Source organism: SAR86 cluster bacterium, from assembly GCA_029268615.1.
GTDB lineage: Bacteria > Pseudomonadota > Gammaproteobacteria > Magnimaribacterales > Magnimaribacteraceae > JAQWNM01.
This window is the reverse complement of the sequence record JAQWNM010000010.1, coordinates 228,441-343,783: the sequence shown is the minus strand read 5'-3', so window position 1 is coordinate 343,783 and position 115,343 is coordinate 228,441. Positions and strand designations below refer to the sequence as shown.

Annotated in this window: 121 protein-coding genes, 2 tRNA genes and 1 pseudogene (2 of these 124 cut by a window edge); 77 read left to right on the top strand and 47 right to left on the bottom strand. The window is 33.8% G+C overall.

Annotation, left to right across the window (positions count from 1 at the left end):
• The 5 genes in view from P8J93_06200 to P8J93_06180 are tightly spaced (at most 60 nt apart) and all read left to right on the top strand, a layout consistent with a single transcriptional unit that may run on beyond the window.
• On the top strand, nt 1–762 hold the 3' portion of the coding sequence (locus tag P8J93_06200; protein ID MDG2061387.1) for a DegT/DnrJ/EryC1/StrS family aminotransferase. The gene continues 441 nt to the left of window position 1, outside the view; 762 of the gene's 1,203 nt are visible here — the last part of the coding sequence; its start codon lies off the left edge, out of view; the stop codon is at nt 760–762.
• A gap of 60 nt (nt 763–822) precedes the next feature.
• Nucleotides 823–1,584, top strand: coding sequence for a transketolase (locus P8J93_06195; GenBank protein MDG2061386.1), 762 nt, complete (start codon nt 823–825; stop codon nt 1,582–1,584).
• Nucleotides 1,581–2,495, top strand: a complete 915-nt coding sequence (locus P8J93_06190) for a transketolase C-terminal domain-containing protein (protein MDG2061385.1) — start codon at nt 1,581–1,583, stop codon at nt 2,493–2,495. Before P8J93_06195 ends, P8J93_06190 begins: the two co-directional genes overlap by 4 nt.
• Before the next feature lie 25 nt (nt 2,496–2,520).
• Nucleotides 2,521–3,498, top strand: a complete 978-nt coding sequence (locus P8J93_06185; GenBank protein MDG2061384.1) for an NAD-dependent epimerase/dehydratase family protein — start codon at nt 2,521–2,523, stop codon at nt 3,496–3,498.
• A 4-nt stretch (nt 3,499–3,502) separates the two neighbouring features.
• Nucleotides 3,503–4,507 (top strand): glycosyltransferase, encoded by a 1,005-nt coding sequence (locus P8J93_06180; GenBank protein MDG2061383.1) that lies wholly within the window; start codon nt 3,503–3,505, stop codon nt 4,505–4,507.
• A gap of 27 nt (nt 4,508–4,534) precedes the next feature.
• Here the strand turns inward: P8J93_06180 and mutM are convergent, their stop codons facing one another.
• Both mutM and P8J93_06170 read right to left on the bottom strand, forming a co-directional pair.
• Entirely contained in the window at nt 4,535–5,350 is an 816-nt protein-coding gene (gene mutM / locus P8J93_06175) for a bifunctional DNA-formamidopyrimidine glycosylase/DNA-(apurinic or apyrimidinic site) lyase (GenBank protein ID MDG2061382.1), read from the bottom strand.
• A 2-nt stretch (nt 5,351–5,352) separates the two neighbouring features.
• Nucleotides 5,353–6,693: a TolC family outer membrane protein gene (locus tag P8J93_06170; protein ID MDG2061381.1), complete on the bottom strand. Its 1,341-nt coding sequence runs from the start codon at nt 6,691–6,693 to the stop codon at nt 5,353–5,355.
• Nucleotides 6,694–6,899: 206 nt separating this feature from the next.
• Here P8J93_06170 and thiC point away from each other — a divergent pair, with 206 nt between their 5' ends.
• From thiC to P8J93_06135, 7 genes are all read left to right on the top strand, one after another.
• The gene (gene thiC, locus P8J93_06165) at nt 6,900–8,723 is read left to right on the top strand and encodes a phosphomethylpyrimidine synthase ThiC (GenBank protein MDG2061380.1); all 1,824 of its coding nucleotides are present in this window, start codon (nt 6,900–6,902) and stop codon (nt 8,721–8,723) included.
• A gap of 22 nt (nt 8,724–8,745) precedes the next feature.
• Complete coding sequence (locus tag P8J93_06160) at nt 8,746–9,228, top strand: peroxiredoxin (GenBank protein MDG2061379.1); 483 nt, start codon at nt 8,746–8,748, stop codon at nt 9,226–9,228.
• A gap of 3 nt (nt 9,229–9,231) precedes the next feature.
• Nucleotides 9,232–10,470 (top strand): cytochrome P450, encoded by a 1,239-nt coding sequence (locus P8J93_06155; protein MDG2061378.1) that lies wholly within the window; start codon nt 9,232–9,234, stop codon nt 10,468–10,470.
• A 9-nt stretch (nt 10,471–10,479) separates the two neighbouring features.
• Nucleotides 10,480–11,580 carry a hypothetical protein gene (locus P8J93_06150; GenBank protein MDG2061377.1) on the top strand — a complete coding sequence of 367 codons (1,101 nt, stop codon included), beginning with the start codon at nt 10,480–10,482 and terminating at the stop codon, nt 11,578–11,580.
• A 5-nt stretch (nt 11,581–11,585) separates the two neighbouring features.
• Entirely contained in the window at nt 11,586–12,611 is a 1,026-nt protein-coding gene (locus P8J93_06145; GenBank protein ID MDG2061376.1) for a phosphotransferase family protein, read from the top strand.
• The gene (locus P8J93_06140; GenBank protein MDG2061375.1) at nt 12,608–13,066 is read left to right on the top strand and encodes a hypothetical protein; all 459 of its coding nucleotides are present in this window, start codon (nt 12,608–12,610) and stop codon (nt 13,064–13,066) included. Before P8J93_06145 ends, P8J93_06140 begins: the two co-directional genes overlap by 4 nt.
• A gap of 251 nt (nt 13,067–13,317) precedes the next feature.
• Nucleotides 13,318–13,755 (top strand): hypothetical protein, encoded by a 438-nt coding sequence (locus P8J93_06135; GenBank protein MDG2061374.1) that lies wholly within the window; start codon nt 13,318–13,320, stop codon nt 13,753–13,755.
• A gap of 115 nt (nt 13,756–13,870) precedes the next feature.
• Here the strand turns inward: P8J93_06135 and P8J93_06130 are convergent, their stop codons facing one another.
• Nucleotides 13,871–14,080: a hypothetical protein gene (locus P8J93_06130; GenBank protein ID MDG2061373.1), complete on the bottom strand. Its 210-nt coding sequence runs from the start codon at nt 14,078–14,080 to the stop codon at nt 13,871–13,873.
• A 104-nt stretch (nt 14,081–14,184) separates the two neighbouring features.
• Here P8J93_06130 and parE point away from each other — a divergent pair, with 104 nt between their 5' ends.
• From parE to P8J93_06110, 4 genes are read left to right on the top strand one after another with little or no spacing between them, the layout of a single operon-like run.
• Complete coding sequence (gene parE, locus P8J93_06125) at nt 14,185–16,071, top strand: DNA topoisomerase IV subunit B (protein MDG2061372.1); 1,887 nt, start codon at nt 14,185–14,187, stop codon at nt 16,069–16,071.
• Complete coding sequence (gene parC / locus P8J93_06120; protein MDG2061371.1) at nt 16,064–18,328, top strand: DNA topoisomerase IV subunit A; 2,265 nt, start codon at nt 16,064–16,066, stop codon at nt 18,326–18,328. The genes parE and parC overlap by 8 nt, the downstream gene beginning before the upstream one ends.
• The gene (locus P8J93_06115) at nt 18,318–19,184 is read left to right on the top strand and encodes an SMP-30/gluconolactonase/LRE family protein (GenBank protein MDG2061370.1); all 867 of its coding nucleotides are present in this window, start codon (nt 18,318–18,320) and stop codon (nt 19,182–19,184) included. The genes parC and P8J93_06115 overlap by 11 nt, the downstream gene beginning before the upstream one ends.
• A 14-nt stretch (nt 19,185–19,198) precedes the next feature.
• Nucleotides 19,199–19,594: a GtrA family protein gene (locus P8J93_06110; GenBank protein ID MDG2061369.1), complete on the top strand. Its 396-nt coding sequence runs from the start codon at nt 19,199–19,201 to the stop codon at nt 19,592–19,594.
• Here P8J93_06110 and P8J93_06105 read toward each other — a convergent pair.
• The 9 genes from P8J93_06105 to P8J93_06065 are packed head-to-tail and all read right to left on the bottom strand — an operon-like array spanning nt 19,584 to nt 27,879.
• The gene (locus P8J93_06105) at nt 19,584–19,829 is read right to left on the bottom strand and encodes a hypothetical protein (GenBank protein ID MDG2061368.1); all 246 of its coding nucleotides are present in this window, start codon (nt 19,827–19,829) and stop codon (nt 19,584–19,586) included. The genes P8J93_06110 and P8J93_06105 overlap by 11 nt on opposite strands.
• Before the next feature lie 9 nt (nt 19,830–19,838).
• A complete protein-coding gene (locus P8J93_06100; protein MDG2061367.1) occupies nt 19,839–20,738 on the bottom strand; it encodes a phytanoyl-CoA dioxygenase family protein in 900 nt (299 codons plus the stop codon).
• Between the two features lie 18 nt (nt 20,739–20,756).
• Entirely contained in the window at nt 20,757–21,317 is a 561-nt protein-coding gene (locus P8J93_06095) for a hypothetical protein (protein MDG2061366.1), read from the bottom strand.
• Between the two features lie 5 nt (nt 21,318–21,322).
• Complete coding sequence (locus P8J93_06090; protein ID MDG2061365.1) at nt 21,323–22,009, bottom strand: SDR family oxidoreductase; 687 nt, start codon at nt 22,007–22,009, stop codon at nt 21,323–21,325.
• Complete coding sequence (locus P8J93_06085) at nt 22,006–22,941, bottom strand: ketoacyl-ACP synthase III (protein ID MDG2061364.1); 936 nt, start codon at nt 22,939–22,941, stop codon at nt 22,006–22,008. The genes P8J93_06090 and P8J93_06085 overlap by 4 nt, the downstream gene beginning before the upstream one ends.
• Nucleotides 22,938–23,594: a methyltransferase gene (locus P8J93_06080; protein ID MDG2061363.1), complete on the bottom strand. Its 657-nt coding sequence runs from the start codon at nt 23,592–23,594 to the stop codon at nt 22,938–22,940. Before P8J93_06080 ends, P8J93_06085 begins: the two co-directional genes overlap by 4 nt.
• Before the next feature lie 37 nt (nt 23,595–23,631).
• The gene (locus tag P8J93_06075; GenBank protein MDG2061362.1) at nt 23,632–24,561 is read right to left on the bottom strand and encodes a glycosyltransferase family 2 protein; all 930 of its coding nucleotides are present in this window, start codon (nt 24,559–24,561) and stop codon (nt 23,632–23,634) included.
• Between the two features lie 21 nt (nt 24,562–24,582).
• The gene (locus P8J93_06070) at nt 24,583–25,992 is read right to left on the bottom strand and encodes a hypothetical protein (GenBank protein ID MDG2061361.1); all 1,410 of its coding nucleotides are present in this window, start codon (nt 25,990–25,992) and stop codon (nt 24,583–24,585) included.
• Nucleotides 25,993–25,995: 3 nt separating this feature from the next.
• A complete protein-coding gene (locus P8J93_06065) occupies nt 25,996–27,879 on the bottom strand; it encodes an acyltransferase family protein (GenBank protein ID MDG2061360.1) in 1,884 nt (627 codons plus the stop codon).
• A gap of 157 nt (nt 27,880–28,036) precedes the next feature.
• On the opposite strand from P8J93_06065, the gene P8J93_06060 reads away from it, so the two are divergent.
• Both P8J93_06060 and P8J93_06055 read left to right on the top strand, forming a co-directional pair.
• On the top strand, nt 28,037–29,683 hold the full coding sequence (locus tag P8J93_06060) for an FAD-dependent oxidoreductase (GenBank protein MDG2061359.1): 1,647 nt from the start codon (nt 28,037–28,039) through the stop codon (nt 29,681–29,683).
• An 18-nt stretch (nt 29,684–29,701) separates the two neighbouring features.
• Nucleotides 29,702–30,481, top strand: a complete 780-nt coding sequence (locus P8J93_06055; protein ID MDG2061358.1) for an SDR family oxidoreductase — start codon at nt 29,702–29,704, stop codon at nt 30,479–30,481.
• A 24-nt stretch (nt 30,482–30,505) separates the two neighbouring features.
• Here P8J93_06055 and P8J93_06050 read toward each other — a convergent pair whose 3' ends face one another.
• From P8J93_06050 to P8J93_06010, 9 genes are all read right to left on the bottom strand, one after another.
• On the bottom strand, nt 30,506–31,531 hold the full coding sequence (locus P8J93_06050; protein MDG2061357.1) for an aldo/keto reductase: 1,026 nt from the start codon (nt 31,529–31,531) through the stop codon (nt 30,506–30,508).
• Between the two features lie 74 nt (nt 31,532–31,605).
• Complete coding sequence (locus tag P8J93_06045; protein ID MDG2061356.1) at nt 31,606–33,960, bottom strand: TonB-dependent receptor; 2,355 nt, start codon at nt 33,958–33,960, stop codon at nt 31,606–31,608.
• Nucleotides 33,961–34,101: 141 nt separating this feature from the next.
• Nucleotides 34,102–35,028, bottom strand: a complete 927-nt coding sequence (locus P8J93_06040; GenBank protein MDG2061355.1) for a nitronate monooxygenase — start codon at nt 35,026–35,028, stop codon at nt 34,102–34,104.
• Between the two features lie 15 nt (nt 35,029–35,043).
• Nucleotides 35,044–36,690, bottom strand: coding sequence for a sulfatase-like hydrolase/transferase (locus P8J93_06035; protein ID MDG2061354.1), 1,647 nt, complete (start codon nt 36,688–36,690; stop codon nt 35,044–35,046).
• The gene (locus tag P8J93_06030) at nt 36,683–37,789 is read right to left on the bottom strand and encodes a DUF2855 family protein (protein MDG2061353.1); all 1,107 of its coding nucleotides are present in this window, start codon (nt 37,787–37,789) and stop codon (nt 36,683–36,685) included. The genes P8J93_06035 and P8J93_06030 overlap by 8 nt, the downstream gene beginning before the upstream one ends.
• 8 nt (nt 37,790–37,797) lie before the next feature.
• Nucleotides 37,798–38,268 (bottom strand): hypothetical protein, encoded by a 471-nt coding sequence (locus P8J93_06025; protein MDG2061352.1) that lies wholly within the window; start codon nt 38,266–38,268, stop codon nt 37,798–37,800.
• The gene (locus tag P8J93_06020) at nt 38,261–38,680 is read right to left on the bottom strand and encodes a DUF1330 domain-containing protein (GenBank protein MDG2061351.1); all 420 of its coding nucleotides are present in this window, start codon (nt 38,678–38,680) and stop codon (nt 38,261–38,263) included. Before P8J93_06020 ends, P8J93_06025 begins: the two co-directional genes overlap by 8 nt.
• A gap of 11 nt (nt 38,681–38,691) precedes the next feature.
• On the bottom strand, nt 38,692–39,759 hold the full coding sequence (locus P8J93_06015; protein ID MDG2061350.1) for a haloalkane dehalogenase: 1,068 nt from the start codon (nt 39,757–39,759) through the stop codon (nt 38,692–38,694).
• Between the two features lie 16 nt (nt 39,760–39,775).
• Nucleotides 39,776–40,813 (bottom strand): glutathione S-transferase N-terminal domain-containing protein, encoded by a 1,038-nt coding sequence (locus P8J93_06010; GenBank protein MDG2061349.1) that lies wholly within the window; start codon nt 40,811–40,813, stop codon nt 39,776–39,778.
• A 54-nt stretch (nt 40,814–40,867) separates the two neighbouring features.
• Between P8J93_06010 and P8J93_06005 the strand changes: the two genes are divergently transcribed.
• Together P8J93_06005 and P8J93_06000 are read left to right on the top strand one after the other, a co-directional pair.
• Nucleotides 40,868–41,467 carry a TetR family transcriptional regulator gene (locus P8J93_06005; GenBank protein MDG2061348.1) on the top strand — a complete coding sequence of 200 codons (600 nt, stop codon included), beginning with the start codon at nt 40,868–40,870 and terminating at the stop codon, nt 41,465–41,467.
• Nucleotides 41,468–41,491: 24 nt separating this feature from the next.
• On the top strand, nt 41,492–42,541 hold the full coding sequence (locus tag P8J93_06000; protein ID MDG2061347.1) for an MBL fold metallo-hydrolase: 1,050 nt from the start codon (nt 41,492–41,494) through the stop codon (nt 42,539–42,541).
• Here the strand turns inward: P8J93_06000 and P8J93_05995 are convergent.
• Nucleotides 42,528–43,712 carry an acetylornithine/succinyldiaminopimelate transaminase gene (locus tag P8J93_05995; protein MDG2061346.1) on the bottom strand — a complete coding sequence of 395 codons (1,185 nt, stop codon included), beginning with the start codon at nt 43,710–43,712 and terminating at the stop codon, nt 42,528–42,530. The two genes, P8J93_06000 and P8J93_05995, sit on opposite strands and share 14 nt — an antisense overlap.
• 80 nt (nt 43,713–43,792) lie before the next feature.
• Between P8J93_05995 and P8J93_05990 the strand changes: the two genes are divergently transcribed.
• Genes P8J93_05990 through P8J93_05980 form a run of 3 tightly spaced genes read left to right on the top strand, consistent with a single transcriptional unit; the run spans nt 43,793 to nt 45,920 of the window.
• Nucleotides 43,793–44,296 (top strand): DUF2244 domain-containing protein, encoded by a 504-nt coding sequence (locus P8J93_05990; protein ID MDG2061345.1) that lies wholly within the window; start codon nt 43,793–43,795, stop codon nt 44,294–44,296.
• Between the two features lie 14 nt (nt 44,297–44,310).
• Entirely contained in the window at nt 44,311–44,724 is a 414-nt protein-coding gene (locus P8J93_05985) for a PaaI family thioesterase (protein MDG2061344.1), read from the top strand.
• Entirely contained in the window at nt 44,721–45,920 is a 1,200-nt protein-coding gene (locus tag P8J93_05980; GenBank protein MDG2061343.1) for a saccharopine dehydrogenase NADP-binding domain-containing protein, read from the top strand. The genes P8J93_05985 and P8J93_05980 overlap by 4 nt, the downstream gene beginning before the upstream one ends.
• Nucleotides 45,921–45,923: 3 nt before the next feature.
• Here the strand turns inward: P8J93_05980 and P8J93_05975 are convergent, their stop codons facing one another.
• Nucleotides 45,924–47,180, bottom strand: a complete 1,257-nt coding sequence (locus P8J93_05975) for a 6-phosphofructokinase (GenBank protein ID MDG2061342.1) — start codon at nt 47,178–47,180, stop codon at nt 45,924–45,926.
• 64 nt (nt 47,181–47,244) lie between these two features.
• Here P8J93_05975 and mpl point away from each other — a divergent pair, with 64 nt between their 5' ends.
• The 5 genes from mpl to P8J93_05950 are packed head-to-tail and all read left to right on the top strand — an operon-like array spanning nt 47,245 to nt 51,313.
• The gene (gene mpl / locus P8J93_05970) at nt 47,245–48,597 is read left to right on the top strand and encodes a UDP-N-acetylmuramate:L-alanyl-gamma-D-glutamyl-meso-diaminopimelate ligase (protein MDG2061341.1); all 1,353 of its coding nucleotides are present in this window, start codon (nt 47,245–47,247) and stop codon (nt 48,595–48,597) included.
• Nucleotides 48,598–48,606: 9 nt separating this feature from the next.
• On the top strand, nt 48,607–49,191 hold the full coding sequence (locus P8J93_05965) for an SOS response-associated peptidase (protein MDG2061340.1): 585 nt from the start codon (nt 48,607–48,609) through the stop codon (nt 49,189–49,191).
• Nucleotides 49,192–49,215: 24 nt separating this feature from the next.
• Nucleotides 49,216–49,491: a chorismate mutase gene (locus P8J93_05960; GenBank protein MDG2061339.1), complete on the top strand. Its 276-nt coding sequence runs from the start codon at nt 49,216–49,218 to the stop codon at nt 49,489–49,491.
• Nucleotides 49,492–50,700, top strand: a complete 1,209-nt coding sequence (locus tag P8J93_05955) for a dipeptidase (protein ID MDG2061338.1) — start codon at nt 49,492–49,494, stop codon at nt 50,698–50,700.
• Nucleotides 50,681–51,313, top strand: coding sequence for an LON peptidase substrate-binding domain-containing protein (locus tag P8J93_05950; GenBank protein ID MDG2061337.1), 633 nt, complete (start codon nt 50,681–50,683; stop codon nt 51,311–51,313). The genes P8J93_05955 and P8J93_05950 overlap by 20 nt, the downstream gene beginning before the upstream one ends.
• On the opposite strand, the gene P8J93_05945 is transcribed toward P8J93_05950, so the two are convergent.
• From P8J93_05945 to P8J93_05935, 3 genes are all read right to left on the bottom strand, one after another.
• The gene (locus P8J93_05945; protein MDG2061336.1) at nt 51,291–52,322 is read right to left on the bottom strand and encodes an NADP-dependent oxidoreductase; all 1,032 of its coding nucleotides are present in this window, start codon (nt 52,320–52,322) and stop codon (nt 51,291–51,293) included. The genes P8J93_05950 and P8J93_05945 overlap by 23 nt on opposite strands.
• Nucleotides 52,323–52,338: 16 nt before the next feature.
• The gene (locus tag P8J93_05940) at nt 52,339–53,748 is read right to left on the bottom strand and encodes a carotenoid oxygenase family protein (protein ID MDG2061335.1); all 1,410 of its coding nucleotides are present in this window, start codon (nt 53,746–53,748) and stop codon (nt 52,339–52,341) included.
• 68 nt (nt 53,749–53,816) lie between these two features.
• Nucleotides 53,817–54,422 carry a DedA family protein gene (locus P8J93_05935; protein MDG2061334.1) on the bottom strand — a complete coding sequence of 202 codons (606 nt, stop codon included), beginning with the start codon at nt 54,420–54,422 and terminating at the stop codon, nt 53,817–53,819.
• Nucleotides 54,423–54,472: 50 nt separating this feature from the next.
• On the opposite strand from P8J93_05935, the gene P8J93_05930 reads away from it, so the two are divergent.
• From P8J93_05930 to P8J93_05890, 9 genes are read left to right on the top strand one after another with little or no spacing between them, the layout of a single operon-like run.
• Nucleotides 54,473–55,735 (top strand): glutamate-5-semialdehyde dehydrogenase, encoded by a 1,263-nt coding sequence (locus P8J93_05930; GenBank protein ID MDG2061333.1) that lies wholly within the window; start codon nt 54,473–54,475, stop codon nt 55,733–55,735.
• Entirely contained in the window at nt 55,719–56,378 is a 660-nt protein-coding gene (gene nadD, locus P8J93_05925) for a nicotinate-nucleotide adenylyltransferase (protein ID MDG2061332.1), read from the top strand. Before P8J93_05930 ends, nadD begins: the two co-directional genes overlap by 17 nt.
• Nucleotides 56,379–56,382: 4 nt before the next feature.
• Nucleotides 56,383–56,706, top strand: a complete 324-nt coding sequence (rsfS, locus tag P8J93_05920) for a ribosome silencing factor (GenBank protein ID MDG2061331.1) — start codon at nt 56,383–56,385, stop codon at nt 56,704–56,706.
• Nucleotides 56,707–57,177, top strand: coding sequence for a 23S rRNA (pseudouridine(1915)-N(3))-methyltransferase RlmH (gene rlmH / locus P8J93_05915; protein MDG2061330.1), 471 nt, complete (start codon nt 56,707–56,709; stop codon nt 57,175–57,177).
• A gap of 4 nt (nt 57,178–57,181) precedes the next feature.
• Nucleotides 57,182–59,008: a penicillin-binding protein 2 gene (gene mrdA, locus P8J93_05910; GenBank protein MDG2061329.1), complete on the top strand. Its 1,827-nt coding sequence runs from the start codon at nt 57,182–57,184 to the stop codon at nt 59,006–59,008.
• Nucleotides 59,008–60,147 carry a rod shape-determining protein RodA gene (gene rodA / locus P8J93_05905; GenBank protein MDG2061328.1) on the top strand — a complete coding sequence of 380 codons (1,140 nt, stop codon included), beginning with the start codon at nt 59,008–59,010 and terminating at the stop codon, nt 60,145–60,147. The genes mrdA and rodA overlap by 1 nt, the downstream gene beginning before the upstream one ends.
• Nucleotides 60,140–61,126 (top strand): lytic murein transglycosylase B, encoded by a 987-nt coding sequence (mltB, locus tag P8J93_05900; protein MDG2061327.1) that lies wholly within the window; start codon nt 60,140–60,142, stop codon nt 61,124–61,126. The genes rodA and mltB overlap by 8 nt, the downstream gene beginning before the upstream one ends.
• A gap of 6 nt (nt 61,127–61,132) precedes the next feature.
• The gene (locus P8J93_05895) at nt 61,133–62,305 is read left to right on the top strand and encodes a D-alanyl-D-alanine carboxypeptidase (GenBank protein ID MDG2061326.1); all 1,173 of its coding nucleotides are present in this window, start codon (nt 61,133–61,135) and stop codon (nt 62,303–62,305) included.
• A gap of 11 nt (nt 62,306–62,316) precedes the next feature.
• The gene (locus tag P8J93_05890; GenBank protein MDG2061325.1) at nt 62,317–63,165 is read left to right on the top strand and encodes an aminotransferase class IV; all 849 of its coding nucleotides are present in this window, start codon (nt 62,317–62,319) and stop codon (nt 63,163–63,165) included.
• On the opposite strand, the gene holA is transcribed toward P8J93_05890, so the two are convergent.
• From holA to P8J93_05855, 7 genes are read right to left on the bottom strand one after another with little or no spacing between them, the layout of a single operon-like run.
• Nucleotides 63,155–64,135 carry a DNA polymerase III subunit delta gene (gene holA, locus P8J93_05885; GenBank protein ID MDG2061324.1) on the bottom strand — a complete coding sequence of 327 codons (981 nt, stop codon included), beginning with the start codon at nt 64,133–64,135 and terminating at the stop codon, nt 63,155–63,157. The genes P8J93_05890 and holA overlap by 11 nt on opposite strands.
• Before the next feature lie 12 nt (nt 64,136–64,147).
• On the bottom strand, nt 64,148–64,636 hold the full coding sequence (locus tag P8J93_05880) for a hypothetical protein (GenBank protein MDG2061323.1): 489 nt from the start codon (nt 64,634–64,636) through the stop codon (nt 64,148–64,150).
• Nucleotides 64,623–67,091 (bottom strand): leucine--tRNA ligase, encoded by a 2,469-nt coding sequence (gene leuS / locus P8J93_05875; GenBank protein ID MDG2061322.1) that lies wholly within the window; start codon nt 67,089–67,091, stop codon nt 64,623–64,625. The genes P8J93_05880 and leuS overlap by 14 nt, the downstream gene beginning before the upstream one ends.
• Nucleotides 67,088–68,422 (bottom strand): acetyl-CoA carboxylase biotin carboxylase subunit, encoded by a 1,335-nt coding sequence (gene accC, locus P8J93_05870; protein ID MDG2061321.1) that lies wholly within the window; start codon nt 68,420–68,422, stop codon nt 67,088–67,090. The genes leuS and accC overlap by 4 nt, the downstream gene beginning before the upstream one ends.
• Before the next feature lie 12 nt (nt 68,423–68,434).
• Nucleotides 68,435–68,875, bottom strand: coding sequence for an acetyl-CoA carboxylase biotin carboxyl carrier protein (accB, locus tag P8J93_05865; protein ID MDG2061320.1), 441 nt, complete (start codon nt 68,873–68,875; stop codon nt 68,435–68,437).
• A gap of 2 nt (nt 68,876–68,877) precedes the next feature.
• Nucleotides 68,878–69,321, bottom strand: coding sequence for a type II 3-dehydroquinate dehydratase (aroQ, locus tag P8J93_05860; protein ID MDG2061319.1), 444 nt, complete (start codon nt 69,319–69,321; stop codon nt 68,878–68,880).
• Between the two features lie 47 nt (nt 69,322–69,368).
• Complete coding sequence (locus P8J93_05855; GenBank protein ID MDG2061318.1) at nt 69,369–69,794, bottom strand: protein-disulfide reductase DsbD N-terminal domain-containing protein; 426 nt, start codon at nt 69,792–69,794, stop codon at nt 69,369–69,371.
• Nucleotides 69,795–69,845: 51 nt separating this feature from the next.
• Between P8J93_05855 and P8J93_05850 the strand changes: the two genes are divergently transcribed.
• The 4 genes and pseudogenes from P8J93_05850 to ilvD all read left to right on the top strand — a co-directional run bounded on the left by P8J93_05850 (nt 69,846) and on the right by ilvD (nt 74,642).
• The gene (locus P8J93_05850; GenBank protein ID MDG2061317.1) at nt 69,846–70,289 is read left to right on the top strand and encodes a copper chaperone PCu(A)C; all 444 of its coding nucleotides are present in this window, start codon (nt 69,846–69,848) and stop codon (nt 70,287–70,289) included.
• 4 nt (nt 70,290–70,293) lie between these two features.
• A complete protein-coding gene (locus tag P8J93_05845; protein MDG2061316.1) occupies nt 70,294–71,331 on the top strand; it encodes an alpha/beta hydrolase in 1,038 nt (345 codons plus the stop codon).
• Nucleotides 71,324–72,920 (top strand): annotated as a pseudogene (locus P8J93_05840) (dipeptide ABC transporter ATP-binding protein). Before P8J93_05845 ends, P8J93_05840 begins: the two are co-directional and overlap by 8 nt.
• Nucleotides 72,921–72,968: 48 nt before the next feature.
• Entirely contained in the window at nt 72,969–74,642 is a 1,674-nt protein-coding gene (ilvD, locus tag P8J93_05835) for a dihydroxy-acid dehydratase (GenBank protein MDG2061315.1), read from the top strand.
• Here ilvD and P8J93_05830 read toward each other — a convergent pair.
• A complete protein-coding gene (locus P8J93_05830; GenBank protein MDG2061314.1) occupies nt 74,632–77,301 on the bottom strand; it encodes a TonB-dependent receptor in 2,670 nt (889 codons plus the stop codon). The genes ilvD and P8J93_05830 overlap by 11 nt on opposite strands.
• An 83-nt stretch (nt 77,302–77,384) precedes the next feature.
• Between P8J93_05830 and trxA the strand changes: the two genes are divergently transcribed.
• Both trxA and rho read left to right on the top strand, forming a co-directional pair.
• A complete protein-coding gene (gene trxA, locus P8J93_05825; GenBank protein MDG2061313.1) occupies nt 77,385–77,705 on the top strand; it encodes a thioredoxin in 321 nt (106 codons plus the stop codon).
• Between the two features lie 102 nt (nt 77,706–77,807).
• Nucleotides 77,808–79,067 carry a transcription termination factor Rho gene (rho, locus tag P8J93_05820; GenBank protein ID MDG2061312.1) on the top strand — a complete coding sequence of 420 codons (1,260 nt, stop codon included), beginning with the start codon at nt 77,808–77,810 and terminating at the stop codon, nt 79,065–79,067.
• A 2-nt stretch (nt 79,068–79,069) separates the two neighbouring features.
• On the opposite strand, the gene P8J93_05815 is transcribed toward rho, so the two are convergent.
• Nucleotides 79,070–79,297, bottom strand: a complete 228-nt coding sequence (locus tag P8J93_05815) for a hypothetical protein (protein ID MDG2061311.1) — start codon at nt 79,295–79,297, stop codon at nt 79,070–79,072.
• Complete coding sequence (rsmD, locus tag P8J93_05810; protein MDG2061310.1) at nt 79,294–79,866, bottom strand: 16S rRNA (guanine(966)-N(2))-methyltransferase RsmD; 573 nt, start codon at nt 79,864–79,866, stop codon at nt 79,294–79,296. The genes P8J93_05815 and rsmD overlap by 4 nt, the downstream gene beginning before the upstream one ends.
• A 91-nt stretch (nt 79,867–79,957) precedes the next feature.
• Here rsmD and P8J93_05805 point away from each other — a divergent pair, with 91 nt between their 5' ends.
• The 3 genes from P8J93_05805 to P8J93_05795 are packed head-to-tail and all read left to right on the top strand — an operon-like array spanning nt 79,958 to nt 83,161.
• On the top strand, nt 79,958–80,425 hold the full coding sequence (locus P8J93_05805) for a flavin reductase family protein (protein ID MDG2061309.1): 468 nt from the start codon (nt 79,958–79,960) through the stop codon (nt 80,423–80,425).
• Entirely contained in the window at nt 80,406–80,846 is a 441-nt protein-coding gene (locus tag P8J93_05800; GenBank protein ID MDG2061308.1) for a DUF4399 domain-containing protein, read from the top strand. The genes P8J93_05805 and P8J93_05800 overlap by 20 nt, the downstream gene beginning before the upstream one ends.
• Nucleotides 80,843–83,161 (top strand): DUF5916 domain-containing protein, encoded by a 2,319-nt coding sequence (locus tag P8J93_05795; protein ID MDG2061307.1) that lies wholly within the window; start codon nt 80,843–80,845, stop codon nt 83,159–83,161. The genes P8J93_05800 and P8J93_05795 overlap by 4 nt, the downstream gene beginning before the upstream one ends.
• A gap of 208 nt (nt 83,162–83,369) precedes the next feature.
• Here P8J93_05795 and P8J93_05790 read toward each other — a convergent pair whose 3' ends face one another.
• Complete coding sequence (locus tag P8J93_05790; GenBank protein MDG2061306.1) at nt 83,370–84,212, bottom strand: outer membrane protein assembly factor BamD; 843 nt, start codon at nt 84,210–84,212, stop codon at nt 83,370–83,372.
• Between the two features lie 131 nt (nt 84,213–84,343).
• On the opposite strand from P8J93_05790, the gene P8J93_05785 reads away from it, so the two are divergent.
• From P8J93_05785 to P8J93_05705, 17 genes are all read left to right on the top strand, one after another.
• Nucleotides 84,344–85,288 carry an RluA family pseudouridine synthase gene (locus tag P8J93_05785; GenBank protein MDG2061305.1) on the top strand — a complete coding sequence of 315 codons (945 nt, stop codon included), beginning with the start codon at nt 84,344–84,346 and terminating at the stop codon, nt 85,286–85,288.
• Nucleotides 85,289–85,350: 62 nt separating this feature from the next.
• Nucleotides 85,351–85,992 carry a peptidoglycan editing factor PgeF gene (gene pgeF, locus P8J93_05780; protein MDG2061304.1) on the top strand — a complete coding sequence of 214 codons (642 nt, stop codon included), beginning with the start codon at nt 85,351–85,353 and terminating at the stop codon, nt 85,990–85,992.
• A gap of 7 nt (nt 85,993–85,999) precedes the next feature.
• A complete protein-coding gene (locus tag P8J93_05775) occupies nt 86,000–86,866 on the top strand; it encodes an NAD(P)-dependent oxidoreductase (GenBank protein ID MDG2061303.1) in 867 nt (288 codons plus the stop codon).
• Nucleotides 86,866–87,810, top strand: coding sequence for a hypothetical protein (locus P8J93_05770; protein MDG2061302.1), 945 nt, complete (start codon nt 86,866–86,868; stop codon nt 87,808–87,810). The genes P8J93_05775 and P8J93_05770 overlap by 1 nt, the downstream gene beginning before the upstream one ends.
• Before the next feature lie 106 nt (nt 87,811–87,916).
• Nucleotides 87,917–89,668 carry an acetolactate synthase 3 large subunit gene (locus P8J93_05765; protein ID MDG2061301.1) on the top strand — a complete coding sequence of 584 codons (1,752 nt, stop codon included), beginning with the start codon at nt 87,917–87,919 and terminating at the stop codon, nt 89,666–89,668.
• Complete coding sequence (gene ilvN / locus P8J93_05760) at nt 89,656–90,141, top strand: acetolactate synthase small subunit (GenBank protein ID MDG2061300.1); 486 nt, start codon at nt 89,656–89,658, stop codon at nt 90,139–90,141. The genes P8J93_05765 and ilvN overlap by 13 nt, the downstream gene beginning before the upstream one ends.
• A 16-nt stretch (nt 90,142–90,157) precedes the next feature.
• Nucleotides 90,158–91,189 (top strand): ketol-acid reductoisomerase, encoded by a 1,032-nt coding sequence (gene ilvC, locus P8J93_05755; GenBank protein ID MDG2061299.1) that lies wholly within the window; start codon nt 90,158–90,160, stop codon nt 91,187–91,189.
• 8 nt (nt 91,190–91,197) lie between these two features.
• Complete coding sequence (gene pssA / locus P8J93_05750) at nt 91,198–91,989, top strand: CDP-diacylglycerol--serine O-phosphatidyltransferase (GenBank protein ID MDG2061298.1); 792 nt, start codon at nt 91,198–91,200, stop codon at nt 91,987–91,989.
• A 101-nt stretch (nt 91,990–92,090) separates the two neighbouring features.
• Nucleotides 92,091–92,167: transfer RNA gene (locus P8J93_05745), tRNA-Ile, on the top strand.
• 213 nt (nt 92,168–92,380) lie between these two features.
• Nucleotides 92,381–92,770 (top strand): Rieske 2Fe-2S domain-containing protein, encoded by a 390-nt coding sequence (locus tag P8J93_05740; protein ID MDG2061297.1) that lies wholly within the window; start codon nt 92,381–92,383, stop codon nt 92,768–92,770.
• A gap of 104 nt (nt 92,771–92,874) precedes the next feature.
• Nucleotides 92,875–93,054, top strand: a complete 180-nt coding sequence (locus tag P8J93_05735; protein MDG2061296.1) for a hypothetical protein — start codon at nt 92,875–92,877, stop codon at nt 93,052–93,054.
• 9 nt (nt 93,055–93,063) lie between these two features.
• Nucleotides 93,064–93,783: a Crp/Fnr family transcriptional regulator gene (locus tag P8J93_05730; GenBank protein MDG2061295.1), complete on the top strand. Its 720-nt coding sequence runs from the start codon at nt 93,064–93,066 to the stop codon at nt 93,781–93,783.
• A 114-nt stretch (nt 93,784–93,897) separates the two neighbouring features.
• Nucleotides 93,898–94,269 (top strand): limonene-1,2-epoxide hydrolase family protein, encoded by a 372-nt coding sequence (locus P8J93_05725; GenBank protein ID MDG2061294.1) that lies wholly within the window; start codon nt 93,898–93,900, stop codon nt 94,267–94,269.
• A gap of 36 nt (nt 94,270–94,305) precedes the next feature.
• On the top strand, nt 94,306–94,731 hold the full coding sequence (locus P8J93_05720) for a hypothetical protein (protein MDG2061293.1): 426 nt from the start codon (nt 94,306–94,308) through the stop codon (nt 94,729–94,731).
• Nucleotides 94,728–95,141, top strand: coding sequence for a hypothetical protein (locus tag P8J93_05715; protein ID MDG2061292.1), 414 nt, complete (start codon nt 94,728–94,730; stop codon nt 95,139–95,141). Before P8J93_05720 ends, P8J93_05715 begins: the two co-directional genes overlap by 4 nt.
• Nucleotides 95,142–95,244: 103 nt before the next feature.
• Nucleotides 95,245–95,649: a nitroreductase/quinone reductase family protein gene (locus tag P8J93_05710; protein MDG2061291.1), complete on the top strand. Its 405-nt coding sequence runs from the start codon at nt 95,245–95,247 to the stop codon at nt 95,647–95,649.
• Between the two features lie 54 nt (nt 95,650–95,703).
• Nucleotides 95,704–96,252, top strand: a complete 549-nt coding sequence (locus P8J93_05705; protein ID MDG2061290.1) for a hypothetical protein — start codon at nt 95,704–95,706, stop codon at nt 96,250–96,252.
• A 3-nt stretch (nt 96,253–96,255) separates the two neighbouring features.
• Here the strand turns inward: P8J93_05705 and P8J93_05700 are convergent, their stop codons facing one another.
• Genes P8J93_05700 through P8J93_05690 form a run of 3 tightly spaced genes read right to left on the bottom strand, consistent with a single transcriptional unit; the run spans nt 96,256 to nt 98,696 of the window.
• Entirely contained in the window at nt 96,256–97,188 is a 933-nt protein-coding gene (locus P8J93_05700) for an NAD(P)H-binding protein (GenBank protein ID MDG2061289.1), read from the bottom strand.
• Nucleotides 97,185–97,718: a CDP-alcohol phosphatidyltransferase family protein gene (locus P8J93_05695; protein MDG2061288.1), complete on the bottom strand. Its 534-nt coding sequence runs from the start codon at nt 97,716–97,718 to the stop codon at nt 97,185–97,187. The genes P8J93_05700 and P8J93_05695 overlap by 4 nt, the downstream gene beginning before the upstream one ends.
• Before the next feature lie 6 nt (nt 97,719–97,724).
• On the bottom strand, nt 97,725–98,696 hold the full coding sequence (locus tag P8J93_05690) for a hypothetical protein (GenBank protein MDG2061287.1): 972 nt from the start codon (nt 98,694–98,696) through the stop codon (nt 97,725–97,727).
• 284 nt (nt 98,697–98,980) lie between these two features.
• On the opposite strand from P8J93_05690, the gene P8J93_05685 reads away from it, so the two are divergent.
• The gene (locus tag P8J93_05685; GenBank protein ID MDG2061286.1) at nt 98,981–100,306 is read left to right on the top strand and encodes a DsbA family protein; all 1,326 of its coding nucleotides are present in this window, start codon (nt 98,981–98,983) and stop codon (nt 100,304–100,306) included.
• 2 nt (nt 100,307–100,308) lie between these two features.
• Nucleotides 100,309–102,291, top strand: coding sequence for a DUF3604 domain-containing protein (locus tag P8J93_05680; GenBank protein MDG2061285.1), 1,983 nt, complete (start codon nt 100,309–100,311; stop codon nt 102,289–102,291).
• Here P8J93_05680 and P8J93_05675 read toward each other — a convergent pair.
• A complete protein-coding gene (locus tag P8J93_05675) occupies nt 102,288–102,887 on the bottom strand; it encodes a hypothetical protein (GenBank protein ID MDG2061284.1) in 600 nt (199 codons plus the stop codon). The two genes, P8J93_05680 and P8J93_05675, sit on opposite strands and share 4 nt — an antisense overlap.
• Nucleotides 102,888–103,035: 148 nt before the next feature.
• Here P8J93_05675 and P8J93_05670 point away from each other — a divergent pair, with 148 nt between their 5' ends.
• The 7 genes from P8J93_05670 to P8J93_05640 are packed head-to-tail and all read left to right on the top strand — an operon-like array spanning nt 103,036 to nt 107,429.
• A complete protein-coding gene (locus P8J93_05670) occupies nt 103,036–103,413 on the top strand; it encodes a cupin domain-containing protein (protein ID MDG2061283.1) in 378 nt (125 codons plus the stop codon).
• Nucleotides 103,410–104,483 carry an LLM class flavin-dependent oxidoreductase gene (locus P8J93_05665; protein MDG2061282.1) on the top strand — a complete coding sequence of 358 codons (1,074 nt, stop codon included), beginning with the start codon at nt 103,410–103,412 and terminating at the stop codon, nt 104,481–104,483. The genes P8J93_05670 and P8J93_05665 overlap by 4 nt, the downstream gene beginning before the upstream one ends.
• A gap of 40 nt (nt 104,484–104,523) precedes the next feature.
• Nucleotides 104,524–105,159: a glutathione S-transferase family protein gene (locus P8J93_05660; protein MDG2061281.1), complete on the top strand. Its 636-nt coding sequence runs from the start codon at nt 104,524–104,526 to the stop codon at nt 105,157–105,159.
• Nucleotides 105,160–105,171: 12 nt separating this feature from the next.
• A complete protein-coding gene (locus tag P8J93_05655) occupies nt 105,172–105,621 on the top strand; it encodes a hypothetical protein (protein ID MDG2061280.1) in 450 nt (149 codons plus the stop codon).
• Between the two features lies 1 nt (nt 105,622).
• Nucleotides 105,623–106,738, top strand: a complete 1,116-nt coding sequence (locus P8J93_05650; protein MDG2061279.1) for a PQQ-dependent sugar dehydrogenase — start codon at nt 105,623–105,625, stop codon at nt 106,736–106,738.
• Between the two features lie 20 nt (nt 106,739–106,758).
• Nucleotides 106,759–107,142, top strand: a complete 384-nt coding sequence (locus tag P8J93_05645) for a hypothetical protein (protein MDG2061278.1) — start codon at nt 106,759–106,761, stop codon at nt 107,140–107,142.
• A gap of 5 nt (nt 107,143–107,147) precedes the next feature.
• Nucleotides 107,148–107,429, top strand: a complete 282-nt coding sequence (locus P8J93_05640) for an MGMT family protein (protein MDG2061277.1) — start codon at nt 107,148–107,150, stop codon at nt 107,427–107,429.
• Here the strand turns inward: P8J93_05640 and P8J93_05635 are convergent.
• Genes P8J93_05635 through P8J93_05625 form a run of 3 tightly spaced genes read right to left on the bottom strand, consistent with a single transcriptional unit; the run spans nt 107,422 to nt 110,632 of the window.
• On the bottom strand, nt 107,422–108,555 hold the full coding sequence (locus P8J93_05635) for an epoxide hydrolase (GenBank protein MDG2061276.1): 1,134 nt from the start codon (nt 108,553–108,555) through the stop codon (nt 107,422–107,424). The genes P8J93_05640 and P8J93_05635 overlap by 8 nt on opposite strands.
• 6 nt (nt 108,556–108,561) lie before the next feature.
• On the bottom strand, nt 108,562–109,806 hold the full coding sequence (locus P8J93_05630) for a sterol desaturase family protein (GenBank protein ID MDG2061275.1): 1,245 nt from the start codon (nt 109,804–109,806) through the stop codon (nt 108,562–108,564).
• A 52-nt stretch (nt 109,807–109,858) separates the two neighbouring features.
• Nucleotides 109,859–110,632: an SDR family NAD(P)-dependent oxidoreductase gene (locus P8J93_05625; protein ID MDG2061274.1), complete on the bottom strand. Its 774-nt coding sequence runs from the start codon at nt 110,630–110,632 to the stop codon at nt 109,859–109,861.
• An 85-nt stretch (nt 110,633–110,717) separates the two neighbouring features.
• Here P8J93_05625 and P8J93_05620 point away from each other — a divergent pair, with 85 nt between their 5' ends.
• Together P8J93_05620 and P8J93_05615 are read left to right on the top strand one after the other, a co-directional pair.
• A complete protein-coding gene (locus P8J93_05620) occupies nt 110,718–111,395 on the top strand; it encodes a crotonase/enoyl-CoA hydratase family protein (protein ID MDG2061273.1) in 678 nt (225 codons plus the stop codon).
• A 62-nt stretch (nt 111,396–111,457) separates the two neighbouring features.
• Nucleotides 111,458–111,533 (top strand) — tRNA-Ala (locus P8J93_05615).
• A 4-nt stretch (nt 111,534–111,537) separates the two neighbouring features.
• Here P8J93_05615 and P8J93_05610 read toward each other — a convergent pair.
• Nucleotides 111,538–112,557 carry an LLM class F420-dependent oxidoreductase gene (locus P8J93_05610; GenBank protein MDG2061272.1) on the bottom strand — a complete coding sequence of 340 codons (1,020 nt, stop codon included), beginning with the start codon at nt 112,555–112,557 and terminating at the stop codon, nt 111,538–111,540.
• Between the two features lie 108 nt (nt 112,558–112,665).
• Between P8J93_05610 and P8J93_05605 the strand changes: the two genes are divergently transcribed.
• Genes P8J93_05605 through yacG form a run of 3 tightly spaced genes read left to right on the top strand, consistent with a single transcriptional unit; the run spans nt 112,666 to nt 114,313 of the window.
• Nucleotides 112,666–113,502, top strand: a complete 837-nt coding sequence (locus P8J93_05605) for an alpha/beta hydrolase (GenBank protein ID MDG2061271.1) — start codon at nt 112,666–112,668, stop codon at nt 113,500–113,502.
• A gap of 29 nt (nt 113,503–113,531) precedes the next feature.
• A complete protein-coding gene (gene coaE / locus P8J93_05600; protein MDG2061270.1) occupies nt 113,532–114,122 on the top strand; it encodes a dephospho-CoA kinase in 591 nt (196 codons plus the stop codon).
• Complete coding sequence (gene yacG / locus P8J93_05595; GenBank protein ID MDG2061269.1) at nt 114,113–114,313, top strand: DNA gyrase inhibitor YacG; 201 nt, start codon at nt 114,113–114,115, stop codon at nt 114,311–114,313. The genes coaE and yacG overlap by 10 nt, the downstream gene beginning before the upstream one ends.
• Nucleotides 114,314–114,316: 3 nt before the next feature.
• Here the strand turns inward: yacG and P8J93_05590 are convergent, their stop codons facing one another.
• Together P8J93_05590 and argJ are read right to left on the bottom strand one after the other, a co-directional pair.
• Nucleotides 114,317–114,865 carry a thiamine phosphate synthase gene (locus P8J93_05590; protein ID MDG2061268.1) on the bottom strand — a complete coding sequence of 183 codons (549 nt, stop codon included), beginning with the start codon at nt 114,863–114,865 and terminating at the stop codon, nt 114,317–114,319.
• A 12-nt stretch (nt 114,866–114,877) separates the two neighbouring features.
• Nucleotides 114,878–115,343, bottom strand: the final stretch of a protein-coding gene (argJ, locus tag P8J93_05585; GenBank protein MDG2061267.1) for a bifunctional glutamate N-acetyltransferase/amino-acid acetyltransferase ArgJ. Its footprint extends 707 nt past the window's final position; 466 of the gene's 1,173 nt are visible here — the last part of the coding sequence; its start codon lies beyond the right edge, outside the window; it ends in the stop codon at nt 114,878–114,880.

Here is a 115,343-nt window from a genome sequence, read left to right as displayed (position 1 = left end):
AAGTATGGTTTATTAGTCTTACATGATTCTGCAGATACTTTGGGAGCTACTCTTAATGATGAGTATCCAGGAAAATATACAGATCTCTCTATAACTAGCTTTTATGGTTCTCATATAATAAATGGAGCAGGAAATGGAGGTATGTTATGTACTTCGGATGATGAAATTCTGAGAAAAACAAAACTCTTAAGATCATGGGGAAGAGCTTCTTCAATATTTCAAGATTCTGAATCAATTGAAAATAGATTTAAAGTACAGTTAGAAGGGATTCAGTATGATGCTAAGTTTGTTTTTGAAGAATTAGGATATCAATTAGAACCTTCTGAAATTAGTGCTGCATTTGGTTTAATACAATTAAATAAACTTAGTAAGAATTTAGAATTAAGACGTAAATATTTCAGTTTGCATAATGAATTTTTTAAAAACCATGAAGATCTTTTCATTTTACCCAGGGAAACTCCAGGAGCCTTTACAGGATGGTTGGCTTATCCATTGATAGTTAAAGAAAATGCTCATTTTAGTAGAACAGACCTTCAAATATTTTTGGAAGAAAGAAATATTCAGACCAGAGTAATTTTTACAGGAAATATTCTTAGGCAGCCAGGCTTTAAGGATTTAGACTGTATAGGAAAAGCTGATGATTTTGTAAATAGTGATGTTGTTATGAGAGGAGGGATTTTATTAGCATGTCATCATGGTTTAGACGATGACCTTTTAGGTCATGTGCATGATAGCATTAAAATATTTTTAGATAAAAACTAGGTTATCTTTCTTGTGAACAACTCAATTAATTGTCTAGATTTAAGAAAAACAGTCTTAGATATGGCTTTTAATGGTTCTACCGTTCATATTGCTTGCGCTTTTTCAATTATTGAAATTTTAGCCGTAATATATAGATCTCATCTTAGATATTCTTTTGAAGATAGAGAGGACCCCAATAGGGATTATTTAATTTTGAGTAAAGGGCATGGAGTTATGGCGCAATATGCCTGTATGAAAGAATTAGGTTGGCTTTCTTCAGAGGATATAAAAAATTATTTCTCAGATGGAACTTTATTAAAAGGCCTTTCTGATTCTAGAGTGCCAGGCTTAGAAGTTTCTTCGGGTTCCTTAGGTCATGGTCTCTCTGTTGCTGTTGGCTTAGCATTTGCTGCTAAGTTGAATGGCACTGATCAAAAAACTTATGTAGTTGTCGGTGATGGAGAATTAAATGAGGGTCCAATTTGGGAAGCTATTCAGTTTGCTGGCCATCATAAATTATCCAATTTAATGATCATAGTGGACAAAAATAATTTTCAAGCCATGGGCAAGACAAGTGAAATTATTAGACAAGATAATATTCAAAATCAAATTAAGTCATTTGAATTTTTAGTAAAAACTATAAATGGTCATGATGAAGATCTTATCAATCAAACCATAGTAAATTTATGGGACTCTAAAAGTGAAATGCCAAAAGGTATCGTAGCTGAAACGCTCAAAGGCAAAGGAATTTCTTTCATGGAAGATTCTAATGAATGGCATTATTCCCGATTAAATGAGAAATTATACAAAAAAGCTCTTGCGGAGTTGGAGGCCTTAAAATGAGAGAAGCACTTATGCAAGAGTTAGAAAGAATCGCCAAAAATGATTCAAAAGTTCTTCTATTGACCGGTGATCATGGAGCCACTCTTTTTGATAAATTTAGAAAATCTTTCCCAAGACAATATATAAATATGGGAATTGCAGAGCAAAATATGGTTGGAGTTGCCGCTGGTCTTAGTAGGGCAGGTTTTAAACCTTTTGTTTATGGTCTTAGCGCTTTTATCCCTATAAGAGTACTAGAGCAAATCAAGATTGATGTATGTCATGATAATCTACCAGTAATTTTTTTAGGAGATGGAGCAGGTTTTGTTTATAGCCATTTAGGAACAAGCCATCAATCTACCGAAGATATAGCAGTTACTAGGGTCATACCTAATTTATCAGTTTTATCTCCAGCTGATAAATTGGAAATGTCACAAAGTATAAAATTATCATATTCAAGTAATGCTCCGGTATATCTAAGGATTGGTAAATCTGATGCTGGAAATATTCATACAAAGGATGTTGCTTTTTCAATGGGAGACTTGATACCTATTAAAAAATCTAATGGAGATTTACATTTTATAGCTACTGGCTCTATGGTTAGTTTAGCTCAGAAACTTTGTAAAAAATTTGCAGGTTCTGGTTTATCTAGCGCTCCAAGCTTAAAGCCTATAAATTCCAACCAAGTGATAGATATTTGTAAAAATAATAAGAGGGTCGTTACTATAGAAGAGCATTCAGTGTATGGAGGGCTAGGGTCAATTATTGCTGAAATAATATCGCTTGAACCCCTAACAAAATTACACAGAATCGGAGTAAATGATAGGTTCTCAGAATTCTGTGGGTCTTATAATTATCTATTGAGAGAGCATGGATTAGATCTAATTTCTTTAGAATCAAATGTATTAGATTTTTTAGATTCTGATTCGTGATCTTTTATTTTATTGAACATTTCATATGAAGAATTTTTGGGATGTACACACATTAACCGGAAAAGCTAAAACAGCTTTTTTAGATCAAGGAAGTAAAATAATCCTTGTAGGGGGTAGCGGCTGGATTGGGCTTTCTACTCTAGATCTCTTACATAGATTTTTGCCCGATTTTTCCTCAAGAGTGTTTTGTTTTGGATCTTCAAAGAAAACTTTATGTCTGGCTAATGGAGTCCAGATCAAGCAAGATCCTATAGAGGATATAGAATTCTTACCTAAAGATAATTCTTACATTTTACTTAACTTTTCTTTCCTTACAAATGAAAGGTTATCTACAGAAATTAAAACAGAATATATCTCTACAAATCGCTTGATATCTGAAACTTTGTTTCTGCAAGCTCTTAAGAAGAAGATCAAGAAGGTTGTTACTATCTCTTCAGGAGCAGTGTATGACAATCAAGGAGATATATTTGATAACCTTGATGAAAATACTTATGGAGCTCTTAAGTATGAAGAGGAACTTAAATTCTCTAAATTAGCTGATGAGGGGGCTCTCGTTGTTATACCCAGAGTTTTTAATATATCAGGACCATATGTGAGTAAGATTCATTTATACATGTTTTCTTCATTAATAGATCAAGCTCTCCGAGGAGACACTTTAAAAATAAATTCTTCTAATAAAGTGATTAGATCTTTTATTTCTATTTCTGAACTTATGTCTGTTATTTTCTCTTTATTTTCTTCTCCACCTGTGTCTGAAATTAAAATTTTTGATACTGCAGGAAAGGAGAACTTTGAAATCTCAGATTTGGCAAAAAAAATCATAGATAGTATTAACCCTAAGGCAAAAATCGATAGGCCTTTAGTGGACCTTAATTTTCCTGAAGATGTATATGTGGGTAAGAGAAATGATTATTTGTCTTTAGTAGAACTTACAGATGTTGATGAAGTCTCTATTGATGATCAAATACTATGCGTTTCATCTTATTTGAAATCTATAAAGTAAAATAATGAAAAAGCATCCCAAAGTATCCATAATTTTATTAACTTACAATCAAGCTAATTATTTAAAAGATTGCATAGAAAGTGTTTTTTCGCAGTCCTATGAAGATTGGGAATTAATTATCAGTGATAACGGTTCTTCAGATGGGACTAAAGATATTTTAAAAGAATATATTTCTGATCCAAGAGTCAAAGTTTTGGCTTATGAATCTAATGAATTTGTTACTCTAAGGTCGAATCAAGCATTCAAAGAGTCCAGAGGTGAATTTATATCAATTCTTTATGGAGATGATTATTACTTACCCAATAAGCTAGAAGATCAACTAAATATCTTTAGGAATCTTTCTGAAGAATGGGGGGTGGTCCATGGACCTGGTTTCAGTCTTAATCAGGATACTAAGGTCCAGACTTTAGAAACTTCTCTAGAGGTTCATGGAGAAGCTTTAATTGAAATCCTGAAAAATTATTATTCAAAAGGGTTTATAAATCCGATCTCTCCTTTAGCAAGAAGAGAGTGCTTTGAGAGATATCCTTTTTATAATGATTTATTTACAGAAGGAGAGAGTATTTATATTAAATTTTCTTTAGCTTATAAATTTTTTTATTCATCCACCCCTTTAGTTGTTATGAGAGTGCATGAAAAGAATGCTCGATGGTTTTCTAAAAAGAATTTAGAAATTCAAGACCAGTGTTTAGAGAGATTAAGTCATATCCAAGATTTTCCTGACAATGGAACTAAAGCACTATTTAGGTTGAGGGCGCTTAACTACAGCATAGGCTCTTGGGAAAATATCAGACTTAGTGATTCTATGGATAAAGAGTATGTAAGGAAAAGGGTTTATAAAGCTATTAAACTTGATATTAAACAAATATTTAATTTAAGAAATTATCTTTCTTTGATAATTTCAACCTTTCCTGAATTGGGTAGAAAGTTTTTTAATCTAATTTTAGATAAACTGTCTGGTAAGGGTAGGTCTTTATATTTTGATGAAAGCTTTATAAATAAGGACTAATTATTGTTAATAGGTAAGCAAGAAGTATTATTTTTGGCATTTAGCACAATAAACTGAGCTTCTATTGGAAAGGCGGATTTCTTTGAGAATACTCTTGCATGCCAGACACTTTTCGCCGCCTCTACCATAAACTTGGAGATGTTGCTTGAAGTAGCCTGGCTTATTATCTGCTCCTCTAAAATCTTTGAGAGTTGTTCCTCCGTCATCAATGGCCTGACGTAATATAGTTTTGATTGAATTGGCCAAATCTTGGTACATTGATAAATTTATGGTTCCAGCCTTCTTCATTGGTTTTATTTTAGAAATAAATAAAGCTTCATTTGCATAAATATTTCCCACCCCGACAACAATTTTTGAATTCATGATAAAGTTTTTAATATTCACTTGTCTTTTTCGAGAAGCTTGATGAAGATATTCTCCTGAGAAATTATTTCCTAAAGGTTCAGGTCCTAAATTTATTAATAATGGATGAGATTCTGGAGATTTAGTCCATAGTATTGACCCAAAACGCCTTTGATCATTGAATCTTAGTAATGAATTATCTTCAAATTTTATATCAAAGTGGTCATGTTTCTGTATATGAGTTTCATAATCTAAAGCCTTTAAATAACCTGACATGCCCAAGTGAATAAGTAAATATCCATTCTTACTTTTTAGAATTAGGTATTTACCTCTTCTATGAATAGAAGTGAAAGATTCTTTCAAAAGGTTTTTTTCTAAAATTTTGGAAGGTATGGGCCATCTTAATTTAGATTTCCTAACTTCTATGCAGCTAATTTTCTTATTAAGAATAAAAGGTTCTATGCCTCTAAGAGTTGTCTCAACTTCAGGAAGCTCAGGCACAATTATTTCATTTGGGTGCTTATTTTTTGTAAATCATTAGGACTTAATGATCCAACAGAAGCTTTTAATCTTAGCATTGAAATAATATATTCATATCTAGAACTAGCATAATCAGTCTCAGAATCATATAGTCTCTTTTGGGCTTCTAATAAATCAACAATATTTCTTGTACCTACTTCATATCCAGTTTGCGTTGCTTCTAAGGCTGATTTTGACGAAGTTAAAGCTTGTTTCCTTGCCTTGACATTTGCCACTTGCGTTTGAACGTTAAAATGATTTGATCGAATCTCTTTAATAGTAGATCTTTCGGTATATAAGGCATCTTCTTTACTCTTATCATATAGAGCATAGGCCTGTCTTCTTGCAGAACTTATTCCTCCTCCGCTAAAAATAGGCAGCGTTACTTGGATTGCATAGTTTCTGTTATCAGATTCTAGGCCAGATTGGGGATTTGGAATAAATCCACCAAATTTACCTTGGTCACTAGTATTTTTTGATACTCTTCCAACTATATCAATATTTGGAAGATGGGCTGATCCTTTTGATCTAGCTGTATTTTTTGCAGCATCTCTATTTAATTTTGCTGCCTTTAATTGGTAATTATTTTGTAAGCCTATTTTTACCCACTCTTCTCTAACTAAGGGATTGGGTAAGTCAATTTTAAATTCAGGAGATAAAGGAGCTAATAGGGGTAAAGGTCCTCCTATTATCGCTGAAAGAGATTCCTTGGCATAATCTAGTTGAGCTTCTCTAGCAATTTTTGATACAACTGAAAGATCATATGCAGCTTGTGTTTCATGAAGTTCAGTTATTGCCGCTAAACCAACATCGAATCTTTTTTTAGCAAGATCTCTTTGTCTACCAATAGCTTTTTCTTGAGCTTTAGATGCATTGAGACTATCAATTGCGTTTAAAACATTAAAATAATTAGTTGCAATTCTGATCATACTTTCTTGTTGCTGGAAAGCAAATGTTGCTTCTGCTTGTTTAGATAGGGCCTTGCCTTTTTTGAATTGGAACCACTTATCTAATCTAAAAAGAGGTTGATTTATGGAGCCAACATATCCATTTGAGTTATATTCATCTAATTTTACATCTTCTAATCTATACTCATTCCAAGTTGTGGATCCAGTAACTTGAAGTGTTGGAAGAAGGCCTGCCAAGCCCTGAGACCCTGATTCTTTACCCGCTCTATAAGAAGCTTCTGTGGCTTTTAAGATGGGATCATTTTGTAAGGCCATTTCATAAATATCAGAAAGATCTTCAGCTTGAATATTTCTTGATATCAGAGAGATAACAAAAACTATAAGAAATTTATTTCTAAGAAAAATATATTTTACCATTTCTTTCCTCTAAGTAAGGTGTATTAGTAAAGTATAACACCTAGTCGCTATTTCATCCTAATTTATAATAAAATCTAACTCTATAATATGCTATTGTTAGCTCCTATTAACTATAAATTAAATTTAATAATTAAGTGGCTAACTCTATTAAAAAGAAAAATTCAAACCAAGTTCCGTCAGGCGTAGACAAAGATACATCCGATCCAATAGCAGGTTCAAAGAAAGTATATCTAGAAGGTAGTAGACCTGATATTCGAGTTGCGATGCGAGAGATAGATCAAACAGATACTTTAACTAATGACGTTCCAGAAAAGAACCCCTCTATTTTGGTTTATGATACTTCTGGTCCTTACACTGATTCAAATAAAGACGTAGATCTTACCAAAGGTCTTGAGCCCATTAGACAGCCATGGATAGAAAGGAGGGGTGATACAGAAATACTAAAGGACAGAACCTCCACTTTTGCAAAAAATCAAGCTAGTGATTTCGATCTTTATAAATTAACTTTTCCAGACATTCCAGCTCCTAGGATTGCTAAGAAAGGACACAATGTTACCCAAATGCATTATGCTCGAAAAGGAATCATAACTTCTGAGATGGAGTATATAGCGATAAGAGAAAATCAAGGATTAGCCGAGGCAAAGGAAAAAGGTTTACTAGTTGAAAGGCACAAAGGAGAATCTTTTGGATTGACTATTCCAGATGAAATTACTCCAGAATTCGTTAGAGATGAAGTTGCTAAAGGGAGGGCAATTATTCCTTCAAATATTAATCATCCTGAATCAGAACCTATGATTATTGGTAGAAATTTTAAAATAAAGGTAAATGCTAACATTGGAAATTCTGCTGTAACTTCTTCTATAGAAGAAGAAGTTCATAAGATGACTTGGTCAACTAGGTGGGGAGGAGATACAGTAATGGACCTTTCAACAGGCAAGAATATTCATCAAACAAGAGAATGGATCATTAGGAATTCTTGCGTTCCTATTGGTACGGTTCCCATTTATCAAGCCTTAGAAAAGGTTGGAGGTGTAGCTGAAGACCTGAACTGGTCAATTTATAGGGATACTTTAATAGAACAGGCGGAGCAAGGAGTAGACTATTTTACTATCCATGCAGGAGTTTTATTAAGATATGTTCCTTTATCTGCTAAAAGGTTAACTGGGATCGTTTCAAGAGGAGGCTCTATATTAGCTAAGTGGTGTCTTTCGCACCATAAAGAAAATTTTCTTTATACAAATTTTGAAGAAATTTGTGAGATTATGAAGGCATACGATGTTTCTTTTTCATTAGGAGATGGATTAAGACCTGGTTCAATCGCTGATGCTAATGATGAGGCCCAATTTTCTGAATTAGAAACTCTAGGGGAGCTTACAAAAATAGCTTGGAAGCATGACGTACAAACTATGATAGAAGGCCCAGGGCATGTATCAATGCAAATGATCAAAGAGAATATGGAAAAACAATTAGACATTTGTGATGAAGCCCCTTTTTATACATTAGGACCGCTAACTACAGATATTGCTCCTGGCTACGATCATATAACTTCAGCAATAGGAGCTGCTATGATCGGCTGGTATGGGTGTGCAATGCTCTGTTATGTTACTCCCAAAGAACATCTTGGCTTACCTAATAAAGAAGATGTTAAACAAGGATTAATCGCTTACAGAATAGCAGCTCATGCTGGAGATTTAGCCAAAGGGCATCCAGCGTCTCAACTGAGGGATAATACTTTATCAAAAGCAAGATTTGAATTTAGATGGGAAGATCAGTTTAATTTGGGGCTAGATCCTGATACAGCGAGATCATACCATGATGAAACCTTGCCAAAAGATTCAGCAAAGGTAGCTCATTTTTGTTCTATGTGTGGACCAAAATTTTGTTCTATGAAAATTACCCAAGAAGTTAGAGATTATGCAGCTAAGAATGAAAATATTATTAATTCAGTAGATTCTGATATAGAAAGAGGTTTGATAGATAAATCATCGGAATTTAAGAAGAAAGGTTCTAAAATATACCAAGAAGTATAATTAAAAAAAAGGAGATAAAGTTATGAGTATAAAAGTAGGAGATAGTTTGCCTTCAGTTAATTTAACAGTAATGGGAGATGAAGGTCCAAAAGGTGTGACAATAGATGAACTTTGTTCTGGTAAAAAAGTGGTGCTATTTGCAGTTCCTGGGGCTTTTACCCCAACTTGCAGCATGCAACATGTTCCTGGTTTTGTAGAACATGCATCAGCCTTTAAATCTAAAGGTGTTGATACGGTAGCTTGTATTTCTGTCAATGACCCTTTTGTTATGAGTGCATGGGGTCAAGATAGATCGGTGGGTGATGATGTGATGATGTTAGCAGATGGTAATGGTGAGTTTACTGCAGCAATAGGCCTAGAAATGGACGGTTCTGGTTTTGGCTTAGGAACAAGATCTCAAAGATATGCAATGGTTATAGATAATGGAGTAGTTTCTTTATTGAATGTTGAATCAGGTCCTGGGTTAGATGTAAGTTCCGCTGAGAGCGTTTTAAAAACTTTATGATCTATGAATACTCCTGTCTATGATATAGGTCAAATTTGTTCTCTCGATAGATGGGAGTCTTTTCAAGAAGGGCAGCCGCATGATATTTTTAAAAGGTTAAGAAATGATGCACCAATTTATTGGCATGAAGAAAACTTAGATTTTGAACCTGGATTTTGGGCTATTACAAAACATAAGGATATTATTAAGGTTTCTAAAGATCCCTCTACTTTCTCCTCAGCAGTAGGAGGGCATTTAATGACTATGGGCGATCCTAAGTTAGTTGATCCAACTGCTGTTGCAGCTGTTATAGGGAATATGATTGGTATGGATCCTCCTGAACACCAAGTCTATAGAAAAATGGTGTCTCCTGGCTTTAGTCCTAAAGTTATTAGGGCAATGGAAGATGGTATAAGAAATAAATGCAAAGATTTAATATCAAATGTAAAGAATAAAAAGGAATTTAATTTTGTCACTGAAATTGCTGAACAACTTCCGTTATGGGTTCTATCAGAAATGATGGGGATTAAAGAATCAGATAGGTTGAAAGTTAGAGATTTAGTAAATGAACTAACCGATGCATCCATACAACAAGACCCTGAAAAACAAGCGCAAGTTTGGTTAAACTATATGGAACTCTTTAAAATGGGAAGAGATATGATAGAGGAAAGAAGAAAAAATCCTAAAGAAGATTTGATGAGTATAGTAGCAAATTCGGAAGTGAAAGGAGAGGGGCTCCCTCCAGAACTTCTAGATGGCTTTTTTCTTCTAATGGTTATCGCAGGGAATGAAACAACAAGAAATACTATAACAGGTGGACTTATTGCTTTATCTGAAAATCCAAGTCAAAAACAAAAGTTATTAAATGACTTTTCATTATTCTCCAATGCGGCAGATGAGATGCTTAGATGGGTTAGCCCGGTTATTTATTTTAGGAGGACTGCAACCAAAGACACTAAAATTGGTGAACAGTCTATTTCTAAAGGAGATAAAGTAGTGATGTGGTATGGAGCAGCTAACAGAGATGAAGATATTTTTAAAGATGCTCACCTTTTCAGGGTAGATAGAGAGAATGCAAAACTACATTTAGCTTTCGGAGCTGGCGAACATTTATGTTTAGGGAATCGTTTAGGGCATATGCAGATAAAAATTCTTTTTGAAGAGTTACTTAGATCATTTCCGGATATTAAAGTTATATCTGAGCCTATAAGAATCCCTTCAAATTTTTTAGATAGTATCTCGCACTTGCAGGTACAAATATAGGAGTTTAATGTGTTAACAAAAGCAGACGATTACCCAATTCATCAATTGTCACTACCCGTCTCAGAAGTAGGAACGGAGAGGAACTTTTATGATAGGTATTTCTTTAATGGATATTCAAAAGATGGAAAAGTCTTCTTTGCAGTCGCCTTATGTGTTTATCCAAATTTAAATATTATGGATGGAGCTTTCACTGTAACTTATAAAGGGAAGCAACATAATTGTCGTTCTTCAAGATTATTAAATTTAGAAAGATTAGATACGAAGGTAGGTTCTTTAGAGGTTCAAGTCTTAGAGCCTTTAAAAAAATTAAGAGTAATTTTAGATGATAAGGATGCTGGCATTTCTGCAGATTTAGTTTTTGATTCTAAGTTTGAAGCTATGCAAGAACCTAAAATGTCTCTAAGCAATGGCCCAAGGCTTGTTATGGATACTACAAGATTAACTCAACAGGGTTCTTGGGAAGGTAAGATAAATTTACAAAGTGAGACAATAGATTTTAATTCAACAACTAGTTTAGGAACCAGGGATAGATCTTGGGGTGTAAGACCGGTAGGAGCATACGATAGTCAACCTGTTATGCCATTTGAGATGCCCCAATTCTATTGGTTATGGGCTCCAATACATTTTCCAGAATTTTCTACGCATACTTATTTTGTGGATGACGAGAAAGGAAAACTAGTAACAGGTCACTCTGTTATTCAAGGTAAAGAATATAAAGATATAGAGGTACTCAGTAGTCCCAAAAAAACAGTAATTTATAATCCTGGTACTAGAAGAGTTAAATCTGCAGAATTTATATCTTCCAAAGACGATGGAACCGAAATTAAAATAGGAATCGAGACTCAAAACATAGCTTTTATGTGTGGAATTGGTTATATGCACCCAGACTGGGGAGCTGGCCATTATAAAGGAGAAAATGAAACAACTTATGACACTTATGACTTGAGTGAAGATCTACAAGACCCTCCCTTCTTGCACATTCAAGCATTTTGTAAAACAACTTTTGAGAGCAATAATAAAATAGTCGAAGGTGTGGGCATACTTGAACAACTTCTCTTAGGAGCTCATAAACCAAGTGGTTTTAAAGAACTATTTGATAATCCTGATTAATTTAAATGCAGAGAGATCAGAAAATTTTAGCTGATAGATTTGCAGGTTATTTCTCTAAATTCAAAGCACAAGAGTTTACTTGTAAACATATAGAAAGAGTCTTTGGAGGAGCTTCTAGGGAAACTTATAGAGTTACTTTAATGGAGGAAGGTGGTGAAGAAATAAAATTAATTCTTAGAATGATTCAGGACAGTGGACTAATAGATACCAAGCAAGAAACTGAATATGAAGCTTATTCTTTGTTCCAAGACTCAGATGTTCCAGTGCCTAAAGTGATAAAAATGGAGCAGTCTAAAGAACACATTGGTAAGCCTTTCATTGTCATATCGGAACTAAATGGTCAGGCTGCAAGCCCTTTTGATAAGGAGGCTTATAAACCATTTCAACAAGAAATAGGTGTCCAATTTTGGACTATACTAGCCAACATAACTAATTTTAATATAAGTAATATTTCTTCTGATTCTGCTATTGCAGGAGTCAAGGGTAATAAATCATGGAAGAAAGAATTAGATTATTGGGTTAGTGTAATAAGAGAAGATTCTATTGGAGTTGAACCAATTTTGGAAATGGCTATAAGATATTTACATAAAAATAATCCAAAAGATTCTAGTAAAATATCGTTAGTTCATGGAGATTTTAGAAGTGGAAATTTTCTTTTCAGAGAAGAAAAGATTACTGGAATATTAGATTGGGAAATGGCTCATTTAGGAGATCCATTGGAAGACTTGTCTTGGGCTTTGTCTTCAATTTGGTGTTGGGAAGAAAAGAATAGACCTGCGTACTTAATAGAAAGGGAAGTAGGAATAGACATCTGGAAGAAAAATACAGGATTATCAATTGATGAAGAATCCCTTTTTTGGTGGGAGCTATTTTCTTGTGTAAAGGGTTTAGCCATATGGATTTCTGCTGGTCAAGAGTTTCAAAGTGGAAGAAATACTGACCCAATAAATCTATTTTCAGCATGGATACCAGGAGATATCCATTCTCAGGCCATACTTGATTTGCTAGAAACTCGGGTTGCTTATCTATGAAACCTTCTATAGATCAAAGCTTGATTATTCTTGCACAAGAGCTTTCTGAAAGAGTTACACCATTACTTGAAAGTGATTATGAAGTTTCAAGATTAAATGCTTGGAGCGCTTTGCTAATTATTATTGCCAGTGTTAATGATGACCAATCTAATTATTTACTTAAAGAAAATAAAGAAATTGAATTCCTGTTAGAAAAATATAAAGGCTTTCTAGAGAAAAGGAGTTTCTTTCATTCTCATAACCCAAGTCTCTATACTGAAGATAAAAACATTAAAATAAATACTCTAAAGAAAATCAATGAGAACTTAAGAAGTTGTTTCATTTCAGCACATGTTATCTTTGAAGATCATAAAGAGAGAGAAGCCCTTAAGGATTCTTGGAAAGTACTTTCATCTATGCAGATGAATCAAGGAGTTAATAAACTAATTCCATTTCTTCAATCTAATAATGATTAGTTAGAAAGTTTCCTAGCTTGTCCAAAGGACTAAGGATACAAAGCCCCATAATCCCATCGCAAGAGGAGTAAAATATAAAACTGGTAAAGCTGCATTTGAAGCACTTTTAATCTTAGTTTTAATTTTCTGCATTTTTTAATATTTAAAGGTTGAATAAATTTATAAAAATCATTATATCACTTTAATTTATGTATTACTATAATTTATATGAATATATTGAATAAAAAGTTTAAAAAAGACAATATGGTTAAATGAAGACATTTTTAATTAGTAAAAAATCAATTATTTTAGGCATATTTTTAATAATAATGCCTCCATTAATGAGTGCTAATACAGATGAAGATCTTAGAAACGCTCAAATGTTTATGCAGCTAATTGGCATTCAGCCTTCTCAGCAGGAAAGTGTACAAAAAATACTTTTAAAATCTATGAAGAAAAGGGTAAAAGCTTTTAAAAAATTAAGAAGAGTAAATGGTAGACCTGGTGAAGCTTTTGAAGATTTAAAGAAGATACAAAAAAGAGAGAGAAGAGGATTAAAGTCTATATTAAGCTCGGCCCAATTATCCTTGTATGATGATCAAATTAAAAAGAATAGAGCAACGTTCTTTGGAAAGAGCTCTAAATCAGTTCCGGGGGTGCAAGGTGGTCAAGGAGGAGGTTACAGAAATGAAGATAAAACCTCTGATTAATTCTATTCAATTATCAGGTCTGCTATAGCTATTCCATTTTCTCCTCTTACTGCTTATAACAGATAAAACTTTCGAAAATAAGGCCAGCCTACAATCTTTTTCTTGGCTACAAAATTTAATCCATCTTTAGAAATAGCAACTCTAGTTTTTGTGAACCAAAATTATTGAGGCCATGATAATACATCAGTATAGTCTTTGAACTATTATCAACATGAACATCAGGTGAAGCAATATGAGGAACTGTAAGGTCTTCAATCTTCTTAACAATATATGGAGCTATGTCTGGGTGCGTTTTTCTTTCTTCGTCATAACAAGTTGTTAGCATCAAAATTATTAAACAGAATAAAACTAATTTTAAAAAATTTAATATAATTCATTTGATTTTGGACAGAACTTATTCTTCTAGTTGTATAATAAGCGAAAACCAAAATGGTTAAAGAATATAACGCAGATTCCATACAAGTTTTATCTGGACTAGATCCAGTAAAAAAGCGACCTGGGATGTACACAGATACCTCGCGTCCTAATCATTTGGTATTGGAAGTTGTCGATAATTCTGTAGATGAAGCTCTTGCAGGCCATGCTTCTGAGATCGAAGTTTCAATATACAAAGATGGATCCATTTCAGTGTCAGATAATGGCAGAGGCATGCCTGTTGATGATCATCCTGAAGAAGGTGTGCCAGGAATAGAATTAATTTTTTGTAGATTGCATGCAGGAGCCAAATTTTCAGACAAAGATTATTTATTTTCAGGTGGTCTTCATGGTGTAGGAGTCTCTGTAGTTAACGCCTTGTCTTCTTGGCTTAAGGCAGAAGTAAGAAGAGATGGGAATAAATATGCAATAAGCTTTACGGATAGCGAGAAATCAACTGACTTAAAGGTGGTTGACAAAGTAGGGCAAAGAAATACAGGAACTAAGGTCTCGTTTTTACCTAATTATAAGTATTTTGATACAAAAAAGGTTTCTATTTCTCAATTAGTGGCTGCCTTGAAAGCTAAGGCAGTACTGTCGCCAGGCTTAACTATTAAATTTAGAGATGAAGAGAGTGGGATCAAAGAAACTTGGTGTTATTTAGATGGCTTAAGTGCTTATTTAAGGTCTCTTAATATAGACCATGTATCTACACCTTCGGAACCATTTGAAGGTGAATTTTTGAATGATGAAGGAGGCCTTAGTTGGGCAATTCAGTGGTTAGAAGGAAATGAAGATCCAGTAACAGAAAGTTATGTTAATTTAATTCCCACTCTTCATGGCGGAACTCATGTTAATGGATTGAAGAATGGTCTGAATGAAGCATTAAAAGAATTCTGTGAATTTAGGAACTTAATTCCAAGAGGAGTAAAACTTACTTCAGAAGATGTTTGGAAGAATTGCAGTTATATTATTTCAGGTAAATTAAAAGACGCTCAATTTACTGGTCAAACTAAAGAAAAGCTTTCTTCTAAAGGTTTTGCAAGTTTTGCTCAGGGGATTATTAAGGATGCTTTTAGTCTTTGGTTAAATCAACATACTGATGAAGCTGAGAAAATTGCCCTTTTGAGTATATCTAATGCGCAAGCTCGTCAAAAATCTTCTAAAAAAGCAGATAGAAAGAAAATAACTTCCGGACCTTCTCTCCCAGGGAAACTTTCAGATTGTACAAATCCTGATGTAGAAAAAGGAGAATTATTTTTAGTTGAGGGAGATTCTGCTGGAGGTTCAGCGAAGCAAGCAAGGGATAGAGCTTTCCAAGCCGTGATGCCATTAGGAGGAAAAATTCTTAATACTTGGGAGGTAGATACATCTGATATTTTTAGTTCTCAAGAGGTAAATGATATAGCTATAGCTTTGGGAGTTGATCCTAATAGTTCGAACTTAGAATCTTTAAGATATGGAAAGATTTGCATTCTTGCAGATGCTGATTCAGATGGTTTACACATAGCCACTCTATTATGTGCTCTTTTTCTAAAACATTTTCAACCCCTAGTTGAAAATGGTCATATTTATGTAGCAATGCCTCCTTTATATCGTATAGATCAAGGTAAAGAAGTTAGGTATGCTCTAGATGATAAAGAGAAAGAAGCTTTGGTTAATGAATTAAAAGATTCCAATAAGAAATCTAAGATAGAGATACAGAGATTTAAAGGCTTAGGTGAAATGAATCCTTCACAACTCAGGGAAACAACTATGAAACCAGGTTCAAGACGTTTAGTTCAATTAACCATGGAACCTGGGGATAAAACAAATAAGGTTATGGACATGTTATTATCTAAAAAGAGAGCTCCTGATCGTAAAAAGTGGATTGAAGACAAAGGAAACTTAGCAAATGTCTGATCTAGAAAAAATATCCCTAAGTGAATTTACAGAAAAAGCATATCTCGATTATTCTATGTATGTCATTTTGGATAGAGCTTTACCAAACATTGGTGATGGACTTAAACCTGTTCAGAGAAGAATTATTTATGCAATGTCAGAGTTGGGATTAAATGCAGGAGCTAAGTATAAAAAGAGTGCCAGAACCATAGGCGAAGTAATAGGTAAATTCCATCCACATGGAGATGCTGCAGTTTATGAAGCCATGGTATTACTATCCCAATCTTTCAGCACTCGTTATCCTTTGATAGAAGGTCAAGGTAACTGGGGATCTTTAGATGATCCTAAATCTTTTGCAGCAATGAGATATACGGAATGTAAGTTATCCCCTTTTGCACAAAGTTTATTGAAAGAATTAGGTCAAGGTACTTCAGATTGGTCAGGAAATTTTGACGGTACCTTATTAGAGCCTAAAATCTTACCTGCTAGGTTACCGAATATTCTATTAAATGGAACAACAGGAATAGCTGTTGGTATGGCTACTGATATACCTCCTCATAATATTTTAGAGGTTGTAAAAGGAGCTATAGCTTTATTAGAAAAGCCATCTTTGACTGTTCAGGAACTATCTGAGTTAATCCCTGCTCCAGATTTTCCTACTAGTGCAGAGATAATTTCTTCAAAAGAGGAGTTATTAGAAATATATTCAACCGGACGTGGAAGTATCAGAATGAGATCAACTTTTGAATTTGAAGACGGAGAGATTGTGCTAAATGCTCTACCTCATCAGACTTCTAGTTCAAAGATTTTGGAACAGATAGCATCCCAGATAGAGTCTAAAAAAATACCTATGATTGTAGATTTAAGAGATGAAAGTGATGAAGCAAATCCGGTACGCATTGTTCTAGTGCCAAAATCTAATAGAGTAGATAAAGATGCTGTAATGAATCATTTATTTGCAACAACAGACCTACAAAAAAACTTTAGAGTAAATATGAATATTATAGGCTTGAATGGTAAGCCTAAAGTAATGGATTTAAAGTCATTACTCAAGGAATGGCTAACTTATAGACAAAATACAGTAACAAGAAGACTCCAATATAGGTTAGATTGGGTTTTAGATAGGCTGCATATTCTTGAAGGGCTCATGATAGCTTTTCTAAACTTAGATGAGGTTATACACATAATTAGGACAGAAGATAAACCTAAGGCAGCTTTAAAGAAAAAATTTAAATTAAGTGATATTCAGGTAGATTCAATTTTAGAGATAAGACTCCGTCAGTTAGCTAAACTAGAAGAAGAAAAAATAACGGCAGAAGAAGACTTTCTTGAGACCGAAAGAAAAGAACTACAAAAAATATTAGATTCAAAAAGTAGACTCAAGACCCTCGTAAAAAAAGAGTTAAAGGAAGATTCAGAATTATATGGCGATGAGAGAAAGAGTCCTCTAATTGAGCGTGAAGAGGCAACTGCTTTTAACGAAACCGAACTTTTAACATCTGACCCTGTAAGTATAATTCTATCTAAAAGAGGTTGGGTAAGGGTGGCTAAGGGTCATGATATTGATTTAGAGACTATTAAATTTAGAGAGGGAGATTCTTTCCTTTCATGGGTTAAAGGAAGATTAAATCAGAACGCTATTTTCTTAGATTCGGAAGGAAAATCATATACTTTACCTATTCATACTTTACCTTCAGCAAGGGGACAAGGAGAACCTTTATCCGGGACTTTAAATATGTCATCAGGAGCTACTTTTGCTGGTGTTCTTTCAGGTAAAGAAGATAGAAAAGCGATATTAGCAAGTGATTCAGGTTATGGGTTTATTGCCAATCTTGGTGATCTCCAAACCAAAAATAAATCTGGAAAGTCTGCTTTAAAAGTAAAAGAAGGAATGCAAGTACTGAGTCCTCAAATGATAGATCAAGATAATGATCTATTAGCAGCTATAAGCAATGAAGGAAGGATGCTTATTTTTCCTATAACAGAGTTACCGGAACTTTCTCGAGGAAAAGGCAACAAGATTTTAAATATTTCTAAGGCAAAATATCTATCCGGAGAAGAGAGTTTGTCATTTATAGCAGTACTTGGAGAGGGAAGGGAATTAAAATTAAATAGTGGCAAGAGACATTTCACTATTAAAGGCAAAGATCTGCAGAATTTTATTGGACAAAGAGGTCGGAGAGGAAACATGCTTCCTAAAGGGTTTAGAAATATTGATTCGATAGAAGTTATTTTATTAAAACAAGAGACATTAAAGGAAGCAAAAAATGATGACTAAAGAATCAAAAATATTAGCATCAGGTTTAACTTTTCCTGAGGGTCCTAGATGGCATGATAATAAACTATATTTTTCTGATTTTTTTACTCACAAAGTGATGGCGTTGGATCTATCGGGTAATTTAGAAACCATTTTAGAGATAGATGATCAACCGTCAGGTTTAGGATGGTCAAATGATGGCTCACTTATGATCGTTTCAATGACCAAAAGAAAACTTCTATGTTTCTCTAATGGAAATATAATTGAATTAGCGGATTGCTCTAATTTAGCAAACTTTCACTGCAATGATATGGTTGTAGACATCCATGGAAATGCTTATATTGGTAATTTCGGATTTGACATGTCAGCAGGTGAAGGTCTAACTGCAACTAATATGATCTTGGTAAGGCCAGGAGAAGAGCCATGCATTGCAGCTGATGAATTATTTTTTCCTAATGGAACTGTTATATCGCCCGATGGGAAGATATTAATTGTTGGAGAAACTTATGCAGCTCGTTTAACTGCTTTTGATATAAATCTAGATGCAACCCTATCTAACAGGAGGATTTGGGCAGATTTATCTAAAATAAGAGAAAATTATTTTCCTGTTCCAGATGGAATATGCCTTGATGAAGAGGGTGCAATTTGGGTTGCCTCTCCTACAACTAATGAAGTTATTAGAGTAGAAGAGGGCGGAAAGATTCTAGAAACCATAACTGTAAAGAACAATGCCTATGCATGCATGTTAGGAGGAGAAGATAGAAAGACACTTTTTATATGCACATCAAATGGAACTGATGAGAAATCCTGTAAAGAAGATAGAGGGGGCTGCATAGAAACAGCTGAAGTAGATATTGCTGGTTGCGGACATCCATAGATTTTATTTACATTGTGGTTAAAGTTAAATTTATTTTTGTTGGATTATGGAATACCGGATTTAGTTACGGAGTTTTTTTTGGCCTAGACTCTTTATTTACCCATCTTTTTGATTCTAGATTTAACGCTTACATGCTCGCCATGATCTTATCGCAATTTATAGGTATAATTTGTGGATACCTATTACATAAGAATATAACTTTTAGTTCTTCAGTATCTGGTAAAGAAGGTTTTTTTGAATTTTTAAGATTTACTTCTGTCAACATACTTACTTTCTTCTTAAATCTAGGTCTTCTTCCCTTATTTGTAGAAGTATTACTTTTCGATCCAAAAATAGCTGCTTTGGTATTGATACCAATAATGGCTTTTATAAGTTTTATGAGCCATTTAAAATTCTCATTTAAGGGCTAATCAATCCCGCTGTTGACAATGTCTTAATTAAGTCATCAAAACTTAAAGAATCAGCTAATCCATCCAGTTCACTTGCCTTACCATCAGTTAAATCATCTAATGCAGATAGAATAGAAAGGTGACCTAATGAATCCCATTCCTCTATTGTTTCATTGGATGCATTTTCATCAATTTTAGCTTCATCAAGCTCCAAAGATTCTGCAATAAGCGATATTAATGTAGCTTTATTTATCATATTTTTCCTCTAATTTTTTGAAATATCATAATCTATCACATCTCTATATGCTATTTTTCCAGCCTTTCTATCAGAGAAGTTGGGAGTATAATATTTGCAGTCAGAAAAATGGTAATGAGTTACTTGACTATAACGTGTTTTAGAATTATTTGTTACTGGAGCACCTCCATGAAGCGTGTTTGCAGTCCAAATAAGAGTTTCACCTCTTTTCATTGGGACAGAAATAGATTCCAATCCATTTATAGCTACAAGACTTCTCAAAAATTTTTCATATTTGTCATAGTTACTTTTAATTTCCTTACTGTTTTTAGGGATATCAAGTCCTAAACTAGCAAAGTCTATGATAGGGAATTTATTACTTTTCTTGACTAGTATTAATGGACCTTGATCTTCATTAATATCTTCTAATGCAGTCCATGCAGCAGCTAAGTACTTTTCCGGAATAGAACCAAAGTGGATATAATCGGAGTGGACTGGTTGTTCAGTCCCTTTTTTAAAATTTATAGTAGAAAATGGAATTGGTTTTCTTTTATAGCAAAATTCAAGAAAACTCATAATAGTTTTATTTAATGCTAATTCTTTTACTTCAGAAATTTCTTTCCAAGCTTCCACAACCCTAGGGCTTTCATTATAGTGATAGTACTTTGGATTTTTCTTTACATTGCCACTTGCAAGAAAACCATCAAAATTTTCTATTAGCCTTTTTGTAAATTTTTCTTTTAGTTCAAGATTAATAACCGTATAGCCAAAATTATAAAGATCTGCCGCCTTTTCCCAGAAAATATTTTCCATAGAAGGATCAGCAAGACCTTTCGATTGATTATTTTTTATAAAAACATCAGCTGTTTCGCACCAAGGCTCTTTAAACTGCTGTGCATTAATTTCTAGAATTTTATCTTGTGTAGACATCGGAATAAAGATTCAATCTCACTTTAAAAAAGTTAAAAGGTTAGAATAATTTTTAAGCCCGTATCCTATATTAGTATAAAATTTTTTTTTCTGCTTAAATTTTTCTTTAGATATTTCAAAATAACTAAAGTCAACATCTTTACTTAATAGATTTGTAAAACCCATCTTTTTATGTAATTTAATTACTCTAATGGCCTGATTCTTAACAGTCATTTTTGGATTAGTATTTAGTTGCAATATTTCAAAGAATATTTGATATACGCAAAATATTGTTTCAATTATTGCATTGGGTTCAGCGTCTGCAATACTTATCAAGCTCTGATAAGAGGCTTCCTCAGTTCCTAGCTCAGTTAATCTAAAAGCACCCACTCTTTTTAAATCCAAGCTTTCTATTATCAGATATATGCTATTTTTAGTTTGTTGATTTGATTTTTTTATAAAATCTTTCTGTTCTTGAATATCATTAGATATAGGATTTAGGCCATATGCTCTATCAGATCTTCTGAGATTGAAAATAAATTCGGCGTCAGAATCTTTTATTTGTCTAGTTTTGAAATAACTACCTTCAAATAGATACATGTCTACTAGAGACCTCCATCTAAAGAAAGATGGGCACCATTTATATAACTTGATTCAATTAAACATTTGAATATAGGTATTAAATCTTCGGCTTGACCTATTCTTTTTGAAGGAATTTGATTAATTAAATCTTTTCTTTTGTGTGCTGGTATTTTTTCCCATAAAGGAGAACCAAAATAACCTAAATCTATAACATTCGAAGTTATATTAAATTTTGCATATTCTTTAGAGATAACATTAGAAAGGCCTGATAAAGAAGATTTCGAAAGAGAGTAAGGTGAAATCCCTATGTCGCCTCTCAATGCTCTTGTAGAAGATAATAAAATTATTCTTCCCCATTTAGCAGAAATCATTTTTTCTATTAAAACCATTAGTGCTGAAATGCTTGTCATTACATTTGCATTATGAACTTTTTTAAAAGAGTCTAAATCTTGGTTAATAAAAAGGCCATCAATTGTAAGAGTGCTGAAATTTATAAAAACTAGCTGATCTTTTTTTTCAATTTTTCCCAATAAATTTTTAAAGTCACTAGAGTCATAATTAACTATTACACTCTCTACATTTACCAAGTTCGAGAATAAATCAGCGCTTTCTCCAGATCTAACGATTGCTAAGATGTTATATTCAGGACAGATAAGCTTAATAAATTCTTGAGCTAAGTGAGACGTTGCTCCCGCTACTAGGATTTTCATATCTCAATGATACAGGTTGCCCAAGATAAGCCAACTCCGAAACCAGACATAAGAATTTTCTGTCCCCTCTTAAGTTGGTTTGTATTTTGTAAGTCATTTATTAACAATGGTATTGTGCAAGAAGTCGTATTACCAAGTTCTTTGAGATTTGAAGGAATCTTTATAGCGTTTATTTTTAGCTTCTTTTGCAGTTGTTCTAAAACTAAATTACTTGCCTGATGAAAAAGAAAAAAATCAATATCGTCTGAATTCAGATTAGCCTTTGCCAGACAACTATTTATACTTTTGATTACTTTATTCATGGTAAAGAGCATTACTGCTGGTCCATCCATATAAATTTCAGGAATCAGGATATCGGTTGAGTTCTTTAGAATAAGTTTCTCTACTCCACTTCCATCTGTTCCAATATCTGAAGAAAGAAACTTTATAGATTCTTCATTACTGAATGATATAGAAGTTGCAGCATCAGAAAATATTAGGTATGCAGAGTTGTTTGGGTTATTTAAGTTTTTATTATAAGAGTCAGCGCATACCAATATAGGCTTCTTGCATAAACCCTTTTCCATCATTGATTCCAGGATAATCAAGCCATATACAAATCCTGAGCATCCAAGATTAATATCGAAAGATCCAATGTTATTTTTGAATATCTCTCCTTCAATAAAAGCTGATAAATGTGGCATTGAATAAGGCGATGTTTGAGTTATAGAAATTATTAAATCTGGAGTGAAATTATCTTTATCTGCTATCTTTTTTACAGCCTTAATAGCTAGATCCTTTACAGTTTCTTCTTTAGAACATTTATAACGAGTTTCTATACCAATCTTTATCAATAGCTCATCTATTTTTTTCTGTTCAAGTGTTCCAGAAAGAAGATCTCTATTTTTAATTCTTTCAGAGCCTAATTGAAAAGAAATATTTTCTATTTTCATGAATTTATGGCTTTATAAATTTCTGTATAGCATACTACTTTTCCAAATTTATTTTCAAAGTTAGCATTGCCTTTTATTTTTTCTTTACCTAAAAGGTTAATATAACCCTGCATTTTTTCTGGGAGGAACCATTCCTTTTTTTTCAAGAGTTCTACTTTTGAAAAACAATTCTGAGCAATATCAAGAATCTTATTACGATTGCTCAAAGATATTATAGGAAAAATTAATGTTCCCTTAGGCTCAAGATAAATATTTGATCTTTTTAAAACTTCGCCAATTAATTTAGAGCCGCAGTTTCCGCTTGAACAAGGGACATGTTCAAACCAAGGGCTTATCTCGGCTATTTTCTCAGCAACTCCAGAAACATCATTAATAATTAAATCAAATTTCATGCCACTCCAGGGCTGAAAAATAGACCCATGACGAAAATCAGATTCTATATCATGTAACTCAGCATTTTTTTTTACCACTTCTTCGGCTTCATCATCTAAGTCAGAAAAAAATACTTTTTGTAAACCTTTGGATTTAGCTAACTCAATACCTACAAAACCTGAACCACAGCCGAGATCAAGGACAGAGGTTTTTTTAGATACATATTTACTCGAACATTCTATGAGCATACTGGAAGTCAAGTTCGGTTGGAAAACACGCATAAAGTTAGGTAAAAAATATTAAGTTATAAGTAAAATATTAATCAAACTCTTCTAAAGACATAATTACTGAGTATGGTCTTTTTTTTGTATTTTCATAAGTACGCCATGCATAGGTACCAATGATTCCAAGTCCAAATAAATTTAAACCCCCAAAAAAGATCACTACTAATACTGTTGCTGTATATCCAGGAACATCTATTTGATTATTAATATAACTATAGAATATTGATGCTCCTAGAGTAATAGCTACGAAAATTCCTGTAATTCCAGCCCAAGTCAAAAGTATTATTGGGGTATTAGAAAAAGAAAAAATGCTATCCTTCAGATAAATCATCTTCTTTTTAAAAGTCCACATTGATTTTCCATGAAGCCTAGGAAGTCTCTCATAACCAATTCCTTCTCTTCTGAACCCTAGCCAAAAAATGATTGCTAAAAGAGAGGAATTGGATTCATTTAATTCAAGAACTTTTTGCCTAAATACATTATTGCAACCAAACACATCTACTCCGCCTATCGGCATATCAGGTACAATAAATTTTTTGTATAAAAACCAGAATATTTTAGAAAATATTTTAGAAAAAATAGGATCTGATCTTGCATTTCTTATTCCATAAACTACATCGCAGCCCCCTCCTGATAATTTTGAAAAGAATGTATCAATAAGCTCTAATGGTTCTTGAAGATCAGCAGACATAACTGCAAAATTTTGTCCTCTTGCTTTATCTAATCCAGTTCTTACAGCAGCTAAAGAACCAAAATTCTTTGATAAAAGTATTAATTGTGACTTTAAATCACTTGTAGGTAATAGTTCCTTTAACAGACTGAAACTCTTATCTGGGCTTCCATCAACTACGAAAACTACTTCCAGATGATTAATTTTTTTATTAAAAGAAGAAAGTTCAGCAATAAGATTTGGGATGCCAGATTCATTCCCATATATTGGTATTATTAAAGAGTTCTTTATCATTTTTTTATTATAGGTTTATTTTTAACGAGTTTTCTGAAAAGTCCATAAAATTCCGCAACCTGGCTTATAACAATTTTTTACTAATGTTTCTTTAATGTTGATATTAGTAGTATCTTTGTCTAGATTTAGTTGATTCTTCATATCACTGACAAAAACATCTTGTTTTTTTTGTCCTGAAATACCAAATATAGAGCAATTTGGAAATTGTTCTATTAATTTATCTATATTGGACATGACATAAGGAAAACCTTGAAGCGGTCTTTGAAAGTCTTTGGAATAGATTAAACTGGCTCTTTGGTAAACTTCTGACATGTATTTTTTATAGCTAGCTTCCTTTAGGTTATTAAAAAAGATGGGAGCATTTATGCAAGCCTTGGTATGACTTTCTTCAATAAGAGCTTGGAAATTAGTATAAGGTAGAGAGCTTCTAGGTCCATAGAGCATCGACACTGCAAAAATACAAAATATCAAAGAGAATGTTGTAAGTTTGTCCGTATTCTCTTTGCCATAAATAATTATTAAAAGGCAAGTTAAAGGAAAGAAGGTAGTAAAGTATCTAGCTTGAAATACTGGCTGGTATATTAAAGAAAATATCAATATAAAACTCATGGACAGAATTAAAGGCAATGAAATTCTTAATATGAAAAATAAATCTTTTTTTAAACTTTTGTATCTAACTAAAAATAGGCAGCCAAGAAGAAGGATAGCTGGGATCATAAAGCCCGCAGTATTTAGTAATTGTTTAAATGAAAGATTTATATGGGATATTTGACTTCCATCAACAAACTCTATTGAAAATATATATAAAAAGACTATAGGAAAACATAGGCATATTAATAAAGTAAGTATTCTTAAAAAATTCTTTATGAAGAAGAATAGGCTAAATAATACAGAACAAACAAAAAGTCCTGAAAATGGGTGCAAAGATGCCAGCATAATTCCAGTAAGCATCATTGAATAGAACGAAGATTCATCCTTAAATAGAGCAATTCTTATATAAAAGGATGAAAATAAACAACTAATTCCGAACACAAAGCTGTAGACCCCAATTTCTAAAAACATCCTAAGAAAAAATTCTGAACTTAAAAGGATAGAAATAAAAATTAATAATGCCTTTATAGAAAGATAATTCCTTAAAATATATAGAGATAATCCTATGAAAATTAGGTTTATTGAATTTAACAGGACAAGGATATCTGGACTATTAGTATTGGCTAAATCAGAAAATACTTTAAATATAATTATCTTTGTTGGATAGTTAACATCCCCTAAAAATCCAGGTGTTAAAAGGTTAGGATAATCTATGAGGATTTTTTGTAGTGTCCATAATTCATCTCCCCATAAAGAGGTAGATATTTGTTGAAATAAGAAAAAGCAAACTATAGTGAGCAGGAATAAATAGCAAGTAAGTAATATTTTGTTTTCAGTCATTTCTTAATTAAAGATTCCTTCAAATAGATCTTGAGCCACCAATCTAGATCCCCTAATGCTTAAGTGAGCTTCGTCTACCTGAGTTAGGTTATCTTCAATTGGGGCCCCTTTTATTTTATAAAGACATTCTTCTTTGCATAATATATTTATAAGTGATAAGAAAATGATATCTTTATTTAAAGACAAAGTGTCCGAAAATTTAGAATCTATTTCTTGAACAGATTTATTTAACCCAATTGAAGTAGTTGTTTCTTGTTTTTTCTTATATAGCCCATAATAAGAAACAATATTTGGCAGGGTTTGGACCCATGTAGGTGCTGGTCCTAGGACCAAGATATTTGTGACATTATTTTTCTTTAAATGGTCAGATAATTCTTTCCAATTAGTTTTTAAATGATCTTTTCTTTGAGCCATTATAACGTACTGGATATCCATCTCTTGAATTAAGGAAACAGCAAAAGCATTACTTCTAGAGCAACTATTAGAGAATTCTGTATATTTCCTGCTGATTACTTTAGGGGGACAACTGGAAGTGGCAACTTGCATAAAATTATATTTATCACTGAAATGATATCTTAATCCTGGACCTATTGCTTGGGCATGAGAATCACCCCAAATTAATACATTCTCTTTACCCGACATTTCAATATAGCAACTAGGGTCAATATTTTCACCTTGCTCATAAAAATTACATTCTTCTCTATATTCTGCTTTAGAGAGCTCTAAACCTTTATAACTTTTTAAATATTGTTGATCTTCCTGCGTGAGTTTATTATCCATAAATCCTTGACTTTTAATTCCTGTGATTGAAAACACAATAAAAACAAATACACAGGGTATGATTGAAAAGATTAAAAATCTTTTACTTATCCTTTTTTTATTTCTGTAAGGTTTTTCAATAACTATCCAGCTGAAGTAGGCAAATATAAAACTAAGAATGCAGATTATTAATAAAAAAGACTGACTTAATGTTTCATAGAAATAGAGCCTACAGAAAGCTAAAAAGGGTTGATGCCAAAGGTAAGCACTATATGAGATCAAGCCAATACCAACTATGTAATTAAAAGAAAGAAACTTTCCTATCAAAGTCTTGGAAGATGAATAAAGAATAATTAATAAAGTGCCCAATACTGGGACTAGGCTATAAACTCCAGGAAAGGGTGTATTAGCATCGAAAGTAAATATTGAAAATAGTATTAGAGCAAAGCCAATGGTAGCTAGGTGTTCTGTAAACTTAGTTATTAGTAGCTGATTTTTATGTAAGTAGAAAGCTGCAACCGATCCTATTAACAATTCCCATGCTCTGGTAGGTGCCAGAAAGAAATTAGCTGTTGGAGAAAATCTATAAACCCATTCAGAGAGAAGTAAACTTAATACTAGAAAAATTAGAATTAATCTTAATATATTTTGTTTTCCGATTTTCCATGTCAAGATAATGAAGATTGGAAATAAAATATAGAATTGTTCTTCAACCGCTAAACTCCATGTATGAAGAAGAGGTTTTAATTCAGCCGCGGCTGAAAAGTAATTACTTTCCGTCCAGAATAAAATATTTGAAGAAAAAAATGTTACTGCAAGAATACTTTCAGAAAAGTCTAGAAGTTGATTAGGCATCATGAAGAGATAGGAAAAGGGGATGCTAAATAGCATAACAGCAAATAAAGCTGGTAAAATCCTCCGAGCTCTTCTTTCGTAAAAATTACTTAATTTAAATTCACCCTTTGATTTCTCTGAAAGTATTAAAGAGGTTATTAAGTAACCACTAATTACAAAGAAGATATCTACTCCTACAAATCCACCTTCAAAAAAATTTATGCCAGCATGAAATAAAATCACAGGAATTACGGCAATTGCCCTTAAGCCATCCACTTCTTTCCTGTATTCCAATTTGAGTTACCAGTAATTTTAAAATCAAGTATTTAAAAAAAAATTTAAAAGTTTTAAATATCTACCTTAGATAGTATTTTAGAGTTTGTGTAAACTAAGTCTACTAGATATGATCATAGCATTTGGATATAGATGATTTATAAATAGTTTTTAAATTATGGTTGAAAATACTAATTTTGATTTTGACATTATAGTTCTTGGCTGTGGGGCCAGTGGAATGCTTGCGGCTATATCTGCGTATGAGAACGGTTTGAAAGTTGGTATTTTTGAGAAAGACTCTGTAGTCGGCGGAACGGCAGCTGTTTCTGGAGGGATAATTTGGGCTCCAATGAACAGCCATATGAAAGATGCTGACATTAAAGATTCGAGAGAGGATGCTATAAATTATTTTATGTCATTATCACAAGGAGAGATGGATACTGAATTATTAGAATCATTCATAGATAACTGCTCCGAAGCAATATCATTTTTAGAAAAACATACAAGTATTTCTTTGTCTATATTATCAGGATATCCAGACTATTATTTAGACAAACCAGGAGCTATATCTGGTGGAGGTAGAGCATTAGACAATAGTCTTTTTAGTTACTTAGAATTAGGAGAATGGAAAGATAAAGTTAGAAATAATGGCCCTTCATTGCCAATGACCCTATCTGAAACACCTCTTGGAGGAGGAAGTGGGCAGTTAGAAGAAGAGGTATTGCAAGAAAGAACAAAAACAGATCAACGAGGAATGGGTCAGGCATTGGTAGGAGGGCTTCTTAAAGGGTGCATAGATAGGGGCATAATTCCGAAAACAAATGTTGATGTCATTAAATTGTTAACTAAAGATTCGGAAGTGAAAGGAGTCGAGGTAAAAATAGGAGGTAAGATTCAAAAATTACATTCTTCAAGAGGAGTCATAATAGCCACTGGAGGATTTGAGTGGAATAAAGAATTGGTTTCTTCTTTTCTCAGAGGTCCAATGACTCATCCTGCATCGCCACCTTCAAATACCGGAGATGGTTTAATGCTAGCTCAGGAAGTAGGCGCCTCTTTAGGAAATATGACTAGTGCTTGGTGGACTCCAGTACTATCCATACCTGATAATTCATGGCCAGACGGTTCTCAAAGATCTTCACCTGTCTTAATGGAAAGAACTTTACCTCATTCAATTATAGTTAATAAAAGAGGTAATAGGTTTTGCAATGAAGCAACAAATTATTCCGCTCTTGCAGGAGCTTTTCAGAGCTTTGATCCTACAACTTATTCTTATTCCAATCTTCCATCTTGGATAGTATTTGACGCAACACATAGGGCTAGGTATATGACTGGACCATCTATACCAGGATCGGAGACACCAGAGTGGCTTGTTGAATCAGAGACTATTACCGAATTAGAAAATAAACTTGGAATAATTCCTGGTGCTTTATCTTCTTCTATTGAAGTATTTAATAACTTTGTAGAACAAGGAGAAGATAAGGACTTTTCGAGAGGTAAAAGTGAGTATGATTATTTTTACGGTGATCGATCACTTAAAGGTATATCAGCAACTTTAGGAAAGATTGAAAAAGGCCCATTCTATGCAGTTGAGTTAAAAATGGGATGCCTTGGAACTAATGGAGGTCCAAGGACTAATAAGTTTGGACAAGTTTTATCAGTGAGAGGTGAGTTAATAAATGGACTCTATGCTGTAGGGAATGTAATGTCTGGTTCTACTGGGTCTGTATATGCTGGAGCAGGAGGAACTCTTGGACCGGCTCTGACATTTGGATATTTAGCAGGAATGCATTGCGCTGGAGTAAATACTTTAAAGAGAAATTAATTTAATTTGGAGAGAAAAATGAATGTATTAGAACAATTTAATTTAAATGGAAAAGTAGCAGTGGTTACAGGAGCAGGAAAGGGCATTGGAAAAGGTATAGCTATAGCGTTAGCAGAAGCAGGAGCAGATATAGCTTTAGCCTCTAGAAGTAAAGAGGATCTAGATAATGTAGCTAGAGAGATAGATTCTATAGGTAGAAAAGCTTTAGTTGTGCCGACAGATGTTACTATTATTGATCAATTAGAAGCTCTAGGAACTATTACTCAAAAAGATCTAGGTCCTATTGATATTTGGGTAAATAATGCAGGCGGCCTTCCTGATGCAACTCCTAGATATATGACAAAAACATCTGAAGAGGAATTTGATGCTCAAATAGGGTTAAATTTCAAAGCAGTCTGGCAAGCTTGTGTTATAGCTGCTAAGAATATGTCTGAAGAGGGAGGCTCTATTATTAATATATCTTCAGCTACAGCAAAGAATATGGGCCCTAATCCAAAAAATGGACCTTATGGCGCATCAAAATCAGCCGTAAATAGTATTACAGCATCTTTTTCTCAAGAGTTAGCACCTAAGATTAGAGTAAATGCTATTGCACCAGGTCCAGTTCCTACAGACAACTTCAATGATTCAGTTGGAGTTCATTCTCACGAGGAGACAGCAGCTTTAATGAATATGATGAACCTTCCTTTAAAAAGACTGGGCACTCCAGAAGATATTGGAGCGGCAGTAGTATTCATGGCTTCATCCGCATCCAGTTGGATTACTGGGCAATGTTTATATGTAGACGGTGGAATGTAGGAATTAGGGTTAGAATATTTAAAATTAATCTACACCATCTTCAGCTGGATCTCCTGCTTCAGTATCAACACTATTCAAGATAGATTGAATTGTATTTTGAACCTCTTCTGTTAGAAGGGAAACACTATCCGTAGCCAAGAGGTTTTCTTCAAGTTGTTCTATTTTAGAAGCACCTAAAATCATTGTACTAACATTAGGATTAAGTAAACACCAAGCTAATGACAATTTAGTCAATGAAATATCTAAGTCATCGGCAATGGGTTTCAATTGCCTTACTATATCTTGCCTTATTTTTCCTCTTTCAGATTCCATAACTCTTTTTTGGAGCCATTCATAACCTTTAAGTGTTGCCCTTGAGCCTTCTGGAATTTCATTAAGATATTTTCCAGTTAATACTCCAGAAGCTAATGGTGACCATATAGTTGTACCTAAACCATATTCTTTATATAGGGAGTCATACTCTATCTCAAATTTTTGTCTATCTAACATATTGTATTGGGGTTGCTCCATAGTGGGTGGAGATAAATGATTATTATGTGCAAAATCATAGGCTTCTTTTATTTGATCAGCTGACCATTCAGAAGTTCCCCAATATAAGACTTTACCTTGAGTAATTAAATTATGCATTGCCCAAACGGTCTCTCCAATAGGGGTTCTAGGATCAGGGCGATGACAGAAATATAAGTCTAAGTAGTCCACTTGAAGTCTATGCATAGCTTGATGACAGGCTTCTGTTACATGTTTTCTACTTAATCCCTTTTGAGTGGGAAGCGCACCAAAATTAGGTATTCTTCCGAACATAACTTTTGAAGAAACACAGTAACTGTCACGAGGTTTATTTAATTTTCTTAGTGCTTTACCCATAACTACCTCAGATTCACCAGCTTCATAAGCTTCAGCATTATCAAAAAAGTTAATACCTGCATCAAAGCAAATAGCAAACATTCTTTCTGCTAACCTCGTATCTACTTGATGATTAAAAGTTACCCATGAGCCAAACGATAGTTCAGAAAGTCTTAATCCTGATTTACCTAAATTTCTGTATTTCATTTATGTCTTCTTATTTTTTAATATAGTTTTAAGAAAAAAAAAGGAGCCAAGGCTCCTTTTTTTATTTTCCTTCTTTAGAAATTGTATCCTAAAGTAATACCCATGGTTCTAGGAGGATTTGTCATGCCTTCAGTAAAATTAGTCTGAAAAGTAAAAGGTGTTCCAAAAGAGAAACCTCCACTATAAGGATTGGATAAGAAGGCCAACTCTTGCTCGTCTAAAAGGTTTTTTACCCAGATAGTTGCTTCAAACATACCATTATCTGAAGTATATCCAGTCAGTAGATTAACAGTATTTAGTTCGCCTATTTCTCCTCCAGGAACAAGTCTATCAGTTCGTTCTCCGGCCATAGACCAAATTAGTCTTGCAAAGTAATTTCCTGCGCTATAGTCAGCCCAAAAATTTACTGTATCTTCAGGTGCGTTCGAAGCACTTTGGCCAGCAATACTTCCTGTAGCAGTTAGCAGTCCAACGTATGTTGGATCATTTATAGGGCCTATTGTGCCAGAATCATATTCCACAGTGACGCTCGCCAATGAACCACCCAAAGTCAATGAATCGCTCACTAAGTAAGCCCATTCCATTTCAAAACCTTCAGCAGTTGCATCCGCATTAAATGCAAGTCCACCTTGCATATTGGTCATGCTTTGAGTAGCTCTATCAAAGACTGTTATGTTATCTGCTTTGCCTTGATATCCATCAAATTCAGTTTCAAAATAAGATGCATTTATCATGAGTTTTCCATCCATCAGCGTGCTTTTAACACCTATTTCCATTAAATCACTCTCTTCATCTTGATAAACAAGCAACGATGGATCTATGGCAGTAGGGGTTATAGTAAGACCACCAGGTCTAAAACCACTGTCTAAGCTGACGTAGACCATAACATCCTCATTGAGGTTGTGTATAATCTTAAAGCTTTCTGTTGTAGATTCATTTTCACCATAAGCATCTGCATCAGCTATGGCATCTAAAGTACACATTCCAAGCCCACACAAGTAAGCCATACCCATATTAGTGTAGAGTGTTGTGAGGTCAGTTGTTTGCTTTTTAAAGAAATCCATTTCTTGATCTCTAACCCCAACTTGGATAGCTGTAGAATCTGTAATATTAAACTTCACATTAGCGAAGAAAGCATTAGTTTGTCTAGCTAGAGGTATGATGGTATCAACTTGAAAAAAAAGATGAGGGTAAGACGCACCCAATATATTAGCTTGAAAACCTGTAGTATCTACAGTAGCTAAAGTAAAGGTGTCCGTGTTATTAGTGTACGCTCCAACAACGTATTCAATTTTTCCACCAGGATCATTTGCAATACGAATTTCTCCATGTTTAGTTTCAGACGCTGTAGTTACTCGTTGATAATATCCCCCAGGGTAAAATTTACCAAAATCTCTATCAATAATAGTATCAGAGAGATTCTCTTTATCTGAACCAATTAAAGTTAAAGTATGACCAGCTAAGGAGTAATTTATAGTAAGTGTTGTTCTATCTAAATCATTTTCATCCATAGCTAATCCATTATGAATAGCAATTCCATCTTCCATACTTACAGTTCCAATAGGGCCTCCATAATATTGGCGATTATAGGAAGGTACTTTTATTCCAGCAGCTGCAGGTGAAAATTGAGATAAGAATCCTTTGGTCTGTGCAACTGCGGCAGGTGCAGAACCAGCTGATCCAGCTACGGGTCTTGGTTGGGTGTGAGAGATGTTAGCTTTTTCATAAACCAGTTGCATATCCAAGGCATCTGTTGGAGCAAATGTAAACGATAATCTTTGACTATCAATTTTTTTATTCTCTCTTTGCCCTGTCGTTACATTAAAAATTTCATGCCCATCATGTTCATTGACTACTCCAGCAAATCTCATAGCAAGACTACTAGTAAGAGGAATGTTTACGCCAGTTTTAATCAAAGTTCCATTATTATCTGCTATTGAACTTTCAACATAACCGCTCATTGCATCAGCAATTTCAGCTGACTTGGTATAGATATGAATAGCTCCTCCAGGAGAAGTAACACCTTGAAGCGTTCCTTGCGCACCTTTTAGAACTTCTATTCGCTCTATGTCATACAGTTCAAAGAAAGCTTCACCCGGTCTTACAGGCACTTCATTGACATAATTTTGTGCTAAGGCTACTCCTGACCAATCTGGGTCAGTAAAAAGGCCCCTGATTGAGACTGCTTTACGACGGGTATCGTACTCATTAAAGGTAGTTCCAGCAACAAGGCTACCTATTTCACTAAAATCTCGTATTTGGAAGTCTTCCATTACACTAGCAGTTAGAGCATTAACAGTAGCAGGAACATCTTGAACGTTTTCAGCTCTTTTCTGCGCAGTAACTACAATCTCTTCTAATTCTGCAGTAAATATGGACCCGCCGCTCATTAGCAAAGACAGTATTATTATGTGTTTTATTGATTTCATTTTCTCTCCCCAGTAAGTTAAAAATCTTAATAAATAAAGATATTTATAAAAAAATATTACTTTAATATTACACTTTTTGAGCAAATTGACCATTTTTTCATTTTTTTGGCAGGAATCTGCCAATAAGTTGGATAATTATATTTAGTTTAAAATCTGTGATGACATTCTTTTACAAATTTCATTAAATTCATTAATAGTCTCATTAATGATATCTTTAACAAGTTTTACTTGATCAATAAGCCCTACAGATTGTCCTGCAAGAGCAGGAGCCGCATTCATGTCACCTCCAAAATACAAGTCTTTTATTTTCGACATTGCCGACATTTCCATAATACCCTCTTCATAAATATCTTTAGTAAAATCTGTTTTTAAAGCTCTGATACACGGTTTTGACTTCTTATTAAGGATCCAAGTGCCTTGTTCATTGGATTTGAGTATGTAGTTTTTGAAATTATCATGAACAGGACTTTCTTTAGAAGAGACAAATCTTGTTCCCATTTGGATTCCTTCAGCTCCTGCAGCAAAAGCGGCAGCCATACCTATGCCATTCACTATTCCTCCGGCAGCAATCATAGGAAGATCAGTTTGTCTTCTAATTGATTGCAATAGAACACTTAGACCCACTTCTTCAGGGCTCTTAAAGCCTCCTCCTTCTGTTCCTTCTACTACAAGGCCATCCACTCCGGCATTAGCAGCTTTCATTGCTCCAGCAAGACTTGGTACTGCATGAAAAACTGTAATTCCAGCTTCTTTTAAGATATGAATGTATTTTGAAGGATCGCCAGCTGAAGTAGTAACAAACTTTATTTTTTCTTCTACAACAAGATCAATCATACTTTCGTCTTGTAGAAATAATAGTGGAAGATTTACGCCAAAAGGTTTATCTGTCATTTGAGACATAGCTTTAATTTCATTTTTGCAGTTTTCAACTTCACCAGAGGAAGTTTCTATTATTCCAAAACCTCCAGCATTAGATACAGCTGACGCAAGTTGACTTCTTGCTATCCATCCCATAGGGGCTTGAATAATTGGGTATTTACATCCTAATATTTTAGTGACTCTATTCATTTCTTCTCCTTAGATTTAGTTAGACCAGTAAATATATTCATCACCTTCCTCATACTTCTGTCCATCATATTTATCTATCATGGTTGGAACCTCATAGGCAGACGGAAATAAAGGTTCTTTTTGTTCTGAATTAAATTTTACTAAGAGCTCTTCAATTAAATTTGCTTCTTCAGCATGACTTTCAATGAGATTATTTTTTTCTAAGGGGTCCACTGAAGTATCAAATAACCAGCGCATATTTTCTTTTTTACTAATTATGTATTTCCATTCTTCGTGCAAGACAGACTGATGATTCCATGATCTCCAAAAAAGAGTTTTATGCGGCCGTGAAGAATTTTCATTTTTTATATACGGCAATAAATTCACTCCATTTAATTCATTTTTATTAGAGGATTCAGTTCTTGCAGCTGAAGCAATAGTAGAAAAAATATCAAAATGATGAATAGCACTATCGGATTTTTGTCCTGGACTAATTTCATTAGGCCAACTAATGATAAAAGGAACCCTTATTCCTCCTTCAAAAAAACTTATTTTCCAACCTCTGTAAGGTTTATTGATATCTTCTAATTCTATGTAATTAGCTCCACCATTATCACTAGTAAATATGATGAGAGTTTTGCCATATATATCTAAATCTTTTAACTTCTCAACAACCTTTCCAACACTTCTATCAAGTGCAGCTATCATTCCTGAGTAAACCCGAAGATTGTGGCCAGACATATGACTCATTTGTTGAACATCACTTCGCAATGCCTGAAGCGGATTGTGAATTGCCCAATGGCTCAAATATAAGAAAAAAGGTCTATTTTTATTATTTTCAATTACTTTTAATGCTTCGTCAGTATAGTAATCAGTCAGATATTTATCTGGTGCGAATAAATCGCCTCCATTAAACCTCGCCGAATATTGACCAATACCCCAGATCATTTTATCAATTCTTGTATCAAACTTGGCATTCACGATATCTGGATGATCTTCAGGTAAATACAGCGGTCCCACCATAGACAAAGAGTCTTGAAAGCCTTGACTGAGAGGATCCATGCCATAGGCATTACCAAGATGCCATTTTCCTATGTGTGCCGTGTAATATCCTGCATCTCGCAAAACCTCAGCAATAGTGATCTGTTCGGTGGGCATTCCTTGTTCCATATAAGGAGGAATTTTTGTTGCTACTTCTCTATCAATCCTTGCTTTAAGCTCTGAGTCATTCTCTTCTGCAAGCCAATTCATGATTAATCTTCCTGTAGCAGGAACAGGAGTGAATTCATATCCAAAGCTTGTTGGATATTTTCCCGTCATTATTGAAGCTCTAGATGGAGCACAAGTTGCATTTGCTGCATAACCTCTAGAAAACAAAATGCCGCTGCTTGCTAATGAATCAATATGAGGAGTTTGAAGAGATCCATCAGCCGCTCCGCCGTTATGCATGGATATATCGTTGTAACCCATGTCATCAGCCAAAATTAAGATTATGTTTGGTCTATCATCTTGACTGGCAACCTTAGGACCTTTGGGCCAAGAGGTTGGAATGTTTTCTTGTACAGGCATTGTGAAACTGGCTATCTTTGGTATAGACCAAATAAGAATATTTACTTTATATTCCCAGATTAAAAATCCTGAAATTACAAGTATCGGTAAAAAATAGGCTAGCTTTTTAATCATCTGTTAGCTGCACGATAATCCCTTCATTTGGGTTGATATTCCCTGCAACCACTTCTTCATAAGTGCTGGTAAAATTTTCTAAACTAGAGATTTCTTTGACCTGCATCCAATCTTTACTTTGCAACGCTCTGGCACTCATGAATAAGTTTGTTTTTTCGGCATAGCCATCATGACCCCAGTCTCCAATGCGTTTTTGAATATGAGCTGGGGCAAAAAAGAATTCAGTTCTTTCTTGCAACTCTGCTTGAGCTAGTGCCTCGTCTACAGACCCTCCTTTATCCCAATGGGTCATTCCTACTGTAAGGCATTTGAGCATTTTATCTCCCAAAGAGCCTTGAACTGAAGAGAGAACTGATTGATTACCTGACATGTCGACCATAACAGATAAATCTTTACTTATACGGCCTAAATCATCATAAGATATAACTTCGTCATAGCAGTCTAAACTCTCTACAAATTTGATATTATTCTTTGAAGTCAAACCCACTATCTTTGGTGAATCGTCTGTTTCTGCTAATCCTTGAGTTAGTCCTATAGCTGTCTTACTTGAAGCACTTACGATTATGATTTGAGATGCGCCTTCATAAGATTGAACTTCTAACGCATCACATAAACAAAAGGCGGTTATATGTAGAGGGAAGAGCAAGGCTCTAATATTGTCCATAGACGCATCATAATTTTCTTCAGAATTGAGTCTTACATAATTGTTATAAACGGGAGGTAGTTCTTGTCTATGTTCTTTACCATCAATGAAAGACTGAGGAGAGACTTTTATAGGTTTAACAATTAAAAAGTTTGCCGGTGGAAAATAACCAAAAACTCTTTCCCCTTGTTCAATCTCTTCATTGTTAGACATAACTACTTCAGCAAAACCCCAGACAGGAATACATCCCCATTCATTATTAGAATCCTCTGAGGGAGGAAAAAATTTCCAGTAACCAATGGCGTCACCCGCAACACCATAAGTAACATTATTTGCCGTGAAAGAAAATTTTTCTATTCTGACAAGAACTTCGTTTTCTCCGATATGATCGCCCTGTTTTTTTGAAACAATTCGGGTTTTGTTCAGGTCAGTTTTAAGTGTTTGTAATTCGTTCATATTATTTTTTAGTTATTCTTTTGTCGTGTAGAAAGAAAAAACATTGCCAGTAAGATAATCGTTACATAAGGAGCTAAAACATGACCGGGAGTTGGTCCATTAGAGTATTCTCCTGCAGCAATCAGATCTCCTGTCATTATGGGGTATAGAAAAGTCCTGGTTCCCCATTCGAGAATCCAAAATAAATACATTAAAGGTATTAATGATCTGTAACGAAAGATCACAATCCAGCAAACCGCACAGAATATAAGCTGCGCCAATCCCCAAATAGAAAAAAACATATATATAAGTGGCATAGGATCTGGATCGCCGGTTAACACCTTCAAATTAGCTATGCCATGCATGCCATATTCTTCAAATAACATATGAATGATAGAGCGCCAAGTCATTAGGCATACAAAAACAATAAAGAACCACATCGCAATCTTGGCACCTTGATAGTTATTGTTAGCTTCTAATGGGAGGATTGTATTAAGCATAAATATCTTCACTATTTGTTTCAATATTCAGTTGACCTTCGAGTCCCGCAATTCTATGTTGAGCACTTTTTATGTAGTCAGGATTGGAAATCATTTCCAACATAGCTTTTCTGCTAGGGTACATAGCTATTGCCACTGAATCCCATAGATCTTCAACTTCTCCTAACATAAGTCTTGTTACTCTTCCTCCATAAATGCCTTTACCTCCTACTTTTTGTAGATGCTCAACCACTTCTCTTCCATAAATTGCGTAGGCTTCCGCACCAGTAAGATTAGTCTCCCTTTTATCTGGATATGAAGCTTTTTCTTTAAATTTTAAAAGATTGATCATAAAAATAGGCTCATCATGACCTTCTTCAAGAAAATCCTTCATTTGTTTTTCATTAGGCATCACTGCGTTTTTTACTATCATAATGTTATTTCCTAATTAACTTGATTTATAAAATTTATGAGAATTTCAGATAATTCTTTAGGTCGAGTCCATTGGTAAAAATGTCCTCCTCCAATATGAGGTGCACTTTTAGCGTTAGGGCACATTTCTAAAACATCCTGTTCTATACCGTTTGTAACAGGATCGTCTCCTGCAAACACACTCAAGAAAGGTTTTTGCCATGTACCAAAAAAATCTCTCGCCTTTTTTTGCTCTTCTAAGGATTGATCAGGAATAATAGGCACATGGCTAGGCATAGCTCTCGGACCCATTTTGTAACTTGGGTCAGGGAATGGGGCATCGTAAGCTTTAGCTAAATCAGATTTAAAAGGCGATGAACCGCTAATGCTCAGCATAACGAAAATATAATTTAAAATGGTCGAAATAATTGAATTTTTACCCATTTGCTGTGACATCATAAAACCAGTTGGCAAGTCTACTGTATCCCAACAGAATTTTTGCCAATACATGAATTTCAATCCAGGATGTGTCTTCCCGCTGTCCATTTCTCTGACTTGTTTTGCCATAGAAAAAGGAGTCAATTTTAAGTTACTTTCTCTGAAGGCCCTTATTTCTTCAATAACTTCTTCTGGTGCTTCTGGGTTATAAGGCAGCCCAGTATTGCCCATTGAAACTTTTGTAAATCTTTCAGGTTCTCTAGCTACCATTCGGAGACCTATTAGGCCGCCCCAATCTTGGCCAAAGAAAGTTAAGTCTTGGAAATTATTAGCAACAAGCCAATCAACCATCCAATCCACTTGGTTTTGATAGCTATAATCATCCCTAGAAGCTGGCTTGTCAGATTTTCCATATCCGGGAAGATCAGGCGCAATAACTCTTATTCCAGCTTGTGTTAAAAAAGGAATCATTTTTGAATACAAGTAACTCCATACTGGCTGGCCATGCATGGCTAAAAGGATAGGGCCATCTTTAGGCCCTTCATCAATATGATGAATCCTTAAATCAGATCCATCTTTGGTTTTTATGTTGGTATAGTGAGGTTCAAACGGGTAATCTACAAGATTCTTAAATCTGTCATCAGGGGTTCTAAGTATTTTCATTTTTAGATGTTTATAATTATTGCAGGAGTAATTCGCAATCAGTACCTTCAAAGATACTAGAGATTTTTTCTTGATCACTTGGATTAAGAGATTGGTACTCCTCAATAATCCATCTCAGGCATTTACCTTGGTAATTAAAAGTTTGTTGATGCCATAGGCAATTGTCGATTTTTGCTTCCCACGTTTTATTTTTATTTTTTAAAGCTTTTGCATTTTCCAATAAGGCTGGCACATAAACTCGTCCTATTTCTGAAAGTAATGCTTGAAGACTATCAGGTAGAGACCCTATTTCAAGCCAATCATTTTCTTTTGGATCTAGTCCACTTTGGTCTTCCATGGTATTTACCCAAGCAATAGTTCTTGGAGAAATTTCATGTGCTATTTTTCTTGAAGTTGGATCAAAACCTATTAATTGAGTTAATTGCCCATAAATCGCAAAATCTGAAGAACTAGGCCTATATCCTAATAGGAAGGGAAATGATGCAAAGTGCTTTTCCATTATACTTAGAAAGCGTTTATAACTAGATTCAATAATTGGCGCAGTAGTTTCATTAGAGCCCACGACCCATAATCGATTAATTTGTCTTGGTCCAATATAATCTTTAAATTTTTTCCAAATTTCTTCAGTTAAAGTGACGTTATTGTTAAGTGGTAGAAGTTTAGCTGCATTTTCGGCATCTTCTTTGAGATGCCATCGATAATGAAACATGTATTTAGTAACCCACTCATCACCAAAATCTTCTAGCAAGAAGTTAATAAATTTTACTGCAGGATCATTAGGTATAACACTTCTTCCTGCCACTTCATTTTCTAGTCGTCTTATGATGGGTGTGGAGTCTGTAACTGCATTTATATTGCCAGCTTCGTCTGGAAGCAAGAAAGTAGGCAATAAGCCTGGTGAAGGCTTTTCTATATTCATTTGATCCAATATATTATTGGGATCGCCCCAAATAATAGTATGAGGAATATGACGGTAACGTAATAGAGCTACCATTTTTCGGGTGTAGGGAGATGGAGGAGCACCTATTAGTTTTAAAGGTCTTGGAAGAGTCATAATTTTATACTAAACTATTGACATATATTATGTCAATATGACAAAGTGTTACTTATGACATTCCAAGATAATCAAGAAGAAAATACAGATGGTCGGTTACTAAGAAGTCAGCAGTCGCATCAAGTAATCGGTGATGCAATGTTGTCTTTAATCCAAGAAGGGATCCTTATACCTACTGCTCAACAAGTGGCAGATCGTGCTCAGGTAGCAATTCGAACTGTGTTTAGACGATTTAAAGATATGGAAAGTTTATTTGAGACAATTCATCAAAAAGAAGTTGTTAAACACAGAAGGTACTTTTTAGATTTTGATGAGGGTTTAGAACTAGACAAGCGACTTTCTCTTTTAATTAAAATGCACTCAAAGGTGTATGAGGATATGAACTTTATGATCAAGGCTACTAAAGCTATGATGTGGCGTTATAAAGTACTAGAGACAAATTATAAGCAATCTCAAATAGATTTAAAAAAACATCTACAATATTATCTACAAGAATTATTAAAACAAGATGAAGAATCTCAACAATTAATTGAATTACTTCTTTCGTTTGAATCTTGGGAAAGACTAAGGGAGTTGCAGGGCATGAGTAAAAAAAAGGCTATCGAAGTTATAAGATTTCAAGTGAAAAAATTATTAGATGTAAAGACGCCATAATATTTAAGATAAGACAATATGTTTATGAAAAAAATACTTATTACTTTAGGCCTAGTTATCATTGTTGGTTTTATTATTTCAAGAATTCCAGCAGTAGAAGATAGGGTCGTTATAACGGCGGTTAGTAACTCTGTGCAAACTAGTAGTTTACCGGAAGAGGATGCACTCACAGCAGTTGTTTGTGGATCTCGATCTCCGATACCAAGTGAAGGAAGGGCTGAGGCTTGCATTATGGTTAGGGCCGGAGAAAGTATCTACCTTGTAGATACAGGAAATGGCAGTGCTGTTAACCTAAGGAAATGGAATGTACCTTTTAATAAAATAGAATCAGTCCTTTTTACTCATTTACATTCTGACCATATCTCTGATTTAGCAGATATCCACTTAGCGACATGGATAGCTCAGAAAAGAACTGATAAGTTGACAGTTTATGGACCAGAAGGCGTAGAGCTTGTTACTCAAGGGTTTGAGTCAGCTTATGGACCTGATTATTTTTATAGAAATTCCCATCATGGAGAGGAAATAGCCCCTTTAGATATTGTTGGCTTTGACCCTAAAACTATAGATTTGAATAACCCAGTTATTGTTAATAAAGAAGGTTTGAAGATTACTGCCTTTAAAGTACTCCATGATCCGGTTAAGCCAGCTCTAGGATATCGTTTTGATTATAAGGGCCGATCTTTGGTGGTAAGCGGAGATACTTCTTATAGTGAGAACGTCGTTAAATATTCAAAAGATGTTGATGTTCTTTTGCATGAAGCACAGTCTAATTATTTAGTAGGGATGATTCAGTCTTTTGCTATAAAGCAAGGAGCAACAATGAGAGCAAAAATAATGGAAGATATTATGACTTATCACACAACCCCATTGGAGGCTGCTGAGATAGCCAGCAAAGCTAATGCAAAACATCTAGTTTTTTATCATCTAACTCCTGCACCTAGAAATGAAATGATGGAAAGAATCTTTCTTAGAGGAGTTGATGATATTCGAGATGATTGGACGCTTTCCAAAGACGGGACAATGATAGTTCTCCCTGTTGACAGTGATGAGATTGATGTAACTAGTATTGACTAATTTTAGAAAGTGCTTTGTCAAGCCTATTCAAACCTTCATCTATATCTGAAGGCGGGATATTTAGTGCGGGAGCTAATCTTAGAGTGGAATTACCGGCAGTGACAGCTATGACACCTTCCTGATAACAAGAGTCTAAAGCGTCATTAGCAGAATTAATTTTAGTTAGATCGCAACCTATCCAAAGGCCTGCTGACCTTATTTCATTAAAACATTTGTATTTATCAGATATTTTTTTTAATCCCTGAAGCAATATTTCTTCTTTTTCTAATACGCTATCTAAGAGGTAGGGTTGTTTCACTATATTAACAACTCTAAGAGCTACTGCACACGCAATAGGGTTGCCCCCAAAAGTGCTGCCATGTGATCCTGGCTGAAGACAATTTGCAATATGTTTTTTTGTTAAAGTAGCGCCTATTGGAAAACCTCCTCCTAAGCCTTTAGCAGATGTAAGGATATCAGGTTCTATTCCATATTTAAGATAAGCGAATAGATATCCTGTTCTTCCTATGCCACTTTGGACTTCATCAAAAATTAAAAGAGCTCCATTTTGGCTACAAAGTTCTTTTAAGGTGTTTAAGAATTCTTGATTTGCAATTCTTATTCCAGCTTCTCCTTGAATGGGCTCTATAATTACTGCCGCAGTTTCTTTATCAATTGCATTCTTTATTTCTTCCAAATTATTAAATTCCAAGTGTATGACTCCTTCTGGTATAGGGCCAAAACCTTCTCTATGTTTTTCTGAACTGCCCAAGGCTATATTTAAAAGACTTCTTCCATGAAAAGAATTTGAAAAGGAGATAATTTTATTTCTATTCTCACCATTTGAATGGTGATACTTTCTTGCTAATTTAATTGCCACTTCATTGGCCTCTGATCCAGAATTAGAAAAAAATAGACTGTCTGCAAAAGTTAATTCAACTAAAGTATTGGCAAGGTCAATAGTTGGATTATTAACTAGGTAATTACTTGTATGCCATATTAAAGAGGACTGTTCATTTATAGCATTAACTAATTCAGGATGAGCATGACCAAGGGAATTGACAGCAATTCCTCCTCCAAGATCTATGTATTCTTTACCATTTTTATCCCACACCCTTGATCCCAATCCTCTTAAAGGAATAAAATCTGCAGGAGTGTAATTTGGGAACATGCCGTGTTTATATTCTGACATAACTCAGTTTTTAAATTTATATACCATATTTAATATGTATAAGTTTAATATTCTTTATTGATTCTATGTAACAATTATTTATGATTAATCTAAAAATAGACGCAAAAAAAAATATTTATAGGATTCTTTTGCAACCTAATCGCTCTATGACTTGGAAAAATAATCTAATTTTTCTCTTGGTAATCTTTGTTACCTGTTTTCTTATAGCTACCCTTTTTGCTTTTGCAGGAGCTACTCTTATTTTACCTTTTGCTGGATTAGAAGTTTTGTTGGTAGTAATTTGTGTATATCTAGTGGCGAATAAATCTAAAAAAAATGAAATTCTGACTTTAACTCCTGAAAAGTTAGTTGTAGAAAGGGGCAGTTATAACTCTAGAGAAGTAATAGAATATATTCGTTTATGGACCCAAGTAGAAATAGAGAAAACTATTCATCCTTGGTATCCATTGCATTTAGTGATCGCCTCAAAGGGTGAAAGAGTTCCAATAGGAGATTTTCTTAATGAAGAAGAAAAATTAGAGTTGATAGATAAGATGGAAGAAATTATTCTTAGTTTAAGAGGAAAAGAGTTAATTAAAGATTAATATAATTTTAAGACATGAGTAATGAAATAGTTCCAAAAGGTTATAAGAAGTTAGAGATCGCTCAACCACATATAGAAACTTTAGGGCCGGGTTATTATAAGAGGGAAGAGGATGGTCAGCTAGTTTTTGCTTTTTATGTGAAGCCAGAGAATTGTAATCAAGCAGGTTCTGCTCATGGAGGCATGTTAATGGCGATAGCAGACTATACTCTGGCAACTACTATTATGGAAGGACCAAGGAATCCTGTGGCTACTATTAGTTTTCATTCTGAATTTATAGCGCCGGCAAAGGTTGGTGAGCTACTGGAAGTCAAAGCTATCAGAACAAAATTAGGCACATCATTAGGTTTTTCTGAAGGTAAGATTAAGGTAGGAACAAAAATTATAATGAATTTTGGTGGTGTAATTAAAAAAATGGATAAAAAATGAATAAAGAATTAGACATAGTTATTTATGGAGCTACAGGATTTACAGGAAAATTATGTGTGAAGTATTTTTTAGAAAATTATAATGAAAAAGACTTTAAATGGGCTATAGCAGGTAGGAATTTCGAGAAGTTAGAGAATATCAATAAAGAGTTTGGTTCAAATCTAGAAATACTCTTAGCTGATTCTGATGATGAAGTTGCATTAGATAAAATTACAAAAAGGACTAAAGTTATTCTGTCAACTGCAGGTCCTTTTCATAGATATAGCTCAAAATTAGTTGCGTCTTGTGTGAATAATAAAACTCATTATACGGATATCACAGGTGAAAATTTTTGGGTCAAAGGACTTATAGACAAGCATCATGAGCAAGCAGCAGCTGAGGGGATAAGAATAGTTCCAAGTTGTGGATATGATTCTTTACCTTCAGATTTAGGAACGTATTTTGCAATTAAGGAGATGAACAAGCCTATTAAAAAGGTAGTTTCTTTTCATACTGGCCAAGGTGGAGTTTCTGGAGGTACGACAGAAACAATGTTTAGTATGGGAGATCTTAAATTAGGCAAGGAGATGCAGGACCTATTTTTATTAAATCCTGCAAAATCAACAAGTGATATACAAATCTCATCAACTTCTGACAGAGTAGGGGTTTCTAAAGACAAAGATATAAAATCTTGGTCAGGACCTTTTATTATGGCAATAGCTAACACCCGAGTAGTTAGAAGAAGCGCTGCATTATTTGCACAAAGACAAATGCCTTATGGAGAAGATTTTATATACACAGAAAAGGCTTCCTATAAGTCTTTTTTAAGCGCTATGATAGTTTCTATCACAACCATTTTGGGAGGTATTATCTTATTTACACCTTTAAGAAAGTTAATAAGACCTTTGTTACCTAAACCTGGTGAAGGACCAAGTGAAGAAGTTATGCAGAATGGTTTTTTTGAGTGTTTGTTATTAGTTGAAGCAGAAGATGGAGAAAAAAAGATTTATAGAATGTTTGGGAATGGCGATCCAGGATATAGGGTAACTTCAAAATTTGTTTGCGAGAGTGCGATTTCATTGACAAAAGATCTTGATAGATTGCCAGGTGGAGAAGGCTATGGAGGAGTTTTAACGGCATCTACCGGTCTTGGCAATATTCTTATTGAGAGACTTAAAAACGTCGAGATAATTTTTGAAGGCCCCATTAGTCCTTGATTTTTATATTCTAAACTTCTTAAGTTTTTTCGTGATTAATATTTTTTTTAGCTTAGCTCTGTCAGGAATACCTTTAACATAAGGAGGATAGGCTTCCCCTTGAATAAGGGGTAATAAATAATCTTTACAGGCTTTTGTTATGCCAAAACCTTTACTACTTATATATTTCTTAGGCATCTTTTTTTCAATATTAGCTATCTTATTGAGAGGAGCTTTTGAAATCCTCCAAGTATATTTTTTTCCTTTGCCTCTAACAATTATAGGCATGACTGCAGATTCTCCTTTTTCAGCATATTTAACGGCTGATTTTCCAACTTCATAAGCCTGATCTAGATCAACTTTAGAAGCAATATGTCTAGCTGAACGTTGAAGGTAGTCTGACACAGACCAGTGAAATTTATATCCTAAATTAGTATCAATTAAATTAGCTAAGAATGGAGCAACACCTCCTAGTTGTTTATGCCCAAAGGCATCTTGTTTTTCTGCTTCTGCTAAGAACTTACCATTTTTATACTGTGCACCTTCCGAGGCAACTATTACACAGTAACCTTCTTGAAGAACAGTTTTTTTAACTTTTTTTAAAAAGAGCGTTTTATTAAAAGGCACCTCAGGAAAGATTATGACGTGTGGAGGATCATTTTTTTTATCGGCAGCCAAACCAGCTGAAGCAGCTATCCAACCAGCATGTCTTCCCATTACTTCTAATATAAATACTTTGGTTGAAGTTTCAGCCATACTGGCTATATCTAAGCTAGCTTCGAGGGTAGAAGTGGCTACATATTTAGCAACAGATCCAAATCCTGGTGAATTATCTGTAAAAGGCAAATCATTATCAACAGTTTTAGGGATACCTATACATTGCACAGGCCAGTCAAGCTTGGCAGTTATTTCTGATATTTTATTTGCAGTATCTTGAGAATCTCCACCTCCATTGTAAAAAAAATATCCTATGTTATGAGCTTTAAAAACTTCAATTAATCTCAAATATTCTTTTTTTTGTTCCTTAAAATTTTTCAGTTTATATCGACAAGAACCAAATGCTCCACCAGGTGTGAAGAGAAGTTTTTCTATTTCTTTTACGTTTTCTTTACTTACATCATAAATTTCTTCTCTAAGAACGCCTAGAATTCCATTCTTAGCAGCGAATATTCTATTTATCTTTTTTGACTTAGAGACAGCTTGAATAACTCCAGTAGCGGTAGCATTTATAACCGAAGTTACTCCGCCTGATTGAGCATATATAGCATTTTTTTTATTCATAAAATCTTATGGTACTTAAAACTTCATTCAGTGGGAATCATGATCTTTAGTTATAATTGATTTAGTGAATAAAGAAAAGATACATTTTTTAGGAATTTGTGGGACTTTTATGGGAGGTCTAGCTCTTTTAGCTAGAGATAGAGGTTATGAAGTAAGTGGATGCGATGCAAATATTTATCCTCCTATGTCTAAGATATTGGAAGATCAAAAAATCAATCTAGTTCAAGGTTATGATCTAGATGATTTACCTGATGTCGACTTATATATTATTGGCAATGCCCTTTCCAGAGGTAATCCTTTAATAGAATTTTTATTAGATAACAAAAAAGAATTTCTTTCTGGCCCAGAATGGATGGCTAAAAATATTCTTCATGACAGAAAAGTTTTAGCTATTTCAGGAACTCATGGAAAGACAACAACTACCTCCATGTGTTCATGGATTCTTGATTATACAGGAATAGATGCAGGATTTTTGATAGCTGGAAAGCCAAAAAACTTTGATTCTTCTTCTAGGCTAGGTAGTCATGAAATCTTTATCATAGAGGCAGATGAGTATGACACTGCCTTTTTTGATAAAAGAGCTAAATTTGTGCATTATAATCCTGAGATTTTGGTAATAAATAATTTAGAATTTGATCACGCAGATATCTATAAGGACATAGGATCTATTCAAACCCAGTTTCATCATTTAATAAGAACTATGCCATCAAAAGGTCATATTCTGTTCCCAGAAAATGATGAAAATATTCAAGAAGTTATCTCTCAAGGAAGCTGGTCCAATATAGTTACTTATGGTGACCAAAAAATATCTGATTGGAATTATAAGGCAGTAAATGAAGATTTCTCCATTTTTGAGATCTCTTTTAAAGATAAAATACAAGAAGTAGATTGGAGCTTAATTGGAGAATATAATGCTCAAAATGCTTTAGTTTCAGTCATGGCTTGCAAAGAATTAGGGGTTCCTATTAAAAATTCTTGTGAAGCGCTTTCGACCTTCAAAGGTGTTGATAGAAGGTTAGATTTAATTTATCAAGACAATAATATTAGTATCTATGATGATTTTGCTCATCATCCGACTGCAATACGTAAGACTTTAAAAAGTTTGAAATCTAAATACCCTAATTCTAGAATAATAAGTCTTATTGAGTTGGGTTCAAACACAATGAGGAGTGGATTACATGATGAAGAATTGAATAATTCTATAATTGACTCTGATCTGGTATTTTGGAAAAGTAAAAACTTTGATCAAGAAGATAGACTGATTAAAGAGAATAAAAGTAAATGTAAAAAGATTAAAGATAATGAAGAGTTTATAGCTAGCTTTGTTTCTGAATTAAAGAATGGAGATATTGTAGTCTTTATGTCTAATGGAAATTTTTCATCTCTTGGTAATCGTATTATTAATAGATTGAATTAGATTTGAATTATGTGCGGTCGTTATACTTTAAGAAATCATATCAAAGCTCAGGAGCAATTTAAGTGCGAGATTAGATCCTCTAGATTTAATATCTCACCCGGCCAAGATATTTTAACGATCACAGATATTCCTAGATTTATAAAGTGGGGTTTCACTCCTTATTGGGCAGATAAACCTTTTAATCTTATTAATGCCAGATCTGAAACTGTTTATGAAAAACCTTCATTTAAGAATGCAGGGAGATGCTTGATACCATCAGATGGATGGTATGAATGGAAAAAAGAGTCAGATAAGAAAGTGCCATATTTTCATCATTTTGACGATGAGATTTTTTGCTTTGCAGGAGTATTTGGAGGGTTTAGGGGGGAAGTTGGCTGCGCAATTCTTACTATGCTAGCTCCTAACGAAATAAGTCATATTCATGAAAGAGCTCCTGTCATAATTGAAAAAGCTCGCCATAAAGACTGGTTAGAGGGAAATCTTAAGGATATATATACTTCTAACATGACTGAGAGGGTACAATACTATCCTGTTTCGAATCATGTAAATAACCCTCAGTTTGATGATGAAACATGTTTAAAAAAATTAGATTAAGGTTTAAAAATTATGTATTCAACAATGAAAGAAGTTAGAGAAGAAATAGATCTAATCGATAAAGAGTTAGTTTTAATCTTAGCTAGGAGGCAGAAATGTATAGAGTTAGCTGCCTTGATCAAAAATGATAAAAACAAAATTATTGATGAAGAAAGAATTGAAGATGTTATAAGTAAAGTAAAGAAATTTTCTAAGAATTGTGGTCTCTCTTTAGATATTTCAGAACCTCTTTGGAGAAAATTAATATCACTTTCTATAGACCATGAGTTCGAAGAATTTTCCAGGATATCTGAAAATTAAATGAAAAAAATTTCATCTATAATATTAATTCTTTTTTTAAGCTCTTGCTCCCAAGAAAAACAGGTAGATAGTTTTAACAAGATAGCTGCAAATAGCTTGATTATTGATACTCATATAGATGCACCTCATAAATTAAACTTGTTAATTCAAGAAGGTTTACAAATCCATGATCTTGCCGATACAACCAATACAGAGTTTGATTATCCAAAAGCTAAAAAGGGTGGTTTGAATGTCGCTTTTATGTCTATTTACCTTCCAGCTAAGACCCAAATCACGAGGACATCTTTTGAAGAGGCTAATAAATTGATAGATGTAATTGAAGATATTATTACCCTAAATCCGAGTAAGTTTTTATTTATAAAAGATACTAAATCTTTAGATGGTTTAATAAAGAAGCAAAAAGTAGGGTTAGCTTTAGGCATGGAAAATGGAGCTCCCTTAGAAGGCAAACTAGAAAGAGTTAAATTTTTTTATGAAAGAGGTATTCGCTATATAACCCTTACACACTCTAGAGTAAATCATATCAGTGATTCCTCTTATGACTCTGAACGTGTTTGGGGTGGGTTGAGCGACTTTGGAAAACAATTGATTCCAGAAATGAATAGAGTTGGAATCATGATAGATATTTCTCATGTAAGCGATGAAGCATTCTATCAATCTATAGAACTAAGTAATGTGCCATTAATAGCTAGTCACTCTTCTTTGCGTCACTTTACTCCTGGGTTTGAAAGAAATGTAAGTGATGATATGTTAATAAAGTTAGCAGAAAAAGGTGGAGTTATTCAGATAAATTTTGGAAGTACTTTTTTAACAAAACAGGCGCGCGCATATTCTGATGCTTCGCAGAATTATATGAAAAATCTCTTTGGAGATGATATATCTATAGTAGAGCCTCAAGAATTGATTAAAGCTAAAGATAAATTTCAGATGACAAATGGTTTACTTCCTTTTGCTTCTATAGATGATGTAGTAGATCATATTGATAGAGTTGTAAATCTGGTTGGTATAGATCATGTGGGATTAGGGTCAGATTTTGATGGAGTAGGAGACTCTTTGCCTACAAATTTGAAGGATGTTTCGATGTACCCCAATTTAATAAGAAGAATGTTAGAAAGAGGTTACTCGGAAGCAGATATAAAGAAAGTATTAGGAGGAAATCTTAGACGAGTCTGGTCAGTAACGGAACAGTATGCCAATAAATTCAAATAAATTAAAAGAGATACCTCTTTTTCCTCTAAATGTGAATCTCTTGCCAGAAGGATTTATCCCCCTTCAAATTTTTGAGCCTCGATATATTGATATGGTTAAACTATGTATGAGTGATAACTTTGGTTTTGTAGTAGTTTTAGATAAATATGAAGTTGGAGAACGAAATAAAGACTTAAGCTTTCATAGCATAGGAACGTATGTAGAGATTGTTGATTTTGATAAATTAGATAATGGGTTATTAGGCATAACAGCAAAGGGTAAATTTAGAGTGAAAGTCTTAAACTTTTATACTCAAGAAGATGGCTTGAACATAGCTCAAGTTGAACAACTTGAAGAAGAAAATTCTTCAGAATTAAAGAAATATTTTAATAATATCTGGAAAGTGCTGAAAGAAATTTCTGAACATCCTGAGATTAAAAAAATGAATATTGAAATTGATTTCACTTCTTCAACGAATGTTATCTATAATTTGTCTAGTTTACTTCCGCTGTCTCCTCTAGAGAAGCAAGAGATACTTGAAGCATCTTCAGATAAAAAGAGATTGGAATTTTTAGACCACCTAATAGTTAAGTTTGGAGGAGGTTCAGGTCCTACTCAGGATCTCCAAGCTTAAGTAATTGTTTCCCTTTATTCATGCCTGTATAAAGTCTTTGAAGAGTTTTTGGAGCGTTTTCTAATTCTTCTTGTATATCTTCTTCGTAAATAATTTTTCCTTCATCCACCCAGTTTTTCATTTCTTCTATAGCTTCAGGAAATTTTTCTACATAATCAGTAACTATAAAACCTTCCATTTTTGCTCTCATAAAAATCAATGACATATAATTTGTAGGCCCTGGAGGTAAGGTTTTTTCATTATATCTAGAAATTGCTCCACACAACACAATCCTAGAATTTAAGCTCAGCTGGGTTAGGGCGGCATCTAGAAAATCTCCCCCAACATTATCAAAAACTACGTTGACACCTTTTGGACAAACTTCTCTTATTGATTGTCGCATATTTGCTTCTTTATAGTCTATGGCTGAATCAAAATTTGCCTCCTCTGTTAGCCATCTACATTTTTCTGCTCCACCAGCTATCCCTATAACTTCACATCCCTTTATTTTTGCAATCTGTCCAGCTATAGAACCAGTAGATCCTGCAGCTCCTGAAATAAGAGCTATATCACCTGAAATTGGTTTACCAATTTCTAATAGACCAAAATACGCTGTCATACCAGTTATTCCAAAGACGCTTAAAGGAGTTGTTATAGGAATATCTGAAGGTACTTTAGAAGCTCTTAAAAGACCAGTTCCGTCAGTTATAGCATAGTCTTGCCAACCAAATGTTCCTTCTACAATATCGCCTTCTTTAAAATCAGAATTCTTAGATTCAATAACCTGAGCAACCGAGCCAGCTCTCATTACTTCACCAATTTGTACAGGAGGAACATAACTTTTTCTATCTTCCATCCATCCTCTTTGTGCAGGATCAAAACTTAAGTAAAGATTTTTGACTAAAAATTCACCATCTTTAATCTCTTCTATTTCTACTTCATCCTTCCAAGAAAAGTTTTCTTCTCCCACCATTCCATCAGGTCTTTTTGCTAATACCCATTGTCTATTTTTAAAATTAGATCTTGTCATTTTTATTATTTATTTATTATCCCTGGCGCCAATTTCCATGAAATCCATGAGGTATTCTGTGAGGTAATTTTGCTTTTCCTATGGGTCCATCTGAAACATTTTGAGCGTCTAGTACCATCAAATCAGATGTATTGTCAGCTCCATTATAAGCAGTTGCAATAAGATAACCTTCTCCTTCTGAAGCGTCTTTAGATTTAGGAACAAAAACAGGTTCGCCCACGGCATCTAAATTAGTTAAAGAATAAGCTTCTTTCTTGCCTGTTTCATGATCCATATGTGCAATCGAATTAAGACTTATTCCTTCAGGATGATCTCCTATGCCAGCTGCGTAATAACCATGCCTATAATCTTGCATAGCAAACCTTTCATCAAATCTAGGGAATTCTCCCATTTCTTCATCTTTATAAGTTTTCTTGATGTTACTTGAGTTAGATTCCAAGTCTATTTCCCATCTATTTAATCTTGCTTCTGCATTTTGGGTTTCTCCTTTTGTCCCATCTGCATGAGGAAATAGAGGGGGTTCTTCAAATTGCATGACATCAGCAATAATTTTATTATCTTTAGTGAAAGCATTCATTGGATGAAAGACGAAACAAGCTTCATCCGTATACCATTTTATATCTTCAACAGAACCATCCCTAGGCATAACACCAATATGACTTCCTAGATCAGGATCCCAAGCTATTGGAGGCTTACCCTCGATTGCTCTGTTTAGATCCATAGTTAAAGGAAAAATAGGGAATATTACATGTTCAGTTGTCACCATAAAATCATGGACCATAGAAGAATAGGGTGCATCAAACTCTTCATATTTTATGAGTTCCCCTTGTTTGTTAACTACAAAGTAACTCATAGTTGTACTAAATATTTCACCAACTGTATAACTAAATCCATGCATATCACCAGTTATTGGGTCCACTTTAGGATGAGCTGTCATGGGTGATTTAAGTTTTCCTTCATACGTGCAGGATCCTTTAGATTCAAGGCTATAAGGATCTAGTTCAAATGGAGCATGACCTTCTTCCAAGGCTAAAAGCTTCCCAGCATGATGAATTATGCTTGTATTGGCAGTTCCATCTTCACCCTCTGGATTCCAATCTGGATCTGGCTCCATAGGATTCATAAAATTAATTAAAGATCTACCTGCTAATCTTTCTTGCTTCCATTTAGAAGTTTTAGCCCATCTATTTTTATAAGAGACTTTTCCATTTTCAAAGTGAAAGGCATGTATCATCCCATCTCCAGCAAACCAATGATATTCTCCGCCCAAAGGCGGAAACTGCGGATCTGGTCCATTCCTGTAGTAGCTACCAAATAAATCTTTTGGTATTTCTCCTTCTATTATCAGATCATTTAAATCTGACTCCATTCTTAATGGCGCAAAATTTCCTTGTAAGTTTGGATGATTAGGATAAGTCTCTGTCATTAGTTCTCTCCTTATAATTTAGAATTGATATTAACGTTTACTGACTTGTCGTTGTCAAGTTGAAATTATCAAGCTTTGTTAAATCTTTGGAGAAATATTCTTATACCCACAATGAAAACGACTATAAAGATTAGCCCTAGTAAGTAAACAAATAAGGGGAGTTCTTTAGGAAAGGATTGAGTTAAATAATAGGGAGATAAAATATAAAAGAATGCCCAAGGTATTCCAGACGTAAGATCTATAAAAAGAAATTTATGTTTAGACATGCCCATGGTTCCAGCTATTGCTGGTAAAACTGTTCTTATTGGGCCCATAAATCTCCCTATTAGTATTCCATAAATACCATATTTATTAAAAAATAATCTTCCTTTTTCTAAGGCATCAGGATACTTAGAAAATGGCCATATAGAGTTAATTCTCTCTTGGAAGAGGCCGCCAATTAAGAAGCTAAGAATATCTCCAAGACATGCTCCTATATAACCATAAAGAAAAATTTCTAAGGGATGCACATTAGCTAGATAAGCAATACCAGAAGCCATAGCCAGCAAAATAACACCAGGCATAAACAAGCCTATACCTACAAAAGATTCTATAAAAGCAATTATAAAGATAGAAATACTAATCCAGTCAGGATTTAGTTCTATCCAAATTTTAAGCAATTCAAGATCAAACACTTTAAAAATTTCTCTAATTAATCTAATTAATTCATATAGAATATTTACTTATGGGTGATAGTAAAGACATTAATCGTTATATGAACTTTTTGGGGGCCAAAGCAAAAGAGGCAGCATCAGTTTTGTCGCAAACAACTACAGTTAAAAAGAATAAAGCATTATTGGCTTGTGCTGATGCTATTTCAGAACAAAAGGATGAAATTATAAAAGCTAATAGAAAAGATTTGATGAATGCTCAAAAGAAAGGAATTGCAGACACCTTGATTGATAGGCTTGAATTAACTTTGGATAGAGTGGATTCCATGATATCAGGGATTCATCATATATCTTCTCTTGAAGACCCTGTAGGGGAGCTCATAGATATGGGTCCTACTCCTTCAGGTATAGAGGTAAGCCGTATGAGAGTTCCATTAGGAGTTGTAGGAATAATTTATGAATCAAGACCAAATGTAACTGCAGATGCAGCTGCTCTAGCTTTAAAATCAGGGAATGCTGTAATCCTAAGGGGAGGTTCTGAAGCCATCCTAACTAATAGAATAATTTCTAAATGTCTAATTGAAGGGTTAAAGCAATCTGGATTACCTCTTTCAACTATTCAGCTTGTGGATACTGTTGATCGTGAGGCTGTTAAGGTCCTTTTAGGTATGGACAAATTTTTAGATGTCATCATACCTAGAGGAGGTAAAGGTCTTGTTAAACTTATCTCCGACGAAGCAAAAGTTCCTGTCATAAAACATTTAGAAGGTATTTGTCATGTTTATATTGATGCAGAAGCAGATTTGAAGAAAGCTGTTGATGTATCTGTAAATGCTAAAACCTATCGATTTGGAATTTGTGGAGCTATGGAAACTTTACTTATATCAAAGAGTATAGCAAAACAGATCTTGCCCTTAATACATAAACATTTTACGGAAATGAATGTAGAGTTAAGAGGTTGCCAACAAACAAAGAGATTTATATCAGTTAAAGATGCTGAAGAAGAAGATTGGGGGACTGAATATTTATCTCCTATTTTGTCTATTAAACTTGTAATGGATGTAAAAGAAGCAATAGATCATATAAATAAATTTGGATCAGGACATACAGATTCTATAGTCACTGAAAATAATGATAATGTTCAAAAATTTTTAAACGAAGTAGATTCTAGTTCGGTTATGCATAACTTGCCAACCTGCTGGGCTGATGGCTTTGAGTATGGACTTGGAGCAGAAGTTGGAATCTCAACTGATAAAATTCATGCTAGAGGACCAGTAGGATTAGAAGGGCTAACTTCTCAGAAGTTTATTGTAAAAGGTGATGCTAATCTCCGATGAAACTAAAAAAGATCTAATTGGGGTTTTTGGTGGGACTTTTGATCCAATACATAAAGGGCATATAAAAATAGTTGATTTTTTATTGGATAATCTCCCTTTTGAAGAGATTAGGGTTGTGCCATGCGGCTTACCTTCGCATAGAGATTTTGTTGCTTCTTCAGAAGATAGGTTAAAAATGGTACAAATAGCTTTTCAAGAAAAGGAAAAAATTGTGGTGGACTCCAGAGAAGTTATTCAAGACGGGCCTTCCCGTTCTATAGAAACCATTGAGTCTTTAGCTAAAGAGCTGTCGGAAGACGTATCTTTGGTTTGGATCATGGGAGAAGATGCTTTTTCTGAGATAGAAAGTTGGTATAGATGGCAAGAATTTTTAGATTCAACAAATCTAATTATTGTTTCTAGATTAGATCCCAGTAGCAGAAACATAGAAACTTTGGATAATAGATTTTCTGAAAGGTTTGTAGATACTTTTCATGAATTTCATAGAAATGGATATGGTAATATTTTACATCTTCCTATGAGCCTAATAAACATTTCCTCTTCTTTGATTAGATCAAGAATTCAGAATAAAATTCCAATAAATGATTTGGTTTCCAAAGATGTTTTTGAATATATTCATGAACATAAACTTTATAACGAATAAAATTATGGAATCAGTAAAACTAAAAGATAAGGTACTTAAGGAAGTTGAAAATCTAAAGGCGTTGAATCCTGTAGTCTTAGATGTAAAGAATTCAGGTATTTTTACTGACTATATAATGGTATTAACAGCAACTTCAAGTACTCATATGAGGGCTATTAGTCAGGCGATAATAAAGTCTCTAAAAGATATGAATCTAAGTTTATTAGGTTCAGAAGGTTTTGATGGGGAAGATTGGATCCTATTAGATGCAGGTGATGCAGTAGTTCATATTATGTCAGCCGAGGCCAGAAGTTTTTACGATCTTGAAGGTTTATGGGATTTAGAATAGATGGAAATAATTATTGTTTCCTTATCGGGGGCTAAATCTAACTGGTCTTCTCAGGCATTCGAAAGTTATTGCAAGAGATTCGATAAATCAATACAGATGAGTTGGAAAACTTTGTCTCCAGAAAAAAGGACTAATAAGATAAATAATCCTCAAAAGATCATTCAGAAAGAGGGTGTTATGTTATTAAATTCAACTAAGAATTCAGGATTAAATATTGCTTTAGACCGAAAAGGAGTTCAATGGACAACTCATCAGTTGCATAAAAGATTTATAAAATGGCGTGAGTCTCATAAATCTGTTAATTTTTTAATAGGAGGAGCAGATGGACATGGAGCTGCGCTGATTGATAATGTTGATGAAGTTTGGTCTTTGTCTGCTCTGACATTTCCTCATGGAATAGTTCCATTGCTAATTGTTGAACAAATATATCGGGTTTGGTCCTTAACTAAAAACCATCCTTATCACCGTTAGAATTATGAAAAAAATTCTTAGTTTAAATAAAAAAAATAGAACTTCTGTACTATTTAATTTTAGATTGAGATTCATAGCTTTAATTTTTTTTCTAGTTTTTATTATTTTCTTTTTTCAGATCTTCAATTTGTCTGTATTGAATAATAGTATTTATCAAACAGCTTCAGAAAATAATAGGATTATAAATATTCCTCTTTACTCAAATAGAGGTTTGATTTACAACGAAAATGGAGATCTACTCGTTGATAATATTGTTTTCCAGAAATTAACTATGGTACCAGGACCTCATGATAATTTTGAGAAGGTTCTTGATGAGTTAAGGGAGGAGTTAGAAATTTCAGATGAAGAAATTCAAACTTTTAAAAAGTCTTTGGAAAATAGAACTTATAAGTATCAACCAATAACTTTAGTGAGAAAGCTATCACAGGAACAGATAGCTAGATTTTCATTAAAAAAATCTAGATGGCCATCAGTAAAGATTGAAGCAGATTTAATGAGACATGTTCTAGATGGCTTTCTATATTCTCATGTTCTTGGTTATTTAGGTCAAATAGATATTGAAGCCATTAATTCTTCACTAGAATATAAATATCCATTAGATGCCCTTGTAGGCAAGGCTGGTATAGAAAAGTTCTATGAGCGGCAATTAAGAGGTTCGGTAGGATATAAGACTATTGAAGCAAATGTTCATGGGATTGAAGTGAGAGAAATAAGAACAACCTCACCAGTCAAGGCTCCTGACATTCAATTAAGTATCGATAGAGAGCTCCAAGTAATTGCAAGAGATAGCCTGAAAGATAAAACAGGCACAATTATTGCTTTAGATCCATCTACTGGACTAATAAAAGCTTTAGTAAGCTTTCCAGACTATGATCCAAGTTTATTTAATTTAGGTAAAATAGAAAAATTGCATGAAATTATTTCAAATAAAGATGCACCATTATTTAATAGAGCAATTTCTGGTAATTATCCTCCAGCATCTACAATTAAGCCTTTTCTTGGAATTTTGGGACTAAACGAAGATAAACTAGATTGGAGAACAGAAATAGAAGACAAAGGGTCTTTCCAAATAACTGAAGGAGGGAGGGTTTTTAAAGGTTGGAAAGAAGACGGTCATGGAATGGTAAACCTATCTAAGGCTCTTATTGAATCTTCTGATGTTTTCTTTTATCAATTAGCCCTTAAATTAAAGATAGGAGAGATATCTAATTTTCTTATGCAAATAGGGTTTGGTTCTCTGACTAATATTGATCTTGATAACGAGCAGTCAGGAGTTGTTCCTGATAAGAGATGGAAACTTGGTAACATAGGCTCATCTTGGTATTTAGGAGATACCGTTAACATAGGAATTGGTCAAGGTTATATGACGGCGACGCCTATTCAATTGGCTGTAGCAACATCTGCGTTAGCAAATAAAGGAGATGCCTTTCAACCTAGAGTAGTTAAGAAGATAGGTTCTGAAGAAACCGCCAGACAACTTCTTTACTCAATCGAGACTGATTCAAATAATTGGAAAAAAATGGAATCTAGCTTGATGAATGTTATAAGTGCATGGAATGGAACAGCTCATAATGTTTTTGATCCGAAGGGTCCTAAGATTGCTGGTAAAACTGGTACTGCACAAATAAGTAGTTTATCTGAAGAGGAAGATTATTCGATTGTTAGACAAGAAAGTTCAAGAAGAGATCATGCATTATTCATTGGTTATGGTCCAGTTCCCGATCCATCTTTAGTAATTGTTGTTGTTATAGAGTACGGAGAGTCGGGTAGTTCTGTGGCGGCTCCTATTGCAAAAAAGATGTTTGATCATTATTTTTCATCAAAATTATAATGAGTAAATTAAGACCTTTAGAACATAGTCTGAATACATCTTTAGTAGACGTTTCTTTCTCAAAAAAAATTACTAATTTTTTTGGAGATTTACCTCTTGTTATCTCATTATTATTAATTTTAATTTTTGGTTTGTTTGTTCTATACAGTGCAAGTGGTCAATCTACTGCAATGGTAATTAGACAGTCTCTGTATATAACTTTAGGTCTTATCTTGATGTTTTTCTTTTCTAGAATTAAGTTAAAAGTTTATGAGGAGTTTTCTTTACATTTTATTTGGATAGCTATTGGTTTATTAGTGCTAGTTTTATTTTTTCCTGCAGAAGGATATAAGACAAATAGGTGGATAGATCTAGGCTTTATAAGTTTTCAGCCTTCTGAGATAGTTCGTTTTATTCTTCCTCTTGCAATCGTTTCTTATTTGACAAAACGAAAGATTAATTTGTCTTTTATAGATTGGTCAGTAGCTTTTATAGCAACTTTAATATGCGCATTCTTAGTTTTAAAGCAACCAGATTTAGGCACTTCTCTAATAGTTGCTATGTCTGGATTTTTACCTTTATTTCTAGCTGGCTTTCCCAGAGCATATTTATTCACTCTTGCAGCATTTATCACAGCAATGTCTCCTTTTATTTGGACTTCACTTAAAGAATACCAAAGACAAAGAATTATTACTCTTTTTAATCCTGATGCAGATCCTTTAGGGGCAGGATGGAATATCTCGCAATCCAAAACAGCAATTGGATCTGGAGGATTATCTGGAAAAGGTTATCTTGAAGGGACCCAAAGTCAGTTAGATTTTATTCCTGAAAGCCATTCAGATTTTATCTTCGCAGTAATAGGAGAGGAGTTTGGTTTCTTAGGCATCATTATTCTTTTAATAGTTTACTTAGTTATCTTTGCGAGATGCCTTAAAATTGCTTTGAATAGCAAGACAGAATTCGGAAGGTTAGCATCTTCATGTCTTGCTTCTATTTTTATAATCTATCTCCTTGTAAATATATTAATGGTTGTTGGATTGATTCCAGTTGTAGGTGTACCATTGCCATTGATTAGTCAAGGAGGGACGTCAATTCTTATTCACTTACTCAGTTTTGGTGTTATTCTGTCTGTAAGAAAAGAAGATATGAAAAGTGTTTAAAAAAAATTATTTTAAGTCAATTTTTCCATTGATGTTAACTTTATTTCTTTCTTTAAGTCCAACTCTATATAGCTTTGAAGTAAATCCGGCTATCTCTAATTTTTTAAAAGAGATGGAGGATAAACATGATTTTAAGAAAGAAGATTTAATAAAATTAGTTGAATCTGCTAAATTTCAAGAGAAAGTAATAAGGATTATGGATAGGCAGCCAGAAGGCACAATGACTTGGGGCCAGTATAAAAAAATTATGGTCAATTCTTCACGTATTGATGCCGGAAAAGAGTTTATAAATATATATAGAAATGATTTAAAGAGAGCAGAAGATATTTATGGAGTTCCCGCCCAAGTTATAGCGGCTATTTTAGGAGTGGAGTCAAGATATGGAAAAGGTCAAGGAACAAGCAGGGTTTTAGATTCACTTATGACACTATCTTTTTATTATCCAAGAAGAGAAAAATTTTTTAAAATCCAATTAGAAAATTTTCTACTTCTAACTAGGGAAGAGGATATAGATCCTTATTCAGTAATGGGTTCGATAGCTGGAGCTATGGGTTATGGTCAATTTATGCCCGATAGTTACAGAGATTATGCTGTAGATTTTGATTTTGATGGGAAAAGAGATTTATTTAATAATGCCTCTGATGCAATAGGTAGTGTTGCAAATTTTCTTAGTAAAAAAGGTAAATGGAAACCAAATAGTGGAATAGTTGTTCCAGCTTTATTAAAAAATGAGAGGCCCAAGATTAAATCATCTTTTAAACCAAATTTAAGTTTAGATGATTTAGAAAAACAAGGTCTTTATCCTTTAATACCCCTAATGCAGAATCAGAAATTTATTCCTATAGAACTTGAATCAGAAGTAGGGTTTGAGTACTGGATTGGCATGCATAACTATAATGCTTTGTCTCGTTATAATAGGAGTAAGTTATATATTATGGCCGTTGTAGAATTGAGCAATTCTTTAATTAATTCGTTCTAAAATATTATGATAAATTTTTTTAAATTTCGTAGAAACTTTTCTTTAGTAATTCTTTTGATGCTTTCAGGATTATTAAATGGAAAAGTGAGTTTTATTCCCGATCCTCCTAACTTAAGCGCAGAAAATTTTTTATTGATAGATGTGACAACTCAGAGAGTTTTAGCAGAAAAGAATGCTGATAAAAGAATTGAGCCGGCTAGTATTACCAAATTAATGACTGGTTATATTATAGCAGATCAGATTGATAAAGGATTTATCAATGAACAGGATGAAGTTCTAATCAGTGAAAATTGTTGGAAGAAAACTGGTTCAAGGATGTTTATAGAAGCAGGAAAAAAAGTTTTAGTAGATGATTTATTGAAAGGCATGATCATACAATCTGGTAATGATGCAACGTGTGCTTTGGCGGAACATGTAGCCGGTTCTGAAGAAAATTTTATAGACCTTATGAGGACATACGTGATTGAAATGGGTCTTTTAGAAACTAATTTTGTTAATGCAACTGGTTGGCCTGATACCAATCATTATTCTACAGCAAGAGATTTAGTAAAGATTTCTTCCCGTTTAATATTGGACTTTCCATCTCACTATGCTTTATATAAAGAAAAATGGTTTACTTATAATGAAATAAAACAGAGAAATAGGAATAGCCTATTATGGCAGGATGATTCCATAGACGGCATTAAAACTGGTAAAACTGATTCGGCAGGTTATTGCCTCGTCACTTCAGCAAAAAGGGGAGATACTAGAATAATAGCTATCACAATAAAAAGTGATAATGAAAGAACAAGAACTACAGATAATAGACGCCTCTTAGATTATGGTTTTAGGTACTTTCAAACTAGAAAAATTCTTTCTTCGACTCAGCCTCTAATAGATGAAACTGTTTGGGGTGGAGAAGTAGAGAAAGTTTCTTTATTCTCTAAAGAAGATATTTACTTAACACAAAGTCCTAGAGATTTTGAAAGGATAAACATAATTACTAATTTAGATGATTACATCCAAGCACCTATTTACAAAGGCGACAAGGTTGGAAGTGTGGTTATAGAATTGGATGGCATAGAACTTTATAAAGAAGATCTCGTCTCAAATTCTATTATTGATTCAAGGGGTTTTTTTGGGAGAGTTTGGTCCAATTTTCAACTTATTGTTTATGGTTTTTTAATGGAAGATGAATAATTGAAAGATAAATGGCTTGGTCTTTCTTAAATAATAACTTTATTTCTCAAGATCAAGTAAGTATTTCTCCTTTTGATCGAGGGTTTTTATTTGGCGATAGCGTATACGAAGTTATACCTGTTTATAATAAAAAGCCCTTTTTACTATATGAGCATTTGAATAGATTAGAAAATAGTCTTCAGTCTATTTCTATAATTTCTCCTTTCTCCCAGGAAAAAATGACATCAATTATTAATGAGTTAATTCAAAGAAACTCTTGGGATAATCAATATGTATATATTCAAATATCTAGAGGTAATGAAAATAAGAGGCAACGCATACCCGACTTAGAAATTACCCCAACAATATTTCTGTTTTCTTCTAAATTGGCCATCAACCCTTATAGAGGTGAATCTAATATTCCCGGGCTTAAATTAATTTGTTATGAAGATCCTAGGTGGTTAAGGTGTGATATTAAATCAACTTCTTTATTGCCAAACATTTATGCTTTATTAGATCAAAACAATGATAAATCAGATGAAGTTCTTATGCATAAAAGTAAAATTGTAACTGAAGCAAGTGCAGGTAGTATTTTTTTTGTCTCAAAAGATACAGTGTCTGCTCCCATCCTAGACTCTAAAGTTTTGCACGGTATAACAAGAAATCATATAAAAAAGATTCTTGATAAGATGGCTATTAATTTTATAGAAAGAGACATTCATATAGATGAGCTGCCTTCTGCACGAGAGATTTGGTATGTGAGTTCTACTAAAGAAATTCAACCCGTTAGTCAGATAGATAATTTTCAAGTAAATTATAATGAGACCAGCCAGATATGGAGGGAGGTCTTAAAAGAGTATATCAAGACTATTAATTCTTAAAAAAAAGCTGACTTAAATCTCTTAATCCTTGCCAAGAGTCCTGTTTTTTATTTCCTTTGACGGATGCATCAATTTCTGCGACTTTTGATAAGCCATCTTTTATTTGTTTAAGTTCTAATTTTTTTGCTGCCCCTTTTAGTCTATCTTTATAAAATTTAGGCCCAAAAACCTTTTCGTAATTTCCTAATGTTTTGATTAAAAATAGATTACTTAATTCTTTCGATAGCAAACTTAATATTTGGAGTTCTGGAGTACCCTCAGATCTGAAATGTTCCAATATTTGAACTGTCTTTTTTTTATTTCCTAATATAAAAGCTTCAGTTAAATCAAAGATCCCATATCTCGAAGCATTAGAAATGGCATTAATCATCTTTTCGAGATTTATTTTTTCTTTAGGATAGATGAGAGAAATCTTATGCATTTCTTGTAGAGTAGCGAATAGGTTTCCTTCTGTCATTTCAGCTAGAAATAAAACTGCGTCTGGTGTTATCTCATTACCAAATTTTAGAGCTCTCTCATTAATCCAACTAACTATTTGATTATCATCAAGCGTTTTTACTGTTACAAGTATACCGTTGCTATCTAATGCTTTTACCCAAGCAGAAGATAGAGATTTACTTTCTAATCTTTCTGCAGAAATAATAAGTATTTGGGAATCATTTTTCTTTCCCGTGTAGTCCTTTAAGGCTTTACTTCCTGAAACTCCTGGTCCAGTCCCTAACATCTTTAGTTCTAAGATTTTCATATTTCCAAAAAGATCTAAGTTTTCTGAAGCATTGGTTAGTGTAGTCCAATCAAAATCTTTAGTTACCACTATAGAACTTCTTTCTGTGTATCCATTTTTAACAGCTTTAGCCCTTATTTTTTCAATGGTTTCTTGAATAAAAAGAGTTTCATTGCCAAAAACTGTATAAATATTTTCTAGACCTTTTTCTAAATGGGAATCTATAGTTGAGTGGGCAATCTTCACTTTTAGATTTCTTTATAAAGATGAGATGGTTAAAGAAATCAAAGAAATAGCATCTTTAATAAATTCATTTAATAGTAACTCTTCTTTATTTTCCATAGCCATAATTCTAGATTCATTATACAAAAAGGGTTTCTCTAATTTTATCTGGAAGAAGTTTTCTTCAAGACCCTTAATCCTTATAGAATATTCAAGCTTATACTCTAATCTTGCTTCTGAAGCTTCTAAGTTTTCATTAAGGGCTAAAGAATATCTATTTAATGTTTGATTTATAACTCTTAAAATAATGTCCGCATCTTGATCCGAGTTATTTAACAACAAGGATTTGTAATTTTGACTTTCCTGAAATTGGTTTATAAATTTCTGATTAATTTCTTTGGGATCATAAATTAATATTACTTTGGCCCCTATAAAAGCATTTTCACTATCCCTTATTTTATATCCGCAACTAGCTATGAGAGATATTAAGATTAATGCCACAAAGTAGTATCTAATTCTTTTCATCTTTAATTACTATATTTACTATCTTTCCCGGCACATAAACAATTCTTTGTATTTCTCTTTTTGAAATATATTTATTTATAGTCTCATCAGATATAGCTATTTCTTGGATTTCTTCTCGAGACATATCTTTTGTTGCCTTTAAGGTATTTCTTAATTTCCCATTAACCTGGATAGCTATTTCAAGTTGATCATTTATTAAAGCTTTCCTATCTTCTTTTGGCCATGATTCATTTAATATATCTTTTTTTAGATTTGTATTAAGTAATTGCCATAAATGATGGCATAAATGAGGAGTGACAGGAGATAACATTAAAACAATAGCATGAATTGTTTCATGCACCACTCTTCTCTTTGATAAAGAGGCATTTACATCTAAAAAGGAATTAGGGATTGTATTTGTTAATTCCATAATAGCTGCAATGGCTGTATTAAAAGTTTGTCGTCTTTCATAATCGTCTCTCACCTTTAATATAGTTTGATGAGTTTTTCTTCTAAGTTGTATCTCTTCTTCAGATTTAGGATCCATTAAGATCCCATCTGGAATCCCAGCCTTTATATGATCATGAATTAAATTCCATATTTTTTTTATAAATCTTGAAGATCCTTTGAGGCCTTCATCTGACCATTCAAGAGTTTGTTCTGGAGGTGCGGCAAACAGAATAAATAGTCGCACGGTATCAGCCCCATATTTTTTTATGAGAGGTTCTGGATCTACAGTATTACCTTTAGATTTAGACATTTTGAACCCATCTTTTAAAACCATACCTTGACATAGTAATTTAGTAAAAGGCTCATCTCCTTTTACTAGTTTTAATTCACGAAGGCATTTATAGAAGAACCTAGAATAAAGTAAATGAAGAATTGCATGCTCTATTCCTCCAATATACTGATAGACTGGAAGCCAATAATTCACTCTTTCATCAAGCATGGATTCTTTACTGTCATATGAAGCAAAGCGAGCAAAGTACCAAGAAGATTCAAAGAAAGTATCAAAGGTATCAGTCTCTCTTTCATATTCTTTATTCTTATGTTTAAGAGAAAGAAATTCTTTCATATCTTTTAGAGGAGAAGAAACTCCTTTAAATTTAACTTGTTTCGGTAAAGAAACTGGTAAATCAAAGGCCGGTATATTTTTTCCATCTGAGTCTTTTAGAATTGGTATAGGAGTTCCCCAATATCTTTGTCTCGATATACCCCAGTCTCTAAGTCTATAATTAGTTTTCTTGACACCACAATTTAGTGTGGTTGCCTTGTGTAAAATGGCTATAAAAGCTTCATCGTAATTTAGCCCATTGAATTCATCTGAGTTTATTAAGACATTTTTTTTAAGGTTAACTTCTTCTTTGTCATCTAAAAAAGGCTGAATAACCTTTTTTATAGATAAGTTATACTTCTTTGCGAATTCAAAATCTCTTTGATCATGACCTGGGACTCCCATCAAAGCTCCTGAACCATAGTCGCTGATTACGAAGTTAGCTGCCCAAATTTCGATCTTTTCTTCGGAAAATGGATGAATAGCGAATAAGCCAGTATTTACTCCTATTTTTTCTTGTTTTGCGAAATCAGCCTCTGAAACTTTTACTTTATTTACTTGTTTCAAAAAGTCTGATATCTCATTATTGTTCTTACAATAATTCTGGATAACAGAATGGTTAGGGGAAAGAGCTATAAAAGAAACTCCCATGATTGTGTCTGGCCTAGTTGTAAAAACAGAAATTTCTTCAATTCCGGTCTCAATTTTAAATCTAAACTCCATTCCTTCAGAGTATCCAATCCAATTTCTCTGCATCGTTTTCACTTGTTCGGGCCAATCTTCGAGAGAATCTAAGCCCTTCAGTAGTTCTTCTGAAAAATTACTTATTCTGAGAAACCATTGCTTAATAATTTTCTTTTCTACTATTGCCCCAGAACGCCAACCCTTTCCATCAATAACTTGCTCATTCGCTAGTACAGTCATATCGACTGGATCCCAATTAACTTCAGCTTCTTCTTGATAAGCCAGATCTTTTTTTACTAGTTCTAAGAAAAACCATTGTTCCCATTTATAGTAATCTTCATCACATGTAGCAAATTCTCTTTTCCAATCATAAGAAAATCCCATGCTTTTAAGCTGTGACTTCATATTCTTAATATTTTCATAAGTCCAATCTGAAGGTTGAACTTTATTTTGAAGGGCGGCATTCTCAGCAGGTAAACCAAAAGCATCCCAGCCTATGGGCTGAAGAACATTCTTTCCTAACATTCTATTGAACCTGCTAATGACATCGCCAAGAGTATAATTTCTTACATGACCCATATGTAAATTCCCACTTGGATATGGAAACATGCTTAAGCAATAAAATTTTTCTTTATTATCATCTTCTGAGACTTCAAATGAATTATTTTTTTCCCAGAATTCCTGAGCTTTTTTTTCTACTTCATCAGAATTATAGAAGTTTTTATTGTCTTTTATCACTTTGGTTTAAATTTTTCTTCTAGATAATTGATATCAAAATTACCAGAAATAAACTTTTCATCATTTATAAGATTTCTATGGGTTTCTATGTTTGTATCAATTCCGGAGATTTGCATTTCATCTAGAGCTCTTAACAATCTTATCCGAGTATCCTCTCTGTCATTAGCTCTGACTATAATTTTAGATATTAAAGAATCATAAAATGGAGGTACAGTATAATTTTGATAGATATGAGAATCTACCCGCACACCAATACCTCCAGGAGGATGATATTCAGTTATCTTGCCAGGAGAAGGAAGGAAAGTCTTAGGATGCTCTGCATTAATTCTACATTCTATAGCGTGACCTCTAAAAACTATGTCCTCTTGTTTTAAGGAAAGCTCTTCTCCTCTAGCAATTCTGAGCTGCAACTTTACAAGATCTAGTCCCGTTATTTGCTCTGTGACTGGATGTTCGACCTGTATTCTTGTGTTCATCTCAATAAAATAAAAATTATTATTTTCATAAAGAAATTCGAAAGTACCTGCGCTCACATAATTTAGTTTTTTACAGGCATCAATACATCTAGAAAACATATCTTGTCTTAGCTCTTCAGGAACTCCTAAAGCAGGAGCTTCTTCTATGACCTTTTGGTGTCTTCTTTGAAGAGAACAATCCCTATCAGCAAGATGAATTACATTTCCAAATTTATCTGCCAATATCTGGATTTCAATATGTCTTGGATGTAGAAGAAATTTTTCCATGTATACAGTGGAATCCCCAAAAGATGAAGCAGCCTCTTTTTGGGTTAGATTTATTGCATTCTCCAGATCTTCTTTATTTTCTACTATCCTCATTCCTCTTCCGCCTCCCCCTGATGCAGCTTTGATTATTAGAGGATAGCCAATTTTATCTGCTTGCGCTTCTGGGTTATCATCCACAGCACCATCAGTCCCAGGAACAATAGGTAAACCTGATTCAAGAGCAAATTTCTTAGCGGATACTTTATTACCCATTTTTTTAATCACTTCTGCACTAGGGCCTATGAAATGAAATCCACTTTTTTCTACTTTTTCTGCAAAATCAGGATTTTCTGAAAGAAAGCCATATCCAGGATGTACTGCATCAGCTCCTGTTAACTCCAGAGCGCTTATGATAGCAGGTATATTTAAATAACTTAAAGAGGAGTCGGATGGTCCTATGCAGATTGATTCATCTGCCATTTTTACATGCATCAGATCTCTATCGGATTCTGAATAAACTGCAACTGTTTTAATATCTAATTCTCGGCAAGCTCTTAGGATTCTGAGCGCAATTTCTCCTCGATTAGCTATTACTAATTTTTTTATCATTTACTAATTTTTTTATTCTATCGTGAAGAGTGTCTGGCCAAACTCTACTGGAGAGGCATTATCTGTATGTACTTTTAGAATTTTTCCTGAAAACTCAGATTTAATTTCATTCATCATCTTCATTGCTTCAACAATACAAACAACATCTCCTTCTTTTATAATGTCACCCGCTTTTGCAAATTCTCTAGCTCCTGGGGAGGGGGAAGCATAAAAAGTTCCAACCATAGGAGATTTGATTGCATTGCTCACAGTCTGTTCTTCTATTGAGGGCTCATCTTTTTCAATTTTTTGAGTTGATTGGACTTCTATTGGTTGAGAAACTTCTTGTAGATTGACATGACTATTTTTTCTTTTTACCAGCCTAACTGATTCTTCGCCTTCTTGGATTTCAATTTCTTCGAGATTTGAAGATTCAAGCATTTCTATTAATTTTTTTACTTTTCTTATATCCATTTTTAATTATTTCCATATTTAGTAATTGCAGCTTCTAAAGCTAATTCATAACCTTTCGTGCCAAGACCTGAAATAATTCCAATTGAAATATCAGATAAAAAAGATTCTTTTCTAAAATCTTCTCTACTATAAATATTAGAGATGTGAACCTCAATGAATGGTATTGCAGTGCCTAAAAAAGCATCCCTTAAAGCTATGCTTGTATGAGTTAAAGCTCCTGGGTTAAATATAATGCAAGCAATATTTTTTAACTTTGCTGCTTGAATCTTATCAACTAATTCATGCTCCGCATTGCTTTGGAATGATTCTATAGTTTGGCCAGAATTATTAGCTATCGAACATAGTACATTTTCTATATCGTCTAAAGTTTCTTTACCATAAATTTCTGGTTCTCTTGTTCCCAAGAGATTTAAGTTTGGTCCATTAAGTAATAGAAAATTTGACATAGTTTAATTTAAGTACTTTATAGAAATTTTGACGAAGTTTAAAGAAATTAAGAGATTTTAAGTTCAATTTTATTAATCTCTATAGTATTTTCTTGAAGCTTGAGCTCTTTTCTTATTAGAGGGTAACAATAGCCTTTAATACTGCACCCCTGAAAAGTTATGATAAAACTAGTGAGTTTAGTTACATCGTAAATTAAGTTAGCAGAGACTTGATTGAAATATACTTCAGATTCTCCAAAGAATTCATCATACTTTAATTTTCCTGGAGGCAAATCTTTAATAGTTACTTCAACATCGCTTTTGATGGAAATTTTATCTTTATAAAGGTATACGCCTTCACTAAGGTCCCATTGCAAAGAAATAATACCTTTACCTTTGTAGCTAGCAGAAATTTTAAAAGCTTCATCTTCTTTTAAAATTTTCTGACTTTTAAAAATTAATGAATTAATATTCTGATCTGCAGAAACAGGCAATGCATGTACAATTTGTAAGATTAATAAATTAAAAATTAAAAATAATTTCAGATGAGTGTCCCCAATTTTAATAATATTCTTTTCTTGTTCATCATAGTTCTCTTCTCAACTTGCTCTAATGAGAATACTTCATACCCTCTTAGTATAGATCAGCCGTATGGAAATTTCCCAATGAAAGGGCAAGAAAGCATTGCCGCTTATATGACTTTAAAAAATATTTCTGATCAAGTAATAACTATCTCGGGGATTAAATGTGATGGAGTAACTATGTCATCATTTCATAATATGAGGTTAAGTGAAGAAAATCAGATGTTACAAATGATTAAAGAAGATAAAATTATTCTTGATTTAAATGAATCTATTAAACTCAAAGAGGGCGGAAGACATCTTATGTTGATGGGTTTAAAGAGAGAATTTTTTGATAAAGAATATATTTCATGTTACTTGGCCCTGGGAAAGGATGATGAGTTTTTAATAAATATACCCTTTAAATAAAGCTATGATTCAAAAAATTCTGCTAACTTTCATGATGAATCTTCCAGATTTTATAAAATTATTTTTATCTAGGAAAAAGCAAATAAATCTCCATGGAAGGAAGTTATTACCAAGCTTTCAGCTGATGTTATCAATGTCAGAGAATGAAAATTCTGAGATCGATTATAGTAGTTTAAGCGCTTCTGATTTCAGAAAGAATTATGATCAGCCTAATCCAATGTCATTTTATTCAAAAAAATCGGATAACCTTGAGACTCTTGATCATCATGTTGAAGTAGAGGATGGATCTATTAAAGTACGACAATATATTTCTAAAAACTCTTCAGAGAAGTCACTTTTATACTTTCACGGTGGAGGCTTTACTTCGGGGAACCTAGAGAGTCATGATAATTTATGCAAATATTTATCTTATCTTTTGGGCATTAATATTTTCTCTGTTGATTATAGAAGATCTCCTGAATATAAATTTCCTATACCGTTAAATGATTGCCATTATGCATATGAATGGTTGATTGCAAACGCAGAAGGTTTTGGGGTTGATCCTCTTAGAATTTATACAGGTGGAGATAGTGCAGGAGGTAATTTTTCTGCAGCTCTATGCCTCATTAGGAAGGAATCCAATAAGTCAATGCCATTTGGGCAGTTACTATTTTACCCGGTAACAGACCTAAGATACCTAACTGAGTCATATAAGCTATATGATAAAGGTTTTCTCTTAACAGGAAATATGATGCGTTGGTTTGTAAACAATTACATAACTAATAATGATGCTATGAATCCTTTGGCCAGTCCTTTACTAGCAGAAGATTTTACTGGCTTACCCCCTTCCGTAATAGTGACCGCTGGGTTTGATCCACTTCGCGACGAAGGTTATGAATACGCTCAAAAACTCAAACTATCTGGAATTGATGTAATTTACAAAGAACAACCTGGTTTTATTCATGCTTTTGCCCAATTTGGTGTTATTCCTGAATGTAGGTCTGCAATAAAAGAAGCTTGTTTGGATTTAGTATCTTTATCAAAACAAAATGAGCATGTCTGATTATCTTCTAGAAGTAAATAATCTAAGTGTTAATTTTAATTCTTTTAAAGGGGCATTTGATGCTTTAAATAATATTTCATTTAATATTTGCAAAGGAGAGACGTTATCTTTGGTAGGTGAATCAGGTTCAGGAAAATCTGTGACTGCCATGTCTATTATGCAACTTCTTCCATATCCCTTAGCTTCCCACACTTCTGAATCTTCTATCAAATTCAAGGATCAAGAAGTAATAGGAATTACAAAGAATAAAATTAGAAAATTAAGAGGTAATAAAATCTCAATGATATTTCAAGAACCTATGACCTCTTTAAATCCCTTTCAGAAAGTGGGTAAGCAAATAAATGAAGTTCTTCTTGTTCACCGGGGTTTTGATTCAAAAGAAGCAAATAAAAAGACATTGGATCTTTTGCATAAAGTGAGAATACCTCAACCAGAAAAAAAAAATAGAATCTTATCCTCACCAACTTTCTGGGGGCCAGCGTCAGAGGGTCATGATAGCTATGGCACTTGCAAATGAACCTGATTTATTAATCGCAGATGAACCGACCACAGCTTTAGATGTAACTGTAGAGAAATCACTTCTTAAGACATTAAAAGATCTTCAGAAAGAGATTGGTATGGCTATATTATTCATTACTCATGATTTAAATGTTGTGCAGAAGTTCTCTGATCGAGTTTGTGTTATGAAAGGAGGACAAATAATAGAAAATGGATCTGTAAGTGAAATATTTGATAGCCCGAAAGAGGCATACACCAAGGAATTAATTAATTCCATACCTAAAGCAAAAGATTATGACAAGAAGAATGAAGATCCAATTCTAACTTCAAAAGATTTGAGTGTTAAGTACAAGCTTAGAAAAAATTCTTTTTTTGAAAGCGTTAAATATTTTACTGCTATTGATTCTGTTGATATTTCTCTAGTTAGAGGTTCAACTGTTGGATTGGTAGGGGAGTCTGGGTCAGGTAAATCTTCTCTTGCAAGAGCTCTATTAGGATTAGAAAAATATGAAGGTGAAGTCTATTTTGAAGGGGCAAATTTAAAAGATTTAAGCAAAGAATCTTTTAGAAATTTAAAGAAAGATTTTCAGATAGTTTTTCAAGATCCTTTTGGGTCTCTTTCCCCTAGATTTACTATAGGAGAAATTATAGGTGAGGGGCTCAAGGTGCATGAAAAAAAATTAAACCTTAAAGACAGAAATGCAAGAATTTTTGAGGCTATCAAGGATGTGGGCTTAGATTTAGAAATTATAAACAGATTTCCTCATGAACTGTCAGGCGGACAGCGACAAAGAGTAGCTATAGCTAGAGCTATTATTCTTAGGCCAAAGTTAGTTCTTTTAGATGAACCAACTTCAGCGCTTGATGTTTCAATACAAATTCAGATTTTAGATCTATTATTAGAGTTACAAAGTAAATTTAATCTTTCTTATTTATGTATTAGTCATGATTTAAGAGTTATACAAAGCATATCCGATCTTGTATATGTTATGAAGGATGGAGTGATTGTTGAAAAGGGCTGGTGTAATGATATTTTTAATCATCCTCAACATCCATATACTCAAGAATTACTGTTGGCTTCTATAAGTTAAGGTTTTCTTAATTAAGAATTAACATATACTTTCATTTAATAAAAAAAAGTGTCAGATAAAAAAAGAATATATTCCTCAAAAATAGTTGATGGCAATGAACAAGCTCCTTCTAGAGCTATGCTAAGAGCGGTAGGCTTTAAAGATGAGGATTTTAAAAAACCCCAAATAGGTATAGCATCAACTTGGAGCAATGTAACACCTTGTAATATGCATATTAATCAATTAGCAGATGGAGCTTGCTTAGGGGTAGATAAAAGTGGCTCTAAAGGGTTAATATTCAATACAATTACAGTTTCAGATGGTATATCTATGGGTACTAAATCCATGAGATATTCGCTTGTTTCTAGAGAAGTAATAGCAGATTCAATAGAGACAGTCGTTTGTGGTCAAGGATTTGATGGCTTGGTAGCCATAGGGGGATGTGATAAAAATATGCCTGGTTGTTTAATGGCAATTGCTAGATTAAACAGGCCAGCTGTTTTTGTTTATGGAGGAAGCATTAAACCGGGTAAGGATAGAACTGATATTGTGTCAGTATTTGAGGCTGTAGGTGCCCATTCTTCAGGAAATATTTCGGAACTTGAATTATTGGATATTGAAAAAAATGCAATTCCAGGACCAGGTTCTTGTGGTGGAATGTATACAGCTAATACCATGGCTTCAGCCATTGAAGCCCTTGGCATGAGTCTTCCCAATAGCTCTGCGCAAGAAGCAATTTCAACTGCTAAAAGACTAGATTCTGAGATGGCAGGAGAAGCAGTTACTTATTTAATTGATCAAGAAATTAAACCTAAGGATATTATGACTAAGAAAGCCTTTGAGAATGCTATTTCTGTTGTCATAGCTTTGGGAGGTTCTACAAATGCCGTTCTTCATCTAATTGCAATTGCCCATGAAGCAAATATAGATTTAACATTAGATGATTTTTCAAGATTAGGAAGAAAAGTTCCAGTCTTAGCAGATGTTAAGCCTAGCGGAAATTATTTGATGTCAGAATTGATAGCGGTTGGAGGAATTCAACCACTGATGAAAATTTTACTTGAGAACAATCTTTTGCATGGTGATGTTATGACAGTTACAGGAAAGACTATGAAAGAAAATCTTGAAACAGCAAAATCTTACCCAAATAATCAGGACATAGTTAGGTCCATCGACAACCCTATAAAAGAAGATAGTCATTTACAAGTTCTATATGGGAATCTAGCAGAAGAAGGGGCTGTAGCTAAAATATCAGGAAAAGAAGGCACTTCTTTTCATGGACGAGCGGTGACTTTTAATTCTGAAGAAGATGCTATGCAATCAATTCTAGGAGATAAAATTCAAGAAGGAGATGTTCTTATTATCAGATATGAAGGACCGCAAGGAGGCCCAGGAATGAGAGAAATGCTTAGTCCAACAGCAGCCATTATGGGCAAGGGCTTAGGGAATAAAGTAGCTTTTCTAACGGACGGAAGGTTTTCTGGAGGCACTCATGGCTTTGTAGCAGGACACATAACTCCTGAGGCATTCATAGGAGGAAATTTAGCTTTAGTCGAGGATGGAGATGAGATCGAAATAGATGCTAAAAAGAGTGAGCTTAATCTTTTAGTTTCAAACGAAGTCCTTAGGGATCGAAAGAAAAAATGGATTCCCCCGGTGCGAAATGATTTAGGTGGAGTTTTATTAAAGTATTCTAAGACTGTAAGCTCTGCTTCAAAAGGAGCAGTTACAACTATCGACTGATTTTAAAATTTATCTGCAATAGTTTTCCTCTAGGATCATGTACTCTAGTATCAAAACTAAAATCAGGAGCGTCATATAACCTTGGTGCTTTTTTATCAAATAAATTAATGATAGCTAGTTCGAGAGACATCTTATTTTTATTTAAAACAAAATTTTTCCTTGCAGATAAATCATATACTGTGAAAGAATCAACTATATTTTTATACCCGAGATTTAGTCCTTTTGTATTAATAGGAGTAAGGTTTGTATAACCATCTATATATCTAATATTAAGGCCAATTCTTATTCCTCCTGTTTCTAATGAACTAAAGGCATTTAATCTAAGCTTAGGCAAGGAATGAGTATTAGAATCGTAATTAAATTTTCCTACTCGGTTAATCATAACTCGATGTTTTTCTTTGTTAATAGATTCATTTCCTTGATCAATATCTTCTGGGGTTAAGAATTCGTGTAATGTTGTTCCTTGGATTTTAAATTTAAAATCCCCTAAATTAACTAAATTATGTTCATAATTTAATGAAAAATCTAAACCATTTATTTTTGTTTCTTCTTCATTTATATATGAAGTGCTAATGCCTGTTATGTTTCCTAGGGTATCCCTTGTTATGGCTTGATTGAAGGGGTCGGATAAAATTAGTTGCTGCGCGCTTTCAACTTCAATTCTGTTTTTATAATCTATTCTCCAATAATCTAATGTAACTTTTAGATTTTCATGAAGTTCATAGATTAGACCTATGTTGACATTTTGAGATGTAGAAGCTTTCAAACTTGGATTTCCTAGAAGTGCCTGCCTAACAAATGGAGTTTCATCTAGATACCTTACGCTCCCAAGCTGGATATCTGAAGAATATTTTTGTGCCATAGAAGGTGAAACAAAGTTGTTTCCAATGGATCCTCTAATTAACGCTTTTTTGCCATTGAATCTAAGTGAAATTTTTGGGTCAAAACTAGAAAAGTTATCTAATCTTTCGTACCTTCCTGCAAATAATAAATTAAAATTATTATTAAAATTCTTTGATACTTCTGCGAATAAAGATTTTTTATTTCTAGATTCAGCTACATTTTTTCCTCCTCCTAAGAAAAGAAGATCTGCAGTTTTTAGCATTTTTCCATCATTATCAAATTCAGCTCTAGATAAATCGTCATAGGTAATATCTAAGGTTTCTTTATCTAGTTGCATACCAAAGGCGATATCAAAAGTCTTATTAGAGTTTCTTAGAATAGAGTTCAAAGAAGTAAGACCCCCTATCTTTTTTGAAATTTCCGCTCCTCTTAAGTATTTAATAAGTGAGTCTGAATTTGCCGAAGAGTCTATTAAATTCCATTTTTGATCTCCATTAGGTCCTCCAATGCCATCTATCGCATTTTCAAATCTAGAATTTATTATGTCAGGTCTATAATGCTTATTTGTATGCTTACTTTTAGTTAAAGATATTTGAAGATCTAAATTGTCACGTAGATCAAAATAAAACGAATTACTAAAATGATATTGAAAAATATCTTTAGGTGAAAAAGGAGAAGGAAAAGCTGCTGCCAGAGGTCTACCAAACCACCGTACAGGAACATTGAATGGGTTCCCTCCTTGATCAGGTTGAACTAATCTAGATAGGAAACTTAACGCTGGGTAAGAAGGAGATTGAGGATTATCATTCACATCAACATCTGATGTTATTAGAGTAGAGTTGAATGAAAATTTTTTTAAATCCTTATATAAATTAAGATAAAACTTTTTATGATCCTCATCATTTACTATATTGAACCTTTCACCATACTTAAATTTACAAAACCCAAATTCTATAATCCCTCCATTAGTTAGACACATAGGGTCTGGTATTTTCTGACCTGCACTATACTTTCCTTGATAATCTCCAGCCATGACTTCATCTTTTTTTGTAAGTATAAAAGTATTTCCAAGAGTGCTTATGCCTAACTCAGCTATCCCTGGAATCTCAGAAGCAGAAAGGGAGCTTCTACTTAAAAAATTCGCTGCTATTGTTATATTCGAAGATTCAAAATTTTTACCTAATAAGATACCAAGGTTATGTTCATCTTGATTATAGTTCTCAGTACCTTGAGACGCTGTGCTAATTTCTACGCCTTCAAAATTTTTATGAGTTATAAAATTGATGACTCCAGATACGGCATCAGAACCATATAGTGACGTTCCGCCTTCTTTCAATATTTCTATCCTTTCAATAGCACTTTTAGGAATAATATTTGCATCTATATATCCTTCCCCCTCATGAGAAGGAGTTCCTGAAAAAGTTTGTCTTCTAGAATTAATAAGTAATAGAGTTGATGCTTGATCCAAGCCTCTCAAAGTTATAGATGACATTCCTTGATCAACTCCATCCATTGCATTTGTTTGAAAGTGAGAGCCTGAACTAGAACTTAAATACTTTGATATTTCTGCAACTGTGGACACATTTAAATTTTCTAAATCAGCAGACGAAATTATTTCAACAGGAGAAGATTGTTCATTGCTAACAGCTATGTGAGAGCCTGTTACAATCACTTCTTCTATTTCATTCGAAGCTTGAATCCAAGAACTAAATAGAGAAATAATTATTAGGTAAAAGAGAGCATTTATTTTAATTAATTTGTTCAGTTGTCCATTCATATGAATTAAATTGATAATTTCTACTTGAAAATTCTGCATTTTATACCAATAATATAAACATTGAATTAAATGTACTTGAATTTCTTAGACAAACCCGACTTTTTAAATTTAGGAGGTAACCTATGACCGTTGTCACTATAACTAATGACAATTTTGAAGCAGAAGTCACTAAAAGTGACAAACCAGTTTTACTAGATTACTGGGCAGCTTGGTGTGGTCCTTGTAAAATGGTTGGTCCAATTGTAGAAGAGATAGCTGAAGATTTTTCTGGTATTTTAAAAGTAGGGAAATTAGATGTTGATGAAAATCAGGAATTGGCAGCTGCTCAAAATGTTATGAGTATTCCTACACTATTGTTATTCAAGGATGGAGAAGTTATAGCGCAACAAGTAGGAGCTTTAAGTAAATCTCAATTAACTGAATTTATAGAAGAAAATATTTAACTAGACGATACTTTCATCTGATGTTAGATTGAATCTAGTCTTTCATCAAAGACACCCGTTAACTCTGTTTTAATTCGAAAATTTTTCAAAAACTATCTAGATATGGATCTATCAGAACTTAAAAAATCTCCAGTAGAAGACCTCGTAAGCCTAGCTGAACAATTAGGAGTTCAGAACGCTGCTCGTTCTAAACGACAAGATGTGATCTTTAGCATTCTAAAGAAAAAAGCAAAAGAGGGTGAAGACATAGAAGGAGGTGGTGTATTAGAAATCCTTCAGGATGGTTTTGGGTTCTTACGTTCTCCAGATTCCTCTTATTTAGCTGGACCGGATGATATTTATGTATCTCCAAGTCAGATTAGACGTTTTAGTCTCAGAACTGGAGATACTATTCAAGGAAAAATAAGAGCTCCAAAAGATGGTGAAAGATATTTTGCCCTTTTAAAAGTAGATCTTATAAATCTTGAAGATGTTGATAAATCTAAAAATAAAGTCTCATTTGAGAATCTAACACCTTTATTTCCAGACCAAAGAATTATACTAGAGGCTGGGACTGGAAGCACAGAAGACCTTTCAGCTCGAGTTATAGACTTAACAGCACCTACAGGTAAAGGTCAGAGATCTTTAATAGTTTCTCCACCGAAAGCAGGTAAAACACTTTTGTTGCAAAGTATGGCGCATGCAATTTCTAAAAATAGTCCAGAGTGTAAAATTATCGTTTTACTTGTAGATGAAAGGCCAGAAGAGGTTACAGAGATGTCTAGATCAGTTTCAGGAGAAGTAGTGGCAAGTACATTTGATGAACCTCCATCTAGACATGTTCAAGTAGCTGAAATGGTCATAAATAAAGCGAGAAGACTAGTTGAACACAATCAAGATGTGGTTATTCTTTTGGACTCCTTAACTAGATTAGCTAGAGCATATAACTCTACTCAAGCAGCTTCTGGAAAAATTTTAACAGGCGGAGTGGATGCAAATGCCTTGGAAAAACCAAAGCGTTTTTTTGGAGCTGCAAGGAATATAGAAGGTGGTGGTAGTTTAACTATAATTGCTACTGCTTTAATAGACACTGGCTCCAGAATGGACGAAGTAATTTTTGAAGAGTTTAAAGGTACTGGCAATTCAGAAATTCATCTTGATAGAAAAATAGCAGAAAAGAGAGTTTTTCCTGCTATAAATATACGAAGAACAGGAACTAGGAGAGAAGACTTGTTAACTTCTGAAGAAGAGTTGAGGCATATAACTATTTTAAGGAAACTATTAAATGAAATGGAAGACACTTCAGCAATGGAGTGGGTTATCGATAAACTAAAAGATTTTAAGACAAATAATGAGTTCTTTGAGTCTATGAAGAGAAAGTAATTTCAATCTTCATTCGAGCTTCTCAATTTAGCAGAAATTCTTTGTATCAGAACTAAAAACAACATTAAGAAAAATCCTATTGTGATTCCTGTAAAGGTAAAAAAGATATTTTCTAAATTAATCTCTTTTTTCATTTCTAGAAAAATAATTCCTTCTTCAATGAAATTAAATTGTTCTAGCATAAGGGCACCAATTATTGAAAAAATAAATACTATTAGTGCTTTTCTCATTCTTTTTTCTTTAAAAATAAACTAAATTTTGTTTCCCCGCTGATCTTTGTTTTCAGTTCAGTCCAGTTTGAGCAGATATCCATTATATTTAATTCTTTTTCTGCTTCTACGTATATAACAGTGTCATTTTTTAAAAGAGATTTCTTTTCAAGTATTCCATATACTTTTTGGATTTTCTTCTCTCCAAATGGAGGGTCAATAAAGACTATATCAGAATCTAGTTTTTGTTTATTTAACTTCTCTAGCCAATCAAAAGTATTTTCAAAAATAATTTTAGACTTTTTGCTGTAACTCATTAAATCTATATTCTCTTTTAATTTTATATAGTGTAGTTTCTTATTTTCTATAAAAGTAACAGATTTTGCATTCCTTGAAAGAGCTTCAATTCCAAGAGCACCTGTCCCAGAAAATAAATCTAGGCATTTAGAATCATCTATATAAATAGCTAACCAATTGAAAAGTGTCTCCCTAGTTTTATGACTTGTAGGCCTAAGAGATTTAGATGGATTAAAAGAAATCACTCTCCCTTTATTTGTTCCCCCTATAATTTTTAATTTACTTATTTTCATACAGATATATTTATATAGGAGTTTAAGGTATTGAGATAATTTCTCAATTATCTAGCTTCAAAATTGAATCCATGATATTTTGCTACCCTTCATGACTATCCAGGAAAATTTTATCGAAGTTATGAGAGGATTTGCATCTACAGTTAATGTCATTTCTTCTCAGAATTCGTCCAATAGACAAGCTATGACAGCATCTGCGGTCACCTCTCTTTCTATCGATCCACCCTGTATGCTCATTTGTGTTAACAAAAGTTCTTCCATCCATAATTTGTTAGGCATTGATTCAAGTTTTTGCATTAATATTTTAACTTCTAAACAGCAAGATCTAGCAGAAATTTGTAGCGGTAAAGAAGAAGGAGAAGTCAGGTTTGAAAGTGGGAATTGGTCCGAAGATGACGGAGTGCCTTATTTATCAGATGCTCAAGCTAATATATTTTGTAAATGCTATGAGTTGATAGAGCAATCATCACATACAATTTTTATAGGTAAAGTTTTTAAAATAGTTGATAGCAATGTAAAAAAACCATTAATTTATTTAGATGGAAAATATAAAAATTAATAACCACTATTTAATTTCTTTTTTTATATGCTTAATCTCGTTTAATGCATATGCATCTTCTGACAGGTCTTTATCTTCAGAAGGAGCTGAACTATATTTTATTCAACCTAAAGAAGGACAAATACTTGAAAGCCCAATTAGGGTTAAATTTGGACTTAGAGGCATGGGTGTTGCTCCAGCCGGAGTAGACATATCTGGGACAGGGCATCATCATCTTTTAGTGGATGTTGAAGAATTACCGCCTTTAGATGAGCCGATAATATCTGATTCTAATCATATACATTTTGGGGGAGGGCAAACAGAAGTCTTATTGGAACTTTCCCCAGGTAATCATAAGTTACAATTGTTGCTTGGAGATAAATATCATATTCCTCATTTACCTCCAATTATATCCAAAGAAATTTCTATAATTATCAAATGAATCCTAATTCTTTCAGGGTGTTTAAAATAAGAATACTCAAGAAGCTTTGTTTTATAGGCTTGATATCTATTTCTAATTTAATTCAATCAATAGAGATAGATGGTAATTTATCTGACTTGGAGTGGAAAGATGCAAACAGGATAGATGCGTTTAGACAAATCTTGCCTTTTACACTTTCAGATCCTTTATATAAAACTGAAGTTTTAGTTTATGAAGATGAAAGAGGAATTTACTTAGGTTATAGAGCTTATCAGCCAACGAAAACTATGAGAGCAAACCTGCATGAAAGAGATGCTTGGCAGACTAATGCAGATAGGGTGGGTTTTATTATTGATTATAATGCTGACTCGAGTGTCGCATATGAGTTTTCAGTTTCGTTGGGCGGCTCTATGAGAGATGTTGTTTTTACCAATGAGAACAATCAAAAACCTGATTGGGATGCAGATTGGGAGGCGGCAACAAGCCAAGAAGAAAATGTTTGGTATTGTGAGATGTTTATTCCATGGTCCGTTGCTCCAATGAAGATTCAGAAAGGGGACTTTAGAAAAGTAAAATTAGGTTTCTTTCGACAGTCCATGGCTGAAGGTAAAGTTTACGCAACTGTTAAGTCAAATCCTACTAGGAATCCTTTTATATCTTTATTGAATGATTATGTGTTTAAAAATTTTGGTGCAAGCAAGAAAGATTTTTTTCCTTATCTTACCCTAAATAATGACAGGTTAGAGGAAGATAATACTTCAAAGGCAGGTGCAGAATTCTTTTGGAAAATAGATTCTGGCAAGCAATTAAATATTGCTATTAACCCTGACTTTGGTCAGGTTGAAAGTGATGATGTAGTAGTAAATTTCTCTAATATAGAGACTTATTATGCAGATAAAAGGCCTTTCTTTGCTGAAAATCAATCTATGTTTGACGTTTCAGGTTATAGATTTTTTTATGTTATTAATACTCGAAGAATTGGCGGCACTCCTGATTATAATTGTGAGGAGTATTCAGAAGAATTGCAAAACCTCTGCGATCTTACTTCACAAGAAAATGGCAGCAATGATATAGATTTAGCTGTTCGTTATACTCAACAAGCTAATAATACTGAGATTGGTTTTTTAGGAGCTTTTGAGGCTGATGAAGATTATAGCCAAGGTAAAGATTTTTATGCAGCTAGAATTAGAAATTCTTATAAGAATTTCAAAGTTGGATACTTGGGAACATATGTAGAAAGTCCTATATTTGACAGAACTGCTTCTGTCCATACAGTGGATTTTGATTACAAGTATTCTCCTGAATTAAGACTTTATGGTATTTTTTTGAATTCTTTGGTCAACGGTGAAGAGGGATTAGGATTGAGGTTAGGCATGAACCATATGCCTAATAAAGATAGATCAAATTACTTAGGTTTTTATTATTTTGATGAAGATCTAAATCTAAATGATATGGGATATCTAGGAAGAAATGACTGGATGCTTTTTGGTGGTAGAACGCAATTTAGGCAAACTAACTTTAGTCCAGATTCAGCTACTCTAAAGAGAGAATATACTCTTATGTTTTCGGCTGATAGTAATTTGAGCGGAGATAGAGAACCCGCAAAATTAGCTTTTGAATTTCAGAACATCTTTAAAAGTACCGCTGGCTTAGAGTTAGAGCTATTTTATAGAACGAAAGGTAAAGACAATATTATTACTGATGGCTATAAGTTTGCTCCTTACGTAGAAATGCCTCAAGGATATGGATCTAAGATAGAATTTGAAGGACCCAGAAGTGATTTTTGGGCATATGGTTTTGTTGTCTATTCAGGAAAAGGTTCTGAATACAGCCCAAGCTTAAATAAAAGTTATGGCTATAAAGGGTTTGCTAGGTTTTTTCCAATGGAGAATTTAGTTTTTTCTTTAGGTTATGCGAATCATAAAGAAAAAGAATGGTTAAACTGGATAGAGAGAGATCTTCTGGCAACTTACAAGAGGAACAAGAGAGTAACTTCTATAAATTTAACTTGGTTTAGAGGTAATAAGCACGAACTGAGATTAAAGAGTCAGTTTGTTGCTTTTACTGCTAGGAATCCTCAAGCATACATAGCTGATATAAAAGGTCAATTGGATAAGACTGATATTGATATATCTTCTTTCACTCTTTCCGATGTTTCGTTTCAAGTGCGTTATAGGTATGAGATCTTACCTCTAGCATATCTTTTCGTTGTTTACACGAAAGGAGGCAGAGTTGAAGCAGAAGATGAAGAGGACAATCTTGGTAAGATTTATCAACGACCTTGGGATGAACCAACAACAGATAGCTTTACTATTAAACTTAGATACAGATTTTAATTCTTGGGCAAATGTTCCTTAGAACAATACCAGAATCCTTCTGAGTTAACTGCATCCAATTGAATAATATTTAGATTGCAGGTCTTGCACTTGACCATAACATGCGGATCTTTGCTTATTTTTTTTTCGTTTTTTAGAATTTTATTCATCCAAAAAATCGCGATCATTATTAAGGCAATGATGAATATTTGAAACATAGTCTTTTACTCTAAGGTCTAGGTATAGATTTTTCTCCGAATAATCCAAAGGATAAAGTGTTTAACCATGATCTTGAAGAGACTCTAGATGAGTTAGATATAATGTTGTAATCTGGATAATTAAATTCTAATATTTCCTTATTTATATCTGATAAATCTTGTTGACCTAATTCTCGGTAGCCGATCATTAATATATTAAGGGCTTCAGGAGTTTGCGGTGTTTTAGGCAAGTGTTCAAGCACATATTTAGCCCTACCAACTGCTGCAATATATGCTCTTCTTTCTAAATAATACTCTGCAACATTAATCTCATGTTGAGCTAAAAGATTCTTTAAATAAATCATTCTTTGAGTTGCATGTTCAACATATTCACTCTTTGGAAATCTAGAAATGAATTCGCTTAGATTATCGAAAGAAATTTGAGCTTGGGTCACATCTCTTTTTGATAAATCAGTATTCATATATCTTGATAATAAACCTGAATCATTTGTAAAAGCTGCTAACCCTCTTAAATAATAGGCATAATCTGTATGAGGATGTCTTGGATGAAGGTTTGCAAATCTTTCAGCTGCGGAATTTGCCGCTTCATACTGGTAGTTACGATAATAAGCGTAAATTAATTCTGCTTGAGCTTGTTCAGCATATCTTCCAAATGGAAATCTTGCTTCAAGAGTCTCTAAGCTTATTATCGCGGTTGCAAAGTTTTCATTACTCAACCGGTCTTGCGCTTGATCATATAGTTCTTTTTCTAATAACCTTTCATCAGGTCCTTCCTCAGTCGACGAACACCCTATATTTAAAAGCACAAGAGAAATAGAAATTAGATAAATAATAAATTCTGATTTTTTATGCATTGGATTAAGTGTTAGATTTTTAAACTGCATGATAATAATAAGAATTCTACATATGGTTAACCTTCATTGACAGTAAAAATACCTCTGGATTCATACAAATATGATTTAAGATTTAAATAAATATTTACTCAATGACTAAAACAATTAAATTATCTTTATCAGTAGGCTCTGAAAACTCAGGAATAAGATTAGATTCAGCTATGGCAAAACTATGCCCTGAATATTCTAGAAATCATATAAAGAAATGGATTCTGGGCGGATCATTATTACTTAATGAACTTAAAGTTAAGCCAAAAACTATTTTAAAAGAAGGGGATATTATTGAATTGAGTGCTAAGGAAGAAATCTTAAGTCAAGATAAACCAGAAAAGATACCTCTTTCTATTATCGCAGAAGATGAGGCTATCTTAATTCTTGATAAGCCATCTGGTTTAGTAGTGCATCCTGGAGCGGGCAACAGAAATGGAACCTTACTGAATGCGCTCTTAAATTATGACAAAAACCTAGCACTTTTGCCTAGAGCAGGGATAGTTCATAGACTAGACAAAGATACCTCTGGAATTATGGTAGTTGCCAAAACTGAATCTTCTTTTTTAAATTTAGTTAAACAATTAAAAAATAGAACTGTACAACGTGAGTATCTCGCTCTTGTTGTCGGTAGTCCAATTTCTGCAGGAACCATAGATGAACCAATAGGGAGGCATCCCAAACTAAGAACAAAACAGGCAGTGATTCATTCTGGAAAATTTGCTGTCACTGAGTATAAGATTGTAAAAAGATTAGATGGCTATACTCTTCTTAATGCATATTTAAAGACAGGAAGAACTCATCAGATAAGGGTTCACTTTGCTTATAAAAAGATGCCCATTGTGGGAGATGGAGTATATGGAAATAGGAAGCGTTTAGCTCCTAATACTACTGATGAACAAAGAAAGTTTATAGAAAATTTCAAGAGACAAGCATTACATGCTCAGTCTTTATCATTTCGGCATCCAATAAGTGGAGATCTAAAGAAATATAAAACAGGTTTACCTAAAGACTTCACAAAATTAATCGAATGTTTAGAAAAGAAATAAGAGATAAACTCAATTTATTTATAATTCCAGAAAAAATATTTCATCCGAGTGTTTTCTCTTTTATGACCAATAAGATTTTTGATCAAAACTTAACATTCAAACATACTTCAACATCGAATAAGTTAGTTATTTCAGCTTTAGAAGATCTAATTGCAGTACCTATAATATGCATGAACCAAATTCATGGAAATGAAGCATTGGAAGTAAGTAGAAGCGATTTAAATAAGTTCTTAAATGCGGATGCTATTTATACCCAAAGTAAGAAATTAGCGCTGGCAGTTTCATCAGCTGATTGTCTTCCAATAATACTAGCTAGCAATGATGCTAGTGAGATAGCAGCTATTCATGTTGGTTGGAGAGGCTTGGCAAATGGTGTTATTGATTCAACCCTAAAGCTATTTAAAAATAAACATAGTGAATTGTCTGCATGGTTTGCTCCTTGCATCTCTATTGAGAATTTTGAAGTTAGTAAAGATGTATTGGAACAATTTAATAATAAGAATCTAGATAAATTCTTTTTTCCTTTAAAAGCAAAAGATAAATGGAAATTTGACTTAAGGAATGCCGCTCTAAAAGTAATGCAAAGAAAAGGGGTTAAAGTTAATCAGAGCAATTTATGTACTTACACGGAAGATAATTTATTCTATTCTTATAGACGAGATAAGACATCAAAGAGAATGCAAACTATAGTATGGATAAATTAAACTCAACATGAAAAAAATTGCATTTATTGGCTTAGGAACTATGGGATTTCATATGGCATCTCATATTCAGTTAGCTAATTTTGAAACCACAGTCTTTAATAGGACAAAACTAAAATCAAATGAATGGAATCAGAAGTTTGGTGGCAATGTAGCTGAGTCTGTTCTGAAAGCTGGAGAAGGACAGGAAGCAGTTTTTTTATGCCTTGGTAGAGATGAAGATGTTAGAACCACTTTACTAGGAGAAATAGGGCTTCTTCAATCAATGAAAAGAGGTTCCATCATAGTTGATCATACGACTACATCAGCAGGTTTAGCTCAAGAAATGTTTCATGAGTCTAAAAAGAAGGGAATTCACTTTATGGATGCGCCAGTTTCAGGAGGTGAAGTAGGAGCTAAGAATGGCACTTTAACTGTGATGTTGGGAGGAGAAATAGAAGTTTATACAGAGATAATGTCTGTGATAGATTGCTATTCAAAATTTTCAAAACTTATGGGCGGACCAGGTTCAGGTCAATTAACAAAGATGGTAAATCAAATTTGCTTAGCGGGTCTCATTCAAGGTTTAGCAGAGGGCTTAAATTTTACAGAAAAAGTAGAACTAGATAGTAAAGATGTCATTGAAGTTATCTCTAAGGGCGCAGCACAGTCATGGCAGATGGATAACAGGGCCGAAAGCATGACCAAGGATTTTTACGATCATGGTTTTGCAGTTGATCTTATGAGAAAAGATTTATCTATAGCGATTAAAGAAGCCCAAAAGAATAACCTTTCATTGGAAGTAACTTCACTTGTAGATTCATTCTATGAGGATATTCAGAATATGGGAGGAGGAGCATGGGACACCTCAAGCCTGTTAAGAAGACTTAAGAAGTAATGAAATTTACTATGATAGAAGATTCAGTTTCTAAAGAAATATTTGATAGCTCACATGAGCTCTTACAAGCTCATTGCATCGATAAATCTATTGAAATCTTTGGAAGTAATTTTCTATTAGACATTGTTTGTCCATTGGCAGCTTATCTTTCTGAGAGAAGTAGTTCAGAAATGCCTCTTAAAGTTTGTTTTTCTGGAGGGCAAGGTTCAGGAAAAACTACTCTATCTGAACTTGTACAAATTGCTTTGGGCGCTTATAAAAATAAGAACTCTGTTGGATTTTCAATTGATGATATTTATAAGACTTATGAAGAAAGATTAAACATGTCTGAAACGATCCATAAATTATGTAAAGTAAGAGGAGTTCCCGGTACTCATGATATCCAATTAGGAATTGATACCATAGAAGAATTATTTAATGCAGATTCAGAGACTCAGACTTTGATACCATCTTTTTCAAAACCTCAAGATAGAAGAAAACCTAAAAAGGATTGGCCAGTATTTAGGGGAAGACCAGATTTTATTTTTTTTGATGCTTGGTGTGGAGGTGTTCCACCAGAAAAAGATAATTCTTGGAAAGGACCAATTAATATTTTAGAAAAGGAAGAGGATCCGGAAGGAATTTGGTGGAAATGGAGCAATAATGCCTTAAAAAATCAATACCAAGATTTATTTTCTTTGTTTGATATTCTTATTATGATTGAAGTGCCAGATATGCAGACTGTATTTGATAGTAGGTGGTTGCAAGAGCAAACTTTAGCTAAGAATTTATCAGATCCAAAAGATTTAAGTAAAATTATGACAAAGAAGGAAGTAAATAGATTTGTTATGCATTATGAAAGATTAACTCATCATATTTTCAAAGAAGTCCCCAAGATTGCCAATATAGTGATAAAAAGGGATAAAGATTTTATGTTTTCATTTAGTAAAATACCCCAAAGGTAATTAAAATATTGAAACTCTATTTCTTGACTTAGGTTTTTTGGATGTCACAATCCTTCGACTTCTTCTAAGGTAGAGCTAAAAATTATAAATATTCAATAAAGTGGCAATAAAAAACGTTTCAGGCGCAGAAGCTTTAATGCTTTCTTTACGCGATGCAGGTACAGATCTTCTGTTTGGTTACCCAGGAGGAGCGGCTTTATTTATTTATGATGCTTTATTTCAGCAAAAAGACATAAAACATATTTTAGTGCGACACGAGCAAGCTGCAGTTCATGCAGCAGATGGGTATGCGAGAGCTTCAGGCAAACCTGGAGTTGCTCTTGTGACCTCCGGACCAGGCGCAACCAATGCAATTACTGGAATAGCTACGGCCTTTATGGATTCCATTCCTTTAGTGATTATTTCAGGCCAGGTAAAAGCCCCTTTAATTGGAACTGACGCTTTTCAAGAAACAGACATGATTGGAATATCAAGACCTGTAGTAAAGCATAACTTTTTAGTACAAAGAGCCGAAGATATACCTGATATTATAAGTAAGGCTTTTTATATTGCTACTTCTGGGAGGCCTGGACCTGTTGTTGTAGATATTCCAAAAGATCTAACCGATGCAGAGCATCGAGTTTCCTATAAATACAAAAAGAATATTTCTATTAGATCCTATAAACCTAAAGAAGATGGGCATCCAGGTCAGATAAAAAGAGCTATTAAATTATTACTACAAGCAAAACGGCCAGTTATTTATTCTGGAGGTGGTGTGATTAATGCTAATGCTTCAAAGGAGTTAATAAAAGTTGCTAAATTATTAGATTTCCCTGTAACAAGTACTTTAATGGGCTTAGGAGCTTATCCTGCAAATGAGAATAGATTTTTAGGAATGCTTGGAATGCATGGAACTTATGAAGCAAATATGGCGATGCATGAAAGTGACCTTATATTTGCAGTTGGGGCAAGGTTTGATGATCGGATTACTAATAATCCAAAGAAATTTTCTTTGGAATCAAAAAAGATCCACATTGACATTGATCCGGCATCAATTGATAAAATTATAGACATAGATGTTCCTATAGTGGGATCAACAAAATCTGTGTTGAAGAGTATTTATGAAGGTTTAATTAAGAAAAAACATCTAATAGAGAAAGATAAGATAGGTCCTTGGCACAAAAAGATTAAGGGGTGGAAAAAAGATTACGGCTTGGATCATGATTTAATAGATAAGAGACCTAAAGGAAAGAAAATATTACCACAACAGGTAATACAGGCTTTATATAAAGAAACTAAAGGGGATGCATTTGTTACATCCGATGTTGGCCAGCATCAAATGTTTGCTGCTCAGTACTATAAATTTGATAAACCAAGAAGGTGGATTAATTCTGGAGGATTAGGCACTATGGGATTTGGCCTTCCAGCAGCTATGGGTGTTCAATTTGCCTTCCCTGATGACATAGTTGCATGCGTTACTGGAGAAGGGAGTATTCAGATGTGTATTCAAGAATTATCTACGTGTCTTCAATATGGACTACCTATAAAAATAATCAATGTTAATAATGCAGCCCTGGGAATGGTAAAACAATGGCAAGATATGCAGTACGATGGAAGATTATCACACAGTACTTATGAAGATTCTTTACCAGATTTTATAAAATTAGCAGAATCTTATGGTCACGTAGGAATAAAAGTTACTCATTATAAAGATCTCAAGAAAGCTATGAAGCAGTGTTTTAAAATGAAGACAAAATTAGTTTTTTTAGATATTGATGTAGACCCTGAAGAGCATGTTTATCCTATGTTAGAAGCTTCAATGTCTTTGGCAGATATGCATTTAGATAAGACAAGAAAAACAGGGTCATGCAAAAAGTAATATCTTTATTGATGGAGAATCAGGCAGGTGCTTTATCTAGAGTTGTAGGATTGTTCTCACAAAGAGGGTATAACATTGATTCTTTGATAGTTGCTCCTACTTCGGATCCAACGGTATCTAGGTTAACTATGACAACTCAAGAAGAAGAAAGAGTTGTGAGGCAAATAATTAAACAGGTAAATAAACTAATAGATGTAGTAAAAGTTAAAGATCTAACGGGGATTAATTTAATAGACAGAGAATTACTGTTGATTAAAGTAGCCATCAGCAAAAGAAATAAAAATCTTTTAAAGAAACTTAATTGTTCTATTCTTTCAGAAGAGAATAAATTATTAGTCGCTGAATTTGTTGGAACTTCCGCTGAAGTAGATAAAATAATTCTCAAATTAAAGAATTGTCCTCTTTTAGAAGTAGTAAGAACAGGAGTCTCTGGGATATCCTCAGATGAAAAGATATTTAGTGTAAGGGGTTAAAGAAAAGAGGAAATATATGAAGATTTATTATGACAAAGATGCAAATTTAGAATTAATTAAAGGATTAAAAGTTACTATCGTAGGTTATGGCTCTCAGGGTCATGCACACGCAAATAATTTAAAGGATTCAGGTGTAGACGTATCTATTGGACTTAAAAAAGATTCATCTTCATGGAGTAAGGCAGAAGCTGCTGGCTTTAAGGTATTTGAAGTCAAAGAATCTGTCAAAGAGGCTGATATGGTTATGATTTTAATGCCAGATGAATTTCAATCAGAAACTTATAGTTCTGAGATTAATAAGTATATAAAGCACGGCTCTGTGTTAGCTTTTGCCCACGGCTTTAACATACATTATAAAATGATAGTGCCAAGGGAGGATCTAGACGTAATTATGATAGCTCCTAAGGGGCCTGGCCATACTGTTCGTTCTCAATATTTGGAAGATGCCGGAGTACCCTCTTTGATTGCTATTTACAAAGATATTTCAGGAAAAGCAAAAGAAATAGGCTTGTCTTATGCGGCCGCTATTGGAGCTGGAAGAGCGGGCATCATAGAGACTAATTTTAGAGATGAAACAGAGACAGATTTATTTGGAGAACAAGCCGTTCTTTGTGGAGGACTTACCTCTTTAATCCAAGCAGGATATGAAACTCTTACAGAAGCGGGTTATCCGCCTGAAATGGCTTATTTTGAATGCTTACATGAGGTAAAGCTGATAGTTGATTTGATTTACGAAGGCGGCTTGGAGAATATGCGTTATAGCATTTCAAATACAGCTGAATTTGGAGATTATACGAGTGGTCCGAAAGTCATCACTGAAGAAACTAAAAAAGCCATGAAGGAGATCCTGATCAATATACAAAATGGAAAGTTTGCTAATGAGTTTGTTAATGACTGCAAAGCAAGTAATGACGGCTCTGGCGGTCCTAAGATGAAGGAATTCAGAAAGATTTCCAACGAGCACTCTATTGAAAAGATCGGAGGAGAACTTAGAGGTATGATGCCTTGGATTTCTAAAAATAAACTTGTTGATAAAACAAAGAATTAAAAATTTAAGTGTCCAAAGAAACAAAAGATTCTATACCTCCTCTTTATGATGAACATGAAGAAATAGTCTCCGAGGCAGGCAAAAGAGTTAAAAGAAAAGGTATCTTCTTATTGCCTAACCTATTTACAACAGCTTCTTTATTTTCGGGTTTCTTTGCGATAATTGCATCTATAGAAAGTAATTTTATTCTCGCAGGGATGGCCATATTTGCTGCACAAATTTTTGATGGTTTAGATGGAAGGGTTGCTAGATTAACTAATGCAGAAAGTCCTTTTGGTGCTCAATATGATAGTCTGTGTGATGTGATATCCTTTGGAATAGCACCTGCCATTATGGTGTTCTTATGGGGCCTTGAAGAATTAGGTAGAGTGGGTTGGGTGATATCTTTTCTTTATTTAGCAGCTACAGCGCTTAGACTGGCAAGGTTTAATGTAGAAATAGAATTAACGGATTCAAAATTCTTTTCTGGTTTACCAAGTCCAGTAGCAGCAGCTTTTATTGTTTATTTTGTGTGGACACTTAGTGCTTCTGGCATTCAACAGGAGACAGTTTCTTTTTCCTTAGCAATTTTGACTGCTTCTTTAACTGGGCTAGTTACGATGCTTATGGTGGTTAATGTGCCTTACTATAGTTTTAAAGATATCAATCTAAGGAATAGAGTGCCTTTTTTTGCTATTCTTTTTGCTGTCTTCATAATTGCCTTAATCTCCATAGATCCACCCATTGTTTTAGTGGTATGCGCTTCCACTTATGTGATTTCTGGGCCAATTATTTACTTATTAAAAGCTATACGGAACTAAAATAGTTTTTCAAATTTTTTAAATAAATAAGTATCTTGTATCAAAGTCTTAACTTTAATCTTTCTAAGATAAAAGTTAAAATGCGCACCCCGTCAATAAACGGGTCTGTAGCTCAGTTGGTTAGAGCGCACCCCTGATAAGGGTGAGGTCGGAAGTTCGAGTCTTCCCAGACCCACCAACTTAATTAAATTTTAATTTAGTTTCCTTTGTATTAATATTTACAAGAATTGATCTAGATCAATTACCTTTGTTTTCTTTCATGTAAGATTTAGAAGTCTCTAATGAATAAGTTAAAACAAAGAAAGGCTGATACAATTCTAATCAGCTTAGATAAGAGTAGATTTCAAAATTCTGCAACTGCTTATTTGACTGAAACTTTCTTTTAAAGAAGATGAATCCTAATCAGTTATCCTATGAAGGCTGGAATAAAGTAGCAACTTCAATAGAAGTCACGAAGGATCGACCCTATGGCCTTTCTCGTCCAGACTTTATAACTTCATTATGTTTGTGGCGTACCAGCAAAGGTAGTGTTGTTGCCTTGGAGAGGTTCTGCCCTTTTATGGGGGAAGATATGGCAGTCGGCAAGATAGAAAATGACTATTTAGTGTGTCCGAATCATCGTATGTTTTGGGATAAAAATGGGCGATTAAAAGGGACCTCTACCTTCCTCTTAAATGATTATCCTTGGCTTATTTGTCACTCCTTTAAAACCAAGGAAACCAATGGTTTTGTCTACGTTTGGTGGTCAAGTTTGAAAAAGAAAGAAAAAGGTAATGACTAAAATTTGGAGTAAGGCAGAACTTCAAACGCTAATAGAATTAGGTTGAATCTTTCTTACTTGCATGATTTTATGAATATTTTTAATGGGTTTATCTTTGTACCTCAATGAGATTTATGGATAAAGATAAAACAAAGGACTCTTTAAGAAAAGAACTTAAAATGTTGAAACAACAACTTTCCAAGCTAGAAGATGAAGATGGTCTTTGTTTTTGGACAGGAGATGGAGAAGAAATTGAGACTCTGTATGCTAATATTAAAGTAGTAGAATCAAAATTAAACAAATAGAATAGAAGTGTGGCTAAAAATAACTTAGCTCTATGTAGAGTTTGTCAATATCGTGATATATGCATTCCTAAATCGTTACTACCTTCACTGCAAGAACCTTTTGTTCAAAAAATTGCTTCTGATCTAGCCCAACAAACTTCTTTTGTTAAAGGAAAATTGGTGTACAGACAAGGAGATGAATTTCAATCAATTTATACAATTCGGTCAGGATGCGTAAAAACTTTCAGTCTGGATAAAGACGGTGAAGAATTAATAGAGGGTCTATTCTTTCCAGGAGAATTTCTAGCTTTGGATTGTATTTCCTTTAAAAGATACTCTCACTTTGCAGTTTCTACAGAGGATTCTGATCTTTGTTTAATTAATTATCATAATTTGGAAACCTTTGCTTGTAGAGAATCTCAATTAGCTTTGCACATTAGCAAAGCCATCAGCGGTCAATTATCTAAACAACTAAGATGGGCTCAAAGTCTTACAAAAGGTAACTCAGAACAACGACTTATTACTTGGATATTTATTGTAAGCTCAAAGCTCAAATTGGAAGTCAAATCAAGTTATCAGTTTCCTGTACCTGTAACTAAAGCTGAAATAGCAAAATTACTTCAAATGAGACCAGAAAGTTTAAGTAGAGTGATAACTAAGTTAAATAAAGAAGGACTTGTAAATTTTGGCAATAAAGAATGCACAATAAATGACAAAAAAACACTTTTTCAAAGAAGTTCCTTAAAATAAAAAAATTTTAGACCATATAGATTTACTATTCCTTCATACGGTCAGTGAATCTCTCTCAAGGTAGAAATTAATTATTGGTTTCTTTAAAATAAGTATTAGGAGGAAGGAATTTATATGTTAGAGAAAAATGAAGAAATTATTAGAGAATTTATCTCTTCTTGGTCTGAGTTAAATGCAGATAAATTGGCAGATTTTTTTTCTAAAGATGGTGTTTATCACAATATACCTATGGAGCCAGTCAAGGGTAAAGAAAATGTAAGGCAATTTATAACCGGTTTTATTCAACCTTGGACCGAAACCACTTGGGATATTCTATCAATAGCTTCAGCAGGTGAATTGGTAATAGTAGAGCGGCTTGATCGTACCCAGGCAGGTGACAAGGCTGTGGATCTTCCTTGTGTTGGAGTGTTTGAAATGCAAGATGGGAAAATTAAAGTCTGGCGAGATTATTTTGATAGTAATACTTACTTTGAAGCTATGGCTTGAGATCCTTAGAAATACTTTAAAGGCTTAAATTACTTTATGAAAAATCCCTTTTTAAAAATAGTTGTTGTTTTAATAAGTGCTGTGATTGTTTATGGAGTTTTAATGTTCGGCTTCTCTGAACTAGGTGGGGAGGTGATAACTCTAATTAGACCAGAAGCTGATGGTAGTAATAAAAATATTAGAGTTTGGGTTGTAGACTCAGATAATCAATCATGGATTGAACATGGAGATAGCAAGACATACTGGATACAACAATTAAATAGTGATCCTGAACTTTCTATTATTAGAGAAGGGAAAGAAGGTAAGTTTTTAGCTTTTACTGACAGGGAGGCTCATGATTTTTATCACAGTTTGAGAAGAGAAAAGTACGGACTCTCAGATAAGGTTTTGGAAATGCTTACCTTTAACGCAACAACTAAAGAGAACTGCAGTGGTATTCCAGTGAGACTAGAGAAAATATGAAAAATTTAATGAATTTATTGAGACAAGATTGGAAAAAAAGAAGTTGGTGGATGTCATTGTTATTTTATTTTTGCTTGTATATGACTTTTATCTACTTACCTTTTGATTTATTCTTAAAACCAGTAGCAGAAGATGAAGAAATTTGGTTTGGTTTCACCCTGATAGGTTGGTGGGCGAAGGCTACAGAGCCTTTACATTGGTTAATTTATGGTTTGGGTGCTTATGGTTTTTGGCAAATGAAAACTTGGATGTGGCCATGGGCAAGTATTTATGCTGCTCAAATTGTTATAGCAATGTTTGTTTGGAATATATTAAAGGATAATAATTTAACTGCAGCTTTTATTTCGGCTTTAATTTTTTGTATTCCGATGATAGCTTTATGGCGATCTAAAGATCAGTTCACAGATTAGTGCAAAAAATTTTAATATCGACGTACAGAAATAAATCATAGAGATTTTGTTCAAGCCTTTCCAGGCTCTTCAATACAAGTTAAAGTTAGTAGATAAATTTAATATGAAGATTTTAAGAATAACTTTTATAAGCTTAGCCCTTTGTTATATTAGTTTAGTTGTAGTGTTTGAGTCTTGGTTAGGCTATTCTCAACCTACAAATACAAATACTCTAGTTATAACTACTTTAGATAATAATCAATCAAAAGACAGAGTACTTTCAGCTGTGAATAATGACGGAAAGCTTTATGTTTCAGCAAATCATTGGCCTCGTGCATGGTATAGGCAGGCTAAGTCCAATCCAAATGTAGAGGTATTGTATAAAGGAAAAAAAAATCTTTATTTAGCCATTCCAGTTGAAGGTAAGGAGCACGCTAAACTTATCAAGGAGCATGCTCATTCATTATCTTTTAGATTACTTACAGGGTTTCCTCCTAGGTATTTTCTTCGTTTGGAAATTAAAGAATAGAATTAATTTTCAGCTTACTTTTAATAGATAATTTTTTATGACAGTATTAGACCTATGAAACGTTTTTTTCTCTTTTTAATTAAATTAGTTGGAGGTTTTGCCGCTCTAATTGTCTTGGTTGTGATTTCTCTATTTGTTGTTGCTAGATTCAGTGATGGTCCAATAGGCAATGGACCTCCTTTAGAAATGATTACTGCAGGACCTTTTAAAACAGGGGAGTTGCAACTAGGCGAAGAGCCTGATTGGAGTTTCTTAAAAGATTATCCCGTAGTTAAATTTCAGTTATTGGATCCTCCTCGGTCTCGTGCTACTTTTATTATGGAAACAGGAGGAAGAATTTTTATACCTTCAGGGTATATGAATAGCACTCTAGGAAAAATATGGAAACACTGGCCAATGGAAGCAGAAGAAGATGGTAGAGCACTTTTGAGGGTTGACGGTAAACTGTACAAAAGAAATATGGTTAGGATCGAAGAGGGCAAGATCTTAAGTGATGTGTTGTCAGAGCTCAGTCGTAAATACGCCGGAGGTTTTCCTGTTTCTCAAGAAAATATTGATTCTGGAGATTTGTGGATTTTTGAGCTAGAGCCAAGAAACGATTAAATTCTAATTTGATTCCTCTAAAGACTTAACGGTCTTTTCTAACATTAAATCCAGAGGAGTTAGTTCAATTTCAAGTTCTCTGCTCGCAGATAATGGTTCTACGTTATCGTCATGATCTAAAACTCCCAACATAGCCCTACTTACAGGAGGACGTGAAGATAACATTTCAAAAGTCCCTGCCAGCAAATACCCAAGAAAAAAGGGTAGAGAAATAACTTTTATTTTAACTCCTAATAATTTAGCAGTTTTCTCAACTAATTGCTCCCTTGTTAATGAAGTAGGACCTGCAAGAATTTTAATTCCGGTCGGAGAAGATTTTTCGTTTAAACTTTTTCTTATATCTATTTTTAAAGCCTCAATAATATCTCCTGCATAAATAGGTTGCTCCAAACTGGATTTTCGAAAAGTAAAATTAAACTTGGAAAGAGCACTTTTTTTTAAGGCAATACTGGCATAATCATTCTCTCCTAGAACCATTGGCGCCTGAATCACTAAACATGGTATTTCAGAATTTAGAAAAAGTCTCTCTGCCACTCCTCTAGAAGAAAAACAATTATTTTTTGATTCCTGATTAGCACCGACTATGCTGATATAACATATTTTTTTTACTTTACTTCCTTTAACTGCATTAACTAGAATTTTCGTAGTTTTTTTATGTACTAAATCAAAATTATTATTTCTACTTTCTTTAATAATTCCCACTAAATGGAGTACATAATCGCAAGAGCTAACTAACTTCTCCATTATTTTTAAGTCCAGATAATTACATCTAACTATTTCTACATTTTTTATGTCATTGTCTTTAACTAAAATCTTCAAATCATTTTCAGCATTCTTAGATCTCACTAAAGCACAAATGTCTAAATTACTTTTAGATAATAAGAATTTTTTTCCTAAATTACCATTAGCACCCGTTATTAGTATTCTCTCTTTCATTTCTTTAATTTGTTTAGCAAGGTCCATAATCTTTCAGATATTGAGATTATGGTCGATGTAATCAGAATCCAGGCACAAGCAATAAATAAGCTGTAAGGAAGATCAATTCCTAACCCTTCTGAGAAGATGCAAATACTAACTAAAATATAGTAAGCCACACCATTAGAGCGGCCTAAAAAACTTGTCCGTAATTTATGTCCACTCAATGCTTTGGAGTCTAAGACATACTGAGAAAAAGAAACAATTACCAGTAACGGAAGAAGTATTGGGATGTTATGCGTGTTATTTAAAGCAAATAATAAAATAACTACTAAAAAAGCATCGCAAGAATGATCCAATAAACCTCCAAAAGCACTCTCTTGTTTTTTCTTTCTTGCTATACGCCCATCCAATATATCGCTGAAGATAGCTAATATTAAAAACATACTAGCAGCTGCCCATCTGTTAGAAAGAATCATCCAAACTAAGATTGGTGCAATGACCAATCTAAATATACTTAAGGAATTGGCTAGAGTAAGAAAGTTTTTCACTTAATTTTATTTGTTTCCAAATAAATCTCTATTTGCTCTAGGTAAGAACATCAAGCCAATTACGGCATTAAATAGAATGAAGAAATTATGCTGTAAGAATCCAAAAGCAGCCATTTGACCTTCATTTTCAGGGAAAAGTATTATCCAAGAAGTAATAGCTGCTGCACGCATAGGAGTAGGCACTGTTGCAGCAAAAAATATTATTGGAAGAAGTGGAAGTAAGGCTATAGAAGATACTTCAACACCAAAGAAGCCAAGAGCTGTTGAATAAACAAATACTGCGGCAAGTAACAGAGGCGATCTCAATAAGAAAAAAGCTCCGTAATGCTTAAGTTTTGCTAGCCTGAAAGCATGGAAAATTTCTAAATTTCTAATTTTATTATTTTGAAATAGTGGTCCACGAAAGAAAAATACCCAAAAAGTAAAGAAAAAAGCACCACCTATGGCAATATATTTTATAAGTCCAAAAACTACAGGTAAGTCTTTGCCTCCTATTGCAAATCCTATAGTGGCCCAAACCAACAAATAGAATATTTCACAAAACATTATAAATAACATTAGAGAGGCTACTTCCCATCCAGGCACTTGATCTCGTCTATTTAGGTAATAAGCCATAGCACCTTTTCCTATCTGTTCATTAAACATGGAGATGATGTAAGCACTTGCGCGAATAGGCATAATATCTGTGTATTTGATGTCTTGGATAAACCAATTAAGTGCTCTGGTTATTATTAGAGTGTCTAAGGCAAAATACAACAGACAATAAGCCGTCATCATTAGAATCCATGGTATCCAATTTACTGCAGAAAAAACGATTAATAGGTATTGGATTAAAGATAGGTCTTCTCTTAAAGCTGCTCCATTTAATCGATAATATATGTAATAGAAACAAACAGCTGTTATTCCTAATAGTATTATCTTTCCTATCCGATTAGTTTTCTTAGGTTTATTTATAGTATTGCTCTCAGAAGTACTCAATTTTTTCTCCTATATAAGGAAGTTGAAGTCTTTATGGGCTTGTAGGATACTTTATTTATTGGTAAATAATATTAATTTCAAATTAAACTTGATAAGTTTATTAGTATAGTTTTTTGAAAGAGCCTTCATAAATATGATAAACCTTATTTTGACAAATTTTAATTTTTCCAGATCATCATTAGATTGTTTTATGTTATTTTATCTAAAAAGATAGGTGTCTTCATAAGAATTATCAGAAAATCAAAAATTTAAATTTAAGTATGATTAAAGCATTTAAAAATTTTATGTCCAGACGCACAATTAGTTCCGACATCAGGAATCGTGCAATGAATATCTTTTCCAGTAGTACAATTTTTGAAGAAACCCGTACAAAAGTTGAAGCTTTAAGGTTACAAGAAGAGAGGCCTCATGAAGTACTGTATTTTCATAAAGTAGACGACCCATACTCCCATCTCACTATTCAATGTATCGATAAGTTTAAATCATCTTACGATGTTATTTTTAAGCCAGTTTTGGTTGGGGAAGAAAATCCTGAGACAGTTCATGAACCTTCACTCTACAATAGATATTGTTTAGAGGACGTTAAAAAGATTGCTCCATTTTACGGCACTGAATTCTCTGCAGATGCTTATCCATCAAAAGAATTAGTAGATAAAGCAAATTCAATCCTTGCAGCGGTGGATGATACAAGTTTCGGGGAGATTGCAAAAACTATTAGTTTTGCTATATGGAAAGGAGATCATGAAGTTTTGAATGATTTGTATTTAAAGTATCAAGCCGCCGACGATGAAGTCACAGCTAAGTTAATTAGTGGAAATAAAATAAGAAATGAAAAAGGTTATTACTTTGGTTCAGCATTTTATTATGAAAAAGAACTTTATTGGGGGGTAGATCGTTTGCAATACTTAGAAGAAAGACTCACAGAGCTAGGAGTAAAGAATAACTCTAATAATGAATCTATCTGTCCGATAAAATTAAAAGCTCCGACTAAACTCACCGCAGAAAAAAAGGTTAATCTTTATTTCTATCCTTCGCTTAATAGCCCCTATACCTTTGTTGGCTCTAAAAGAGTGAAAGAAATGCGAGAAGATTATCCAATTAATTTAATAACTAAACCCGTTTTGCCGATGTTGATGCGCAAAATGATAATTATAGGTGCTAAGGCAAAATACATTATTTCGGATGCAGCCCGTGAAGGAAGAAAGTATGGGTGTGAAATGAAATCAATTTATTCGCCCATTGGTAAACCAGCAAGAAAAGCTTATTCTTTGTTTCCAATTATCGATGAAACTGGAAAGGGGTTTGATTATATAGATGCGTTACTAAAATCTTCTTTTCAAGATGGGATTAATATAGGAGAAGAAAGTTATCTAGAGAATCTAGTTACTCAGTTAGGACTGGATTGGTTGCAAATAAAGAAAGACCTGAATACAAAACATTGGAAAAAGATTTTGAATGATAATTTAGAAGATATGTATTCAGGGAATTGTTGGGGGGTGCCAAGTTTTAAAGTCACTGACGCCGATGATAGCAATCCTTTTTATGTTTGGGGTCAAGATAGAATATGGCTACTAAAGGAAGAAATTGCTGATCGTTTAAAAAAGAATTGATTATGAAAATTTGGAATCTTACTTTTTTATTTATTATTATGATGGTTGCTTGTTCGGAAGTAGATACTTCATCAGAGGAATTAGCATCAGCGTCTTCAATTAAACCAACTGAAGATAAAAAAATTATCGAACTAAGATTTGCACCCAACCCAAACAAGAATGCATATTTTGGAGATTTGCATGTTCACACTGCTAATTCTTTTGATGCTTATACTTTTGGAACAATTAGCTCTCCTGCGGATGCTTACCGATATGCTCAGGGTCAGGCAATTCCTCATCCTACCGGATATCAAATACAACTGAGTAGACCATTGGATTTTTATGCTGTCACAGATCATGCAGTGTTTTTGGGGTTGCTTAAGGAGTCAGCTGATACAAGCTCTGAATTTTCCCGCTATGACATAGCCAAACCTTTCCATAATCTTAATGATTCAGTTAGTAGTAGCTTTCTCTCAATTATGCAAAGAAGTAATCTTTTTCGACCTTTTGGACGTGCAGTTAATGATGGTCTAGAAAAAGGCACTATCGATAAATCATTAGTTGAAGAAGTCAGCCGTACTGTTTGGCAAGAGACTATAAAAGCAGCTGATGATGCTTATATACCTGGAATTTTTACTACTTTTGCTGGGTATGAATATACATCTAGTATTGATTTATACGAAAAATATTTACATAGGAATGTCATTTTTCGTGATACCAAAAGCTTACCGGCTAGACTTTTTTCTAGATTAGATAGTCAAGATCCAGAAAAATTATGGGACTGGATGGATAGGTTGAGAAATAATGGAGTTGAGAGTTTAGCCATACCTCATAACTCCAATATTTCAGGTGGGGCTACTTTTTCGTTGAATGATTATACTGGTGGTCCAATTGATGAAGCTTATGCAAAGAAACGCGCACTTAACGAACCATTAACAGAGATAACACAAGTTAAAGGAACTTCAGAGACCCACCCTTTGCTCTCTAAAAATGATGAATGGGCAGCTTTTGAAGCAAAAACAGGTCATGAAGGTGAAGAGATTATTAGTAATTTAAAAGGTAGTTATGTAAGAGATGCTTACTTGCGAGGCTTGACCTTGTCAGAAAAAGGTTTAACCAACCCATATAAATTTGGTTTGATAGGATCAAGTGATACTCATGTTGGGGGCGGTTCTGATAATGAAGAAGTATATTTTTCTAAAATTGGTCTTTTAGATGGCACAGCAGAACTAAGAGGGTCAATTCCCTTTAATAGATTCTATGGGGCTTTTTTAAGAGTATTCAGACCGAACGCCCTCGAAAAAATCGATGGAAGAAATTATTTGTCTATTAGTAAACGTCTGATCCATTGGTCAGCATCTGGTCTTGCAGGAGTGTGGGCGGAAGAAAATACTCGTGAAGCAATTTATGATGCTTTTAGACGCAAAGAAACATTCGCAACAAGCGGTCCAAGAATCAAGGTAAGATTTTTTGCAGGCTATGACTTAGAAAATTCTAATTTAGATGACCTTACTCTTATAGAAGATGCGTATGCCAAGAGTATTCCAATGGGTGGAACGCTTAATCTAGAGGGTAGTAAAAATCCTACATTTCTTGTTTGGGCGATTTCTGATCCTCTCGGAGCACCATTACAAAGAATTCAGATTATTAAAGGATGGTTAGAGGACGGAGAACATAAAGAGAAAGTATATGATGTTGCTTGTTCCGACGGATTAATAGTTGATAAAGAAACTAATCGATGTCCTGATAACGGAGCCAGTGTTGATCTTAGAGATTGTTCAATCAGTGCTGATTCTGGCGCTCGAGAATTAAAAAATTTCTGGCAGGATCCTGAATTTCTAAAAGATCAAGAAGCTTTTTATTATTCTAGAGTTCTTGAAAATCCCGTTTGTCGATGGTCAACTTGGGATGCTATTAGAAACGGGAAAATGCCTAGATCTGATATACCTTCAACTATGCAAGAAAGAGCTTGGTCTTCTCCTGTATGGTATCAAAGAGGACTTTAGTCAGATCTTGCTGAGATATATATAACTGATTTATATAACACCGCAGGAAGCATTATCCAAGGTATTTGGGTCTGAAACATCACGACTCTACCTTGAAATTCAAATAGTTGGGGATTAAAGAAATTCCCAGTTGGGATAAGTGGAGCCCAAGACAGATCTTTTCCTATCGCAAGTTGGTCGTGATAAAGAAAAAGCTCAACAAATAAATTTTGTGCAATACACCAAATGAGCAAGATAAAGAAACCACGCCAATGCCATTGATGAAATATGAGTAGATTTTTTCCCGTAAACCTCCACATTAACCAGAGGCCACCCAAACAAACTGTTCCAGCATCTGCAAGTGAATTCAAAATCCAATTAACATGAATGGGGATCCAGGTATTAATTGAAGGAGATCTTCTGATGATTACTGAGTCTCCATCAATCAATCCATAAGTGAACCAGATCTCCCAACCTAGAGCGCAAACTAAAAAAGCACTTATATAAATAAATGGCACCCATGAAGGAAGAGAGGATTTGTATCTCAATAATATAATCAAAGGAATAGATGCGCTAGTGTATACAATGAATATCACTCGAGCTTCTTCAAAAGTCATAATTAAATAATACTATGTATTCTGTCTAAAAAGATAGTTTAGGTTTTTGATAAAGGGGGTCTGATAATTTAAGTATCCTAGGTTTGAGGTATATCTATTAATATTCCAATTTAGAGTGTATTATTTTTAAGTATTTAACTAAGATAAAATGGCATTTAATCCAGGACCAATGCAGGTATTTCCTAACTTTTTTTCAACTAAAGAAGAAGTGTTAGATGATATTAAAAAACTAGATTTATGGCCAACAGTTTATGTCTCTGACAGGATGGACGAATTACCACCTCATTGGCATGATGTTGATAATTGCGGCTATGTCATGGAGGGTAAAAGTTATGTTTTGAATGAAAAAGGAGAAAGGTTTCTTCTGGCTGCAGGGACTAAATTACTCATTCCAGCCGGAGCTATTCATGCAGAAGGAAAAGTAGAAGAGAGAATGATTTATATTGTAGGTATTTCTGAGCCGGCTAATTTATTTGAAAAGTTAACATTGTTGGATCCAAAAGACAGCCCTTTGTATAAATTATGATTGATTTTGGCTTATGTTTTGCTTCACAGATAAGTGATATTGATTATATTGTAGAGGCAGAAAAACTCGGATTTGCTGATGCTTGGTTTGGAGATAGCCAGATGATTTGGTCAGATTGTTACGCTTGCTTAGCTATAGCATCTCAAAAAACTAAAAAAATAAATTTAGGTACTGGAGTAGCAGTCGCTGGAACGCGGCCTCCCTCTGTTCATGCATCAGCTATAGCTTCAATTAATCAATTAGCACCTGGTCGAACTTTCTTTGGAGTAGGTTCAGGAAATACTGCTATGAGGATTATGGGTCTTCCTCCCATGAGAATAAAAAAATTTGATAGATTCCTGAAAGAAGTAAAACCTCTTTTATCAGGAAAAGAGTCATTAATAGATAATGGAAAAAGTCAGAAGCTTATAAAGCATATTATGCAAGAAGATGGTTTTGTGAATTTTAAAGATCATATACCTATATATATTTCTGGTTTTGGACCTAAGTCTTTAGCTTTAGCAGGGAAATATGGCAATGGAGCAATAATATCATTACCACCTAGTTCGGGGGTGATGAAATTCTATTGGTCTATGATAGAACAAGGAGCTTCCTTAGATACCCAAAAAAATATAAAAGAAGATTTTACTCTTACAGCATTGACTGCTATCTCTATTCTAGATGAAGGAGAGAAGGTGGATTCAGATAGAGTTAAGACAGAATGTGGACCAATGGCTATGGCTTCAGTTCATTATGCATATGATCAATGGAGAAACTTTAATCAAGAACCTCCGGAATTTTTAAAAGAGATGTGGCCTGATTATATAAAGGTACTTTCAAAGATTCCCAAAAAAAGAATTCATCAAAGGATACATGCGGGTCACAATTGTTGGGTTTTGCCGGAAGAGGAAAAATTCTTAAACACTAAAATTCTACAATCGACTTGCCTTATAGGGACTAAAGATAATTTAATTGAAAGATTACGAGAATTTCATACTATGGGACTAGATAAAATAATGATTCTTCCTGGTCTCAAACCTAGATATGAAGTAATAAAAAGAATATCTCAAGACTTGATAGGGAATATTTAATTAATGTTGTAATATCAATTTAATAAAAATTTCAGGAAATATGAGTATAAAAATTTATAGTTGTGAAGGTTCTAGAGGGATGAGACCTATGTGGACTCTTGAAGAAATGAAAGTTGATTTTCAAGCGGAAATGTTGCCTTTTCCTCCAAGGGTGTTCTCTCCTGAATATCTAGAAGTAAATTCTTTAGGGACTATCCCTTATCTAGAGGACGGCAAGGTGCGGATGACTGAATCAGTTGGTATGTGTCAATATTTTGTTGAAAAGTATGGGCCAACAGATCTACAAGTCCTTCCTAATGAAGATGATTTTGCAGCCTACCTTAACTGGCTTACTCATTCAGATGCAACACTTACTTTTCCTCAAACTGTAGTTCTCAGATATACATTACAAGAACCTGGGGTTGCCGATGCTGCAGCTGAAGGTTATAGAAAATGGTTTGTATCAAGATTAAAATTACTAGAAAAAACTTTAGAAGATAGAGAATATTTGTGTTGCGATAGGTTAACTATTGCTGATATTTGTGTAAGTTATGCTATTTATCTAGCTTCTAGTTTAGGAATAGATCAAGCGTTTAAACCTAACATAAAAAGATGGACTGATATGCTTTTTGAACGGGAAGCTTTCAAAAAAGCAAAAAGCTATCGGCATCAAGAAAAGAATCCAGTTATAAAATAAAATACTTTTAATATGATAAAAATTATTTATTCTTTCATCATTACAGCTTCTTTAATTACTTTTTTATTAATTAGTCAAACCACTGTTTCTAATATGTTATGGTTGCTCAGTATTGATATGCCAGTCACTTTCTCCATCATCTTTTCAAGTCTACTGCACGATTTGTATAATATGAATGGAGGAGGAGCGATTCCCGTTATAGGGCTGGTATCGTTAGGCCTTTTCATAGCATTTCTAGTATCTAGAGTAATTTTAGTATGGGTCAATATAAACCATAAATATGCCTATGCTTTGGCAGGCGGATGCGCACTTGCGGCAATAGTGTTAATGATGCCCTTGGCCTTTTATAATTTAGATCTAATAGCTGGAGCTCGTTCTTTATATGGGAAAATTTACCTCATTTTTTCAGGGATATTAGGGGGTTATTTATTTGGATATTTGACTAAATCAAAGGAGGGCTAATATGAATTACCAAAAAAAGATCTTAACCGGACTATTTATTTTTTATTCTTTTCTTTCTCTGGCTGATAGCCACAAAGATGTTTATAAATTAGAGACTATAGTGGAAGGTTTAGATCATCCTTGGGGGATAACTTTTATATCGGAAGATGAAATATTAGTAACTGAGTTGTCTGGTCAACTTAGGCTTATAAAAGATGGAGTTTTATTAGAAGATCCTATTAAAGGAGTTCCAGAGGTATTATTTGCAGGCCAGGGAGGCTTATCTGAAATAATATTACATCCTAATTTTCAAGAAAATAGATATATTTATTTATCTTTTTCTGAAGTTGATCTTAACAATAAATTGAATACACTGAGAGTCATTAGAGCGAAACTTGAACAAAGGGCTTTAACTGAAATTAAAACAATTTTTAAGGCTACTCCGACTAGAAAAACAGCAGCTCATTATGGTGCTAGGTTGGTTTTTTTAGTGGATGGAACTCTTTTAATTACTTCAGGAGATGCTTTTAATCAACGAGAAAAAGCTCAATCATTAGATAACCATTTTGGTAAGATATTAAGATTAAATGATGATGGATCTATACCTAAAGATAACCCTTTTCTTTCTATTCCTGGAGCTTTGCCAGAGATATGGTCATATGGTCATAGAAATCCTCAAGGAATAATTGCTAGTCCAGACGGGAAAATTATTTTTGAACATGAGCATGGACCTATGGGCGGGGATGAGCTCAATATTATCAAGCCTGGGAAGAATTATGGTTGGCCAGCTATAACATATGGTTTGGATTATAGCGGTGCCATTATTTCCCCCTTTAAGAAAAAACCAGGAATGGAGCAACCTCAAAAATATTGGGTACCATCAATAGCCCCGTCTGGTATGACTTTTTATACGGGTAGTTTATTCCCAAAATGGAAAAATAGTTTATTTATTTCAGCACTTGTTCCAGGTGATGTTAGAAGGTTGAATCTAGATAGTGACGGAAACTTTTTAACTGAAGAAATACTATTTGAGACAGAAGGAAGGATAAGAAATATAGTGATGGCTCCTGATGGATCGCTAGTCATTGCAACAGATGGACCTAAAGGAAAACTCATAAGAGTAGTTCCTAATAATTAATTTAAAAATAAGGAGGCAATATGATTGCAAGAACGTTATCAGGTTTGATTGGATTGACAATGCTTTATACTTTTACTGGATGGGTTATTGACCCTTTGACAGCTGCAAAAGGATTAGATATGGATTTATTAGAAGGGCTGGGAAGAAGCTCTCAAGTGGGAGATTTTTCAGCTTTCTTTTTTACAGCAGGAATAATGGCATCTATAGGTGCGTTAAGAAATGAGCATGTTTGGTTATATGGACCTATTTTATTAATTGGTTCTGCTGCCTTGTTTAGATTCAATGCTTATATTTCTCATGGTGCATCCTTCCATTCTATTATTTATGCAGAATTAGTTATGACAGCTTTACTTATTATCTGTGTGTTATTGATGAAAAGGGAACTTAATCAGGTAGAATCATAAGAGATATATTTTTTAAAAAAGGTACCCCTTTTCAAATTCTAGTATGGGAAGAACTTAAAAAGATTCCGAAAGGTTCTACGAAGTCTTATAAAGAGATTGCTGTTGCAATAGGGCGTCCTTATTCAACAAGAGCAGTTGCGAATGCATGCGGTAAAAATCCATTTCCTATAGAAGTGCCATGCCATAGAGTGATCTGTTCGAATGGATCCATTGGAGGATATAGTGGGAAGGGCGGAGTAAAAACTAAAAGAAAGCTCTTAAAAAAAGAGGGAGTAAATCTTATTTAAATAAACCAAAAAACTTTCTTATTTCTTGGACATATATTTCTGGTTGTTCAAAAGCAGCAAAATGACCTCCTATTTCAAGTTCATTAAAGTATTTCAAGTTAGTAAATCTTTTCTTTGCCCATCGTTCAGATGCTCTAAATATTTCCTTAGGAAATATGCTAATTCCTGCAGGAATATTTATCTTATCTTGATTATTGTTAGTAAAACTTTCCCAATAAAGCCTTGCAGATGATGCACCGCTATTTGTAAGCCAATACATCATTACATTGTCTAGCAATTCATCTCTAGTTAAAATATTTTCTGGATGACCTTTACAATCAGTCCATTGATAAAACTTCTCTAATATCCATGCAGCTTGCCCTATAGGGGAATCAACGAGGCCATATCCCAGAGTTTGAGGTCTAGTACTTTGTTGCTTTGAATAACCAGAATCCCACTCTTGATAAAAACCCATATCTTTTAATGCAAGTTGCTCTTTTTCTGTCATATTTTCTAAAGTTTCTGGATCTGGAGAAGCAATTGCCATATTAAGGTGGATAGCCTTACAATGCCCTGGATCCTGTTTTCCTATTTCAGTTGTGACAAGGGCTCCCCAATCACCGCCTTGAGCAAAATATTGATCATAATCAAGTTCAGACATCAATTGACTCCAAACTTTAGCTATCTTTTCTGCACCCCAACCAGTTACTTTTGGTTTTCCAGAAAATCCATACCCAGGTAAAGATGGGGCTATGATGTGGAATGCATCTTTAGATTCCCCTCCATGATTTGTTGGTTCTGTTAAACGATTAATTACCTTATGAAATTCAATTATTGATCCTGGCCAACCATGCGTAATAAGCAATGGTCTGGCATCTTTGTGTGAAGATCTTTGATGTATAAAATGGATATCTACATTATCAAAGTTGGTTTTGAATTGTGCGAAGGTATTAAGTTTAGACTCACATTTCCTCCAATCATATTTTTCTAACCAGTAGGAACATATTTCTTTCATATAGGCCAAAGGTATTCCTTGACTCCAATCTCCTGGAGTTTCTTTATCGGGCCACCTTGTGTTAGATAATCTTGTATGCAAATTATCTAAATCTGCATCACTAATTTCTATTTTAAAAGGCTGAATACTCATTATGAATTAAGTTTGAATAGTTTTTAAGTTGATTGAAGAAACTTTGGTTGCGCCAACGAATAAAATATTTATCAAAGAATGAAGAATAAATAATTGTGATATCAAAAGAGTATTTGATACTAGTTCTGTTCCCATAAGGACAAAGATTACAAAAGAAGATCTTAAAAATTCTAACCAAAGACCCATTTTATTGTTCATCATCACAATTGAGGTACTAGTCGTGATGGTTAAGAGTAAGAATCCAAATATGAATGTTTCCATATATGTTTGGTTAGAAAGAGTTACAAATATGACTCCAAATAAAGGCAATAAAGCAGCAAGCTGGATCCAAGAAAACCAAGTATGAATTTTATTCATCTCAGGGTTATATTTATCTTTTAAATCTATATTCTCAGGATTACTAGGGAAAAGAACAGCTACATCATTGGGCCTCCAACTAGTTTTCGATATCCAGACTCTCAATTTATCTTTCCAGTTTTGTGTATAAAAACTATCTTTTGCCATTTGACTAAAAATTTCAATATTTGCCCATACTGGATTCCAACTTCTAATGGGTTTTACAGTTCCAAAAACCGGCTTCAAGTTATCCCTTTCCTCTATGTAAGTACCAAAAATTCTATCCCAAAGAATAAAAACTCCTCCATAGTTTGCATCTATGTATTCTTTATTTTTTGCATGATGAATTCTATGATTAGAAGGTGTAATAAATATTTTTTCCATCCATCCAAGTTTCGGAATATGTTCGGTATGAACCCAAAATTGGTAAATTAAATTTAGGCCTCCCACAGCTACAAAAACCTGAACCGGTATCCCAATTATTATCATTGGAAGAAAGAATATCCATTTCCATAAAAAGCCGGTACTAGTTTGGCGCATTGCGGTTGATAGATTGAATTCTTCGCCGTGATGATGGACAACATGAGTTCCCCAGAGGAATTTATATTCATGATGCATTCTATGCATCCAATAATAACAAAGGTCATAAAGTACGAAAGCTAAGATTATTGTAATCCAACTATTTATAGGCATTATTTTTAAATTAAATGAATTAGCAATTAATGTAAAAGTAGCAGCTTGAAAACCTAAATTGAGAATAGGAATGAATCTGCTAACTAAACCAAGACCAATGCTCATAAAAGTATCATTTAATCTGTAGTTATTTTTTTTTGTTAGAACTCCATACAGAAATTCTTTGAAAACTAAAAGAAAGAAAATAGGTATAACTAGGAAGATTAAGTTTGATTTGTCCATTCTAATTTTTGTGTGGGTGAATTGAACAGAATTCTTGCAAAGATTACAAGGATTAAGCTCTTTTTATGGATAAACCTCCATCCACTGGAAGGATGGCTCCATTAATAAACGATGACGAGGGAAGACATAGATTCAGCGTTGCATGTGCTACTTCTTGAGGTTCACCATATCTATTTAAAGGAACTCTTCTTCGAGCATATTTTTTTTTCTTATCACCCTCAATTCCTGCAGTCATATTTGTATTGATTGGACCTGGGCAGATGCAATTTACTGTTACTCCTTTAGGTCCTAATTCTACAGCCAAGGATCTTGTTAGACCTATTACTCCATGTTTGGCAGAGGTGTAAGGGCTATGCAAGGGAGTGGCGCCAAAGCCTTCTGTGGAAGATATATTAACAATTCTTGGGCAGGATGATTTTAAAATATAAGGAAGGGTAGCTTTAATTACTTTCATTTGACCTGTTAAAAGAACGTCGATAGTTCTATTCCATTTAGATTCATATTCTAAATCTTCAAAAGAAGTTGGAAAGGCTACACCAGCATTATTAATTAAGATATCTATATTTTTATGACGCTTTATAATCCTATTTATTACACTATTTATATTATTACTTTTAGTTACATCTAATACATGACCTTCACAGACTCCTAGATTTTTAGAGATTTCTTCAACAACATTTTCTAAACCCTTTTTATCTATGTCTGTAGCAATTACAGTAGCTCCAGCATCGGCAAACACTTCAGCAGTTGCTTTTCCCATACCGCTAGAAGCTCCAGTTATAATAACAACTAATCCCTGAACTGATCTTGATAATTTCTCATACATGTTTTTTAATTCTATAAGTATTAGTAAATTATAGATATTAATTTAGAATGAGCTTTTTTAAATAAAACAGGACTTATAAGGAGTAATGAAAAAAGAATTAGCAAGTATTAACCAAGAAGGGGAGGTTTCAGTCATCACATTAGATGATGGAAAGGCCAATGTATTTTCTATAGATATGATTAAGGCAGTAGATAAGCTTTTAGATAAAGTTCCAGTTGAAAAAGGTTCTTTACTAATTACTGGAAGAGAAGGGATGTTTTCAGGAGGTTTTGATTTAAAGGTCATGGCAGCAGGAAATATTGATGATATATCAAATATGGTGAAAGCTGGATTTACGCTTTTAGCGAGGATTTATGGTTTTCCTAGGCCAGTAGTTATTGCTTGTAGTGGTCATGGCATAGCTTTGGGAGCTTTTTTACTTTGTTGTGCAGATTACAGATTTGGAGCAAAGGGCGACTTTATTATAGGAGCTAATGAAGTTAGAAATAAGATGTCTGTTCCTGCACCAATTTTAGAAATATCCAAATCTAGAATTGTGAAAACACATTGGTTTAGAGCTATTCTTAATGCAGAAATGTATCCTATCTCGAAAGCAGTTGAGCCAGGTTATTTAGATGAAGTTGTGGAGGCAGAAGCCTTAATATCTAAGGCTTTAGAAAAGGCAAACGATTTAGCAACTTTAGATCATCCCGGCTATAAAATAACCAAGGATCTAGATCAAGTAGATATTTTAGGAAGAATAAATAAAGCAATAAATGGTTAATTTAAAAAAAAAATTAAAATTTCCTTTCTTAGTTCTAGCTTTTTGTTAATCTACGCGACCTTGGGGCCATAGCTCAGATGGGAGAGCGCTTGCCTTGCACGCAGGAGGTCGTCGGTTCGATCCCGACTGGCTCCACCAAGTTTTAGTTTAATATTAATTCCGCCACTTCTCTTAATTTATCCTTACTATGGGTAGCAACAAGAATGGAAGTAACGGGGGTCTCTTTCCAGGCATCTAACCTATCTTTGATTCTTTCTATAGGGCCAACTAAAGATATTTCGTCAGCAAATTGGTCAGGAACTGCAATGGCTGCTTCAGTTCTTTTACCTTCTAAGAATAATTTCTGAATATTTTTAGCTTCTTTTTCAAATCCCATTCTTCCCATTAATTCAGTATGAAAATTCCTTTTTGCAGCTCCCATACCTCCTATATAAAGTGCTAAAGTATTTTTAATAGGTAGGAGGCCTTTTTCTAGATCATCACATATGCTGATGGTAACGCCTGCTGAAATCTCAAAATTATCATTAGCACCCTTTAATTGGTCTGCATAAACTTCCTGCCTATAAGGTGAGTAATAAAGTGGGAGCCATCCATCTGCTATTTCTGCTGTCATGGTTACATTTTTTGGTCCTTCTGCTCCTAGAAAAATTGGTAAATCTTTTCTGAGAGGATGGGTTATAGATTTTAAAGGTTTACCTAAATTCCAACTTCCCTCATTTTTATAGGGAAGAGGATAGTGCACCCCGTCATTTTGAACTGGCTCTTTTCGGTCTAGTACTTGTCTAATTATATTTACGTATTCTCTGGTTCTAGATAATGGTTTAGAAAAAGGTTGACCATACCAACCTTCAACTACTTGTGGACCAGAAACGCCAAGACCCAGAATCATTCTTCCTAATGAAAGATGGTCAAGTGTCAATGCAGCCATTGCTGTAGCAGCAGGAGTTCTTGCTGATATTTGAGCTATACCAGTTCCTAGTCGAATTTTTTTTGTATGCGCCCCTATCCAACTTAAGGGAGTAAAAACATCTGATCCCCATGCTTCTGCAGTCCATATAGAATCAAAACCTAAGGCTTCAGCTTCTTTTGCAATGCCAATAATATCTTCTGTTGGTTGAGCTCCAAAGTATCCTATTTGGACCCCTAGTTTTAAATTTTTCATTTTATGTTTTAAGTGTTTTATTAATTTTACCTAATTCTTCTTCAATTATAATTATTAATTTAATCTTTTAATTTTATCTGAAGGATATTAAGCTCCTATCTCAAAATTATGATCACAAAATTTAAAGGACATGATGACCTTGTTTTAGCAGGTGATCTTTATGGATCAGAATTAGATCCTTTAGTTCTTTTATTACATGGCGGAGGTCAAACAAGACATGCTTGGGGAGGAACAGCAAAGAAATTTGTTCGAGAAGGATTTCAAGTTTTATCTTTAGATTTGAGAGGACATGGAGATAGCGAGTGGCACCCAAAAGGAGATTATTCAATTAGTTCACATAAAAAGGATGTAGTTAGCATTCTAGAATTCTTAGATAAACCAGCTTTTTTAGTAGGAGCTTCTTTGGGAGGAATGATTTCATTATCTTTGGCTGGCGATGAAGAAAAGAGTGACTTTTGTAAAGCCTTAGTAATGGTGGATATAGGTCTTTATCCTGACCCAAAAGGTGCAGATAAAGTTGTAGGTTTTATGCAATCAGGAAAAAAAGGTTTTGCCAGTATAGATGATGCAGCTAATGCAGTATCAAGTTATTTACCTCATAGAAAAAGACCGAGAGATACTAAAGGTCTAAGTAAAAATCTAAGGTTAAAGGAGGATGGTCGATATTATTGGCACTGGGACCCTTTATTTATAAACAGAAGATCTAGTTCATATGATGATTTTCAGGAAGAGCAGGTTAACGCAGCGTCTAGAGTTATATCTCCTACTTTGTTAGTCAGGGGAGCATTGAGCGATGTTCTGACTGAAGTGGACGTAGAAAAATTTTTAAGCATTATTAAACATTCTGAATTTATAGAGATAAGAGACGCTGCTCATATGATAGCAGGAGATAGAAATGATATCTTTGCTGAATCAGCTCTAAGTTTTTTAAAAAAGCATTCATAGTAAATATCAGACTCTGATAAAATCACTTCATGTTTGTAGTCGGATTAACTGGAGGTATAGGCAGTGGAAAGACTGCGGCTTCCGAAGAATTTAAGAAGCTAGGAGTAGATATTGTGGATGCTGACCAGGCTTCAAGAGAAGTTGTAAAACCAGGTATGCCCAGTTTGTTAGAAATTAAATCACACTTTGGAAGTGAGATTCTTCAAGATGGCTTTTTAAATAGAGCAAAACTTAGAGAGATCATCTTCGCCAATTCAGTTGAAAAGAAATGGCTAGAAGAACTTCTTCATCCTAGAATAAATAGTTTTCTTAGTTCTGCCTTGAAGGACTCACACTCTGAATACAGTATTTTAGTTTCACCCCTTTTATTAGAAACAAATCAATTAGAATATTGTTCAAGAATTTTGATTATAGACTCTGAAGAGGAGAAACAGATAAAAAGAACCGTCCTTAGAGATAATGTTTCAAAAGATCAGGTAGTCAGCATAATGGGATCTCAAATGACAAGAAATCAGAGGCTTGCTAAAGCTGATGATGTTTTATTTAATAATGGTGACCTAAAAGAACTGAAGATAAAAGTAAGAGAGTTCCATGAAATTTACTTGAAATTATGCCAATAAATAAACTCACCAAGACAGTAAAGTGCCCAGAATGTAACTCATTATCAGAGTGGTCAAAAAAAAATATTTATAGACCTTTTTGTTCTAAAAGATGCCAATTACTTGATCTAGGTGCTTGGACAAATGAGATGCATAAGATTCCTGGGGATTCTTTAAATGAAAGTATTTTAGATGATCCAGAAAAAGCCTAAGATTTAAAAAAAACTAATACCAGCTATACCATATGCCCCATTTTTTTTGGCCGTATTTAAATCCGATAAACTCATTCCTCCTAAGGCAAACACAGGGATTTTGCATAAGTTGCTTAATTTTTTAAAATTTTTCCAGCCAAGAGGTTGCAAACTTTCATGAGATCTTGTCTCTAGAACTGGAGATAGATAAATATAATTTAGATTGAGTATATTAGCCTTATGAACTTGTTCTAGGTTATGACAAGAAGCACCAATAATAGGAATATCGGGAAGACCTTCTTTATTAACTTTCATTAAATCAGCTGATGTTAGATGAAGGCCCTCAACTTTTTTGATATTTATTTTATTATGAAATGAATTTACAACTAGTTTTAAGTTATATTTCGAGCACATTTCTTTAGCATTTAATAGTTGTCTTTTTTGATCATCCAGATCTAAGTTCTTCATTCTGAATTGGATAATCTTCAAATTCCTTGATGATAGCAATTTAATGAAATTATGAAGGTCTTCTTTTTCTAATAAACTCTCTGAAATAGTGAATATCTCAGGCATCACCATTATTAACTAGCTCCTATAGTCCGAATTCATTCTTATATATTCTGAAGAAATATCGCAAGTTAAAATCTCAAAAGAAGACGAAGTCTTTCCAAAATTTAACTCTAAATTAATATGCTTTTTCTTAAATTCATTTAGTCCTTTTTTCTCAGAATAATTTTTGTTTAGTTCGCCCTTAGTAAATACTTTATGCGGGCCTATTTTGAGATCAATATTATTAGGATTAATTTTTAAATCTTCTAAATTGCAGGCCGCCATTATAATTCTACCCCAATTAGGGTCTCCACCAGTAAAGGCAGTCTTTAAAAGAAGAGAATTAGAAATATGCCTGGCCATTTTTTTGCATAAATTATTCGACTTAAGCCCTTTAATTTTTATACTGATTAATTTACTTGAACCTTCTGCATCTAGCATTAATTTTTTAGAAAGCTCTTTGAAGGTATTGATTATTTCCTTTTCTAATAATTCTCTATTA

What these genes read in the sequence shown, in the direction of transcription:
- P8J93_06195 (MDG2061386.1), top strand. Translation starts at nt 823, where the DNA reads ATGGCTTTTAATGGTTCTACCGTTCATATTGCTTGCGCTTTTTCAATT.
- P8J93_06190 (MDG2061385.1), top strand. Translation starts at nt 1,581, where the DNA reads ATGAGAGAAGCACTTATGCAAGAGTTAGAAAGAATCGCCAAAAATGAT.
- P8J93_06185 (MDG2061384.1), top strand. Translation starts at nt 2,521, where the DNA reads ATGAAGAATTTTTGGGATGTACACACATTAACCGGAAAAGCTAAAACA.
- P8J93_06180 (MDG2061383.1), top strand. Translation starts at nt 3,503, where the DNA reads ATGAAAAAGCATCCCAAAGTATCCATAATTTTATTAACTTACAATCAA.
- P8J93_06170 (MDG2061381.1), bottom strand. Translation starts at nt 6,693, where the DNA reads ATGGTAAAATATATTTTTCTTAGAAATAAATTTCTTATAGTTTTTGTT.
- P8J93_06160 (MDG2061379.1), top strand. Translation starts at nt 8,746, where the DNA reads ATGAGTATAAAAGTAGGAGATAGTTTGCCTTCAGTTAATTTAACAGTA.
- P8J93_06155 (MDG2061378.1), top strand. Translation starts at nt 9,232, where the DNA reads ATGAATACTCCTGTCTATGATATAGGTCAAATTTGTTCTCTCGATAGA.
- P8J93_06145 (MDG2061376.1), top strand. Translation starts at nt 11,586, where the DNA reads ATGCAGAGAGATCAGAAAATTTTAGCTGATAGATTTGCAGGTTATTTC.
- P8J93_06140 (MDG2061375.1), top strand. Translation starts at nt 12,608, where the DNA reads ATGAAACCTTCTATAGATCAAAGCTTGATTATTCTTGCACAAGAGCTT.
- P8J93_06135 (MDG2061374.1), top strand. Translation starts at nt 13,318, where the DNA reads ATGAAGACATTTTTAATTAGTAAAAAATCAATTATTTTAGGCATATTT.
- P8J93_06130 (MDG2061373.1), bottom strand. Translation starts at nt 14,080, where the DNA reads ATGCTAACAACTTGTTATGACGAAGAAAGAAAAACGCACCCAGACATA.
- parE (MDG2061372.1), top strand. Translation starts at nt 14,185, where the DNA reads ATGGTTAAAGAATATAACGCAGATTCCATACAAGTTTTATCTGGACTA.
- parC (MDG2061371.1), top strand. Translation starts at nt 16,064, where the DNA reads ATGTCTGATCTAGAAAAAATATCCCTAAGTGAATTTACAGAAAAAGCA.
- P8J93_06115 (MDG2061370.1), top strand. Translation starts at nt 18,318, where the DNA reads ATGATGACTAAAGAATCAAAAATATTAGCATCAGGTTTAACTTTTCCT.
- P8J93_06105 (MDG2061368.1), bottom strand. Translation starts at nt 19,829, where the DNA reads ATGATAAATAAAGCTACATTAATATCGCTTATTGCAGAATCTTTGGAG.
- P8J93_06100 (MDG2061367.1), bottom strand. Translation starts at nt 20,738, where the DNA reads ATGTCTACACAAGATAAAATTCTAGAAATTAATGCACAGCAGTTTAAA.
- P8J93_06095 (MDG2061366.1), bottom strand. Translation starts at nt 21,317, where the DNA reads ATGTATCTATTTGAAGGTAGTTATTTCAAAACTAGACAAATAAAAGAT.
- P8J93_06090 (MDG2061365.1), bottom strand. Translation starts at nt 22,009, where the DNA reads ATGAAAATCCTAGTAGCGGGAGCAACGTCTCACTTAGCTCAAGAATTT.
- P8J93_06085 (MDG2061364.1), bottom strand. Translation starts at nt 22,941, where the DNA reads ATGAAAATAGAAAATATTTCTTTTCAATTAGGCTCTGAAAGAATTAAA.
- P8J93_06080 (MDG2061363.1), bottom strand. Translation starts at nt 23,594, where the DNA reads ATGCGTGTTTTCCAACCGAACTTGACTTCCAGTATGCTCATAGAATGT.
- P8J93_06075 (MDG2061362.1), bottom strand. Translation starts at nt 24,561, where the DNA reads ATGATAAAGAACTCTTTAATAATACCAATATATGGGAATGAATCTGGC.
- P8J93_06070 (MDG2061361.1), bottom strand. Translation starts at nt 25,992, where the DNA reads ATGACTGAAAACAAAATATTACTTACTTGCTATTTATTCCTGCTCACT.
- P8J93_06060 (MDG2061359.1), top strand. Translation starts at nt 28,037, where the DNA reads ATGGTTGAAAATACTAATTTTGATTTTGACATTATAGTTCTTGGCTGT.
- P8J93_06055 (MDG2061358.1), top strand. Translation starts at nt 29,702, where the DNA reads ATGAATGTATTAGAACAATTTAATTTAAATGGAAAAGTAGCAGTGGTT.
- P8J93_06050 (MDG2061357.1), bottom strand. Translation starts at nt 31,531, where the DNA reads ATGAAATACAGAAATTTAGGTAAATCAGGATTAAGACTTTCTGAACTA.
- P8J93_06045 (MDG2061356.1), bottom strand. Translation starts at nt 33,960, where the DNA reads ATGAAATCAATAAAACACATAATAATACTGTCTTTGCTAATGAGCGGC.
- P8J93_06040 (MDG2061355.1), bottom strand. Translation starts at nt 35,028, where the DNA reads ATGAATAGAGTCACTAAAATATTAGGATGTAAATACCCAATTATTCAA.
- P8J93_06035 (MDG2061354.1), bottom strand. Translation starts at nt 36,690, where the DNA reads ATGATTAAAAAGCTAGCCTATTTTTTACCGATACTTGTAATTTCAGGA.
- P8J93_06030 (MDG2061353.1), bottom strand. Translation starts at nt 37,789, where the DNA reads ATGAACGAATTACAAACACTTAAAACTGACCTGAACAAAACCCGAATT.
- P8J93_06025 (MDG2061352.1), bottom strand. Translation starts at nt 38,268, where the DNA reads ATGCTTAATACAATCCTCCCATTAGAAGCTAACAATAACTATCAAGGT.
- P8J93_06020 (MDG2061351.1), bottom strand. Translation starts at nt 38,680, where the DNA reads ATGATAGTAAAAAACGCAGTGATGCCTAATGAAAAACAAATGAAGGAT.
- P8J93_06015 (MDG2061350.1), bottom strand. Translation starts at nt 39,759, where the DNA reads ATGAAAATACTTAGAACCCCTGATGACAGATTTAAGAATCTTGTAGAT.
- P8J93_06010 (MDG2061349.1), bottom strand. Translation starts at nt 40,813, where the DNA reads ATGACTCTTCCAAGACCTTTAAAACTAATAGGTGCTCCTCCATCTCCC.
- P8J93_06005 (MDG2061348.1), top strand. Translation starts at nt 40,868, where the DNA reads ATGACATTCCAAGATAATCAAGAAGAAAATACAGATGGTCGGTTACTA.
- P8J93_06000 (MDG2061347.1), top strand. Translation starts at nt 41,492, where the DNA reads ATGAAAAAAATACTTATTACTTTAGGCCTAGTTATCATTGTTGGTTTT.
- P8J93_05995 (MDG2061346.1), bottom strand. Translation starts at nt 43,712, where the DNA reads ATGTCAGAATATAAACACGGCATGTTCCCAAATTACACTCCTGCAGAT.
- P8J93_05990 (MDG2061345.1), top strand. Translation starts at nt 43,793, where the DNA reads ATGATTAATCTAAAAATAGACGCAAAAAAAAATATTTATAGGATTCTT.
- P8J93_05985 (MDG2061344.1), top strand. Translation starts at nt 44,311, where the DNA reads ATGAGTAATGAAATAGTTCCAAAAGGTTATAAGAAGTTAGAGATCGCT.
- P8J93_05980 (MDG2061343.1), top strand. Translation starts at nt 44,721, where the DNA reads ATGAATAAAGAATTAGACATAGTTATTTATGGAGCTACAGGATTTACA.
- P8J93_05975 (MDG2061342.1), bottom strand. Translation starts at nt 47,180, where the DNA reads ATGAATAAAAAAAATGCTATATATGCTCAATCAGGCGGAGTAACTTCG.
- P8J93_05965 (MDG2061340.1), top strand. Translation starts at nt 48,607, where the DNA reads ATGTGCGGTCGTTATACTTTAAGAAATCATATCAAAGCTCAGGAGCAA.
- P8J93_05960 (MDG2061339.1), top strand. Translation starts at nt 49,216, where the DNA reads ATGAAAGAAGTTAGAGAAGAAATAGATCTAATCGATAAAGAGTTAGTT.
- P8J93_05955 (MDG2061338.1), top strand. Translation starts at nt 49,492, where the DNA reads ATGAAAAAAATTTCATCTATAATATTAATTCTTTTTTTAAGCTCTTGC.
- P8J93_05950 (MDG2061337.1), top strand. Translation starts at nt 50,681, where the DNA reads ATGCCAATAAATTCAAATAAATTAAAAGAGATACCTCTTTTTCCTCTA.
- P8J93_05945 (MDG2061336.1), bottom strand. Translation starts at nt 52,322, where the DNA reads ATGACAAGATCTAATTTTAAAAATAGACAATGGGTATTAGCAAAAAGA.
- P8J93_05940 (MDG2061335.1), bottom strand. Translation starts at nt 53,748, where the DNA reads ATGACAGAGACTTATCCTAATCATCCAAACTTACAAGGAAATTTTGCG.
- P8J93_05930 (MDG2061333.1), top strand. Translation starts at nt 54,473, where the DNA reads ATGGGTGATAGTAAAGACATTAATCGTTATATGAACTTTTTGGGGGCC.
- nadD (MDG2061332.1), top strand. Translation starts at nt 55,719, where the DNA reads ATGCTAATCTCCGATGAAACTAAAAAAGATCTAATTGGGGTTTTTGGT.
- rsfS (MDG2061331.1), top strand. Translation starts at nt 56,383, where the DNA reads ATGGAATCAGTAAAACTAAAAGATAAGGTACTTAAGGAAGTTGAAAAT.
- rlmH (MDG2061330.1), top strand. Translation starts at nt 56,707, where the DNA reads ATGGAAATAATTATTGTTTCCTTATCGGGGGCTAAATCTAACTGGTCT.
- mrdA (MDG2061329.1), top strand. Translation starts at nt 57,182, where the DNA reads ATGAAAAAAATTCTTAGTTTAAATAAAAAAAATAGAACTTCTGTACTA.
- rodA (MDG2061328.1), top strand. Translation starts at nt 59,008, where the DNA reads ATGAGTAAATTAAGACCTTTAGAACATAGTCTGAATACATCTTTAGTA.
- P8J93_05895 (MDG2061326.1), top strand. Translation starts at nt 61,133, where the DNA reads ATGATAAATTTTTTTAAATTTCGTAGAAACTTTTCTTTAGTAATTCTT.
- P8J93_05890 (MDG2061325.1), top strand. Translation starts at nt 62,317, where the DNA reads ATGGCTTGGTCTTTCTTAAATAATAACTTTATTTCTCAAGATCAAGTA.
- P8J93_05880 (MDG2061323.1), bottom strand. Translation starts at nt 64,636, where the DNA reads ATGAAAAGAATTAGATACTACTTTGTGGCATTAATCTTAATATCTCTC.
- accC (MDG2061321.1), bottom strand. Translation starts at nt 68,422, where the DNA reads ATGATAAAAAAATTAGTAATAGCTAATCGAGGAGAAATTGCGCTCAGA.
- accB (MDG2061320.1), bottom strand. Translation starts at nt 68,875, where the DNA reads ATGGATATAAGAAAAGTAAAAAAATTAATAGAAATGCTTGAATCTTCA.
- aroQ (MDG2061319.1), bottom strand. Translation starts at nt 69,321, where the DNA reads ATGTCAAATTTTCTATTACTTAATGGACCAAACTTAAATCTCTTGGGA.
- P8J93_05850 (MDG2061317.1), top strand. Translation starts at nt 69,846, where the DNA reads ATGAGTGTCCCCAATTTTAATAATATTCTTTTCTTGTTCATCATAGTT.
- P8J93_05845 (MDG2061316.1), top strand. Translation starts at nt 70,294, where the DNA reads ATGATTCAAAAAATTCTGCTAACTTTCATGATGAATCTTCCAGATTTT.
- P8J93_05830 (MDG2061314.1), bottom strand. Translation starts at nt 77,301, where the DNA reads ATGCAGAATTTTCAAGTAGAAATTATCAATTTAATTCATATGAATGGA.
- trxA (MDG2061313.1), top strand. Translation starts at nt 77,385, where the DNA reads ATGACCGTTGTCACTATAACTAATGACAATTTTGAAGCAGAAGTCACT.
- rho (MDG2061312.1), top strand. Translation starts at nt 77,808, where the DNA reads ATGGATCTATCAGAACTTAAAAAATCTCCAGTAGAAGACCTCGTAAGC.
- P8J93_05815 (MDG2061311.1), bottom strand. Translation starts at nt 79,297, where the DNA reads ATGAGAAAAGCACTAATAGTATTTATTTTTTCAATAATTGGTGCCCTT.
- rsmD (MDG2061310.1), bottom strand. Translation starts at nt 79,866, where the DNA reads ATGAAAATAAGTAAATTAAAAATTATAGGGGGAACAAATAAAGGGAGA.
- P8J93_05805 (MDG2061309.1), top strand. Translation starts at nt 79,958, where the DNA reads ATGACTATCCAGGAAAATTTTATCGAAGTTATGAGAGGATTTGCATCT.
- P8J93_05800 (MDG2061308.1), top strand. Translation starts at nt 80,406, where the DNA reads ATGGAAAATATAAAAATTAATAACCACTATTTAATTTCTTTTTTTATA.
- P8J93_05795 (MDG2061307.1), top strand. Translation starts at nt 80,843, where the DNA reads ATGAATCCTAATTCTTTCAGGGTGTTTAAAATAAGAATACTCAAGAAG.
- P8J93_05790 (MDG2061306.1), bottom strand. Translation starts at nt 84,212, where the DNA reads ATGCATAAAAAATCAGAATTTATTATTTATCTAATTTCTATTTCTCTT.
- P8J93_05785 (MDG2061305.1), top strand. Translation starts at nt 84,344, where the DNA reads ATGACTAAAACAATTAAATTATCTTTATCAGTAGGCTCTGAAAACTCA.
- pgeF (MDG2061304.1), top strand. Translation starts at nt 85,351, where the DNA reads ATGACCAATAAGATTTTTGATCAAAACTTAACATTCAAACATACTTCA.
- P8J93_05775 (MDG2061303.1), top strand. Translation starts at nt 86,000, where the DNA reads ATGAAAAAAATTGCATTTATTGGCTTAGGAACTATGGGATTTCATATG.
- P8J93_05770 (MDG2061302.1), top strand. Translation starts at nt 86,866, where the DNA reads ATGAAATTTACTATGATAGAAGATTCAGTTTCTAAAGAAATATTTGAT.
- ilvN (MDG2061300.1), top strand. Translation starts at nt 89,656, where the DNA reads ATGCAAAAAGTAATATCTTTATTGATGGAGAATCAGGCAGGTGCTTTA.
- ilvC (MDG2061299.1), top strand. Translation starts at nt 90,158, where the DNA reads ATGAAGATTTATTATGACAAAGATGCAAATTTAGAATTAATTAAAGGA.
- P8J93_05740 (MDG2061297.1), top strand. Translation starts at nt 92,381, where the DNA reads ATGAATCCTAATCAGTTATCCTATGAAGGCTGGAATAAAGTAGCAACT.
- P8J93_05735 (MDG2061296.1), top strand. Translation starts at nt 92,875, where the DNA reads ATGAGATTTATGGATAAAGATAAAACAAAGGACTCTTTAAGAAAAGAA.
- P8J93_05725 (MDG2061294.1), top strand. Translation starts at nt 93,898, where the DNA reads ATGTTAGAGAAAAATGAAGAAATTATTAGAGAATTTATCTCTTCTTGG.
- P8J93_05720 (MDG2061293.1), top strand. Translation starts at nt 94,306, where the DNA reads ATGAAAAATCCCTTTTTAAAAATAGTTGTTGTTTTAATAAGTGCTGTG.
- P8J93_05715 (MDG2061292.1), top strand. Translation starts at nt 94,728, where the DNA reads ATGAAAAATTTAATGAATTTATTGAGACAAGATTGGAAAAAAAGAAGT.
- P8J93_05710 (MDG2061291.1), top strand. Translation starts at nt 95,245, where the DNA reads ATGAAGATTTTAAGAATAACTTTTATAAGCTTAGCCCTTTGTTATATT.
- P8J93_05705 (MDG2061290.1), top strand. Translation starts at nt 95,704, where the DNA reads ATGAAACGTTTTTTTCTCTTTTTAATTAAATTAGTTGGAGGTTTTGCC.
- P8J93_05700 (MDG2061289.1), bottom strand. Translation starts at nt 97,188, where the DNA reads ATGAAAGAGAGAATACTAATAACGGGTGCTAATGGTAATTTAGGAAAA.
- P8J93_05685 (MDG2061286.1), top strand. Translation starts at nt 98,981, where the DNA reads ATGTCCAGACGCACAATTAGTTCCGACATCAGGAATCGTGCAATGAAT.
- P8J93_05680 (MDG2061285.1), top strand. Translation starts at nt 100,309, where the DNA reads ATGAAAATTTGGAATCTTACTTTTTTATTTATTATTATGATGGTTGCT.
- P8J93_05675 (MDG2061284.1), bottom strand. Translation starts at nt 102,887, where the DNA reads ATGACTTTTGAAGAAGCTCGAGTGATATTCATTGTATACACTAGCGCA.
- P8J93_05670 (MDG2061283.1), top strand. Translation starts at nt 103,036, where the DNA reads ATGGCATTTAATCCAGGACCAATGCAGGTATTTCCTAACTTTTTTTCA.
- P8J93_05665 (MDG2061282.1), top strand. Translation starts at nt 103,410, where the DNA reads ATGATTGATTTTGGCTTATGTTTTGCTTCACAGATAAGTGATATTGAT.
- P8J93_05660 (MDG2061281.1), top strand. Translation starts at nt 104,524, where the DNA reads ATGAGTATAAAAATTTATAGTTGTGAAGGTTCTAGAGGGATGAGACCT.
- P8J93_05655 (MDG2061280.1), top strand. Translation starts at nt 105,172, where the DNA reads ATGATAAAAATTATTTATTCTTTCATCATTACAGCTTCTTTAATTACT.
- P8J93_05650 (MDG2061279.1), top strand. Translation starts at nt 105,623, where the DNA reads ATGAATTACCAAAAAAAGATCTTAACCGGACTATTTATTTTTTATTCT.
- P8J93_05645 (MDG2061278.1), top strand. Translation starts at nt 106,759, where the DNA reads ATGATTGCAAGAACGTTATCAGGTTTGATTGGATTGACAATGCTTTAT.
- P8J93_05635 (MDG2061276.1), bottom strand. Translation starts at nt 108,555, where the DNA reads ATGAGTATTCAGCCTTTTAAAATAGAAATTAGTGATGCAGATTTAGAT.
- P8J93_05630 (MDG2061275.1), bottom strand. Translation starts at nt 109,806, where the DNA reads ATGGACAAATCAAACTTAATCTTCCTAGTTATACCTATTTTCTTTCTT.
- P8J93_05625 (MDG2061274.1), bottom strand. Translation starts at nt 110,632, where the DNA reads ATGTATGAGAAATTATCAAGATCAGTTCAGGGATTAGTTGTTATTATA.
- P8J93_05620 (MDG2061273.1), top strand. Translation starts at nt 110,718, where the DNA reads ATGAAAAAAGAATTAGCAAGTATTAACCAAGAAGGGGAGGTTTCAGTC.
- P8J93_05610 (MDG2061272.1), bottom strand. Translation starts at nt 112,557, where the DNA reads ATGAAAAATTTAAAACTAGGGGTCCAAATAGGATACTTTGGAGCTCAA.
- P8J93_05605 (MDG2061271.1), top strand. Translation starts at nt 112,666, where the DNA reads ATGATCACAAAATTTAAAGGACATGATGACCTTGTTTTAGCAGGTGAT.
- coaE (MDG2061270.1), top strand. Translation starts at nt 113,532, where the DNA reads ATGTTTGTAGTCGGATTAACTGGAGGTATAGGCAGTGGAAAGACTGCG.
- yacG (MDG2061269.1), top strand. Translation starts at nt 114,113, where the DNA reads ATGCCAATAAATAAACTCACCAAGACAGTAAAGTGCCCAGAATGTAAC.
- P8J93_05590 (MDG2061268.1), bottom strand. Translation starts at nt 114,865, where the DNA reads ATGCCTGAGATATTCACTATTTCAGAGAGTTTATTAGAAAAAGAAGAC.